This window comes from Sorangium sp. So ce124 (assembly GCF_051525235.1).
GTDB lineage: Bacteria > Myxococcota_A > Polyangia > Polyangiales > Polyangiaceae > Sorangium > Sorangium atrum.
This window is the reverse complement of record NZ_CP150312.1, coordinates 5,266,053-5,381,395: the sequence shown is the minus strand read 5'-3', so window position 1 is coordinate 5,381,395 and position 115,343 is coordinate 5,266,053. Positions and strand designations below refer to the sequence as shown.

Sequence of the window (115,343 nt, the reverse complement as noted above, 5' to 3'; positions counted from 1 at the left end):
GCGCGTTCCGGTGGAGGAACGACTCTGCCATGGAGACGGTGAGATAACCGATCACAACACCTGCCACGATCTGGAGAGCCCCTGTAGACATTGCCACGGGATTCATGGGTATGCTCCTTCGCGCAGACCTGCGGTCTGCAAGGGACGCTGGCGCGGCCGGCGAGCAGCGCGGCCGTGATGCCGTCGTCGATGCCGGTTCGTGCATGGCAACCGCGGTGCCAGCCGGCCGCGCCTCGACGCCGCCCGCCCGGAGCCGCTGTTCGGCGTCCGGAGCGCTCACACCGCGCCGCAGGGGCGTTCCTCCCATGGAGGCCGGGACCTCCAGCTGAAGGCTGGCCCCTTTACCGAGGGGGCCGCACGGGCCGCCGGCAGCGCCGTGCGTCGATCGATCGAGCACGCGGATGTCCGCGCCGATGGAGGCGTCGGCTCGCCGAAGGCCCGATGACGCGCGGCGCCCGCGCTGGAGCTCCGGGCGGCAGCGCCGTGAGGACCGAGGCCCGCCGGAGACTGGCATCCTTGCTGCAATGACGCCTTTCGCCGCCGCACCCACGCCGCCCCGTGCCGGGCGTGGACGGCTGTCGCTCGGCCCCGGCCCCTCGGCGAACACTCGAGGATCGGGAGCTCGAGCCGGACGGCGCGCCTCGCGGCGGAGAGAAAGAGGACCCATGATCGAGCAGAACGCCCTTCATCGCGCATCCTTGATGCAGCGTCCCGAGCCCCTGACCGCGCGGCGGGGCGAGCGCGCATCTCTCGTGCGCCTCGTGCGCGGCCACGTCGCCACCATCGCGGGCTTCGTCACGAGCAGCCTCACCCCGGAGCTCCCCTCCGCGGTCCCCTGGCGGTTCCGCGTCCCCGGCGGGCCGTACGGCGCGGCGACGCTGACCGGCCTGTACTTCCCTTCCCCTGGCAGCCGCGATCTGGTCGTCCTGCTGCACGGCATGGGCGGGGATGTGCGCTCGGCCTACCTGCGCCCGGCGACGGCCGCCCTGCGCGCGCAGGGGCTGGCGGTGCTCCGCCTCGGCCAGCGCGGCTCGTCGTGCGACCCGGAGGACCTCCACCACGCGGGGCTCTGGGAGGACCTCGCGGCCGTTCTGAGCGGCGACCCGATCGTCGCGCGCCACGACCGGATCTTCGTCGTCGGCTTCTCGATGGGCGGACACGTGGCGCTCCACCTCGCCGCGGCGGGGCACCCGCGGCTCGCGGCCGTGGCCTCGATCTGCTCGCCCCTCTACCTCGATCGCGCGGTGAGCCACATGGATCGCCCCGAGAGCGTCGTGTACCGGCGCCACGTCCTCGGGGGGCTGAAGCGGATGTACCGGGAGATCGCGCGGCGGCGGCAGATGCCCGTCCCGCCGTCGGCCGTGGATCGGGCGGCGACGCTGCGCGAGTGGGACCGCCTGACGGTGGTCCGCCGCTTCGGTTTCCGCGATCCCACGGCCTACTACGAGGCGCAGGGCGCCGGGAGGATCCTTGGCTCGCTGGTCACCCCGGCGCTGCTCCTGTACTCGCGCCAGGATCCGATGGTGCCCCCGGCGACCCTCGCCGGCCTCGGAGCGCACGGAGGGCTCTCGTCGCCCGCCCGCGTCGTCTGGATGGACGGCGGCGGCCATATCGCGCTTCCCCGCAGGCTCGATCTCGGCCTCGACCCGGCCGTGCCCCGGACCCCGTACGAGCAGATCGCCGCCTGGCTGAGGCGCCACCAGGCCCCCGGGGGCGCGTCATGAGCGCGCCAATCATCACCATGGCCATGACACGCCTCGCTTCGCTCGAGACGCAGAGGACGGAGATGACGGAGCTCACGATGAAGACCGATGATGCGTTTCCCCGCACCGCGCCCGCGGCGACCGACAAGGCCCCTGCCACCACCTCGCTCTCGGCCGAGGATGCCCGGCGGCTGATGGCGGGGATCAAGGCGATCCGCGCCGGCGCCTCGGCCCGGACGGGCGCGGTGGATCTCCGCCATATCAAGCGCCTGTCCCTGCTGGGCCGCGCCTTCTCCGCCCTCGGCTACGCGACGTCGGCGCTCGGGCCCAACCCGATCTCGATGATCCTCATCGCCCTTGGCCGGTTCGCCAGGTGGGTCGTTGTCGCGCATCCGGTCCTCCACAAGGCGTATGACGGCGTCGCCGGCGGCGACCCCGCCTGGAACAGCCGCACGTTCGCGCGGGGCCGGCGCAGCCTGTGGGACTGGTTCGACTGGCTGGACGCCGACGCGTGGCAGGCGCAGCACAACGTCTCTCACCACTGCTACACCGGCGACGAGCGGGACCCCGACCGCGTCGCCGTCAACATGGCGTGGCTGAAGAGCAAGCCGAAGGTCGTCCGCGCGCTCGCGCTGTTCTTGACCGCGTGCACGTGGAAGTGGCTCTACTATGGCCCTGCCACCCGGAGCGCCCTGCGCAAGCGACGCGAGCGCGCGGCCGAGGCCTCGACGGAGGGGCGTGATCGCGCGGCCTGGTCGCCCAGCGTGCTGCTCGACCGCGAGATGCTGCTCCGCTCGTACCTGCCGTATGCCCTCGTGCACTTCGTCCTCCTGCCGCTCGCGTTCCTGCCGCTCGGCCGCGGGGCAGCGCTCGGCGTGCTCGTCAACAGCGTGGCGGCGGAGCTCCTGTCGAACCTGCACAGCTTCGCGGTGATCGCGCCGACCCACACCGGCCTGGATATCCCCATCTTCGAGGGCGCCGCGCGCAGCCGCGAGGAGTACTACGTCCGGCAGATCGTCGGCTCGGTGAACTACGAGAGCCCCGGCAGCGCCGCTGACTTCCTGCACGGCTACATGGGGTATCAGATCGAGCATCACCTCTGGCCGGACCTGCCGCTCCGGCAATACCCCGAGGTCGCGAGGGAGGTCGAGGCGCTGTGCCGGGAGGTCGGGCTCCCGTACCGCAGGGACTCCGTCTGGAGGCGGATCACCGAGATGGTCCGCGCGGTGATCAGCGACGAGGAGGTGCAGGCCGCGCGCGTCGCGATCTCCGACGCCGGCGCGCGCCGCGCCGGGCGGAAGGACGGCGGTGGTCTTGAGCTCGCTGCCTTGCACGGATAGGCTCCGAGGCGCATCGATCGCGGGCTCGCGCGGACGTCACGGGCGTCACGGACGTCGGATTCAGGAACAGGGAGAGAGGGAGTCATGACGACGAATCAGGAACGACAGCTGGTGGTGACGTGGCAAGATCCTGCGCCGGCCGTGGAGAGGGTGAGATCGATGTCCGGCCTCGCCTACCTCACGGCCATGATGAACGGCGAGCTGCCGATGGCGCCCATCGCGAGCCTCCTCGGGCTGCGGGTCACGGCGGTGGAGGCCGGCCGGGTCGTCATCACCGGATCTCCCGGCGAGCAGCACCACAATCCTATCGCGATGGTCCACGGCGGCTATCTGAGCACGATGCTCGACTCCGCGATGGGCTGCGCCGTGCACGCGTCGCTGGAGGCGGGGGTCGGCTACACGACCGTCTCGCTCCAGGTCAGCTTCGTGAAGGCCCCGCGCGCCGGCGGGCCCGAGCTCATCGCCGAGGGCCGGGTCGTCCACCTCGGCAAGCGCCACGCGACCGCCGACGGGACGCTGCGCGACGCCGACGGCACCCTCTACGCCCACGCCACCACGACGTGCCTGATCCTGCGGTGAGCGCCGCCCGCGATGCCCGCAGGGCACGAAGGCGGGAGAGACGGAGAGATGGAGAGACAGAGAGACGGAGAGCGTGGTGGATCGCCGGGCCTGCCCCTGTCAGCGCTCCTCGTCTGCGACGTCTTCCCGGGACGCGGGACTCGGCACCTCGTCCCGCAAGAAGCGGAATCCTGGAGCGACAAACGGGTTGAAGTCTCACGCAAACAGCGAGAAGCCAAAACGCCAAAAGACGCCAAATTTTTATTGTTTTCTTGGCGTCTTTTGGCGTCTTGGCGGTTCATTCCTCTCGTTTCCAAGCTGATCGGTGTTCCAGGAGCACCGAGGAATCCCAGCCGATCGCAGAGAATCGCTGTGCGCTCCTTGCCCTCTGTGCTCACTGCACCTCCCTGGCCGGATGCCGGGCGCTCGATCGACGGGGGCGAAAGGCATGTCCCGGAGGAGGCCCGTGGCTTGCTCTCTCCAGCGCAGGTGCGGTCGATGGCACCGGGAGGGGCGCATGTGGACTTCGAAGACGGGGAGAACCAGCGGTAGGTCAACAAGGGGGAAAGGCGTCGTCCAAGGGCTCGCCGGGCTTCTCGGGATCGGCCTCTGTCTCGGCGTCTCCAGCGCTTCCGCCGCTGGCACGACCCAGGCCGTCTCGCCTCAGACCCCGGCGCAGGGTCGTGCCGCGCCGCCGCAGCGGGCCGCGACCGTCACGCAGCGCGCCCCGCAGCGGGCCACGACCGTCACGCAGCGCGCCCCGCAGCGGGCCGCGAGCGCCACCTACGTCGCGAACCCGCGGAGGGCGCGCTGGATCATCGCGGGCGCGTCGACCCTGGGCGGCTTCTGGGCCGCGTCGGCCGTCCGCGGCGCCGCCCTCTCCCTCGGACAGCCGGAGGTACGGATCCGGCTGGTGCCGCAGTGCTCCCAGGGCGCCTGCTTCCTCGTCCGGCGCCTCGAACGCACCTCGGCCAACCCCGCCTCGCTGCTGATCCCCCTCGCGGGTCCGTGGATCCACCTCGGCACGGGGCGGCCGACGGCGGCCAGCGCGGTCGGCCTCTCCCTCCTCGGCGCAGGGCAAGCCGTCGGCCTGGGGATGCTGCTCGGCGGCGTCGCCATGCCTCGGCAGCTGCGCGTGCCGCTGCAGCGCGGCCAGGTCCTCCAGGTGGGCGCTGCCCCGCTCGTCACCCCCGGCGGGCTCGGGCTCTCGATCAGCGGATCGATGTAGGGGCGGCCGTCATCGGGCGAGACCCAGGATCGCCCCCACGCGCAGCCGCTCCTCGGGCGTGAACGAGCGCTCGAGGAGCGCCTCCTCGGCGGAGCGCCGCGCGTCGGGATCGGCCACCGTCGCCTCGATGTCGGCGCGCGCGCCGGCGAAGGCGTCGAGGCGCTGCCGCCAGGCCGCCCGCTGCCGATCGAGCTCCGCGAGCCGGTCCGCGGCCTCGGGGCCCACCGTCGCGACCCGGTGCGCGTGCATCTCCTCGTCCGAGGCGCCCGCGTCCCGGAGCGCCTGCTCCTCGGCCTGCTGCGCGAGCGGGCGCGTCGCCGCCTCGCGCGCCTCGCGGACGGGCTCCGGGAGCGCCGCCTCGACGCCGGCGATCCGCGCGTCGCGCTCCTCCGGCGAGAGGGCCTCGTCCGCGAGGATGCGGGACTCCTCGATCGCCGCCTCGATCTCCCGCTCCTCGTCGCCGAACAGCCGCTCCGCGGCCTCCTCGCCGAACCATGCGCGCCGGATCTCGCGCAGCGCGGCGAGGCGCGCCGCCGGATCGGCCTCCTGCTCCACGCGCGCGCCGGCGGCCGCCTCGCGGTAGCCGAGGTACCGGTCGAGGAGCGCGATCGCCTGCTCCGCCGCGGGCCCCGCGGCCCGCTCCCGGATCGCCGCGACGATGCGGCCCCTGATCGCCTGCGCCGGCTCCTCGCCGGTGGCGCTGAGGAAGTAGTCGAACAGCCCGAGCAGCTCCGGGCCGACGACCAGATCGCCGCGCTCGTCGACGGTCACCGCGCCGTCGACGTCGGTGCCGCGGAGCGAGGGCGGCGCGGCGTTCGTCGGCGGGCGCGGCGCCGCGGGGGGCCGCGAGACCGACAGCGCCTGCCGGAGGCGCGTGGGAGACGGCGCCACCGAGAGCGCGGGCAGCGTCTCCTTCCGACCGACGCGCGCGGCCCCGTTCGACCGGCCGGAGGGCGCGGCCTGCCGGTGCCGCTCCCCCGAGACGAGGCGCCCCACGCCGATCGTCGCGACGAGCGCCATGGCCACGAGTAGAGCTGTCCTGCGACGACGCACCACGAAGGTCCCCCAGGAGGCTAGAGACCGATGCCCTTCAGCCGGCTCGCGTGCGACCGGAACACGGACTTCGGGTTCGGCCCAGACAGGTTGATAAACCCGAAGAGCTGATTGACCTCGTCGAGGTGGTTCATCCCATAGTCGTCCCGGAGCACCACCCCGAAATGGGAGCTGCACCTGCCCACCATCCCGTCGTTCGACTCCGAATACAGCTTGGAGATGAGCCCGAGCGTCAGGTCGGTCGGATCGATGAGGCTCGTGACGATCGATGTCCCCGACCACGAGAAGAAGCGCACGCCGCCCTCCTCGGCGGGGCCCTGCCCGCACCGGCCGTCGGGCAGCCCGGCCGGGTAACGCGCGTTGAACTCGCGCATCCCGGCGGCGGAGAGCGACCTGACGGCGGCGATCGAGTCCTGGGGCGCCGTGTGCCCGCTGAGCAGGCTGAGCACCGCGCCGAGGCTGTTGGCGAGGAACGAGAGCGCCCCCTCCGCGAACCCGCCCTCCCGCAGGTTCTCCTGGAGGAAACTGGCGAGCTCGGCCCCCTGATGCGGAGACCCGATGGTGGTCACCGAGGCAATGAGATCCGGCCGCACCGCGGCGACATACCGGGCGTCGAGCCCGCCATGGCTGTGCCCGACCAGGTTGACCTTCCCGCTCCCGGTGCGCGCGACGATATCCTCGACCTGCGCGAGCAGCGCCTCCCCCCGCGCCTCGGTGCTGTCGAACTGGGGCACCTCGGTGGCATACACCTCCGATCCGCCGGCGCGCAGCGCCGCCGCGATCCCACCGAAGTAGTCGATCACCCCGAACATCGCCTTGAAGCCGGCCATTCCGTGACAGAGCACGATCGGATACCGCGTCTGTGCATAGCTCTTCATCGCCAGCGCGCCCTCGCCGACCTCGGCGCGCTCGGCGTCCGCCGGCTCGTCCATCGACGCGACGCATCCTTGCGAGAGCAGCACCACGACGGCTCCCGCCGTGCACCGCAATGCGTCAATCCACATTCGGCGCCCGGCCCATCGTTTTCTCTCGACTCTCTCCTGATTTCGAGCGGGTGTGACGGCGGTGGGGAGTGCAGCGCGCGTGCTGGAGGAATGAGCTCGTCTGATCACCTGTCACCTCTGATAGAGTATTTTTTTAATTCGAATCAAGCAGAACTCACAGGCTCTCAGCGCAACAAGCACCTCGCGTATCCTGGACAATCGGCAGGCCGGTGTCCTCCCCTCCACGGGTCACGTCGGTCCAGGCGGCGCGACAGGGCATCAGCGCAGGGGCGCCCTACCCCCCATGTCGCGGCGAGGGCCGGGGAGACGCGGGCGGACGAGGCGGAGGGCGCGAGCCCTCGGGGCGGCTAGGTCGCCGTCGCGCCGAGCGCGCCGAGGACGATGCGCGCGTTCTCGGGCACCGCCGTCAGGAACCGCTCGCGCCGCCGCGGGTCCGCGATCCGCCGCGTCCGCGCGAGCAGGAGCTCCCTGGCCTCCGAGAGCACCGCGGACGCCTCGCCGTGGGCGCCGGACGCCGCGAGCGCCTCGGCGTAGGCGAGCCGCACGAGCGACTCCCCTTCTTCCAGGGATCCGAGCGCCGCGAGCTCGCCGAACGCCGCCCGCGCCGCGCCGAGCGCCGCCGCGACCTCGCCCGCGGCGAGCAGCGCCCGCGCGCGCACCGCCACGGCGGCCGCGCGCAGCCGGGGGGCCACGTGCAGCGCCGCCTCGGCCGCGCGCGCCTCCCGCTCGGCGGTCGCGGCGTCGCCGGAGAGGAGCGCTATCTTCGCGAGGTAGGTCCGCGCCACGCCCTCCATGCGGAGGTCGCCGCGCCGCTGGAACGCCTCCACCGCGCGCCGCTCGACGAGCAGCGCCTCGTCGAGCTTGCCGAGCAGCCCGAGCGCGTGGCCGAGGTTGTGCAGCGCCACCGTCTCGAGCTCGCGCAGCCCCATCCGGTCGGCGGCCTCCAGGGCGGCGCGCAGGACGGACTCGGCCGCCCCGAGCTCGCCGAGCTCGGCGTAGATGAAGCCGAGGTTCGCGCCGATCACGCACGCGCTGCGCCTGTCCCCGGCCTGCTCGAAGGCCGCGAGCGCCGCCTCCAGGCCCTCGAGGCACGCCTCGGGATCGCCGCCGGCCGAGGCGCGGATCGCCCGGAGCTGCTGCGCGATCGCGACGAGCTCGGCGTCCGGCGGCGGAGGCGCGCGGAGGTCCTCGTCGATGCGCGCGAGCAGCGCGTCGGCCTCGGCGTAACGGCCGCCGAAGACGAGCTGCGCGCCGCACTCGCAGAAGCACGCGATCCGGGCGCGGCGCAGCGCGGCCGCGCCGGAGGACAGCGCCCCGGACGCGGCGGACGGCGGCCCCGCGGGCGCGGCGGAGGTCGGCGCCGGCGGCGCGCAGGACGGCGGCGCCGCGGATGCGCGGGAGGGCGGCGCCGCGGACATCCCCTCGGCCACGGCGGCCCACCGCGCCACGCGGTCGACCGCGCCGAGCTTCCCGGCCGCGGCGGCGATCTGGGTGACCGCCCGGAACCACCCGGCGCAGCCGGCGGGGAGCAGCTCGGCCGCGGACGCGCCCAGCTCCTCGGCCGCCGCCAGGTCGCCCGTCCAGACGCTGGCCTCGGCCGCGACCAGCCGGAGCGCGCCGAGATCCTCGCCCTCGGCGCCGCACGCCTCGCCGCACGCAGCGCGCCCGATCGCGGCGCGCAGGTCGTTCGCCTCGAGCGACTGCTCGGCCGCGCGGCGGTACCAGCGCACCGCGCGGCCGGGCTCTCCGCCGCGGCGGAAGTGCTCCGCCACGCCCCCCGGATCGGCGGAGGCGCTCCGCTCGAGCCACGCGCCCGCGAGCCGGTGGCCGAGGGCGCGATCGCGCTCGGTCAGCATGGCGTACGCGGCCTCGCGGACGAGCGTGTGGCGGAAGACGTAGTCGACGGCGTCGGCGAGGCCCGCCGACGCCGAGGCCGGCGCGACGAGCTCGCGGTCGGCGAGCGCCGTCAGCCAGGCCTCCACGTCGGCGAGGCGCTCCTCGCCGCCGAGCAGCGCCGCGACGCCGCGCTTCGAGAAGCGATCGCCGAAGATGCTGGCCGCCCGGAGCACGCGCTTGCCCTCGTTGCCCTCGGCGTCGAGCCGCGCCTCCACCGTGCCGAGCACCGAGTCGGGCAGGAGCTCCTCCTTGCCGCTCGCGACCGCGCGGATGAGCTCTTCCAGGTAGAACGGGTTGCCGCCGGCGCGCTCGACGAGGTGCGCGACCACGCCCTCGGGCACGGGCTCGCCGAGCGCGGCGCGCACGAGCTCCGCGCTCGCGCGGCGCGGCAGCGGGCCGAGCTTGATCGTCTGCACCTCGCGCTCGGCCCACAGGCTCGGGAACTGCCGGTGGACGTCCGGGCGCGCGAGCGCGAGCAGCATGAGCGGGAGCTCGCGGAGGTTCCGCAGCGTCGCGTCGAGCAGGCGCACGGTGGCGGCGTCGCCCCAGTGCAGGTCCTCGAGCGCGAGGAGCACGGGGCGCGCGGCGCACTCGGCGGCGAGCCAGTCCTCCCAGGCGGCCCCCACGCCGTCGCTCATGCCGGTGGCGCTCTGGCGCGCCGCCCGCACCATGCGGGCGTGCTCCGGAGACGGCGCGCCGGTGATCTCGCCGAGGAACGCCGCCGCGCGATCGAGCGCCGGGCCGCCCAGGTGACGCCCGAGCCGCTGCTTCAGCTTGCGCTGCCGCGCCCACGCCGGGTCGCGCGCGCGGAGGCCGGCGGCCCGGCAGAGCACGTCCGCGATCATGCCGAACGGCGAGCCGGGAGAGCCCGAGTCGGCGCGGCCCCAGAGGATCTCGATCGGCTCGTCCCGCTGCCGCAGGGTGGCGAAGAGCTCCAGGCGGAGCCGGGACTTGCCGGCGCCGGGCGGCCCGAGGACGAGCACCGCGCTCGCGAGCGCCTCGGAGATGCAGCCGGCGAGCACGCCGTGGAGCATCGAGAGCTCGCGGGCGCGGCCGACGCACGGGGTGCGCTTCCCGAGCAAGGCGGGGGCGACCTCGTCCACGGCGCGCTCGCCGTGAAGGACGAGCGGCCCGCTCCGCGCCGCGGGTGCGGCGTGCGCGACGACGAAGCGCGGGCCGAGCATGTCGGCGGTCGCGCGGTCGATGCGCACCGCGCGCACCTCACGTTGATCGAGCGGCGCGCGGAGCTCGGCGAGGCCGCGGTCGATGACGTCGCCCTCGGCGAGGCCCGCGGAGATGACGCCCCGCCCCGTGATGACGCAGAGCGGTGCGCCCGGGAGCTCGGCGCGTAGGGCGAGCGCGCACTGGGCGGCGCGCTCGGCGCGATCCACGGCGCTGCCGTGGCCGGACATCATGACGAGCTCCACGCCCGGGACGAGCTGCGTGAGCCTTCCGCCGTGGAGCTCGACGAGCGAGCGGATCTCCGCGGCCCGCGCGCTCGTCGTGGGCGGCTGCGACCTGCTCGATCCGGGCGGCGGCTGCGACCTGCAAGAGGCGGGCGGCAGCTGCGACCTGCAAGAAGCGGGCGGCAGCTGCGACCTGCGCGAGCCGGGCGGCGGCTCGCCAGGGGCCTCCTGGGCCGGCTGCGGCGCCCGGGCTGCGCCGTGGCCGGGCTCGCCGAGGAAGACGAGGCTCACCACGCGCTGCTCGCCCAGGGTGAGGGCGGCTCGGTCGCGCGGGGCGAGGCCGTGGGCCGGCGCGTCCAGCGGCGCGCCGCCCGAGAGCGTCGGCGCGTCGGGCGGCGCGGTCCACCCGCCCCCCATCGCAGCGATCCGGTCGAGCTCGGCCGCGACCTCGGCGCCGTCGCGCGGGCGGTCGCCGGGCTGCCTGGAGAGCATGCGCGCGACGAGCTCGTCGAGCGGCGCAGGCGCGTCCGCGCGCACGTCGCGGAGGCGGGGCGGATCCATCAGCAGCACCCTGCTGAGCGCGGCCATCGGGCTCGCGCCCGCGAAGGCGGGGCGACCGGCGAGGCACTCGAAGAGGACGCACCCGAGGGAGAACACGTCGCCGCGCGGGTCGGGCGCGCTGTGCGCCTCGACCTGCTCCGGGGCCATGTACCCCGGCGTGCCGAGGACGCCGCCGGTGACGGTGACGCGCCCGGCGTCGCTGCTGGGCCGCGCGATGCCGAAATCGACGAGCTTGACCCGCCCGGCGTCCCCGCCCGGGAGGAAGAGGTTGCTCGGCTTGATGTCGCGGTGGACGATGCCGCGCGCGTGCGCGAACGCCAGGGCGTCGGCGGCCCGGCGCACGAGCAAGAGCCCCTCGCCCGCCGGCAGGACGCGGCGCGCGAGGCGCGCGGCGAGGTCCTCGCCGTCGAGCCACTCCATGGCGAGGTAGCGATCGCCTTCCGGGGTGCTGCCGTGCGCGACGTAGCGCACGATGCCCGGGTGGACGAGCGCGGCGAGGAGGGCGGCCTCCCGCTCGAACCGCTCGATCTGGATCTCGTTCCTCAGGCGGACGATCTTGAGGGCGACCGCCGCGCCGCCGAGGCGGTCGTATGCCTTGTAGACGGTGCCCATCCCTCCGGAGGCGGCCTCGCCCTCGACGGCGAAGCGCCCCGCGATGATCTCCGCGTGGCCCACGTCAGTCGTCCATGAGGAACACGGTGACGGAGCCGGGGTTCGGCGTTTTCTCGACGATGAGCTTGCCCGAGCTGCTGCGGATCTTGCCGCGGCAGTTCGGGAAGCTCCCGTCGCTGTTCGGCGCGTCGCACAGGCTGCCGCACGAGCCGGCGACATGGATCGCGCACGTCTCGGGCGACGGCCCGCAGGAGCGCACGAGCGACGAAGGCTCGGGGGGGAGGCACGCGTGGTAGCGGCGCTGCGGCGCGAAGATGTTGCCGTAGTAGGTGGCCTCGCGCCTCGGGTAGGCCGCGCGCTCGCCCTTGTCGGCCCGGAGCTCCTCGCGATCCCCGCGCACGGAGATGCTCACCCTGTGCCCGAGATAGTTGACGCGGGCGAGGACGCAGCCGCTGACCCAGGACCGGCAAGCTTCGTCGCAGGCGCCGCCCTCCTCGCCCCAGCTCGCCGCGAGCCCGAGCTCCCCCGGGAAGGAGAACTCGTCGTCGCCGACGGCGACGGTGAAGCCTTCGCCCGCGGGGAGCGCGCAGCCCGCGACGTACTTCAGCAGGGTGCGCGCGGCCGGGTCACGGAGCGCCTCGGCCGTGAGCGGGTGGCCGGAGAGCGCCTCGGCCGTGAGCGCGTTCGAGATCAGCGCCTTCGACGTCAGCGCGTTCGACGTCAACGCGTTCGACGTCAGCGCGTTCGACGTCAGCGCGTTCGCCGTCTGAGCGGCCTGGGACGCGGCGTCCCCGGCGCCCTCGGCCGGAGCGTCCGGATCGAGCGCCACCGCGCACGCGCTCGCGAAGAGCGCCGCGATGGCCAGGAGGAGTGCAGCCAGCTTCGGCGAATGCTCCATGGATAACGCCCCCCTGGGATGCCCATGCGCGCATGGCCCACGAGCTCCCGAAACGACCGGCGCCGAGGCGCGGGCCAAGGGGTGCGCGCGTCGAACGCCGGTGCGTGATCTTGTTCAGATGCACGAGCCGCGAAGAAGCCCACGAGTCGGAGCGGCCGATGGGGCCATCTCCGCTACAGCGACAAATGGAAAGATGTCACTGATACCCCGCCGGGCAAAGACCGACGCGCACGCAAGGGTCGCTTTTTTTGTGTCGAGGTGCGATCGCTCTGTTGGCGCTGTCGGCGCGAGACTCCCGCTCTGTCCAAGGCATCATGGACAGCGATGCTGGCACCGGGGACGGAGGAGCGATGGGGTGAGGTCGAAGTGCGATTTGTGGCGACATGATGGCCTGTCGCTGACAGCCAACCTTCCGGCCGGGAGGCGCCCCGAAGGCGCTCGGCGGGCTCGATCCATCCGAGCGGACGACGGCCTGGGCCTGCGCCTCCCGGGCCCCCGCGGTCGGCTTCCTGAGCTCCCTCGACGGACCTGCGGGCCGCCGGGGCGGCCGGCAGGAGGCGCCGAGGCCGGCCGAGCGCCGAGCCGACCGGTGCGTTGCGCCCCACGGCCGTCCGCAGCGGTCGCTCGACGGAGGGCGTGCGCGAGGCCCGGCGTGGGCGTGGATCGGCGTGGGCGTGGATCGGCATGAGACGTGGGACGTGTGAAAGGACGGCGGCTGAACGGGCTGCTCGGCGCGGTGCGTCGGCGCGCACTTGACGCCGCTGCGTGTCGAGCATTACATGCCCCGGACCATGAAGGGCCATGCGCGCAATCTGATGACCGAGCGCGTGATCGCTTTGGAGCACGGCACCCCGGTCCTCGACATGTTGCAGCTGTTCGCCAACCATCGCCTGAGCGGCGCGCCGGTCATCGACGAGGGGCACCGCATCATCGGGTTCGTCAGCGAGACGGATCTCCTGGGCGTGCTCCTGCGCAAGGAGTACGCAGGCATGACGGCTGCAGACGTGATGAGCACCCCGCCCATCTGCGTGGACGAGTTCATGCCCACGGACGAGGTGATGACCCTGCTGCGCGCGAACCGGATCCACCACCTGCCGGTGGTGCGCGAGGGGCGCCTCGTCGGGATCATCACCCCGCAGGACATCCTGCGCTATTTCGTGGAGTGCGTGATGCCGCTCCCGCCGACCACCGCCTGACGCCGCGCGCCCGCCGGCGCGAGGCGGCGCGAGGCGCGAGCGGAACCGAGGACACCTGCTTCCCCGCGCGGCGCCCGACGCTGACGCGGCGGTGGGTCAATGTAGACGAGAGGTCACGAACCACTCCGGGGAGATGTACCCGTCGGGGCTCGAGATGGGGATCGTGCAGGTCTCGTCGAGCGCGGTATAGGACTCGATCCGCGTCTCCGTGTCGAGGTATCCGACCGCCGATGCGGTGTTGCACGCATCGTACCCGGGCGGCGCGCCGCCCCCGTCGTCGAAGCGCGCGCACTCGGCGTGGGAGAGCACCGCGTAGTGCAGGTGCGAATTGCCCGGATCGCAGGGGAAGCTGTCCTCCGCCGGACACTCCGTCCACTTGGTGTCGCAATAGAGGTTGTGTTGCCTCGGGATGTCGTCCCAATAGGCGATCTTCCCGAGCGGCGTGTCGGTGCCGACGTCCTGTCCCACGAGGGCCATCGCCAGCTCATCCACGTCGAGGTGCCCGTAGAAGGAGCAGAACCGCTTCTCCTCGCCGTTCTCCTTGAAGCGGTGCTCGACGAGCGCGATGCCGAGGTACTGCGAGCAGTTGATGCCCGCCCGGAGGAGCTTGCCAGGGGCGATCGGGAAGACGTAGGTGCCCTCCGTCCGGCCGCTCGCCTTGCCGATGTCCTCGCCGAGGTGCCGGCCGTCATTCCAGTCCGGTTTGTGGCCTATGTTCTGGATCATCTTGTGGTCGGGAAAGGGGAACTGGAGGGTGCCTGTGGGCGCGATGCACGCGTCGTTCACCCTCTCGTTGATCATGCACCCCATGGGGCAGTAGGTCGCGTGATCGAAGCGGTAGACCCGCGTCCTCTCCCGCCCGTTCTGGCCGTCGCCTTCGCGCCCCTCGCACGGCACCCAGCGCGTCGCCGCGCCGTCCTCGCGCTCGCAATACGCCTTGCAGGTGTAGAGCATCCACGGGTCCCCCGCGGCATTCAGGCCGGGGTTGTGGCCGCAGTAGGCAGGGTCGTTCAGGAGGACGTCATCGCTGTTGTTGCACAGGATCGCCTCCGGGTCGGAGGTGATGTCGCTGCACGTGTTGCCGAAGAACTCCGCGATCGACCTGCAGAACGAGCTCTGGTTCCCGTACGGATCCGGGCCGCAGATCCCGCATGCCGTGCCGCACGAGATCCCCGTGGCGTGCCAGCCGTCGGGGCGGTAGAGCTGCCGATCGCGGCACTCGAACACCTGCCCGCCGCGGCCGCAGACGCTCGCGCCCCGCCGCCGCGACGTCACAGGGACCTCGTTCCCCTGGTAATCGACGATCGCGTCGCAGCGCGACGAGGGGCTCGGCTCGGGCGCCGGATCCGGGATCCCGAACGGCTCCTGAGGATCCACGGAGGAATCGCACACGTCGTGATGCCCCTTGGCGTCGCGCGGAAGGCACGCCTCAGAGCACTCCTGGTACGGTACGGGGCGGCCCACGACGGAGCTCGTGGACTGCGCGGGCGGCGGGCAGTACGTCCAGTCGTCGTAGGCGCACTGGTACAAGGTCCCGACGCGGCCGGTGACCCCGTGTTGCCCGCAGAACAGGTGGCGGCAGAAGCGGTTGCCTTCCGGCCCAACCCTCGTGTACGCCGCTTCGGCGACCGTGGGGCACGCCTCGTCGCAGCGGTCCCAGTCGCGGATCACCTTCGCGCCCTGCTCGGCCTGCGCGCCTTCGGCCTCGTGGAAGTGCATGCCCGGCAGCTCCCGCACGGGCTTGCACTCGCCGCTGCCGCCGAGCGCGGAGCAGTCGCGATAAGGCACAGGGCGGGCGCCCGGCCCGGGGCAGGCGAAGAGCTGCGTCGCCTTTCCCTTGATGCGGATCAAGGGCTCGCCAAAGCTCCGCGCCAGGTCGTTGTTCCAGGGGCTACGAAAGACCTGATCACCGCAGAAGGTCTGGCCTTGCTCGACCGACTTCCATTTCCCGTCCTTGTCCTGGAACTGCTCCGGGCAGCGGCCGAACTCCGCGCCCTCGTCCTCCGGCTTGCCTGGCTCGCAGGGGCGATTGAGGTCGAGCCACCCCGCTTCTCCGCAGATCCATTCGCTGCGGTTGCCGTGGCCGAGGCCGCAGATCGTCTCGCCACACGCGGTCGTGGTCACCTCGTTGTCGAAGCTGTCCTGCACCCCGCGGCAGGCGCTGCAGGTGCCTGCGCCCTGCGCGCACGAGAGCCCCAGGCTCTGCCACCCGTCCGCGGTGCACACCATCTTCACCCCCTCGCTGCCAGCGCCGGTCGGGAAACACACGCGTTGCCCGCACGTTCGCGGGATGTGCTCGCCGCCGGCCACGGGCGGGACCTCGCACGGGCACTCGCTGGTCGCGGCTTCGGTGCACGCCCCGCGCCGGCAGCCCCCCTCGCAGATCGTCCACTCGAGCGGGATCTGCCCCGCGCCCGCGCACTGGTACAGGGCCGCAGGCTCGCCGTTCACGACGTCCGCGCCGCAGAAGGTTCCTGCGCCAGGACAGGAGAGATCACCGCACCTGTTCCCCGGGAAGCTGCGCCAGTTGTCGTTCGCGCCGAGGTCGACGCAGTGATAGGCGATGAGGTCGCGCCCGCACACGAAGCTGTCACACCGGGTGTCCTCGATCGGGATCGCCTCGCCGTTGTAATAAAAGCCGCCGCTGCACGCGCACGCGTCGTCGTTCGCCTGCGCGCCCAGGGGCGGCGCCGCGACGGCGGGCGGGGGCGGCTCCCTGCCGCAGCCCATGCCGGCCACCACCCCGGCGGCGAGCAGCACGGCGAGCGTCCCGAGGAGGCGCACCGCCGGCACACGCCGGAGGTGGCTCGAGACAGGGCTTCGGTGCGACGGACTGCCCTCGACGCGATCGTGCATGCGCTGCATCTCCCGGCTGCTCTCCCAGCTCACTTCGCGATCTTGCGGACGTCCCCCGCCCGGGTCGCCCAGTAGACGAACGCCTCGTCGACGGCGATCGCGATCGCGTCGCGCTGGCCGACGGCGAGCGTCGTCACGGCGCCTCCGGCCTTCGGGACCTTGCGGATCGAGCCGACGCGGTTGGCCCAGTAGACAGCGCCGCCGTCGCCGGGGTCGACGGCGATCCCGGCGGGGTTCGGCTGGTCGTCGGCGAGCACAGTGAGGTCGGCGCCGTCCTTGGCGAGCCGGAACACGAACCCGTTCGGGCTGCTCCAGAAGAGGTGTCCGGCGTCGACGGCGAGGGTGTGAGGCGTGAGGTTCGTCGTGTCCACCACCTGTCCGGACGCGATCTGGCGCCGCTCGGTGCCGTCCTTGCGGAGCTTCACGACGGTGCCGTCGGTCCGGGACCAGTAGAGGTGCTCCGCGTCGCTCGCGAGCGCGCCCCCGGGCTCGGAGAACACGCCGGTGATCTCCTGCGCGCGCTGTCCGCTCGTGAGGGCGTCGACGCGGTAGATCCCGCCCTGGGAGAGCGATGTGAACCAGACCTCGCTGCCGTCGGCGACGACGGCCCAGGGGTCGGGGATCGCGGTGGTGAGGGGGATCGCCGCGCCGCCGGACAAGGGGTACCGGACCACGCCGGATGAGCCGGTGACGACGGCGTCGGCGCCGAGGAGCGCGATGCCCTCGAAGCGGTCGGCGCTGCAGCCCACGACCCCGGGAGGAGCGCCGTTGGCGAGGCACGTCGCGCCGCCGGAGACCTTGTCGACGCGGACGGCGATGCCGCCGGCGTGCTGGAAGCCGACCAGGTAAAGGGCGCTGTTGTCGAGGACGAGGGCCGAAGGCACCGCGAGGCCCGAGGCGAGCGAGGTGGCGCCCGGGGCGCACCCTCCTGCGCCGCAGAGGCCGCCCGCACAGTCGTTGCCGCACGCGCCGCAGTTGAACGGGTCCGAGGCGAGCGCGACCTCGCAGCCGTTCGCAGGCTCGCCGTCGCAATCGGCGTACCCGGCGTCGCACACGGCTTCGCAGGCGCCCGCGACGCAGGTCGCGGCGGCGTGGAGCGCGCTGCAGGTGTTGCCGCAGGCCCCGCAGTTGTTCGCGTCGCCTTCGACGTCTGCCTCGCAGCCGTTCGCAGGCTCGCCGTCGCAGTCGGCGTGGCCGAGGTCGCACGCGAGCGAGCACCTCCCGGCCGCGCACGAGGGCGTCGCGTGCTGGTCGCCGCAGACGTTGCCGCAGAACCCGCAGTTGTCCACGTCGCTCGACGTGTCCCCGCAGTCGTCGCCGCCGCCCCCCGCGCCGTCGCCGTCGAGGCAGAGGCCGAACGCGCGGATCGAGCCGGTGAACGCCGTGCAGCGGGCATGGACGCCGGACATCGCGGCCAGATCGCACTCGACCGCGAGATCAGGCTCGAGCGTCGCGCAGCACGTATCGAGCAGCGCCTCGCAGGGAGCCGCGCTGAACGGCTCGTCCGGGGCGAGCCTCGGACAGCGGCCCGCGTCCGCTGCGCCGCCGAGGTAGTCGAGGCACCGCGCCGCGTCGGACTCCCCCGCGAGGGCGGCGCAGCGCTCGCGCGCCCCCTCGGGGAGCGAGGGACAGCACCGCTCCGACAGATAACCGCAGCTCTCGGCCGCGGGGTCGACGTCGGCGCAAAAGCCGTTGTCCTTGGCGTCGCTCTCCAGGAACTGGTGACACAGCTGCTCGTTGCCCCGGAATCCGGTCGCGTGGCACGCTTCTCTGAGCTGCGCCGGCAGCGCCGCGCAGCACGCGTCGAGCAGGCCGGCGCAGCTCGGGCCATAAGGGACCACCGGCGCCCCGCCCTCACCGGGCCCTCCGGTGCAGAGGTCGACAGCGTTGGCGCTCGCGAGGAAATCGTCGCACGCGGCGTCGTTCTCCTGGCTCGCTGCGGCGTGGCAGCCCGCGACGAGCTCTTCGGGGAGCGCGGGGCAGCACGCTTCGTCGAGGTATTCGCACCCTCGTCGAGACCCGCTCGCCACGGGGGCACACGCGCCGAACGCGGTGCCATCCGCGTTGCACTGCTGCGCGCCGAGCGACCCGTCGGCGAGGAAACAGGCGGACAGGGCGCCTGGCGAACAGATGGCGTCGTCACCGCAATCGGCGCCGAACAAGGCGAGCGCGAGGAGGAGAGCGGGGCGGAGGCGTGAGTCATTGCGACGCATGAGGGTCGAGAATAACGCTAAAGTGCCCCGGAATGAGGTGTCAATTGGAGTTCCCAGCCGACGCACGCCTGAAACCGACGATCGGAACCGGGCATTGGCGCGGATCTCTCGGCCGATTCCCGGCCGGGCCGGCGACGCGCCGCGCTCACGACATCGGCTGAATCGGCGGGCGCCGGCTGAAGCATCCCCTCGAATTTCTCGTGAAGTTCACAGGGAGGTGCGGTGACGGGGAGTGAAATCCCACCCATCTCCCCGCTTCCCCGTCTCCCTGTTCAATTTGCGGCTCGGGCGCCCTCCGCCCCCTACCGCCGGTCGAACTGGTACCGCGCCCGCTCGGCGCCCTCGATCTCCACGACGATGCGCTTCGGGCCGAGCCGCACGACCGCGTGCGCCGCGGCGGGGCGGCCCGGCGCGTCGTCGTCGAGGTTCTCGATCAGGCTCTGGAGCGTCACGTACGGGATGCCGCGGATCACGTCGAGGTGGTTCCAGTGCAGATGACCGTTGAAGACGGCGAGCACGCCGTGCTCCTCGAAGATCTTCCGCATCGCGCGCCGCTCGCGCACGAGGCAGATGTGCGGGCTCCCCTCGAACCAGCGGTTGCCCCGGAGATCCTGATCGGCCGCGCTGTGGTGCATCAGCACGATCTTGGGCAGCGAGGACGCCGCGAGGTCCGCTCCGAGCCAGGCGAGCTGCTCTGGCCCGAGCGAGATGTCGTGATCCTTGCGCTCGCGCGTGTGGAGGACCGTGAAATGGAAGCCGCCGCGGTCGAAGGCGTAGTGGAGCCGCGTCGCCTCGGGTCTGCCCCAGGCCGACAGCAGCTCGGCCTCGCTGAGGTGGACCACGTCGTGGTTGCCGGCGACGTGGAAGAGCTCGGCCTTCAGGCCGCCGAGCGCGGCCATGCAGGCGCCGTAGCGCTCCCGATCGGCCTCGGGCCCCTCGTCCTCGATGTCGTCGCCCAGGTTCACGACGAGATCGGGCCGCGTGACCTCGTTCATCCGCCTCACGAAGGCGCGGGTCAGCGCGGGCGCCTCGCCCGTGAGCTTGCGCAGCTTGCCCCCGAACGATGCCTCCGGGCCGAAGTGCAGGTCCGAGACGAGCGCGACGACGAGCTCCATGCGCGCCTCGCCGCTCAGCCCGACTTGGCGCCGGGCTCCGGCGCCGCCTTGGAGCCGCCCAGGCACGCGGGAGAGCGGAAGTCCGCGCCCCCCTGCCGCTCCCACTCGTCCGGTGTCATCGCGCGGATCGTCAGGGCGTGCAGCCCGGCGCGGAACTCCTCGCGCACCACGTCGTTGACGCGGCGGTGGCGATCGAGCGGGCTCAGGCCCCGGAATGCCTCGCTCACCACGAGCACCTTGAAGTGGGTCTCCGAGCCCACCGGCACGCTGTGCATGCGGCTCTCGTTCTCCACCTCGATGTGCACGGGCTCGAGCGCGCGAACGAGCTTGCCGTGGATCGACTCCTGCTTCGTCCCTGTCGTCATGGCCGCGCGAAGCTTACCCTCCGCCGCGCCGCCGGTCACCCGTGCGACGTGGCCGCTCGCCGACAAAGGGATCGCCCGGCGCCCCGCCAACGGATGAGCCGCACGGCGCGCCCCGGCCGAGCGTCACTTCGCCTGGGGATCGGCGCGCGGCAGACCTCGCTCATCGAACAGGAGAGCGATGTCGACGTGGAACTGCGCCCTGCGAGAGGACGGCGGCGCCTGATGGGAGCTCGGCGGCGCTTGATGGGAGCTCGGCGGCGCGCGATGGGAGCTCGGCGGTGCGCGGTGGGAGCTCGGCGACCGCGCGGAGTGACCGCGGTGCGCCTCGCCGTCCTGCGAGCCCATCGCGAGCACCTCGCGCTGCGGGGATGCCGCGCCTGGCTGCGGGCCGATGTTCTCCTCCCACGGCTGCAGGTCGCGCTGCTCCCACGGCTGCAGGTCGCGCTGCTCCCACGGCTGCAGGTCGCGCTGCTCCCACGGCTGCAGGTCGCGCTGCGCGGCAGGCGACGGAGACACCTGCCGCGGGAGCCCATGCGCCGCCGGCGTATCCCGGCGTGGAGCCTCCCCGGCCTGCTGCCGCGAGCTCGGAACGGCCTGTTGCGACAGCGGCGCGGACGTCTCCCGCGGTGCAGACGTCGCGGCCGGCGCCTCCCGACGCGCGTACGCCCCGGCCTGCTGCGAGCCCACCACCGGTGTATCCCGCCGCGCGTATGCCTCGGCCGGATGCGAGCCTGCCAGCGGCGTATCCCGCCGCACGTAGGCTCCAGCCGCCGGCGATGCCTGCGGCGCATCCCTCCGCGCGTGGGTGCCCCCCCTCGCGGAGGGCGGCGCCGACGCGTCCCGGCGCGCAACCACCGGGCCGGCGGCCGGCGGCGGCGGGAGCGGCGTCGGAGCGGGCAGCTCACGGCGCGCGCGCGACGAGGGCGGCCCCACCATGACCCCCAGGCGCTCCGAGCGCGGCACGGGCGCCTCGCGGGCGCGGTACGCCGCCTCCCCCGGCGCCTCCGCGCGTGAGCGCTCCGGCCGCTGCGCAGCCACGGCAGCCGCCACGCGCTCGCGGTACGCGAGCTCCTGCGCGCCTGCGCTGCGCGGCTCCTGCGCGCCCGCGCTGCGCGGCCCGGAGCGCGGCAGCGGCGTCGCCTCGGGGTCGCGCCGCGACGACGGGGCCGCCTTCATCACCCCGATGGTCATGCGCTCCGAGCGCGGCACCGACGCGCCCTCGTCCGCAGGCATCATCGAGTAGCGACCGGGCGTCTGCTGCCGTGAGCGCTGCTTGCGGCTCTCGCGCGCCGCCGTGGCCAGCATCGCCCCGAGCTCGTCCTCCACCATCGCCTCGTCGACCCGCACGAGCGTGCTGACCACGTCGCGCGCGATCTCCTCGAACGCCTCGGGAGCGAGCGCGTAAGTCGACGACGTGACCACGATGACCACCGGACGACGCTCTTCCGCGAGCGCGGCGGCCATCGATACAGGGCACGCCTTGACGATGATCCCCACATCCATCGCCGCCGTCTGGCAGCGCTGGAGCAACGCCTGATCGCCGCCGATGAGGAGGGCCGTCGGGATCTGGGCGCGAAGCGTGGCGTCGGAGATTCGCGGCATCGGTCCAGGGATCCTAAACCCGCTGCTGCACGCAGAGGTCAGGAAAATCCTGTCATCGGACATTCCACGTCATGTCTGGACAACGAGCTCAGCCGATGTGGGGTATTGCGCGCCGCCGGATCACATCACGGATGCGTAGGTGCCGTGGGCAACTCGGTGAGATGGCACGCGGCCCAGTGCCCAGGGCGACGCTCCTCCAGCGGAGGGGCCTCGGCGCTGCACCGGTCCATCGTATAGGGACAGCGTGTGTGGAAATGGCACCCCGACGGCGGGTTCAGCGGACTCGGCACTTCGCCGACGAGGGGCAGCCGGCGGCGCGTGCGCTCCACGTCGGGATCCGGGATCGGGATCGCCGAAAGCAGGGCCTGCGTGTACGGATGTTGCGGTGAACGGAAGAGCTCGTCTGGACGAGCGCGCTCGACGATCCGGCCGAGGTACATCACCGCGATCTCGCTTGACAGGTGGCGGACCACGGCGAGGTCGTGCGCGACGAACACGTACGTGAGCGAGAGCTCGCGCTGGAGCGACGCGAGCAGGTTGACGATCTGGGCCTGGATGCTCACGTCGAGCGCGCTGACCGGCTCGTCCGCGATCACGAGCCTCGGCTTCAGGGCGAGCGCGCGGGCGATGCCGATCCTCTGCCGCTGGCCGCCGGAGAACTCGTGCGGATAACGCCGCATGTACGAGGGCGACAGCCCGACGAGCTCCATGAGGCGCGCCACCTCGCGGAGCGCCTCGTCGCGCGACGAGACGAGGCCGTGGGTGGAGAGCGGCTCGGCGATGAGGTCGTGGACCGTCATGCGCGGGTTCAGGCTCGCGTACGGGTCCTGGAAGATCATCTGCATCTCGCGGCGCGCCTTCCGCAGCGCGCGCGGATCGAGCGACAGGATCTCCCGGCCGTCGATCTTCACGCTCCCCGACGTGGGCGGGACGAGGCGGAGGATGCCCCGGCCCGTCGTCGACTTGCCGCAGCCGGACTCGCCGACGAGGCCGAGCGTCGCGCCGCGCTCGACGTCGAACGAGACGCCGTCGACCGCGCGCACCGTGCCGACCTGCCGCTGGAGCAGGCCGCGGCGCACCGGGAAGTGGACCTTGAGATCGCGCACCGAGAGCAGCGGCGGGGGTGTTGCGGCGGTGGTCATGGCGCTCGTCCTGCGACGTCCTCGACGTGGCACCGCACGACGTGCAGCGCCTTCCTGTTGCCCTCGCCCGAGACGACGCGCGGCGGCGGCGCCTCCTCCCGGCACGCCGCGATCGCGTGCGCGCAGCGCGGGTGGAACGGGCAGCCCGACGGCAGGCGCGCGAGCGAGGGCGGCATCCCGGGGATGGGCACCAGGTCCGCGCCGCGCGCGTCGTCGAGCCGCGGGATCGAGCGCGACAGGCCGATCGTGTACGGGTGCCGGGCCGCGTGGAAGATGGCGCCGACGGGGCCCTCCTCGACGATGCGCCCGGCGTACATGACCGCGACGCGATCGGCCATCTTCGCCACGACGCCGAGGTCGTGCGTGATGAGGAGGACGGCCGCGCCGAGCGCCTCCTTCCGCTCCCCGATCAGGTCGAGGATCTGCGCCTGGATCGTGACGTCGAGCGCCGTCGTCGGCTCGTCGGCGATCAGCAGATCCGGGTCGCACAGGAGCGCCATCGCGATCATCACGCGCTGCCGCATCCCGCCCGAGAGCTGGTGCGGGTAGTCGTCGATCCGCGACGCCGCCGCGGGGATCCCCACCGCCTGCAGCATCTCGACGCTGCGCCGGCGCGCCTCGGCGCGGCCCATGCCGCGGTGGAGCTCCAGCACCTCGATGAGCTGCTCGCTCACCCGGAGGTAGGGGTTCAGCGACGTCATCGGGTCCTGGAAGATCATCGCGATCCGGTCGCCGCGGACGCGCTCCATCCGCGCCTCGCTCGCCTCCACGAGGTCCTCGACGACGCCGCCCTCGGACTCGAGCAGGATCTGGCCGCCGACGATCCTGCCCGGCGGGTCGGGGATGAGCCGCAGGAGCGAGAGGCTCGTCACGCTCTTGCCCGAGCCGGACTCGCCGACGATGCCGAGGACCTCGCCGCGATCGAGGCTGAAGGAGATGCCGTCGACAGCGCGGACCACCCCCTCCTCGGTGAAGAAGTGGGTCTTCAGGTTCTTGACCTCGATCAGCATGGCAGCATGGTCCGTGCCGGCGCGCGTCCCGGGAGGGGCGCGCCGCCCTTCAGTCCTTTCGGATGCGAGGATCCAGGGCGTCGCGGAGCCCGTCACCGAGGAAGTTGAAGCAGATCAGCGTGAGCGCGAGCATCAGCGCCGGGAAGATGAGCTGCCAGGGGAAGAGGTCCATCGCGTCGGCGCCGGTGGACGCGAGCAGGCCCCAGCTCGACAGCGGCTCCTGCGTGCCGAGGCCGAGGAAGCTGAGGAACGCCTCGGTCATCATCACCTCGGGGATGGTGAGCGTCGTGTAGACGATGATCGGGCCGACCGCGTTCGGAACGAGGTGCCGGAAGATCAGCGCGGCGTGCCCGACGCCGATCGAGCGCGCCGACTCGATGAACGGCTGGCCGCGCAGCGAGATGACCTGGCCGCGGACGATGCGGGCCATCGTGAGCCAGGAGATGCCGCCGAGGGCCGCAAACACGACGACGATCTGGAAGACGGGGAAGTAGCTCGGGTCCGACGGCTCCTTGACGAAGAGGCCGAGCGCGACCTTCCAGGCGCGGTAGAGGACCGTCTGGTCGTTCGCGAAGAAGACCATGAGCAGGATGACGAGGATCAGGAACGGGAACGTGTAGAGCACGTCCACGATGCGCATCATGATCGCGTCGACCTTGCCGCCGAAGTAGCCGGCTACCCCGCCCCAGCTCACGCCGATGACGAAGCTCACGAGCGTCGCCACGATGCCGACCGCGAACGAGATGCGCCCGCCGAAGAAGACGCGGGCCATCAGGTCGCGGCCGAAGTAGTCGGTGCCCATCCAGTGGGCGAGCGACGGGGGCTGCGCGCCGAGCTTGAGATCCGCCTTGTCGTACCGGTAGCTCGACAGCTCGGGGACGAGGACGCAGGCGAGGATCATCGCGATGAGCACGACGCCGCAGGCGACCGCGGCGCGGTTCTTCCGGAGCCTCCGCCACGCGTCGCGACCGAGGCTCGAGCCCTGCTCCAGCGCGTCGAGCCGCAGCGGGCCGGCAGGGCTTGGCGCCGCGCCGCCCGCGCCGCCGGGGACAGCGGGCGGATCGCCGGGGGCGGCGGGCTGCGGGAGGGCGGCGTGGAGCATGGTCAGCGCAGCTCCACGCGCGGGTCGATGAAGGCGTACGCCACGTCGACGATCGCGTTGAAGAGCATGAGCAGGAAGCCGTAAACGAGCATGACCCCCATCACGAGGTTGTAGTCGCGGTTCGTGGCCGCCTCGACGAAATAGCGGCCCATGCCGGGGATGTTGAAGATCTTCTCCACGACGAGGGAGCCGACGAGCAGGCCGCTGAAGCCGGGGCCGAGGAAGCTCACGACCGGGAGCAGCCCTCCCCGGAGCGCGTGCTTCAGGACGACCTTGCGCTCGGAGAGCCCCTTGGCGCGGGCGGTGCGGATGAAATCCGAGCGGATCACCTCGAGCATCCCGCCGCGCGTCAGCCGGGCGATGTAGGCCGCGACCGGGAGCCCGGCGCAGATGACCGGCAGCACCATGTGCCGCCACGTCTCCCAGCGCGCCACAGGGAACCAGTAGAGCTTGAGCGAGAAGACGAGCATGAGCAGCGGGGCCAGCACGTACCGCGGCACGCTGAGGCCGACCATGGCGATCCCCATGGCGGCCGTGTCCTTCCAGGTGTTCTGGCGGATCGCGCCGACGATGCCGAGCGGGATGCCCATCGCGAGCGCGAAGAGCATCGCCCAGAAGCCGAGCTGCATCGACACGGGCAGGCTGAGGGCGATGATCTCGTTGACGGTGCGGTTCGGGTACTTGAACGTCGGGCCCAGATCGCCTCTGGTGACGAGCGCAAGCAGCCAGTCGCCATACTGCTTCAGCACCGGATCGTTCAGGTGGTACTTGGCGTCGAGCTGCCGCTGGACCTCGACGGGCACGGCCCGCTCCTGGTCGAACGGGCCGCCCGGAACGATGCGCACCAGGATGAACACGAGGGTGGCAACGAGGAAGAGCGTGGGAATGATGGAGAGCAGCCGCTTGATGGCGTAGGTGCTCACGGCGCGCCGCCTCCCGGCTGTCGAGCCGCGCCGTTCACCTCGTCATCCCGCCGCCTTCCGTGGATCCCGAGCGATGTCACGAGGTGCCTCCGTGCTGCCTTCCTTCAGCGCGGCGACCGCCGCGAGGGCGCGCCGCGCCTTCCCGCATATCATGGAACCGCCGGTCGACCGCGGCGTTTCGCGCGGCGCGACGTGAGGCGTGGAGCGCCGCGGCCGAGGCGGCCTGCGCGCTGTGCTCGGCGTTCACCCGCGCCTGATCAAGGCTACCCCTTGAGCTTGCCCTGGTCGCGGAGCTTCACGAGCTCCGCATAGCCGCCTTCGAGGACGCCGCCGACGAACACCATGGGGAACGTCGGAAAGCCGGCCCAGAGCTTGATGGCGAGCCGCTCCTTCCACCTGGAGAGGTAACTCCCGTACTCCAAATAGGTATATTTCACGCCCTCTCCGTCGAGCAGCTGGCGCGCCTTCTTCACGAAGGGATTCTGGGCCATCCCGACGACGACCACCCGGTCGCGGCTCACCGTCGCCGCGACCTCGTCGATGATGGACCGATGAAAGCCGGCGAGCTGCGATTTCACCGTATCCGAGACATTCTCGGGAGCAAGCGTGGGACGTTCGGCCATGGAATGAGCACCTCCGCGCCGGCAGCGTACCGGCCCGAAGACGATAAGGTCAACGGCCGGATCGCCCAGACACGGCTCGAGTACAGCGCACGTCTGCACGCCTGAGCGAGGACCCTGGAGACACGGAGCGCCCGCAGCGGGGCCGCACTCCGCAGCTCCTCCGTGCCTCGAATCGAACCTCCGCGCGACGGTTCCGTCCGCTACGGGATGAGCAGCACCTTCCCCGTCGTCGCCCGCCCGGCGAGCGCGCGGTGCGCCTCCGCCGCCTCGGCGAGGGGGTATGTGGCGCCGATCGAGATCGCGAGCTCGCCGCGCTCGATCGCGCCGAGCACGTCGGCGGAGCGCTCGAGCAGCTCCTCGCGCGTCGCGGTGTAGTGGACGAGGCTCGGCCGCGCGAGGTAGATCGACCCCTTCTGGCTCAGGATCTGCGGGTCGAACGGCGGCACCGGGCCGCTCGACTGGCCGAAGAGCACCATCATGCCGCGCAGGCGGAGCGCGCCCAGGCTTTTCGCGAACGTGTCGCTCCCGACGCCGTCGTACACGACGTGGACGCCGGCGCCGCCCGTGAGCCGGCGCGTCTCCGCCTCGAAATCGGCCTTCGTGTACAGGATCACCTCGTCGGCGCCCGCGTCTCGCGCGAGGCGCGCCTTCTCCTCGGTCGAGACGGTGCCGATCACGCGCGCGCCGAGCCGCTTCGCCATCTGGCACAGGAGGAGGCCGACCCCGCCCGCGGCCGCGTGGATGAGGCACGTGTGGCCGGGCCCGAGCGGGAACGTGGAGCGCACGAGGTACTGCGCCGTGATGCCCTGGAGCATCGCGGCCGCGGCGCGCTTCGCGCCGACGCCCGCGGGCACGGGGACGAGCTTCGCGGCCGGGATCCGGACGTGCGTCGCGTACGAGCCGGGGCCGCCGGTCCACGCGACCTCGTCCCCTTCCCTCACCTCGGTGACGGACGGCCCCACCGCCTCGACGCGCCCCGCGCCCTCGAGGCCGAGCGGGATGGGCGGCGCGAGTATGTACTGGCCGCTCCGCTGGTAGATGTCGATGAAGTTCACCCCTGCGGCCTCGACGCGGACCACGGCTTCCCCCGGGCCCGGCGTGGGCGTGGGGAGCTCCTCCAGCGTCATCACCTCGGGGCCGCCTGCGGCTTTCGGTTGGATCGCGAGCATGCTGCCCATGTTGTCGAGCCGCGCTGGGCCGTCAAGCGACCGGCGCGATCATCGACGCGCATCGAAGCCGACGCGCATCGAACCCATTGATGTCCCGCGCACGCCGTGGATGATGCCCCCATGGCCCTCCATCCTTCCGAGTCGCTCTCCGCGAGCAACGCCTCTCCCGCCTCGCCGTCCTCCGCGCCCCCGCCTGTGACCGCCGCCTCGGCTGGCCTAGGCCGAGCAGACGCGACAGCCGCGCCGTTTCCCGCGGACTTCCTGTGGGGCACGGCCACCGCGGCCTACCAGATCGAAGGCGCCGCGAGCGAGGACGGCCGGACGCCCTCCGTGTGGGACGTCTTCTCGAAGACCCCCGGGAAGGTCTTCGAAGGGCACACAGGAGACGTCGCGTGCGACCACTACCACCGCTACAAGGAGGATGTCGGGCTGCTCTCCGAGCTCGGCGTCAAGAGCTACCGCTTCAGCGTCTCGTGGACGCGGATCCTCCCGGACGGCACGGGCAAGGTCAACCCGAAGGGGCTCGACTTCTACGATCGCCTCGTCGACGAGCTCCTCCGCGCCGGCATCGTGCCCATGTGCACGCTGTTCCACTGGGACTTCCCCCAGGCGCTCCAGGATCGCGGCGGGTTCCTCCAGCGCGACGTCGCCGACTGGTTCGCGGACTACACGACCGTCGTCGCCCGGCGGCTCGGCGATCGCGTGCCCTGGTGGGTGACGCAGAACGAGCCGCAGGCGTTCATCGGCAACGCGCTCCTCAACGGCGTCTTCGCCCCCGGGCTCAAGCTCCCCTACCGGGAGTACCTGACCGCCGCCCACAACCAGATGCGGGCGCACGGCAAGCAGGTCGACGCCCTGCGCGCCGCGACCAAGGCCGCGAAGATCGGCTACGTGCTCGCCACCCAGGTGCAGCGCCCGGCGACCGAGGATCCGGGAGACATCGAGGCGGCGCGCGAGGCGATCTTCTCGGTCTACGACAGGAACCCGTGGAACAACGCCTGGTGGATCTGTCCGGTGCTCGAGGGGCGGTATCCGGAGAGCGGCCTCCGGCTCTTCGGCGACGACATGCCCGAGTTCCCCGCCAGCGACTTCGATCAGATCAAGCGGCCGATCGACTACCTCGGGCTCAACATGTACTCGGCGGGCACGTGGCGGCAGGGCAAGGACGGCAGGCCGGAGCGCGTCGTCTCCCCGCCGGGCTACCCGCGCGGGACGCTCGACTGGCTGCAGATCGTCCCCAGCACGCTCTACTGGGGATCGAGGTACTTCTGGGAGCGGTACAAGCTGCCCATCGGGATCACCGAGCACGGCCTGGCGACGCGGGACCAGGTCTTCCTCGACGGCAAGGTGCACGACCCGAAGCGCATCGACGTCATGCACCGGTACCTGCTCGGCCTGGCGCGGGCGGTCCAGGAGGGCGTTCCGGTCGTCGGGTACTGGGCCTGGTCGCTCCTCGACAACTTCGAGTGGGCCGAGGGCTATAAAGATCGCTTCGGTCTGGTCTACGTCGATTACGCGACGCAGCGGCGGATCCCGAAGGACTCGTTCTCCTGGTACCGAGAGGTCATCGCGAGCGGCGGACGCTCGCTCCTCGGGCCGACCGCCGTCGCGTGGGACAACGTGACCGGCTGATCCCGGCGGCCCGCGGCCCGGTTCCCTCCCGGGCCGCGCGGCCCGTCGCCGCGCTGCGCCGCGGCCCGTCGCGCCTGCGGTCCAAAGCGCGTCCCGAGGGCGCACCGGCGTCGATATCCGGCTTTCCCGGGGCGCACCATCCGAGCCCTCCTTGCACGATGATATCGTCGCGGCGAGGGAGGCAGGGATGAACAGAACCGCGTCTTATTTGAAGCATCTTTCGCTCGCGGCTGTGCTGGCCACACTCGGATGCAGCGTCAGGGTCAGCATCGACGATGGGGAAGAGACGTCTGGGAGCGGCCCGGAGACAGGAGAAGGCGGCGCCAGCAGCAGCATCAGCGCCAGCAGCAGCAGCACCAGCGCCAGCGTCGGCGTCGGCGGTAGCGCTCCCGTGTGCGAGGCGGGTTGCCTCGCGCTGGATTTCGCCCGCCAGTTCGACAACGTCGAGCCCTACGCTCTGGCCGTCGATGCTCAGGGCAACATCCTCGTGACGGGAGGCTTCGATGGCACCGTCGACTTCGGGGGCGGTCCTCTCGTGAGCACGGGCGACGTCGACGCGTTCGTCCTCAAGCTCGATCCGCTCGGCAACCACCTCTGGAGCCGGCGGTTCGGCGATCTGTCCGTGATCGAGACCCAGATCGGGTTGGCCATCGCGACCGACGCGTCAGGAAATATCGCTGTCGGGGGCCGGTTCGGTGGAACGACCGATCTCGGCGGCGGCCCCGTGCAGAATGGGTGGAACTCGAGCGGCTTCGTCGTCCTGCTCGACGCTTCGGGACAGCACGTCTGGAGCAAGCACTTCGGAGAGGAGTCCGTGGCGGTCCGCAGCGTCGGCTTCCATCCGGCGGGCGGCGTCGTCGTCGCCGGTGACTACGTGCGAACCATGGATCTCGGCGGCGGGCCCTTGCCCGACGTGACAACGCAAACCGCCTTCGTCGCCAGGTTCGATGCGTCGGGCGGCCACCTCTGGAGCAAGAGCTTCGGCGGGCCGGGAGGCGCGATCGCCGAGACCCTCGCCCTGGACGCGGCGGGGAATATCGCCGTCGGGGGGAGCTTCCATGACTCCATCGACTTCGGCGGCGGCCCGCTCCACGCCGCGGGGCTCCCGGAGAACGGGGCGTCCGACGTCTTCGTCGCCTCGCTCGATCCAGCCGGCGAGCACCGATGGAGCCATAGGCTCGGCGGCGTCGACGGTGACGATCACGTCGGCACGGTCCTGGATGGGGCAGGCGGCGTGGTCACGCTCAGCTCCTTCTTCGAGACGTTCTCGGTCGGTGATACCACGCTGACGGGCGACGGGAGCACCGTGTCCGTCGCCAGGCTCTCCGCCGGCGGCTCCGCGATGTTCGCCAGGAGCTCCGCGAGAGCGCAAGCGCTCGCCGCCGACGCCGCCGGCAACACCTGGCTCGCCGGCACCTTCCTCGAGGGAACGGACCTCGGTTGCGGTACGATGCCCACGAAATTCGTGAGCCTCTTCGTCGCCGGGCTCGACCCGCGCGGCGACGACTTCTGCAACGTCGCGTTCGAACCGTCCGAGTACGGAGGACTGTCCCAGATCGCCCTCGGCCCCGACGGAGCCCTTGTCGCCGTCGGGAAGTTCAAGGGCACGATCGATTTCGGCGCCGGACCGATCTCGAGCCCCGAAGCGTCTGAATCGATGATCGTCGTGAAGCTCACCCGGTGACCACGCCCGGCTCGGCGCCTGGGATGTGGTCCCTTCTCCATGGACAGCCGCGCGGCCCGTCGGGCGCCGCGTCGAGAAGGAACGCAGCGCGACCCGACAGGACGGGGCGCGCTGCATTCCATGGTCAGCCGGGTTTGCGGCCGATCGCGACGTTCGCCGTCACCGGGACACGCACGGCCCCGCCTGGCTCGGCGAAGGGCTCGATGACGGCGCGCAGCGGGCCGCGTAGCCGAGCGCGCCCATCGCCGTCCAGCGCGACGTAGAGGGGCATGAAGCGCAGGATCTCGTCGAGATCCGCCATGAGCTGGTCCACCGAAGCTCCGCCCCATGCGCCCTCGACCGCGTGCACGGCGACCTCGCCGCACCCGGCCCCGAGCATCTCGGCCTTCAGGCCCTCCGGCGAGCACAGCACCGTCATGCCCTGGGGCGGCGGGTGGATCGGCGCGTCCGGGAAGGTGCGGCGATAGGCCTGCAGGAAGAGCGGCGCCGGGCCTGCCCCCTCCGGGCTCGACCAGGTCGCCACGATGATCCGGCCCCCGGGCCGGGTCGCGCGGACGAGCTCGGCCATGCCGCGGCGCCAGTCGGGAAACATCATGACGCCGAAGACGGAGCAGCTCACGTCGAAGGTCCCGTCCTCGACCTCCAGCGCCTGCCCGTCCATCACCCGCGCCTCGCTCCCTGCGAAGGGCTGCAATCGCTCGCGCAGGCGCGCCGCCATGCCGCGCGAGATGTCTGTCGCGAGCACGCGCGCGCCCGCCTCGGCCGCGGCCAAGGTCAGGGCGCCCGTCCCTGCGGCGACGTCGAGCACGCGCACGCCGTGCCCGATCCCGCCCGCGAGCGACAGCGCCGCGCGCGCGAAGCCCGCCGTCAACGGCTCGGCCCAGCGCTCGTAGCTGGCCGCCAGGGCGGTCCAGCGCGCTTCATCGCTGAAGTTGAGTGGTTCAACGCGGTTGGTCATCGGCCAATCCTCTTGTCATCGATCATGGGAGAGGAGCCTGTCACCGCCCGAGGAGCGCGTCACTGGCGGCGCTTTCGGTGGCTCTGGCCTCCTTTTCGATCGCCGCACCTCCCCCGCGGCCAGGCCACGGCGAGGGCGGCGCGCTCCGCAGGATTGTCGCTGGCTCCCTTTCGTGCTCCCCTGGTGATCGCGGAGGAGCCCCGTGACATCGGTCGCTCCCTCGCCGGTGCGACGCGCAGCTCGGGGTCCTCCCCCACGCTCCGCCGACCGCCGGCCCGTCAACGCAGTCGTGTGGAGGCTCCCATGTCGATCGCTGGTCCCCTCTTAGGAATCGTGATCACCCTCGTCGTGCTGGGCGTCATGGCCGTGGTGTTCGTCACCGTCTTTCTGCCCATGATGAAGAACGCGAACAAGATGCTCGCGGGCGCGAACGAGATGATCCAGGCGCAGACGGCGGCGGCCAACCTCCGCATGACGGGCCTGCCCGCGCAGGCCCGCGTGCTCATCGTCCAGCCCACCGGCACGATGATCAACTACCAGCCGCAGTGCCGTGTCGACCTCGAGGTGTATCGCCCGAACGCGCCCCCGTACCGCGCGGCCATCCTCGCGGTCATCCATCAGATGGCGATCCCGCGCGTGCAGCCGGGCCTGGTCGTGCCGATCAAGATCGACGCCGCCAACCCCAACAACATCGCGCTCGACGTCTGAATCCGCGTGGCGGGGGAATCGGGCTCAGGCCTGCGGGAGGGCGCGGCGCGAGCCCGGATGCCTCACAGGGGGATGTCGACGGGCACGAAGCAGGAGATGTTGGTCTCGATGCGGAAGTTCGATCCGTCGGTGTGGCGCTCCGCGTGGAAGATGTCCATCGCGTAGCTGTTGCCCGGGAAGATGCCGAGATCCTGGGCCTGGGCATCGAAGTCGATGACGCTCTCCGCGGGCCCGTGCATGCTGCCGAGGTCGAGCGCGAGCTTGCCGTTGATGAAGATCCAGATGTCGTCGTCGCCCCGGAAGGTGAACTTCTGACCGGCGACGTATCCGAACATCAGGTGGATCTCGGTGGTGAAGAGGAAGTTCTGTCTCTTGCCGTTGTTGGGCGGGGTGATCCCGAACCCCTCCTCCGGCGCCAGCGGGAAGAAATCCGCGCTGTCGAACACGTACTGCCCCGATCCGGGCGGCGACTCCTGGAGCGCGAGCTCCTTGGGGAACGTCATGTTCACGCCCGGCATGTCCCGGTACCACTGGTTGAAGCTCTCCTCGCTCGTGATGGTCTTCTGGGTGCCGACCCCGTCCCTGCAGCCGAGCGGGGCCGGCAGCTGCGCGAAGCAGCCTACCGAGTCGAGGAACACCGGCTTCCGATCGCCGTCGAGCGTCGGCTCGATCAGCTGGCGACGGGGTTCGTCGCCCCTGAAGCTGGCCATCTCGAAGTCGGGGTGCGTCTCCTTGAAGTCGCGATAGGTGACGTCGAGGACGCTCTTGCAATCGCCGCCGCCGCCGCCGCCGGCGCCGGTGGTCACGTTGCCCCCCGTGATGGTCCCGAAGTCGTCGCCGGTCGAGCTGCTAACGCCGCTCGTCGGCGTCCCGCTGCTGCTCGCGGGCGTCCCGCTGCTGCCGCCGGATCCGGAGGTGGGGCCGCTGCTCTCGTCGGGCGCCGAAGAGCACGCCAGGGCCACGGCTGCGAACGTCAGAAGAAAGAAAGAACGAGGGTACATGGTGCACTCCTAGGGAGCAGTAGCACAACCATATTTCGCGGCTTTTGTCAACCACGTCTCATGGCGATCGCGTGGTGAAGCGTTGCGGCAAGCTCGGGGAACATGCCTTGTTCGATGGAACAGGCGGTGGCCATGGCTCTTCCCCGCACGTCCCGCACGTCCCGCGCTTTTCGTGCTTCCCGCGCCTCCCGCGCTTGCCTTCCCCGGTTTCGCACGTATCGAATCCGGCCGCCTCCCTGGGCGGGCGCAGGCTCAGACGAGGCGGTGTCCCCCGTCGACGCGCAGCACCTCGCCTGTGGTGAACCCGTTCCCCATGAGGAAGAGCGCGGCGTGGGCGATGTCCGCGGGCGCGCCGACACGGCCGACGGGGAGGCGGCGCGCGTGCTGCTCGAAGCGCTCCTGCTTGGCGCCGCCCGCGAGGGAGTCCCAGACCGGCGTGTCGACCCAGCCCGGCGACAGCGCGTTCACGCGCACCGGCGCGAGCTCCACGGCCAGGGCCCGCGCGAGCGCCATGAGCGCCCCGTTCACCGCGGCCACGACCGCCCCGCTGGGCCCCGGCCGCTCCGCCGCGATCCCCGCCGTGAACGTGAGCGAGCCGCCCGGCTCGATCCGCGCGTGCTTGGCGACGTGGAGCGCCGCGACGAGCTTCGAGTCGATCACGCGGCGCGCCGCGGCGATGTCCAGCGCGCGAATCGGCTGATAATGCCCCTCCACCGCCGTCACCATCACATGGCGCGCCGGCGGATGTTCGTCGAACAGACTCTGCATCTCGGCCTCCTGCGTCGCGTCGGCCGCGAAGGTGCGCACCCGGCGTGGCTCGCCGAGCTCGGCCGCGGCGCGCGCGAGGCGCTCGCGCGAGCGGCTCACGAGCGTCAGCGACGCGCCGCGATCGAGGCAGGCCCTGGCCACGCCGAGGCCGATGCCCGACGAGCCGCCGATGACGACCACATGCTGATCTTCAAGGTTCATGAGCGAGGGGTAGCGCGCGCGCCTCGGGCGAACCATGGGATGCTGTGGCATGCTCCATCCCATGAGCGGGATGATCTCCCTCGAGGACGTGCGGCTCTTCGCGGCCGTCGCTCACCACCTGAGCTTCGTGGAGGCCGCGCGGCGCACGGGGGTGCCCACGAGCACCGTGAGCCGCCGGGTGGCGCAGCTGGAGGAGGCGCTCGGGGTGCGGCTGCTCCAGCGCACCTCCCGCCGCGTCGGCCTCACCGGCGAGGGCGCGCGGCTGATCGAGCGCGCCGGGCCCCTGCTCGACGAGCTCGGCTCGGTGCTCGACAGGGCCGCGGATCGGGAGGACGAGCCCGCGGGCAGGCTCCGGGTGACGGCGCCCGTGATGACGGGCGCGCAGCGGATCGCGCCGGCGCTGTTCTCCTTCGCCGCCCGGCACCCGCGCCTCTCGCTGGAGCTCACGCTCACGAACGCGGTCGTCCCCCTTGTCGAGGAGGGCATCGACCTCGCCTTCCGCGCCGGGCCCGTTCAGGACGCCGACCTCGTGGCGCGGCGGATGTGGTCGCTCCCGTACGCGCTGGCCGCGTCGCCGCGCCTCGTGCAGGACGCGCTCGAGGGCCGTTCGCGGCTCGCGCGCGCGTCGCTCGGGTCCGTGCCCGCGGTCCTGAGCCACCCGGGCGCCGCATGGCGCCTTCGCCGGCGGGACGGCTCCATCGAGGAGGTCCGGCCGCGCGCGAAGCTCTGCGTGAACGACCCGCGAGTGGCGATCACGGCCGCGGCGCAGGGGCTCGGCGTGGTCTGCGCCTCCCGCGAGGTGATCGAGCAGCAGGGCAAGGCGCTCGTCGAGCTCACGGTCACGGGGCGCACGGTCGAGCCGCGCGAGCTCTTCGCTGTGTACCCGTCACGGCGGCTGCTCTCCACGCGGGTGCGGCTGGCGATCGACTGGGTGATGAAGCACCGCTGACCGCCCCGGCGCGCGGCGCTGCCGCGATCAGGAAAGCTGGAGCTCGATCCGCTGCCAGTCGGCCGCGACCTCGATCTCGACGCCCCCGTCGATCGCGCGGTGCGACCTGGCCCCGACCACGGAGCGCGGCGCCGGCACGCCGTGGACGCGGATCACCTCCACCTCGCGGGCCAGCGGCAGATCGCCCGTCGCGCTGCGCTCGAGCGCGAACGCGGCGCCGTCGAGGCCGCCCTCGATCCGCGTGACGCGCGACGCGCCGTGGCCGTCGCCCTCGTCCTCGACCAGGCGGCCGCTCACGCGCTCCGCCGCGTGGACGTGCCACGTGATCTCCTCCCAGCTGGCGCTCGTCGTGTGCATCCGGGGCGCTGTGAGCGCCACCGCGCCTCCGGCGCGCAGCCACACGGGGACCACGCCGAGCGGCGCATCGGCGATCACGTGGCGCCCGCCCCGATCCACGCTCCCCGCGCGCTCCAGGTTGGCGAAATCCATCCATGCGCCGGCGGGCAGGTACGCCAGCCGCTTCGACTGCCCTGGCCGCACCACGGGCGCCACGAGCAGATCGCCGCCGAACAGGAGCTGATCGAAGGCGTGGAGCGCCTCGGGGTCGTCCGGCGCCGCGAAGGACAGCGGCCGCAGGACCGGCATCCCCGTCTCCGCCGCCTCGTGCATGAGCGTGTACAGGGTCGGCAGGAGCCGGTAGCGCCGCTCGAGCGCCGCGCGCGCGAGGCCGAGGTACGGCTCGCCGAAGCGCCAGGGCTCCTGCGCCGGCCTGCCCCTCGCCGCGTGGTTGCGCATCAGCGGATAGAACAGCCCCGCCTGCATCCAGCGCACGAGCAGCTCGCCGTTCGCGCGCCCCGTGAAGCCCGGGATGTCCGCGCCCACGAACGGCACGCCCGAGAGGCCGAGGCCGATCAGCATCGGGATGGACGCCTCCAGGTGCGTGAAGTTGCTGGCGAAGTCGCCCGTCCACACAGCGGCGTAGCGCTGGATGCCGGCGAAGGCGGCGCGCGTCAGCACGAAGGGGCGCCGCCCCGGCGCGTGGCGCGCGAGGCCCTCGTGGGCGGCCCGCGACATGCCGAGCCCATAGACGTTGTGGACCTCGAGGTGGCGCCGGGCGCCGTGGCGCGCGTCGTCGGGGAGCGTGCTGCCCTCGATGGGGCCGAGGCCCGCGGTGCGCCCGCCGCTCGGCGCCGGCAGGCCCCTGTCGGGGCGGACGGAGAAGCACGCAGGCTCGTTCATGTCGTTCCAGATGCCGGCGATGCCCGCGTCGACGAAGGGCTTCTGCAGATCGCCCCACCAGCGCTGCACCTCCTCGCGCGTGAGATCCGGGAAGACCGCCGGGTCGGGCCAGACCTCTCCCACGAGGGGGCCGCCGCGAGGCAGCCGGACGAGGTAGTCTCGCGCTCTCGCCTCCTCGTAGACGGCATATCCCTCATCGGCCTTGATCCCCGGGTCGACGATCGTCACCAGCCTGACGCCCTCGGCCGCGAGCTCGCGCGCGAGCCGCGCCGGGTCGGGGAAGCGCGAGCGGTCCCAGGTCCAGACCCGATAAGCATCCATGTAATCGATATCGAGGTGGACCACGTCGAGCGGGAGGCCGCGCGATCGGTAGCCGCGGACGACGCCGCGCACGTCGTCCTCGGTCTCGTAGCCCCAGCGCGACTGGTGCGCCCCGAGGCTCCAGAGGGGCGGCATGGCCGGGCGCCCGGTGAGCTCGGCGTAGCGCCGCAGGACGTCGGCCGGGTGCGGGCCGGCCAGGAGGTAGACATCGAGCTCGGGGCCGCGCGACTCCCATTCGATGCGCGTGGGATCGTTGAGGGCGATATCGACCTCCGAGCGCCACGGCTCGTCGAGGAAGAGGCCCCAGGCCACCCCGCCGCGGAGGGCGATGAAGAAAGGAATCGAGGCGTAGAGCGGGTCGGACTCCACGTGCGGCGGGAAAGCGTCGGTGTTCCAGAAGGTGAATCGCAGGCCGCGCTTGTCGAGCGGGCCGACCTTCTCGCCGAACCCCAGGTAGGCCTCGCCCGGCGGCGCCGCGAGCGAGATCCGGGAGCGGATCTCGTCCACGGGGAACGCCGGCCGGACCTGCCCCGAGACGGCCTCGCTGCGCGCGAGGGCGCGCCCCTCTGCGTCGCGGAAGATCCATGTGCCCGAGGCGAGCGAGATCTCGAGAGAGGCGCCGTCCGCGCTCACGTGGACGGCGTCCCCCTCGCGGCGCGCCGAGAGCGGCAGCGCCCCCTCCGCCACCACGGCGAAGGAGCGTTTGGGGGGCAGCTCGGGGTGCGTGAAGCTCGTCACGGCGGACGAGGGGGCGTGGCGTACACGCAGGACGCCGGGGCCTGGACAGCGGATCTCGATCGCGGCGCGGGCGCCGGAGAGGAGCACGTGAGTCGCGCCGATCGAGGCGTCGGTGAGGTGCATGGCGCGAATCTACCCGGGCCTGGCCGTCCTCGCCACGATCGCCCGTGAACCGCCGAGATGCAATTGCTCCCATGAAAAGGGCTGCGAATGAGGTGATTCCGCAGGTGTACCCCTCCTCGCCCGTCTCGGTGGGGTCCTTCCCTTGTTGACCTGGCGCCCGCCGAAGCAGGCGAATAGGCCGGCGCCGCGAAGGGCGCCCCGGGTCTGGATCCTGTCATTTCGACCCGCGCCGCCCGCAGGCTACGCCGAGTTACGCGCGCTTCTGCTGTCGCGCGGCCTTGACGGCGCCCGCCCGCGCCGTACTCCTCGACGACATGAGCAAGCCGCCCGTCGTGCTGGTGCACGGCATCTGGGATTCGGCGGCGCGCATCGACTGCCTGCGCGCCGGGCTCGCGGCCCGCGGCGTCGACCGCGCCCGCGCCTTCGATCTGGTCCCCAACGACGGCCGTGCGTCCATCGAGCGCCTCGCCGCCCAGCTCGACGCCGCCGTGGAGTCCACGCTCGCCGGGGCACCCGGCGGCGCGGTGGACGTGGTCGGCTTCAGCATGGGCGCCCTGGTGAGCCGCTATTACATCCAGCGCGGCCGCGGCCGCGCGCGCGTCCGGCGTTTCGTCTCCATCTCGGGCCCGCACCGCGGCACGCTCAACGCCATGTGGCTGCCCCACGAGGGCGTGCAGCAGATGCGCCCGGGCAGCCCTCTCCTGCGCGACCTCGCCGCGGACCCGGATCCCTGGGGCCCGGTCGAGGTGCACGTGCTCTACACGCCTTTCGACGTGATGATCGTCCCCGCCCGCTCCAGCGAGCTCCCCGGCGCCCGCACCACGCGCGTCGTGCCGGTCGCGCTGCACCGCTGGATGCTCTCGGACCGGCGGGTGCTCGACTCGGTGGCGGAGCTGCTGGAGCGCTGAGCGCCCGGCCCGCCGCTACTTCGAGGGCGGCGCTGCGGGATCGCTCACTGCCCCCCTCCCAGCCGTCCCGGCGGCGGCAGTTCCAGCACCGGCGGCGGCTCTCCGGCCGGCCCCTTCTGCCAGTCCGGGTCGATCCAGAGCCATTTGATGAGCTGCGTGTTCCGCGCGTTGGGGATGTACCCCCTCACCCACGGCTTCACCAGGGTCGGCTTCTCCTCGAAGTAGAGCGGTATCCTGCACATCCCGTCGAGCGCCCGCCGCTCGGCCGCCCGGAAGCGCCGGATGCTCTCCCCGAGATCGGCCGTCGCGGCCGCCTCGGCGACCGCCTTGTCGAACTCCGCGTCCGCCCAGCCGCTCCGGTTCTGCGGGCTCTGCGACAGGAACGTCCCGAGCCACGTCTGCGGATGGTTGTAGTCGGCCAGCCAGCCCAGCCGGATCACCTGGAAGTTGCCGTCGCGGAGGTCCTTGAGCATCACCCGCCACTCCTCGCTCCGCAGCGCCGCGGAGACCCCGAGGTGGCGCTTCCACATGTCCTGGATGGCCACGGCGACCTGCGCGTGCCCCTCCCCCGTGTTGTAGAGGATCTCGAGCGGCGGAAACCCCTTCGCCCGCAGCTCGTCTCCCTCGCGGACGACCTCGTACCCCGCCTCGGCGAGCAGCGCGCGGGCGCGCGCCGGGTCGTGGCCTACCTCGGGGCTCGAGAACGGATCCGCGCCGCGCGCCCTGTCCTCCGCCGCCTGCTCGGCATAGCCGGATCCGGTGATGTCGGGCACGTAGTGGGTCGCCGGCTTCCCGAGCCGCGTGATCTTCTCGACGAGCTCCCGCTTGTCGATCGCGAGGTTCAGCGCCCACCGGACGCGCGGATCGTCGACCGGCGGCTTCCTCGTGTTGAGCTCGTAATACACCGTGGAGAGGAACTCGGTGCGCCGGAGATCCTTCTTCCCGGACAGCCAGCCGAGGTGGTCATAAGGGAGCTCGCAGTTGTCTCCCAGGTAGTCGATGTCCCCCGCCTTGTAGAGCTGCAGGGTGGCGTTGTACTGGGCGATCTCCATCCAGACGATCCGGTGGATCCGGAGCGCGTCATGGCCCCAGTACGCCGGGTTCCGGTCCATCGTGATCTCGTACCGGAACTTCCACTCGTCGAGCCGATAAGGCCCGTTGACCACGATGTTCTCGGGGCGAAACCAGAGCTCCGGCTCGCCGCGCGCCTCGAACGGCTCGACGACGTCGCGGCGCACCGGGAACAGGGTGACGAAGCTCGTGAGATCGGTGAAGTACGGGGTCGGCTTCTCGAGCTCGACGTCGAGGGTCAGGTCGTCGCGGGCCCGCACGCCCACGGCGGCGTCGTCCTCCACGAGCGACGACGAGGCGACGAAGCCGGTCGCCCCGCCGGAGCCGGAAGGAGGCGCGTCGTGCCGAGGCGCGGCGGGGTCGTACGTGGGGAGATCCGCGTGGGGCGCGACCAGCGCGTAGGCGGCGGCGTCCACGGGGGCGAGCAGGCAGCCCGGGAGGAAGCCGCGGCCCGCTGGCCCCTCGATCTCGAACCAGCGGTCGGCCGCGCCGTTGCAAGCGACCGGCGGACCGGCCGCGAGGAGGGCGACCTCGGCGCCCCGCCACCCGCCCCCAGGGGTGGCGTCGCGCGGCGCGGGCGGCGGGGCCGCGCCGGACGCGTCGAACGAGAGCCGCTCGACGCCGCCGCTCGCCTCGTCGGGCTCGGCGTATGTCACCGAGGTCACCCCGGGAGGCGGCGCCGCGAGGGGGGTCACCGCCGACGTCATCCGGGCGGGCGACTGGCCGAGCACGACGACGAACGCGCCCCGCGGCAACGACAGCGCGGGCGGCGCGTCGGGCCGAGGCGCGCGGCGCAGCGTTGCGTCCTCGCGCAGCGCCTTCAGCTTGCCCAGGTTGAACAGCTCGCCGTTCTTGAGGACGTGCAGGTTCGTCGCGGCGAGCGAGGCCGTCGACGGGCGCAGCACCCGCTTCCACGCGTACTCGAAGTCGTGCGCCGTCACCGGCTTGCCGTCGGACCAGCGCGCCTCCGGCCGCAGGTGGAACCGGAAGAACCGGTTGTCGTCGCTGCGCTCCCAGCGCGCCGCGACCCCCTGCGCCGCGTGGAGATCGCCGGGCGCGTAGCTGGTCAGCCCCTCGAACATCTGGTGGAGCAGCGTCATGCTCACCGTGTCGGCGGCCTTGCCGGGATCGAGGTACTCCGGCTCGTCGGCGTTGTTGACGTAGAAGGTCGTGACGTCCTTGCCGACGCGCGCCGTCGTCCCGACGTAGCCCTCGGCCTCGCCCGCGCAGGCCGCGAGCGGGCACGAGAGGGCCGCGAGCAGCAGCGCGCCGCAGCGGCGCGATGGCACGAGGGAGAGACCCGCGGCCCTAATCGGCGAACCCCTTCGGGTTCTGCTCCTGCCAGCGCCAGCTGTCGCGGCACATGGTCTCGAGATCCCGCTCCGCGCGCCAGCCGAGGAGCTCCACCGCGCGCGCCGGATCCGCGTACACCGAGGCGACGTCCCCGGGGCGGCGCGCCACGATCTCGTGGGCGACGCGCCTCCCGCTGACCTTCTCGAACGCGGCGACCATCTCCAGCACGGAGTGTCCCCGCCCGGTGCCGAGGTTGACGGTGAAGCTGTCGCCGACGGTGAAGATGCGGTTCAGCGCGGCGAGGTGCCCGAGCGCGAGGTCGACCACGTGGATGTAGTCGCGCACGCCGGTGCCGTCCGGCGTCGGCCAGTCGCCCCCGAACACCCGGAGCTTGTCGCGCCGCCCCACCAGGACCTGGGTGATGAACGGCGTCAGGTTGTTCGGGATCCCGTTCGGATCCTCCCCGATGAGCCCGCTCTCGTGGGCGCCCACGGGGTTGAAGTAGCGCAGCGATCCGAGCGACCAGCCCCCGGTGGCCGCCACGTCGCGCAGGATCTGCTCCACCATGAACTTGGACTGCCCGTAGGGGTTGGTCGGCCCGAGCCGGCTCCCCTCGTCGAGCGGCACGCGCTCGGGATCGCCGTACACGGTGGCGGACGAGCTGAACACGAGCTTCCGCGCGCCCCGCGCGTCGAGCGCCTTGAGCAGGCACACGGTCCCCGCGACGTTGTTCTCGTAGTACGAGAGCGGCTTCTCGACCGACTCGCCGACGGCCTTCAGCCCCGCGAAGTGGATCGTCGCGTCGATCGGGTGCTCGGCGAGCAGCCGATCCAGGAGCGCCGCGTCGCGGATGTCGCCCTGGATGAATGTCACCGGCTTCCCGGCGATCCGCTCCACCCGCTCCACCGCCGCCTTGCGGCTGTTGCAGAGGTTGTCGAGGATCACCACCCGGTAGCCCGCGTGGAGGAGCTCCACGCAGGTGTGCGAGCCGATGTAGCCCGCGCCTCCGGTGACCAGGATCGTCTTGCTCATGTCGTTCTCCCGAGAGGGTCTGTACCGCGCTCGCGTCGATGAGGCCACGGCACAGGCCGCCGCGTCAACGGGGACCTCGGGGCGCGGCCGGCCCGGCGCCGCAGTCACGTCAGGCCACGTCAGCAACGTCAGTCCACGTCAGGGCGCGCCGAGCCGCCCCGGCGTCGGGAACTCGAGCTCCGGAGACGCGGTCTCGTTCGACGGGTTGTCGCGCCAGCTCGGGTCGTTCCACAGCCACTTGACGAGCTGAAGGCCGCGCGAGTTGCCCTTGAACCCCTTGACCCACGGCTTCACCAGCGTCGACTTCGTGTAGAAGTAGAGCGGCAGCTTGGGCATGCCGTCGAGGGCCCGCTTCTCCGCCTTCCGGAACGCGCGGATGCTCTCCTTCGGATCGGCCGTCGCCGCGGCGGCGCGCATCAGATCGTCGAACTCCTGGTCGGCCCATCCGGTCCGGTTCTGCGGGCTGTACGAGAGCAGCGTGCCGAGCCACGTCGCCGGGTGGTTGTACTCGCCGATCCAGCCGAACCGCACGACCTGGTAGTGACCGTCGCGCACGTTCTTGAGCATCACCTTCCACTCCTCGTTCCGCAGCGTGACCGAGATGCCGAGGTGGCGCTTCCACATGTCCTGGACCGCGACAGCGATCTGCTTGTGGCCCTCGCTCGTGTTGTAGAGGAGCTCGAGCGCCGGGAAGTTCTTCGCCCGGTACCCGTCGCCCTCCCGGACGACCTCGTACCCCGCCTCGGCGAGCATCGCGCGGGCGCGCTCGGGGTTGAACGAGACGTCCGGCGACGAGAACGGATCGACCCCGAGCTTCCTGTCCTCGGCGACCGCCTCGTCATAGCCCGATCCTGTGTAGTCCGGGACGTAGTGCGTGGCCGGCGTCTGCCCCGCCCGCGTGACCTTCTCGACGATCTGCCGCTTGTCGACCGCGAGGTTGAGCGCCCAGCGGACGCGGGCGTCGTCGACCGGCGGCTTCTTCGTGTTGAACTCGAACCAGTAGATGGAGAGGTACGGGTACCGCTGGAAATCCCGCTTGGTCGACAGCCAGTCCATGTGCTCGGCGGGCAGCGAGGTGTTGTCGCCCAGGTAGTCGAGATCCCCCGCCTTGTAGATGTTCATCGTGGCGTTGTAGAGCTCGACCTCCAGCCACACGACGCGGTGGATCTTCAGCTTGTCGTGGTTCCAGTACATCGGATTCCGCTTCATCGTGATCTCGTAACGGAACTTCCACTCATCGAGCGTGTAAGGGCCGTTGACCACGATGTTCTCGGGGCGGAACCAGAGCTCGGGCTCGCCGCGCTTCTCGAACGCCTCGATCACGTCCTTCCGCACGGGGAAGAGCGTCACGTAGCTGGTGAGATCGGTGAAGTAGGGCGTGGGCTGTTCCAGCTGCACGTCGAGCGTCAGGTCGTCCGTTGCCCGGACGCCGACAGCGCCGTCGTCCTCCACGAGGAGCGCGTCGGGCACGAAGCCCACGGGGGGGTCGCCCTGCGCGGCGCTGCCGGAGGGCGGCGCCGCGGGTTCGTACGTGGGGAGGCTCGTGTGCGGCGTGACGACGGCGTACGCCTCCGACCGGGGCGCGCCGCCCGCGCTCTCCTTGCCCGGGCTGCCGTTGCCCGCGGGGGGGACGAGCGCGCAGCCCGGGAGGAAGCCGCGCGCGCCGCCCCGCTCGATCTCGAACCACCGGTCGGCGGCGCCGTTGCACTTGCACGGCGGGCCCACGCGGACGATGTTGACGACGGCGCCCTGCCAGCCGCCGCCGGGCGCCGAGCCGAGCGGCGCCGCGCCAGCGGCCGCGTCGCCTCCTGCTGCGCCGAACGAGAGCCGATCGCCTGCGCCGCCCTTCGCGTCGCCCTTCGCGAACGTCACGGCGGCGGAGCCCTCCGGCAGCGCCGCGAGGGGCGCGATCGCGGTGTCCACCTGGATCGGCGAGCGCGCCAGCACCACGACGAACGCCCCCTTCGGCAGATCGACCGCGGACGGCGCGTCCGGCCGGGGGGCCGCGCGGAGCGGCGCGGCCTCCTTCAGCGCCTTGAGCTTGCCGAGGCTGAACAGCTCGCCGTTCTTCAGGACGTAGAGGTTCGTCGCGGCGAGCGAGGCCGTGGAGGGGCGCAGCACGCGCTTCCACGCGTACTCGAAGTCGTGCGCCGTCACCGGCTTGCCGTCGGACCAGCGCGCCTCCGGCCGCAGGTGGAACCGGAAGAGCCGGTTGTCATCGCTCTGCTCCCAGTGGGTCGCGACCCCCTGCACCGGGCGGAGGTCGCCGGCGCCGTAGGTCGTCAGCCCCTCGAACATCTGCTGCACGAGCGTGGAGCTCGCCGAGTCGTTGGATTTTCCTGGATCCAGGTACTCGGGCTCGCTGCCGTTGTTGATGTAGAGCGTCTCTGTGTCCTTGCCGACGCGCGCGGTCGTCCCGGCATACCCGCCTTCGCCCTCGCTGCACGCCGAGAGCGCGAGGATCGCGAGCCCGATCGCCGCGGAGGCGCCGCGCGCCCCGCAACCGGCGCTCCCGCCGCCCCCCGCGCCGCCGGCACCTCGTCGCTCCGGAGCCCGTCGCATATCGCCCGCGTAGCACGGCGCTCCGGGGGCAGGAAGACAGGGGTTACCCGGACCGGGCGCCGTACAGGAGATGAGGCTCCGCGGCACCTGTCCCTGACGGCACGAGCGATCGACGACAGCAAGGAAAGTCGACGACCGGTGTGCGATCACCGGCGCCAGAGCGCCTGCAAATCGAACGAGAGCTGGCGATGGTGCTTGATGGCCAGCAGATGGATCCGCTCACCGCTGAGCGCGTAGAGCAACAGGTACTCACCAGCGATGTACTCCCGCAGCGACGAGTCGGAGCCGAGGCGGCGCTTCAGCGCCAGGATCCGCGCCTCGCTCCGCGGACTGTGGCGCACGCGCAAGGAAGTCGAATCCGAGCAGGGGCGAGACTTCCAGGCTCGGGATCACGTCCTCGAAGACGAGATCCAGAAGATCGCCGAAAGCGGAAGAGAGCCCCGCCTCCTCCAGAAACCGCCGGATCTCGTCCAGGTTCCGCTCGAAGTTCTCGGTGACCCGAACGGCGGCGCGGCGGCTCATCGGCCGTACTTGGCGCGGAGCTCCTCCACACTCAGCGTGCGCCCGGCCTCGATATCGTCGACGCCCCGATCCACCTCCTCCAGGAGTGTGAGGTGAATGTGCTCGCGTTCGAGGCGGTGATAGTGGTCCAGCCTGCGTGCATCGACGAGGGCGATGTAACCCTCCCCGTTCCGCGTGAGGATCTTCTCGTGACCCGCGCGAACCTCGTCTGCGAGCTCCGTGAGCCGGGCCTCCGCCTGGCTCAACGGAACGATGTCCTCGGGAGAAATCGCCATGCGGTGCCTCCGTCGCGTCGAGGTGCAACGATCTGGTAACGGATCCTTGGGGACATCGCAACCTGGCGGGGTGCAGCGGCCGACCTCCTCCGCCCGCGAGACGATCGCGGCCATTCCGAGGTCTTCGTGTAAGGTCGCGCGCGCGCCATGTTGCACGATCGCGTGTCCTCCTCGCCGCGCGCTCTCCCGCTCTGCTCCGCGGTGCTCCTCGCGCTGCTCGCCGCCGGCTGCGGCGGCGCGGCCTCCCCGGCCGCCACGCCGCCGCAGGCCGCCCAGTGCGATCCTGCGCACCTCGACGCGTGCGAGCGCGCCCTCGCCGCGGCCCTCGCAGAGGGCCGGCCCCCGCGCGAGCTCGCCCTCGGCTACATCGCGGCCCGCGCCTCCCGCGACGCCGACGACCCGTGGGCGCTCTTGCTCCGCGACCTCGACCGGCGCGGCGGGACCGGCCCCCGCGCCGCGGTCATCGTCGAGGCGGGCGCGGAGCCCTCCGCCACGGCGCGAGCGCCCGCGGCCGCGGCGGCGGCGAAATGGCTCCGTTCCGCGCCCCTGCCGCCCCCCGGAGCCCTCGGCGCCGACGCGCTGCTCCTCGCGATCGGCGAGGCCCTCGGGTACGAGCACCTCGTCCACGCGCGCGCCCGCCACGGCGCGGTCCAGCTCTTTCCGGCCGATCCGCTCGCGCCGTTCATGGCCGGCCTCGCGCCGATCGCGCGCGGCGACGCGTCGCTCTCGCGGGTCGCGGACGACATCGCGCTCGCCGCGCTCGTCCGCCGCGCCTTCGGCGCCGCCGCCCGCTTCCGCTACGTCGAGGCCGCGGCCGCGGCCGACGCCCTCGCGGCCTCGGTGAAGGGGCGCGACCCGAACGACGAGCCGGTCCTGCGCGGCCGCTACGCGCTGCAGCTGCTCGCGACCGCCGGGGTCGCGCTCGAAGAGGCCGAGGACGACGCTCCCTTCGCGCCCCCGGCCCCCCGGCTGGACCCCCCGCCCGCGCCGGGCGACGCGCCTTACGGCGACCTCCTCCGCGTGCGCACGGCCCGCGACGGCCGCGCGGCGTGGCGCGCCCGCGGCGCGGCCGTGCTGCGGGCCGTCCCCGCGGACCGGCGCGACGCGCTCGACGACCTGCTCGGCAAGGCGCCCGGCTGCGGCCGGGACCTCGCGCCCCCCATGGAAGGCCCGCGCGACCTCGTGTTCGCCGCGGCGCTCGCCGGCGCCCTCGCCCCGGGCGACCCTGCCGCCGCGCCCGCCGCGCCCGGGAGCTCTGCTGCCCCCGCGAGCACCGCGGCGGCGCCTGGACGACGGCTCCCGCTCGACATGTGGCTGCCGCGCTACGAGGCGCTCGTCCGCGCCGTCGACCAGACGAGCACCACGTGGGCCCTCGCGCCCAGCCTGCTCCACGAGCGCGGCCCCGCGCCCGCTGCAGGCCAGGCGGGCAGCGCCGTCCACCGCCGCGCCACCGAGCTGGGGCTCGCGCACCTCGCGGCGCTGCGCGCCCTCGCGGAGGCCGCGCCGCGCCGCTACCGTGCGCTCGCGCTGATCCCCCTCGCCTACAGCCCCGGGGTGCTCGCCGACGAGCCCCTCCGCGACGCCATCGTCGATCTCACGCAGGTCGCCGTGCAGCGCCGCATGGCCGAGGCGCACGACCCGGAGGCCGTCCTCGGCGCGGCGCTCGCCGGCGTCTTCGCGGGCATGGCGTACCCGCCCGAGGTGCAGCCCCCGCACTTCCTCGCCCTGCAGGGCGCGCTCACCGCCAAGCTCCGCGGCGAGCTCACCGAGCAGGCCGGCTGGGGCGTCGCCGGCCTCTACGCCGCCGACGCGCTGTACCGGCTCGCCTCCGGTCAGGCGCCGGATCTCGCGTTCTCGTCTACGCAGATCGAGCGCGCGCTCGCGCCCGCCCCGGCGCTGCCCTACCCGGGCGTCGCGGCGCTCGCCGCGAGCCTCTCCCGCTACGCCGCGCTCGGGGCCGCCGGCGGGTTGGATCCGCAGGCGACCGACGCAGCCAGGCTCCCCCCGGAGCGCCGGCAGGCGCGCGACGCGCTCCGGCGCGCCGTCGCGGGGCTCGCGGCGCGCGATGCCGCCGCCGGCGCCGGCGCGGCCGACGCCGCGGAGGCGCCGCCGCCCGAGCTCGTCGAGGACGTCACCGCGCTGGCCGACGGCGTCCTCGCCGTGCTCCTCACCGAGCGCTCGCGCAAGCCGCCGCCGGCCGGGGCCGCCTGCGCCGCCGGGCGCGGGCCGAGCCCCGAGGCCCGCCGCGCCCTCGCGCGGCTCGGCGACGTCCGCCGGCGGATCCTGCTCGCGCCGCGGTACAGGCAGGGCGACGGCCCGTGGGCGCGCCGGGCGCGGCTCCTCGTGACGCTCCTCTCCGACGCGATCGATCTGCTCTCGGCGCCCGCACGCGCGCCGCGCGCCGCCGGCGCGGCCGAGCGCGTCGCTCCGCCGCGCTTCACCCTCCCGACCGCGGACGCCGAGGCCGCCGTCGCCGCGGGCCTCTCCGGCTGGGTCGACCGCGATCTCGCGGACGCGCTCACCGGCGGCTACGCGCTCGCCCGCGCGCTCCTCGAGTCGCCCACCGCGGAGCGCTTCGCCGAGCGGAGCGGCGCCCCGCTCGGACGGGTGCTCCGCGGGCTCTCCGCGGCGTTCCGCGACGATCCGGCCCGGCGCGGCGGCGTCGGACGAGGCCCCGCCGGCGGCGCGCTGCTCGACGCGCTCGCGTCGCTCCCCGCCGCGCGCGACGGCGGCGACCTCAGGGGCCTGTTCGTCGGCTACGCCCGCGCGTTCTCGGCCCTCGGGCTGCGCGACCAGTCCGACCTCGCGCTGCTCGCCTCGCTCCTCGGCGCCGCCGTGCTGGGCGGGCCGCCGTCGCCGGACGCCATCGCGCTCGCGAACGACAGCGGCAGCCGGGTCGCCTGGGCGCTCTCGTACCTCGGCGAGATCGCGAAGGCCCGCGCCGGCATTGCCCCGGATCCGTCAACCTATGCAAGCGCCATGAGCAAGGCGTCGGACGACGCCTGCCAGGCGGCCGACACGGGCGACGTGCTCGCCCTCGTCGGCGCCGTGCGCGACTTCGCCGGCGGCCGGCGCGCCGAGGCGCGCGACGCCCTCGACAGCGTCCTCGCCGCCGCCGACGCCCGCGGCCTGCGCGTGCCGCGCATGTCCTACCGCTACGAGGAGAAGACCGCGACCCGCGTCTTCTCGCTCAGCTTCGACGTCTCGTACGGCGCCGGGCTCCTCGAAGGGGCGAACAGCTTCCAGCTCGGCCTCGGCCTCCGCACCCGCGGCGAGCCCGAGGGCTCCCTCACCGCGGCGCTCGCGCCCGAGGGCTCGCCCCGGAGCGACGAGGACGCGGCGCGCGCCTACGTCAGCGCCGCCGCGCTCGCGGCCGCCTACCACTTCCTCGAGGGCGACGCCGAGCGCGGCACCGCCGCGGCGCGCCGGGCGATCGCCGCGCTCTCGTTCGGCCTCCGGTTCGGGCGGCGGGGGCTGCGCCCGGACCAGCCGCTCGCCTGGGGCCGGGACGCCCGCGCGCTGCTCGCGATCGACGCCCAGCTCGCGGCCGAGGCCGGTCACCCCTTCCTCGCGGGCGATCTCTGGACGCTCGTCCGCGGCCTCCTGCCGCCGGACGCGGACGACGCCGCGGTCGCGGCGCTCCTCGCTCCGCTCCCGACCGGCCTCGCCGCGGTCCCTGGGCTCGACCCGCTCGTCGCGAGGACCGCGCGCTCGCTCGCCGCGGTCGCCAGACCGCTCGCGTGCACCGAGGCCAGGGTCGAGCTCGGCGGCTACGAGGAGCCCGCCTGCGACGCCTACCCGCTCGCGCTCTCGCTGCGCATCGCCGACGTCCTCGGCAAGCTGCCGCACCTCCGACGCTCGGGCAGCGCGGCCGCGTGCCCTGCCCTGCGCAGCCTCGACGGCTTCCTCACGGCGGCGGAGCGGGGGACGTACGACCCCGACGCGTTCACGGCGGCCGTGGAGGCGCTGCGGCAGAGCGGCCGGCTCTACGACGCCGGCGTCATGCTGGCGCGGCAGCGCCGCGAGGGGCACTGCGGCCCCGTCGTGCTCGCCGCAGCGCGCGCGCTCGGCCGCGCTCCCTCGCTCGGCCCCGCGCTGCGCGCGGATCTGCTCAGCGTCGCGGTGCGCTGCGCGGCCGCGGCGCTCGACGCGAGCGTCGTCGACGACCTGATGGCGCTCGACGGCGAGACGCGCGCCCTCCCCGACCTCGGCCGCAACCTGAAGGTCGTGCTCTTCGCGACGGAGCTCGCCGTGCGCGAGCAGCGCTGGGACGTCCTCTCGCGGCTCTCGAAGCAGCCCGACTTCGTCGGCCGCTTCCGGGGTGAGAGCGAGAGCGCCGCGACGACGGCGCGCCTCATCGAGGCCGCCGCGGCCGTGCTCTCTGGCGAGCCTGCGCCGCGCGACGCCCCCGGAGACGGCGCGCGCGACGCGCCGTGCGGCGAGCCTCTCGCCGGCGATCTCGCCGCGCTGTGCGCCGAGATCCAGCGCCTGCGCCCGGGCGCGCTGCCCGAGCCGCAGCGCCGGCAGGCCGCGCTGGAGGCGCTTACCAACCTGCTCGCCGCCGCGCGCGGACAGGCTCGCTAACCTGCCCGCTGCCCGGCGCCGGGGTCATTCCGGCGGAGGTGGGGTCTCTTGAACCGCCAAGACGCCACAAGACGCCATGATTCTTGTGTTTTTCTTGGCGTCTGATGGCGCCTTGGCGGTTCCATCATGGCGGCAGGGCCGGGAGCTCCTTCACCCCCGGCGCCGCGCGCCTACTTCACGCTGGCGGGCTTCGTCTCGGCCGGCTTCGTGTCCGCAGGCTTCGCAGCGGCCGGCTTCGTGTCCCCGGGCTTCGCAGCGGCGGGCGCGGCGGCGGCAGGCGCGGCGGCGGCGGGCGCCGGTGCGGCAGGCGCAGCGGCGGGCTTCGCCTCCGCCGGCTTGGCGGCGGCCTTCGGGTCCACCGGCTTCGCGTCGGAGGCCTTCGCGGCGCCCTTGGGCGCGGTCGCGGGCACGCCGGCCGGCTTGAGGCCCTTGGTGGCGGCCGCGGCGCAGGCGAGCTCGACGCCGGTGTCCTTGCCGTCGAGCCGCATGATCTTGATCTCGACGCGGCGATTCTTCTCCTTCGCCTCCTCGGTCTCGCCCGGATCGGTCGCGCAGTGCGCCCCGTAGCCGGCGGCCCGCACGCGGTTCTTCTCGACCCCGAGCGCGGTGAGCGCCTTCACCACCGCCTCGGCGCGCTTCTTCGTGAGCGTCACGGTGGCGGCGTCGTTGCCGACCTTCTCGGAGTAGGCCGCGACCTCGACGAACTGGATCTGCGGATGGTCCTTGAGGACCTGCGCGATGTTCGCGAGGAGTCCCTGCGAGGCGGGCTCGATATCGGGCTTGCCGGCGACGAAGGCGATCTTCTCGTTGAGCTTCACCTCGTTGCCGAGCACGGCGACAGGCGGGACGTCAGGACAACCGTCGTCGTCCTTGTAGCCGTTCTTGACCTCGGCCTCGGTCGGGCACTTGTCGGCGTCGGCAACGAAGCCGTCTCCGTCCGGGTCGGTCGACTTGCAGCCGTCCTTGGCGTCGGGCGGCAGGCCGTCTTCCTTCTCGGCGACGCACTTGTCGGTGCCATCGTCGAGCACCCCATCCGCGTCCGCGTCAGGGGGCGGCGCAGGCGGCGCAGGCGGCGGCGGCGCGGGCGGCGGTGCCGGCGCCTTCGCGGTCTGCTGCTGGGGCTCGACCGCGCAGCCGGCGTTCGCCGCGAGCAGCGACACTGCGAATGCCATTCCAAGCCATCTCGTCGTTCGCATCTCCTGGGCTCCTCTCCTTGGCGTCGTTGATGGCGCCGAGCGCCAGCGTGTTTAGACGACTACGCCGGAAACTGCGAGATGGATTCGTACGGCGGCGCGCGCCGCTCCCCCTCGAGAGCGCGTCGGCCCCCCGCTCCGGAGGCGACGGCGCGCCGTCGCGATCGGCGCGATCTCGGCGCGTCGTTTGCCCCTCGGCGCGAGCGGCTAGAGCTTCCCCGACGGGAAATCCATCCCGTCGAGCCCGCCGCCCGCCTTCGATTTCGGCGCTGCTTTCCTCGACTTGAGCATCTGTTCCTTGAGCATCTGCTCCGCGGGCACCGACGAGGTGGGCTTCTGTGCGGGCGGCGGCGCCACCTTCGGGCGCGGCTTCGGCGCAGGGCGCGAGTTGCTCTCGTCCTTCTTGTCGAGCTTCTCGGTGACGGGCCCCGGCGCCGGGGCCTTCTCCGTCGGCGCGCGGAGCGCCTCGAGCGCGCGCTCGCGCGCCGCGGCGATCTCCGGCGCGTCGCGGCCCGCCGGGTCGAGCCGATCCGCCTCGTCGAGCTGGTCCAGGCACCGGCGGAAGGCCGCCTCGTCGCACGCGCGCAGCGCCTCGGCCCGGAGCGACCTCGCGCGCTCCAGCGCGTCGAGCGGCGAAGGCGGCGCGATCGGCGCCGGAGGCCCGTCGGGCGGCGCGCTCGGCTGCGGCTCGGGCAGCGGCGCGATCATCGGCGCTTCGCTCGTCGACCGGAGGAGCCGGGCGATGAGGATCGCGAGGATGGCCAGCGCCGCGACCGCGGCGAGCTCGGCCATCCAGCGCTCCCGCATCCATCGACGCATCCGCGACACGCGCTGCCGCACCCGGGCGGCGGGCACCTGCTCCTCGGCGGCGATGCTCTCGAGCTTCTCGCCTTCGCCTTCGCGGGCCATCCACGACAGCGTCTGCCGGGCGTCGCGGCTCGCGGAGGCCTGCTCTTCCGCCCAGCGCGCCAGCTCCCGCGCCTCGATGGGCGGCGGGCTGACCGGCAGATCGGGCAGCTCCGTCGCTGCCTCGCGCGCCGAGCGCCTGTGATGGTCGGCCACCTTGTGGCGCGCGATCCCGAGCAGCCAGCGCCGGAGCTCCGTCGGGTCGACCGGGCGCCCCGGCGAAGCGAGCGCGTCGCAGAGGACGGTCTGCACCACGTCGTCGACCTCGCCGCTCGGGACCCGCCGCCGCACGAAATCCTCGAGGGCTCGGCGGAGCCCCGGCTCTGCCAGGGGGTTCGTCGCGGGGGTGCGGTCCTCGGTGGTCATCGGCGTGCTCATCGACCCTGCATCGCGCCGCGGCCGCGGAGTGTGACGCGCCCGATCGAGAATACTGCAGGCCCCGGCCGGGCGTCACACTCTCCGGCGCGGCGCCGACGGTCGGGCATGCTCCTCAGGCCCCCTCTCGTCCTCGCCGCGGCGTTGCTCGCCGCTTCCCTCACCCACACGGTCCCCTCCCTGACCGCCGGCTCGGGCGGTGCCCCTCGTGCGGCGCCGTCCCAGCGAACGCCGCCCGCCACGGCCGCGCGGCGCGCTCCGAGGGCCGCTGCCTCGCCGCCGGTCACCGAGATCCGGATCGACAAGAGCGAGCACACGCTCGATCTCGTCGCGGGCGGCAAGATCGTCCGGTCCTACCGGGTCGCCCTCGGGCCTGGCGGGCCGGGGCCGAAGCGCTACGAGGGCGACAAGCGCACCCCCGTCGGCACGTACCGCGTCGCGGGCCGCATCGACGGCCTGTTCCATCGGTTCCTGATCGTCAGCTACCCGAACGAGGAAGACCGCGCGCGCTTCGCCGAGCTCAAGCGGCGCGGCGAGGTCCCGCCGGGCCGCGGCGTCGGGCACAGCATCGGCATCCATGGCGTCGGCAGCGCGCAGCTCGCGGGCGTGCACAAGGAGAGCGACTGGACGCTCGGCTGCATCGCCCTCGACGACGACGAGATTGACGAGATCGCGCGACGAACGCCGGACGGCGCCAAGATCGTGATCACCGACTGAACGGGCGGTGCTAGGGTAGCCGGTCAAATCGACGGGCTGTCCGTCGAGGATGAGAGCGCGACGGCCAGGCCGGCGCCGCCCTCGCGCCTGCCCTGGAGATCGTGCATGTCTCGCCGTTACTGGCTGATGAAGAGCGAGCCTCAGAAATATTCATTCGCGCAGCTCGTGCGCGACGGCCAGACGATCTGGGACGGCGTCCGGAACTTCGAGGCCCGCAACAACATGCGGGGCATGAAGCAGGGGGATCTCGTGCTCTTCTATCACTCGAGCGAGGGCAAGGCGGTCGCGGGCGTGGCGCGCGTCAAGCGCGAAGCGTACCCGGATCCGACGGCCGACGCCGACGAGGACTGGAGCGTGGTGGACATCGAGCCGGTCGCGCCGCTCAAGGTGCAGGTCAGCCTCGACACGATCCGCGGCGACGAGTCGCTGGCCGAGATCTCGCTCTTGAAGCGGTCGCGGCTCAGCGTGGTGCCCGTCTCGAAGGAGCACTTCGATCGGGTGCTGAAGCTGGGCAAGACCAAGATCGCTTGACGCGCGGACCCGGGGAAACGAGTAATCCCGGCGTGAACCTCCGCCCCGGAGCCCGACCCCTCGCCGTCTTCTTCCTCGGCAGCATCCTCGCCAGCGCCGCGTGCGGCGGCCCGCCCACGCCGTCCCCGATCGAGGGCGAGCCGATCTGCCCCGATTTCGAGGTCGGCGCCTCGCGCGCCCACATGCGCGGGAGCCTTCGCTTCCCGGTCACGCTGACGGTGCGCGAGGGCAAGGAGCCGATCACCCGGACGACGCTCACCGGGCGCCGTTCCAAGGACGATCCGCCGAGCCGCATCCTCCTCTCCGACCAGGACGCCGAGTACGAGATCGAGTGGGCCCAGTGCGAGAACGAGCGCGCGCCTCGGACGCACGTGGTGGGGCGCGAGGCGAAGCACGCCGCGGAGTACGCGTGCGGCCACGCGACCGTGTACAAGACCGACAAGCTCGTCACCCGGAAGGGCGACGCCGCGTCGCGCACGGTCCACTTCGCGGCGCCCCCGAAGGTGGAGTGCTGGGAGAGCGAGCTCCCCCCGACGCCCCCTCCGCCCGCGCCCCCGGCGGTGCCCGAGCAGACGCCGCCGGACGCGGGCACCGACACCGACGCGGGCGCCGCGCCGGTGGACGCCGGCGCCACGCCGGCCGACGCGGGCATCAAGGCGACGGACGCCGGCGCGCCCCGCGACGGGGGCGCAGGCGGCGTCGCGAAGCCTCGCCGCGCGGGGGCCGCGGATGCCGGCACGACCCCGCCCGGCCCCTAGGGGCTCATCGCGCTCCCGAGGCGAAACAAGCCTCGATCCATCGCTGGCCGGGTTGCGCACGTAGCGGCATTCCGATGTCCGCCGAGAGCAGGTGAGAGCATCCCCGCATAGGCGTTGACCAAGCGCGTTCGATCACGCTCAGGGCACGAAGCCCGGCCCCCCTTCACCCCATCATCGGTCACCAACGTAGACGTTTACGTAGTCGTAGTCGTGGTCGTGGTCGTGGTCGTGGTCGTGGTCGTGGTCGTCGACGGTAGGCCGTGAACGACCACGACCACGACCACGTAAACGACCACGACCACGACCACGAAAACGATCGCGTAAACGTTCGGATGTAGGAGAACGCGGCGCGAAGCTTGGTGAACGCCTATGGGAGCATCCCCGAGGGGCGCGCCTATGAGCACGTAGGACCTGCCCAGCTCGGCCGCCCGGAGGTTCGGCCACGAGCTCCCGGTAGTGCCGCTTTTTCGCGCCCGAAATGCGGGCGATCTCGGCCGCCGGCACCTCGGGACCCATCAGGCAGCGCACGAGATCGTCGTTGCGCATCCCGAACACCGCATCATGGTCAGCGTGGTCGTCGGAGCCCCCCGCGGCCCCGCGCGCCTCGCGCCAGGCGATGAAAAGGAGCTCGCTGGAGTCGACCAGCTCCCCGTCCAGATCCCAGAGAACGGCCTTCGGATGCGATGGTGACATGATCGAGCGCAGGCAACCGTCGGTCGCGCCGCCCCCCGTTTCTTGCTATCGCTGCCCCGCGCGCCTCCGCCGCCGACTGGACCTCGGCCGCGCGCCGTCGCTGCGCCGCACGCGACCGCTGTCCTCCGGGGATCCCGTTCCCTAAGAACGTGGTCCACCGGCGTTTCCAACGCCCCTTCCAACCTCCCTTTCCGCCCCGGATTCACACACCGTCTCATGTCCGCTCCGCACATGCCACCGCCTCCGGCGCCCCGCCCGTCTCCTTCACCTGAGAGCTCCCGTGAAGCTTCCGGCGAGAGCTCTCCCGGCCTCCCGCCGCCCTCGTCGCGCGGAGGCGGGCTCGCGTCGCGCCTCGCCGAGCTCCAGGTGAAGCGGCCGGCGCTGCCGCTGCTCGTGACCGGGATCGTCACCGTCATCGCCCTCTTCCTGGCGACGCGGCTCCATGTGCTGACGGGGTTCGAGTCGCTGCTGCCGGCGTCGCGGCCCAGCGTGCAGGAGCTCGACCGGGTCGCGGCGAAGACGGCCGGCGTGTCCACGCTCTTCGTCGTGCTCCAGGGCGGCGAGGGCACCCCAACGGCCGCGCTCCAGCGGGCCGCGGACGCGCTCGTCCCGGAGATCGAGAAGATCGGCCCCCCGTGGGTCGGCAGCGTCGAGGACGGGGTGCACGAGGCCTACCGCTTCCTCTCGCCGCGCGCCGGGCTCTACGTCGAGCGCGACAGGCTCACCAAGCTCCGGGACGACATCGAGGCGCGCTACACCTACGAGGTCAGCAAGGCGACGGGCGCGCTGCTCGACGACGAGCCGCCCCCCGAGATCAACGCCAGCTCGATCGAGCAGAGCCTCGGCCTCCAGGGGGTCGACACGGGGCGCTACCCCGACGGCTACTACCAGTCGAAGGACGGCAAGACCGTCGTCGTCGCCATCCGCTCGAAGGTGATGGCCAGCGATTTCGCCGCCGGCTCCGAGGCGATCCGGCGCGTGAGCGAGGTCGTCGAGCGCGTGCGCCCCGCCTCGTTCGACGCGGGGATCACCCACGGCCTCGCCGGCGATCTGCAGACCGGGATCGCCGAGTACGCGGCGATCAACGAGGACCTGACCGACGTCGGCGTCTCGGGCGCGGTCCTCATCGCCGCCGTCGTGTTCCTCTACTACCTGCGCCTGCGCACGCTCGTCGCCATGCTGATCACGATCGGCATCGGCGTCGCCTGGACGTTCGGCGCCACCCAGCTCGCGCTCGGCCACCTCAACATGGCGACCGGGTTCCTCTTCTCGATCGTCGCCGGCAACGGCATCAACTTCGGGATCATCTACATGGCGCGCTACCTCGAGGCGCGCCGCGGCGGCGCGAGCCTGCTCGAGGGCGTGCGCGTCGCCCACCGCGAGACCTGGCTGCCCACGCTCACGGCCGGCTGCGCGGCCGCGGCCGCCTACGGCTCGCTGCTCGTCACCGAGTTCCGCGGGTTCCACGACTTCGGCCTCATCGGCAGCGCCGGCATGGTGCTCTGCTGGATCGCCACGTTCGTCGCGCTGCCGAGCATCCTCGCGGTGATGGACCGGATCGTCCCCCTCGAGCAGGAGTCGCCGGGCCTCCTCGGCAGGCTGCGGCGGCGCGCCCAGGGCGGCATCGCCTTCGGCGCGCCGTTCGCGCGGCTCGCGTCGCGGAGCCCGGTCACGCTCACGCTCGCGGGCCTCGCGCTCGCCGCGGCCGGCCTCGTCGCCACGGTGAGCTACGTGCGCGCCGATCCGATGGAGTACAACCTCCAGAACCTCCGCAACGACGAGGGGGCCCGCGCGGCGCAGATCCGCCTGAGCTCGCTCGCGGAGGAGATCACCGGCTACGTCGGCACCGACGGCATGGCGATCCTCGTGGAGCGGCCCGAGCAGGTCGAGCCGCTCCGCGCCGCGCTCTACGCGAGGCGCGACGCGGCGCCCGAGGGCGCGAAGCCGTTCAAGGAGATCTACGCGCTCCAGGATCTGGTCCCGCGGGATCAGGAGGCGAAGATCCCGCTGCTCCAGGAGATCAAGGATCGCGTCCTCAGGGCGCGGAAGCGCGGCCTCGTGGGCGACGAGGACTGGCGCCGCATCCAGGCGGTCATCCCGCCGGACGACCTCGCGCCGTTCGGGATCGGCGATCTGCCGGCGGGCGTTGCGCGCGCCTTCACCGAGACCGACGGGACGCGCGGGCGCATCGTGTACATCAGCCCGATCACGCCCGAGAGCGTGCACGACGCGCACTACCTCTTCCGGTGGGCGGACGCGTACCGCGAGACGCGGCTCCCCGACGGCAGCGTCGTGCGCGGCTCGGGGCGCGCGGTCATCTACGCGGACATGTGGGCGGCGGTCATCGACGACGTGCCGCCGGCGGTGCTGTTCTCGCTGGCCGCGACGGTCCTCGTCGTGCTCGTCGCCTTCCGCGGCGGCCGCCCGGCGTTCGCGGTGCTGGGCGCGCTGCTCGTCGGCGCCTCGTGGATGGCGGGGTTGCTCGTGCTGATGAACGTGAAGCTCAACTTCTTGAACTTCATCGCGTTGCCGCTGACGTTCGGCATCGGCGTCGACTACGCCGTGAACATCGTGCAGCGGTACGCGCGGGAGGGCGCCGGCGGCGCGCTGACCGCGGTGCGCGAGACGGGCGGCGCGGTGATCCTCTGCAGCCTCACGACGACGCTGGGCTACCTCGCCCTGGTCCGCTCGCAGAACTACGCGGTGAGGAGCCTGGGCATCTCCGCGGTCATCGGCGAGCTCGCGTGCCTCTTCGCGGCCGTGCTGGTCTTGCCCGCGGCGCTCGTCTGGCGCGACCGGCGGCGCCCGAAGGGCGAGGAGGCCTTCCTCGCGGTCGGCCGCCCCACGACCTGAACGCTGTCGCGGCCGGTTGGACGGACCCGCGCGGCGTCACGCCGAGCGGCGGCGCTTCGCGGAGGGCTCCTCGATGGTGACCCGTCATCCGTCGTCCAGCAGCAGGTGCGGCGAGGCGCTCACCGAGAGCGAGGGGCGCAGCAGGTAGCCGTCGTCGCGCGTCAGCAGCATGCCCTTGAGACCCATGCCGCGGAGCACGGCCACCGCGTTCCGGAGCCGGTTGAGCGCGGCGTCCGGCAACATGCGCTCGCCCGGCCAGGCGGCTTCGACGAGGACCATCGGCGGGGCCGGCTTGTCGGGCGCGTCGCGGTGCGCTTCGAGCAGCCGCGCGAGCAGCCTGCGCAGGGGACGACGCCGCTGGAGCTTGACCGGGGCGGATGGATGCACGCGAAACCACGTCGCGTCGGGCCCGACCTCCAGATCCGCGGGTGGCGTCGGCTCGGGCGGGGGCTCCGATGCAGCATGGCCGTGATCCTCGACGCCGCCCGGCAGCAGGGCCAGCACCCGCTCCCCCAGGGGCTCGATAAGGCTCGCGCCGATGCGCGTCGCGGGGTTCTTCCTGGCGTCTTCCAGCCGCTGGAGATACGCGCACACGGTCTGGCTCGCCGGCTGACCGGCATGTCGAGCGCGGGCGATCGCGAGGAGGTCCGCGCAGAGATCCACGAACGCATGGGCGCCCGGCTGCGCCGTGGCGACCACGCGCCGGGCCAGGCGCACGCACGCCTCGGCCTGCGCGAACAGCCCGAGCATGGCGTGGAGCACGCCGCGTTGCCCCAGACCACAAGCGCGTCCCCACCCCTCCTCGCCTAGCTCGGCGAGGATCGGAAGGCCTTCGTCGAGGAGCGCGCGAGCCTCGTCGAAGCGCCCCATCGCGCTCTCGACGCCGCCCAGCAGCACGAGCGCGTCGGCGAGCTGGTGGCGCGAGCCTGTTTCGCGGTGCGACTGCACGGCGAGCGCCAGATGCTCGCTCGCAGCCTCGAATCGGCCGAGCGAGAGCTCCAGCCCCCCGATCGAGCCCAGCACCACGTGCTCGAACAAGCGGTCTCCGATGCGCCGCGCGAGCTCGAGGGCCCGCCAGGAGAAGCGGAGCCCGGCTTCGACGTCACCCAGCAAGAAGATGTGCTGGCCGCAGAGATGGAGCAGCGTCTGCGCCCGGATGCGCAGGTTTCGGATCCCGAGCGCCGCCGTCTCCGGGTCCTCGGGATCCGTCCGGGCGATCCCCACCGGGCTGCAAATGGCGATCCTCCGCGCCTCGTCGTCCCCCGCGCGCAGGGCGAGGTCGTAGAGCTCTTCGTACCTCTCCTTGATGAGGTCGAAGCGCGACAGGTCGTAGTCGAGGAGCGCCATGGTGACGAGCGCTCTGCGCTCGAGCGCGCCGCAGCCCGCGGCCCGCGCCGCGGCGATGGCCCGATCGAGGTCGATCCGCGCGTCCGCGAGGTGACCGCGCTGCCGGTGCGCGTCGCCCTGCGCGCGCAGATGGCGAACGGTGCGCTCGGCGTCGCCGTCCTCTTCCACCGCCGGAGCCACGGCGCGCAGCAAGGAAAGCCGCGTCAGCGACGGGCCGCGCACCTCGAACAGCGCGTCGAGCGCGAGGGCGGCACGTACGCGCAGCGATGGCTCGACCTCGTTCCGGTGGACGACGGCGAGCAGGTTCTCGGTCTCGCGCGCGAGCCATTCGAGCGCGTCATTCCCCCCGTCGAGGTCGACGCGCGCAGCCTGGCGCTCGGCCTCGAGGACGTGGTGGCGCGCGTGCGACGCCGCGGCCCGGGCGAAGGCCGCGGCCGAGAGCTTGCGGGACGCGTACGCGCGGATGATCTCGTAGAGCCCGAGGCGCGAGGTCCGCGAGGAGGGATCGACGTAGCTGACGAGGAGCGATTTCTCGCGCAAGGCCTGGATGATGTCGAGGTGGGGCGGCGCGTCCGGCGCGCCCGAGAGGTCGATGACGGCCTCCGCGGCGTCCACGGTGAAGCCGCCGCGGAACACCGCGCACTGCGCGAGCGCCGAGCGCTCGGCCGCGGTCAACGCGTTCCAGGACCAGTCGATGGCGCTCTCCAGCGTGGAGTGGCGCGCCGGAGCGCCGCGGCGTGTGGACCGCAGCAGCGCGAAGCGGTCCTGGATGCGCGCCAGCATATCGGCGACCGACAGGATGCCCGCGCGCCCCGCCGAGAGCTCCACGGCCAGCGGGATACAGTCCAGCTGGCCGACGAGCTGCGCGACCAGATCGCGCTCGGTCTCCGCCACGCGAGGCGCTGCGCGGCGGGCTCGATCGAGGAACAGCTCCACGGCTTCCTCGGGCGCGAGCGGAGGCAGCTCCAGCAGCACCTCCTCCTCCAGACCGAGCACCTCCCGTGAGGTCGTGAGGAATGTGGTCTGCGGCGCGGCCCGGAGCCACGTCGACAGGGGCGCGTGCGCGTGCGCGACGACCTGCTCCAGGTTGTCGAGCAGGAGGAACGAGCGACTCCGCGCGGCGATCGCGCGGCCCAGCTGCGCCGTTGCGTCCTCGGCGGTGGCGCCGTCCGTGAGCGGCACGTCGAGGGCGCGCGCCACGTCGACGAAGATGTCGTCGAGGCTGGTCACGGCGGTGAGGTCGCAGAACGTCACCGCCTCGCCCGCCTGCTGCTTCAAGGCCCCGAAGTGGCGCATGAGCCGCGTCTTTCCGAGGCCCGGTCCGCCGAGGATGGTGACGAGCCTGGCCCCGTCGTCGAGGTAGCCCTGGAGCTCCTCCAGCGCCTGCGCGCGGCCGAAGAAACGCGACGCATCGACGAGCGGCGCGGGGGGCGCCGGCGCGCGCCGCAGCACGCGCGAGGACTCGGGCGATGGCACCTGGGCGAGATCGCGGTCCCCGCTGCCCGCGCCGCTCGCTCGGGGCCTACGCGAGTCCGTGCCGACCATTCGACGTCATCCCTTGCCACAGCCACGACAGCCGCGTCGATCGGCGCGGCGACCACGGATGGGCGTGCATCACCGTGCAGGTTACCACGCGCCATCCCAGGGGCAGGCCCCATCCGGCACGGCCGCCGTCAGTGACGAGACGTCACGGTGCAATGGTGTGAGAGCGGACCAGGTTCGAGGCGCCGAGGGCGGGCGGGGGCGGAACATTAAACGGGGTTTAATTGACCTTTAACGGGGGCGCACGTTCGCGGGCGCTAGGGTCCCGGGGCTCCCCGGCTGGCGATGGACCGGGGCCGGAAAGGTACGCGATCATGAGACGTTTCCCGTCGAGCGCATGGAGCCGTGCGGTGCTCGTGGCAGCCGTGGTGCCGCTGCCTGCCTGTGGGCAGGCCGAGACGACAGAGGCGAACGAGAACGTCGCCGAGGCGGACGCGCCGCTCGTCACCGCCTCCAGCGCGACGCCTCGCACGCCGGACACGCTCTTCTTCAGCGGCAACGACGTTCTCGGCAACCTCAATGGCACCTTCAACTTCTGGGGGATGACCGTCGCCCACCAGGGCGAGAATCCGGGGAGCGCGGTCACCGGGTACTTCACGCAGGGCTCGGGCCTGGGGGCCGCGTACCAAGTTCCCGTCGAAGGCGGCCTTCGGCCTCGATTGGGAGACCTACGGCGAGTTCGACACGCAGATCCCGCTCGCCGGTGGAGCGACATCGGCCGCGCTCCGGGAGACCCGCCAGCGCCTCGCCGACGCGCACGTCGCGCCGTCCGTCTTCATCCAGGGCTCCGGGTACTGGGCCAAGCCGAACATGTGTCACCCGAACGCCTGGACCAAGTTCTTCGGCGGCATCTGGACGCACCCGTCGACGGAGTCGCTCGTGCTCCGGGAGGGCACCTCGTACTCGGACTGGGAGCAGGAGCTACAGGATAGCTACCGCATCGCTCCCGGTATCGGGATGCGCCACCACGGGGCGGCGCAGCTGGCCATGATGTACCTGAACGGTGAATTCGACGCCAATACCTGCTCGTCGGAATTCATGCAGAACCTGAACGGTGACATCGACGTCAATGCCTGTCCGCCGGACGTGACATGGTCCCCCTCGCCATGCCAGAACCCTGTGATCGACGGGAGACCGCTCTCGAGATACAAGGGTTACGAGTGGGTCCTCAAGACGCTCGGCATGGACCCGTTCTTGCGCTTCCCGGAGCGCGCGGGACATAGCGTATTCGCGTTCATGCGGATGGCGCCCACGGACGCCGTGGTCGGCGCCATCATCCCGTTCGATCAGCTCAACGCGACCGCCATGACGAAATTCGTGCAGACGGCGCACCAGGTGCCCGGGTCGTCGAACGGGCACCTGGGCTACGGCAATTTCCGCGCGATCAAGGAAGACGAGATGTTCATCGGCGTGCACACGCGGATGCTGCCGAGCGGCTACGTTCCGACGAACCGTGCGTCCTATCAAAATGCTGCAGATCACGACAAAGAGGACAAGTCCATCACCCAGTGCGGGGCCGGCAGCCCCCCCAACGCTCCGATCGACCGCTACCTTCCGGACGGCTCGTTCCGCCTCATTTACGATTACTACCGGAAGAACATCGACGACAGCGTCATCCTCGGCCGCAACGACTGGTTCAGCACCGCGACGGATCTCCAGAATGGTCCGGGCTCCGTGGAGACGCTCAGCACGACGGCAGGACCGCTGCTGAGCTACTGGCCTTTCAAGTTCGGGCTGGATCAGATGCTCACCCACGTGACCTCCGGCTACTTCCACCCGAAGCTGGAGCAGGCGGGCGTCAAGTCGCCCTCGGTACGCGACAGCTCGCCGGATTGCGCCAACCTGGTCTGCCCCGGGGAGAAAGACGCGAATGGCACCCTGCTACCGGTGGACGGCAAGTGGTGCTCGGCGGACAGCCATGGGGTCCTCCAGCCCATGGAGGGAAACGAGGTGCCCTCGCGCTTCGATCAGTGCTGCCGCATCGGCGATGGAGAGGTCTCCTCCTTCGTCCGCGAGGCGCAGCTCCACGCCTTCATGCCCGGCGCCGTCGGCTCGCTCGGCTTCTGGCACCTCGGCTCCGGGGCGGACATCGTCACGTGGGCGTACCAGCTCCGCATGCGGCTGCAGCAGTACGCCTACGATCAGGCCGTCCGGACCTTCGATGATGGTCAGCCTCACCTGATGCGCCCCTTGTGGCTGGACGACGCATCCGACACGGCGCACACGATCTACGCAGCGCCGTCTGCCGCAAGCACGTCAGACCCCATCGACGAGTTCTTCTTCGGCAATGCCCTGCTTGTGCGCCCGCTGCTGCGGGCGACGGACACCCTCGCCCAGCAGCAGGCCGGGCTGTCCATGAACGTGTACTTCCCGCCTGGTCGCTACATGGAGTTCATCAGCGGGCATGCGTCGACCGTGTACAACGCGGGCATACGGGCCTTCGCCCTGTCCACCACCCAGCGGGTGGATTACCCTGTCTTCCTCAAGTTCGGCGAGATCCTCGTCATCGGGAACGCGATGGATCCGAGCGGGCGGGAGGCGCGCGACGCGTTCAACCCCAACAGCTTGAACGTGGTGGTGGCCCTCGACGCGACGACGCCCAGCTCCACGGCCTATACCCTGCACGTGCGCAAGGCGAACGCGGCGGCCTGCAACGCCAACCCCGGCTGCTTCGACCCGCACGGGAGCAACTCGGCGGCCCTCACGGACGGCCTGGTATTGCAGGCCTTCTACGGCAGCGGCAGTCCGTACGTACAGGCCACCCTGAACGGGAGCACCATGACGAAGCCGCTGGCGCAGAACTCCAAGGGCCTGTGGACGGTCCCGGTGGATGAGATCCTGGCCCAGTTCGGCCAGGAATACAGCGCCGCGGCGCCGTCGAGGTTCGGCAGCCGCCTGATGGCCAGCGGGCCGCGTCTGCCGTGGATCGCCGGCAACTTCACGACGCCGTCGGGGCATTTCAGCCAGTGGTGGGCCGGGGCGTGCGCGCAGGGCGCGTGTGACCTCACCCCGGGAACGAGCAACACGGTTTACGACCCGGCGAAGGGCGCCCTCCGCACCGTCCGCCAGCCCAATGGCGGCCCGAACCAGGTGGTGAACGTGGACACCTCCGCGTCGACGTCGGTCGACCCTGGCAACTACGTGGCGCGCTTCTACTTCAAGTACCGCGACGGCGTGCTGATGCCGAACGACCGCCACATCCTCGGGTGGGTCGACGTGTTCGACACGACGACGAACAAGGTGCTGGCGCGCCGCCGCTTCGCGCCGTCACAGTTCACCGAGGTCAACTCCAACGGCGGGTGGCAGAAGTTCGAGCTCGGCTTCACGGCGCCCCCCGGCAGCGTGATCCAGACACGGGTCTATAGCTGGATACCGGCCCTGGAGTACCCGCTCGACCACCAGGTCACCGAGGTGAGCCGGGTCCTGTCGCCGTAGCGGGTGGCCCCGCCTGATGCCTCCCGGCATCGCTCCCCTGTGCTCGATGCCACGCCGCGCCTGGCCGCATGCCGTGCGGCCCCGGCGTCGCTCGAATCCTTGACGTGAAGGACCAAGGAGAAGAGGCCCTCCGCAACGACGAGCGGGCGCGCGCCGCGCAGGTCCGGCTGAGCGCGCTCGCGGAGTAGATCACCGGGTACATCGGCACAGACGGCATGGCGATCCTCGTGGATCGGCCCGAGCAGATCGAGCCGCTCCGCGCGGCGCTCTGCGCGCGGCGCGACGCCTCCCGGCGTTCGCGGTGCTCGGCGCGCTGCTCGTCGGCGTCTTCTGGATGGCGGGGCTGCTGGCGCGACCGGCGCCGCCCGACGGGCGCGGAGGCCTTCCTCGTGGTCGGCCGCCCACCACCTGAACGCGCAGCGCGGCGGCCGGATCAGGCGGCGCGGCGGCGCTTCGCGAAGTGCGCCTTGATCGCCGCGACCTCCTTCGCGGTGAGCGCGGCGATGGCCGGGACGACCTGCGCGGGGTCGTGACCTGCCGCGACCCCGAACTCCCGTGGAAACTCGAGGAAGGTCTTGCCCGGCTCGGTCGTGACGCGCCGGAGCCGGTAGGTCCCGGTGTAACGTTCGATGCCGAAGATCTGCCCGTGGATCCGGTAGGTGACGGCGTGCTCGGTCTCGGAGCGCGCGACCACCTCCTCCAGCGCGCTCTCCCCCGAGACGAGCGTGAACGCGAACCGCGACGGCACCTTCTCCGCGGAGCCGCCCTCCACGTAGCTGTACTCCTTGACGTTGTCCCCGAAGACGACAGGGATGAGCTTCGTGATGTCGCGGACCTCTTGCCAGACCTCCTCGATGGGGGCGTCCAGCACCGCCGAGTCATAGACGTGATAAAGCGCGTCGATCATGGCTCCCTCCTCCCGATGCCGCGGGCGCGACACCGCCATGCGCGGCGGAGCGATGCTATCAGGGGATGTCGCGGCCTCTCGAGCGCGCCCTCGTCACGGCGGCGTGCGCTCGGGAAGTGCGAATCGCGCCGACGTGGACGGACGGCCCGGTGATCGCGCGGCAGCAGACCCGAGTCCTGGCCGCCCCAAGCGGAATCGATCCGTCGCGGACCTGTCGCTCGCGCCCGCTCCAGCGCACGCGATCCGTTGCAGCCCCCGGGCGCGGGCCCCTCGTGCTCACTCGATCCGTCGAAGACCCCCGGTGGCAGGCCCTTCGCGCTCACTCGATCCGTCGAAGACCCCCGGTGGCAGGCCCTTCGCGCTCACTCGATCCGTCGAAGACCCCCGGTGGCAGGCCCTTCGCGCTCACTCGATCCGTCGAAGACCCCCGGCGGCAGGCCCTTCGCGCTCACTCGATCCGTCGAAGACCCCCGGCGGCAGGCCCTTCGCGCTCACTCGATCCGTCGAAGACCCCCGGCGGCAGGCCCCTCCCAACGGTTGCGATCCGTTGAAGACCCCCGGCGCCGGCTCCTCCTGACGGTTGCGATCCGTCATGACCCGCCGGCACCGGCCCCTCCAGCGGTTGCGATCCGTCATGACCCGCCGGCACCGGCCCCTCCAGCGGTTGCCATCGGACTCAGGCCCCCCGCTGCCATCCCATGCGGAGCCGCGGGTGCTCCACCTCGGCCCCGTCCGCTCGGCCGAGGCCTCTGTGCATCACACGGAGCGGCGGCGCTTCGCGAAGTGCTCCTTGATGGCGACGACCTCGTTCGCGGTCAGGGCCGCGACCGACGGGACGACCTTCTCAGGCTCCTGGCCCGGCGCGACGCCGAACTCCCGGGGCCACTCGAGGAACGTCTTGCCCGGCTCGGTCGTGATCCGGCGAAGCCGGTACGTGGCGATGTACCCCTCGATGCCCAGGACCTGTCCGAGCAGCCGGTACGTGACGGAGTGCTCGGTCTCGGAGCGCGCGACCACCTCCTCCACGGCCTTGTCTCCCGACGGGTGGAGCGTGAACTCGAAGCGCGACGGGATCTTCTCCGCCGAGCCGCCGTCCACGTAACGGTAGTCCTTGACGCCGTCACCGAAGACGATCGGCAGGAGCGCGACGATATCGCGGAGCTCTCTCCATGCCTCCTCGATAGGCACGTCGAGCACCGCTGAATCGTAGACGTGATATCGGGCTGCAAGCATCGACGGTCCTCCCCGCGGTGTCGCACGAGCGCGACGTCCTTCCGCGCAGCGGCCGATGCTACCAGATCGTCCCGCGCCGCCGCGGCCGCGCGCCCGCCGCGGCGGCGCGCGGTCGGACGGAGCCCTGCGGGAACGTGCGCTCCCCCTGGCCAAAGCCCTCCCGTGCGCCATGTCGAGAAACGCCGGGTTTCCTGGCCGTTCGACGAGATCGAAAAGACCGCCGAGGGCGATCGCTCGAGCTTGCACGCATGCTGCTGCGTCGTTTAGAGGATGGAATCGATGGAAGCGCACGACGCCCCCGCCGCTCGTCCGATCACGCTCTACGGCTTCGGCAAGGTGCCCAGCGTGGTGATCGGCCTCACGCGAGACCTCCGCATCCTCTGGGCCCTCGAGGAGCTCGGCCTTTCGTACGAGGTGCACGGCCTCGATCAGCCGAAGGGCGAGCTGAACGAGGGGCATTTCGCGCAGATCAGCCCGTTCAACCAGGTGCCGGTGATCGAGGACAACGGCCTCGTGATCGCGGAGAGCGGCGCGATCCTCCTCTACCTTGCGGAGCGCGCGGGTGAGCTGTCCGACCTCCGGAAGCGCGCGGAGGTCACGCGCTGGACGTTCGCGGCCCTCACCACGGTCGAGCCGCCGATCGCGCAGATCGTACTGCTCGATCTGAAGGCCAAGTTCGGAAAGACGGCCGGCGCCGACCTCCGACCGGAGCTCTGCGCGTGGGCGCAGCGCTGCCTCGGTGCCCTCGACCGCTGGCTCGACGGCAAGCAATTTGTCACCGGCGACGACTTCACCGTTGCCGACATCGCGATGACGACTGTCCTCCGCCAGGCCTGGCGCGCGGATCTCCTCGGCGACCATCCGCACGTCCGGCGCTACCGCGAGCTCTGCGAAGCGCGTCCGGCCTGGGCCCGCGCGCTCGCCAGCTACGAGCAGCGCCTCGGCGTGGCCGCGGGCGCCGCCAGGACGATGTCGGCTTGACGGACGTGCGCCGATTTTGCCCGGCGGCGCGCCCTCACAACGGCGCGCGGAGATCCGCGCAGCAGCGGACGCCGGTCGAGTAGTCGAAATAGGTGAAGTCGTGCGACGCGACGCGCGCCATGCACCCCTCCCGGGTCGCGCGCGCATAGAACCCGCCGACGAACGTCCCCTCCGGATCGTCGATCCACTCGTCGAGGTTGCCGACCATGTCGGCGACCGCGTCGTCCTCCCACGCGCTCGCGCACGTCGCGGTCTCGCCCGTCCGCCGCAGGAGCGGCGCCCCGGCGACGCGCACCAGGTTGAGCCGCGGGTCGCTGTGCCCGAGCGTCACGTCGCGGTGGAGCACGCCGGCCGGGTGAGCCTCGCGGAACACGTTGCACCGCCCGTCCGCGTAGGTCGGTCCGTACGGGAACTGCTCGTCCCGCTCGCCGCGGCACGCCGTCCGCCACTCCTCGAGCGAGCAGAGCCGCTTGCCCGCGTTCCGGCACGCGAGCTCCGCCTGCGCGCCGGTCGTGTAGCCCTGCGGGAGCACGCCCCTGCGCGACACCGCGCGCGGCTCGAACTCGCGCTGCTTCTGCCAGCCGGGCAGGAGCGGCAGATCCATGCGGCGCGCCTCGTCGTCCCCGAGCTGCAGCCGCATCTTCGACCACACGCGCTCGACGGACGCGGCCGCCTGGCGCGACGGAGGATAGAACGCGGAGATCTCGAGCCCCGTCTCCTTGTCGAGCAGCACCGCCTCGTAGCGATCGACGCAGAACCGGCGCGCGACCCGCACCATCTCCGGCGGACAGCGCGGCTCCGCCGGCGGCGCGAGCGCCCTCGGCCCCGGAGGCGCCCCGGCCCCGGCGTCCGCCGCGCTGGTTCCCGTGTCCGCCGCGCTGGTTCCCGTGTCCGCCGCGCTCGGCCCCGCGTCCGCCGCGCCGCGCTCTGGCTCCGAGCGACAGCCCGCGAGCCCCGTCCACGCGAGCGCCGCGGCGCTGACGTAGGCGAGCGCCGCTGCCGCGAGGTGGCGGCCGCCGCGGGGCCGCGCGGGGCGCTCGGCGGGTCGCGCCGGCATCGGGTCAGCGGATCGCGCCGGCATCGGGTCAGCGGATCGCGCCGGCATCGGGTCAGCGGATCGCGCCGGCATCGGGTCAGCGGATCGCGCCGGCATACGGGTCGATGGACGCGGGCTCGCGGCAGAAGAAGCGGCGGAGCACGAGGTAGTGATGGATCGGCAGCAGCCGCGTCTCCTCCTTCATCGACAGCCCCATCCGGCTGATCTCGGCGCCCGGGAACGGCGTCTTCGGATAGCAGCGGACGATCCCGGAGAGCGCCTCGTACTCGTCGAGCAGCCCGAGCACGTGCCCCACCTCGTGGGCGAGCACGGGCAGCGACCAGCCGGCCCGCATCGCGCTGAAGTACGGCGTCCTGCCGCACGTCGGCGAGAGCGGCACCGCGAGATCGACCCGGAGCCCCCGCGCGCGCGCCTCGTCCGCGAGCACGAAGTCGAAGTCGTAGCGCACCGGCAGCCCGAAGGCGCGCGCGTCGCGGTTCCAGTACCCCTCGGCCTCGTCCGACCAGCGCTCGAGCAGCGCGCGGATCGCGGCGGGCGTCGCCCTCGCCGTGAACACGCCGGACCCCGGGCAGGCGTCCGTCGATCCCGAGCGCGCATACGGCGTCCCGCGGCACGCGATCGCGCCCCCGAGCCGGGCGGCCAGCCCGCAGTCGGGCAGCTCGAGCCAGCCCGCGCTCTCCGGCGGATCGACCGCGATGCGCACGTCGACCTCCCAGGCACCGCCGCGCCGCCGCACGAGGTAGCTCATCGGACCGAAGAAGAGACCGTAGTGCGGCATCACCCCGGCGATCCGGCGCTCCCCCTCCGGCACGTCGCCGCGCGCTCCGGAAAAGACGCGGCGTGGCGCCGGCTGGCACAGGTACGCGTCCTTCGCGATCGCGTCGGCCAGGATGTCCCGGAACGTCGCTTCCCGCCCTTCGAGGATCGCGCCGCTCAGCGCCTCGAGCTCGGCGGCGATCGCCTCGACAGGGAGCTCGCGCCCGGAGGCCGCATCACCCGCCGCGCTGCCCGGCGTGCCGGCCCCCCCACGCGGAGCGCCTCCACTCGGGGCCCCCCCGCAGCCGGCCGCCCCCAGCGAGAGCGCCGCGAGCACCGGGAGCGCCCCGCGACGCGGGTGGACGAGGACCCGCCACGGCGCCGGCGCGCCGCGCTGGACGCTTTGTCTTGCGCCTGCCGTCCGAAGCGAGTTACGTCGTGCATGGAACGCTGCACGCTGGCCGCGCGCCCCAGCCACCGAGGCTACGCCGCCGGACGCCGTGCACGCAGGGGGGGCTCGCGTGGGCGTGGAGGTCAACCCCGCTCACTTACGGGGAGTTGAATGAAGAATCAACGCGTCCGGAGTGAAACCGTGGAACCGGTCGGGCGTAGTGACGCGTAGCCGATGGGCTCAGCGCGGTCGAGAGGCCGGCGAGACCCGACGGGCTCCAGCGTGCGGGCGCGCCATTCTGGCGAGGCGCGCGGTGGGCTCGGTGATCGCGACGTAGACGAGCGTGGAGGATCAGATGACGATCGATATGGGCAAGACGTTGGCGTTGACGGCGGTGTCGGGCATGGTGGCGGGCCTCGCGGGCTGCGCCTCGTCGCCTCCGCCGGCGCCTGAGACGAGCGGCGCCGCCCCCGCGGCCGAGCCGGCGGCGACCGAAGCGCCTGCGGCCGCCGCCAAGGAGTGCTGTGCCGGCAAGAACGAGTGCAAGGGCAAGGGCGGCTGCAAGGGCGCCGGCCACGAGTGCTCGGGCAAGAACGAGTGCAAGGGCAAGGGCGGCTGCAAGCCGGCCGACTGCTCGTCGTAAGTTCGGCGCGCCCGGCCCGGCCCGGCGGAGTCCGGCGGATCCACGAGGATCCGCCGGACCCGCTGGGGCCGTCGGGCCGATCTGCGCGGATCCGCCAGGGCCGTCGCGCCGATCCACGCGGATCCGCTGGGCCGTGAGGCGCCGCGGCGCATCCCTCCACCCCTGAGCAAGGCTCGCGGTGAACCATGGTGAACCTCGAACGGATGCGGCTGGGACTCCCCGACCTCGGCGTCGGCGTCGGGCTGCGCATCCCGCACTACCGCCACATCTTCGAGCACCAGCCCCGGGTCGACTGGTTCGAGATCATCAGCGAGAACTTCATGGTGGACGGCGGCATGCCGGTCGCCAACCTCGAGCGCTTCCTCTCGAGCTACCGCCTCGTCCAGCACGGCGTCTCGCTGTCGATCGGCAGCACGGATCCGCTCGATTTCGACTACCTGCGCCGGCTGAAGGCGCTGCTGGCCAGGGTGGGCTCGCCCTGGGTGAGCGATCACCTGTGCTGGACGGGCGCGCACGGGATCAACCTGCACGATCTGCTCCCGTTGCCGTACACCGACGAGGCCGTGCGGCACGTCGCGGCGCGGGCGCGGGTGGTGCAAGACTTCCTCGAGGTCCGGCTCGCGCTCGAGAACGTGTCGAGCTACCTGACCTTCACGGCGAGCCGGATGAGCGAGTGGGAGTTCCTCTCGGCGATCGCGGAGGAGGCCGACTGCGGCATCCTGCTCGACGTCAACAACGTCTACGTCTCCTCGTACAACCACGGCTTCGATCCGGAGGCCTACATCGACGGCGTGCCGCACCACCGGATCGTGCAGTTCCACCTCGCCGGCCACGCGCACCAGGGCGCGTACATCCTCGACACCCACAGCGATCACGTGGTCGACGCCGTGTGGGCGCTCTACCGGCGCGCGGTCGCCCGCACTGGCGACGTCTCGACGCTGATCGAGTGGGACGACGACATCCCCTCGTTCGAGGTCCTCGCCGCCGAGGCCGAGAAGGCGCGGGCGATCCGGGAGGAGGTGGCGCGTGCGCGCGCCGCCTGACCCCGCGCCCCCGGCCGGCCTCGCCGCCCTGACGCGGCAGCTCACCCGCATGTTCACGGCCGGCGCGCCGCTCGCGGACGACGCCGAGCTCGCCGGCCTGTGCCGCGAGCACGTCGCCGGGAGCGAGCGGCTCACGCCCGCCGAGCAGGCCGACATCTACCGGCGGCAGTTCTGGCTGCGGCACAGGGACGCGCTCCGCGAGGACTACCCCGCGCTGGCGCACGTCCTCGGCGACGAAGGCTTCGACGCATTCGCGAGGGCCTACCTCGCGGCGCACCCGCCCGCGAGCTTCACGCTGCGCGACCTCGGGCGAGACGTCGCCGACTTCGCGGGCGCCCACGAGGGGTTCCCCCCTGCCCTGCGGGATCTCGCGCGCGACGTGGCGCGGTACGAGCACGCCCTCGTCGATCTGTTCGACGGCGCCTCGCCCCCTCCGCTCGATCCGGCGAAGGTGACGAACATGCCGGCGGACGGCTGGTCCACCGCGAGGATCGTCCTGCACCCGCTGCTCGCGCTGGTGCGGCTCGGCCATCCGGCGCACGTCCTCAGGAGCGAGCTCAAGCAGGGCCTGTCGCCCGCGCTGCCCGCGCCCCGCCCCGTCCGCCTCGCCGTGTTCCGCGGCGCCGACCTCACGATCCGCTTCGAGGAGCTCGATCCTCAGGCGTTCGCGCTCCTCGAGGCGCTCGGGCGGGGCGTGCCGCTCGTCCCGGCGTGTGAGGAGGTGGCGAGCAGAGCTCGGGAGCCGGCCGGCACCGAGGAGGAGGGCGCCGGAGAGGGGGCGGGCGCGGCGCTGGGCGAGCGCGTCGGCGGGTGGTTCCAGCGATGGACGAGCTGGGGGCTCATCGTCGACGTCGTGCCGGGCGCGCGCGCTGAAGGCGGCTAAGATGGCGCGGTGACCACCATCGTCCAGCGCACGCTCGAGATCCGCACGAACGGCCGGGGTTTCGTCGATATCACGCGCGAGGTCGCGCGCGTCGTCGCCGGCGCGGGCGTCGACGTCGGGCTCTGCGCCGTGTTCCTGCAGCACACGTCGGCGAGCCTCATCATCCAGGAAAACGCTGATCCGGCCGTCCTCCGCGACCTGGAGCGCTGGATGTCGCGCCTGGCCCCTGAGGGCCGCGACTACGAGCACGACGACGAGGGCCCCGACGACATGCCGGGCCACCTGAGGAGCGCCATCACCCGCTCCAGCGAGGTGATCCCGATCTCCGGCGGCCGCCTCGCCCTCGGGACCTGGCAAGCGCTGTATGTCTGGGAGCACCGTAGTTCTCCCCACGGGCGCCGCGTGGTAGTGACCGTGACCGGCACCACAGCCGGGGGTTGAGTGGTATACTTTGCGGCGTTCGCGTACGGACGAGCCGTGGACGAGTGCTGGATGAGCGCTGGATGAGCTCGGCGCCCCTCGGGGGTTGCTTGCCCGCCGCGTAAGGCAGGGCCTGCTCGGTCGCCGGCGCGCCACGCGATCCCCTCACCTTTCAGCGGAATCAGCGGGAAGAGAGCGATGAGCCTTCAGACGACGTTCATGGGAATCTTCGACACTGCCCGGATCTGCTTTCCGACCGTAGTGGACGCGATGATCGGGCGTGTGACCCTCGAGCGCTGCGATGAGCGGCTGGACTGGTGGGCGCGCAAGGTGCTCGAGGACGCGGACGTGGATCTGGTGGTGCGCGGGCGCGAGAACGCCTCGGGCGCGCGGCCGTTCGTTGTGATGTCGAACCACCAGAGCCTCTTCGACATCCCGGTGGTGTTCCGGGCGATCCCCGGGCGGCTCCGGATGATCGCCAAGAAGGAGCTGTTCAACGTGCCGATCTTCGGCCAGGCGATGAAGGCGGCCGGGTTCATCCGGATCAACCGGGGCGATCACGTGCAGGCCAGCGCGAGCCTGCAGGTCGGCGCGTCCATGCTGCAGGACGGGACCCGGGTCTGGATCGCGCCCGAGGGGACGCGGAGCAAGACCGGCGCGCTCCTCCCGTTCAAGAGCGGCGGCTTCCGGATGGCGATCGAGACCAACACGCCCATCCTCCCGGTGGCGATCGACGGCACGCGGCACGTGCTCCGGGCGAAGGATTTCGTGGTCCAGGAGCACCACCGGGTGGTTGTCACGATCATGCCGCCGATCGATCCGGCGCCCTACGGCGCCGGGGGCCGCAACCGGTTGATGCGGGACGTGAGGGCGGCGATCGCAGGGGCGCTCGGCCACGATCCGGGGCTTGTCCACCGCGGCGCGGGCGTCGCGACGTCGCCGGCGTAGGGCGCCGGCCGGTCAGCTCGGAGTCACTCCGCCCGCCGCTCCGACACCTGCTCGCCCCGATGGGCCGCGCTCTCCGGGGCGTCCGCGCGGGAGCGGTGCTCCTCCGGCGGAGACGGCCGGAGCGCCCAGGGGCTGCGCTGCGGCGCCGCTGCGCCTTCTTCCCCGCTGGCCGGAAGGTGCTCCGCCGTGAGCCAGCTCCAGAAGGCCTCGGCCCAGCGCGCGCCGCCCACCTCGTTCGGGTGGATCTTGTCCTTCTGGCGCGGGAGGGGGCCCGGCACGAGCGCGTCGGAGTCGAAGAAGCGGCACGGGGCCGAGTTCGTCCGGATCACGTCGATGATGCCGGTGTCCTTGCGCCAGAGCGGCGGCGAGACCCACACGCACGGGCGGCCGCCGATCGCCTTGACGATGCGGCGGATCGCGCCGGCGTGGGCCGGCGGGTTGACGTTCTCCACCTCGTTGGCGCCGAGGCTGATGATCACGAGGTCCGGCTGGTAGTTCGCGACCAGGAGCTCCATCCTGGAGGCCCACGTCACCGTGTACGAGCTCGTCTCCGCCTTCACCGCGTAGCGCACGCGGTGCTCCTGCATCCGCGGGCGGAGCGCCTGCGCGAAGCCCGCCACCGCGAACGAGTCGCCGACGTGGAGGACCGCCGTGTTGGGCGGGACCTCGAACGCGGGCGGCGCTGCGGCCGGCGGCGCGGAAGCGGCCTCGACCGGCGCGGAGGCCGCGGGCGGGCGGGCGGCGGCCGGCGCGGAGGCCTCGGACGGCGGTGCGGGCGCCGCCGCAGCCCCGGGGGACGGCGCGGGCGCCGGTGCGGCCCCGCACGCGATGCCCGCCGCGGCAACCCCGGCGAGCGCCCATCTACTGACCCGGATCTCCCTGCCCATGCTCGCTCCCGACGCCGCTTCCGCGCGGCCAGGAAGGGGCACGGCGCGCCCCGATGGGCACGCGCGCGCGGCTGCGCGGAAGATCGCGGCGCACTCTACGGCCGGCCGCGTCCGCACGGCAATCATTGAGCGAACGGCCCGCACGGCTTATTACATGCGCATGAGCTTCCGTCTGTTTGGAGTCTCGGTCGACGTCCAGCTCGGGTTCTGGCTCTCCGCCGCCCTGCTCGGGTACGGAATCCTGGCCAGGCAGCAGTACCAGACGTTCCTCGTCTGGATCCTGGTCGTCTTCCTGTCGGTCCTGATGCACGAGTTCGGGCACGCGCTCGCCATCAAGCGGCACCGGATCGAGCCGGAGATCACGCTGCATTTCATGGGCGGGACCACGACATGGCGCTCGCTCCTGCCCGTCGGGCGGCTCCAGCACGTGCTGATCAGCCTGGCAGGCCCCTTCGCCGGCTTCCTCGTCGCCGGGCTCCTGCACCTCGTGCTCAGCTACACCCCGGCGCTCTACGCCCTCCCGGCCATGCTGCTGAGCGGGATGGAAATGCTCATCACGGTCAACGTGTGGTGGGGCCTCCTCAACCTGATCCCCGTGCTCCCGTTCGACGGCGGCCACGTCCTCGAGCACGCGCTCGGCCCGAAGCGGGCCCGGCTGACGGCGGCCATCTCGGGCGTCGCCGCCGTGGTCCTCGCCATCCTCTTCCTGAGGGCGGGGTTCTTCTTCTTCTCCTTCATCCTCGTCATGTCCGCGTTCCAGAGCCTTCAGCGGTTCCGCGCCGAGCCGGCGGCGCCGTCGCCCTCCATGAACCGCCGGCGCGCGGAGCTCCAGGAGGAGCCGATGCCGCCCGAGACGGCCGTGCTGCTCCAGCGGGCGCGCCGGGCCTTGGAGGACGAGCGGACGGGCGAGGCGATGGCGCTCGCCGCCGAGGTGCTCGCGCAGTCGCCGGCGCCGCCGAAGCGCGCGCTCCGGGAGGCGCACGAGCTCGTCGGCTGGTCGCACCTGCTCCTCGGCGACGCGAAGCGCGCGGGGGAAGCGGTCGCGCAGGCGCGCAAGCACGGCGAGCCGGACCCGGCGCTTGTCGGCGCGGTGCACCTCGCGCTCGGGGACCTGAAGCAGGCGCGGAAGGCGCTCGAGGCGGCCCGGGAGGCCGGCGACGACCGGAAGGAGGTCGCGGGCCCGCTGATCCGGGTGCTCGTGGAGCAGGGCGAGGTGGCGCGGGCCGCGGCCGTGGCGCTGGACATCGTGGAGCAGCTCTCGGAGGACGACGCGCGGCGGATGGCGGAGATCGCGTTCGAGCGCGGCGCGTTCGACTGGTCGGCGCGGCTCTATGAGGCGATCTTCCGCCGCGTGGGCCTCGGCGAGGACGCGTACGGCGCGGCGCGCGCGAGCGCCAAGGACGGGAACCTCGAGGGGGCGATCGAGCTGCTCCGGCGCGCGGTGGAGGCCGGGTTCTCGGATCGGGCGCGGGCGTGGTCGGACTCGGCGCTCGAGGCGCTCCGGGGCTCGGCGCTCGAGGCGGTGCTGCCGCGCCCGTGACCGGCTAGGCTCCGCCGCGTGCGCATCCAGGTGCCTTTCCTTCGCGTGGGGCCGATCGAGGTCCCTCCCCCCGCCTACCAGTCCGAGGGAGCCGTCGGGCTCGATCTCTGCGCGGCCATCGAGGCGCCGGTGACGCTCGCGCCCGGGGAGCGGAAGCTCGTGCCCACGGGCTACGCGGTCGCCCTCCCCGACGGCCACGAGGGGCAGGTGCGGCCGCGCTCGGGGCTCGCGCTGCACCACGGCGTCACCGTGCTGAACAGCCCCGGGACGATCGATCCGGACTACCGCGGGGAGATCAAGGTCGTCCTGATCAACCTGGGCGCGGCGCCGTTCACGGTGCACCGCGGCGATCGGATCGCCCAGCTCGTGATCTGCCCGGTCGCCCTCGCCGACGTGGTCCTGGTCCCCGCGCTCGCGCCGACGGCGCGCGGCGCGGGCGGCTACGGTTCGACGGGCGTGCGGCGTGAGGAGCCCTAGCTCCGCCGCTCGCTCACGACGAGGTCGGCGCCCTCCGGCCGGATCGAGCGGAGGGCGAGGTCCGCCTCGTGCCGGGTGAGATCGAGCACCCGGACGGACGCGTCGAGCTCGATGCGGATCCTGGGGTGGCGGGCGCGGAGGCGCGGGAGCCTCCGGGTCACGAACGAGTCGGCGAAGCCCGGCGCGACGCTGAGGCGGACGACGCCCTCGGCGTCGGCCTCGGCGCCCGAGGCGTCGCGCGCGAGGCGCCGGTGCGCGGCCTCCATCGCCTCGGCGGCGGGCAGGACGAGCTCGGCGACGCGCGTGGGGACGAGGCCGTCGCGGGTGCGGTCGAAGAGGCGCGCGCCGAGCGACGCCTCGAGCGCCGTCAAGCGGCGGCTGACGGTGGACGTGTCGAGGCCGAGGCGCGCGCCCGCCTGGCCCAGGCTCCCGTGCCGGTGGACGGCGAGGAAGACGCGGACATCGTCCCACCGCGTGTCGCCCAGGTCCTGCGGCTTCGCGGGCATGGGCTGCGCTAGCGGTCCGACGAGAACAGCCGGAACACCGCGATCCCGATGCCCAGGACCACGAGGCCCACAGCGACGTGGAAGAGCCCGATCGGGCCCACGCCGATGCGCTGGCCGTCGAAGAGCAGCGACGCGGCCGCGAGGTCGAGGAGGGTGATGACGACGCCCGCGCCGGCGAGCCGCACAGGCAACGCGAACATCGCCATGAGCTCCGCGGTGCTCGGGCTGGGCCGGGCCGGCGCGCGCTCCATCATCGGGGGCGGCATCCTCGACGGCGAATAGGAAGGCCTCGCGAAGGGCGAGGGCGCGGGCGGAGACCAGTCGAGCGCGAGCGGCACCACCGGCTCGGTGGGGAGGCTGTGCGGCGGCAAGCGGCTGCCGCCGCGCTCCGGCAGGTGGAGCTCCCGGGCCGCCTCCGTGAACGCCGCCGGCGCCGCGAGGCCGGTGCTCTGGAGGAGATCCTGCGACCGCGTCGACCCAGGCGACGAGGGCGACGCGGGCAGCACCGAGGAGCGGGCGCGCGCGGCGGGCGGCGCGTGGCTCCGGCTGGGCACCGCGATCGGCGGAGCGCTCCGCGGCAGCCCGAGCGCCTGCTCGACGTCGTCCCAGAACGCCCCGATGTCCCGGAAGCGCTCGCGCGGGTCCACCGCCAGCGCCCGCCGGAAGGCGGCCTCCAGCGCGTCGGGCACGAAGATGCCCTCGCTCCTCGGCGTGGGGCGGCGCTTCTCGTCGAGCACCGTGCCCATCATCGCCACGTGATCCCCGCCGATGATCTCGCGGCCGGCGAGCGCCTCGACGACCGTCACGGCGAGCCCCCAGACGTCGGTCCAGGGGCCCGTCTTGCCGAAGCGCTTCGGCGCCCACTGCTCGGGCGCCCCGTAGGCCGGCGTGAACGCCGTCGAGAGGCCGCCCGACGTGGTGGCGGTCTGGCCGGCCATGACCGTCGCGGCGTCGCGGGCGCGGGCGATCCCGAAGTCGAGGATCTTGACGACCTCCGCGCCGTGGATCTGGGCGAGGAAGATGTTCGCCGGCTTGAGATCGCGGTGCACGACGCACGTGGGGCCGCTCGGCCCGGGGAAGTGGTGCGCCGCCTCGAGCGCGCGCGCGACGGGCGCGAGCAGCCGGATCACCTCCGCCGGCGAGAGCTGCGGCGCTCCGATCGCCGCGCGGGAGGCGATGTGGCTCGCGAGCGTGCGGCCCTCGAGCCACTCCAGCGCGATGAACGGCACGAAGGCGCCGGTCGCGGCCGAGATCACGTCGTGGTGCAGCGGCCTGACGACGGCAGGGATCGCGGCCGACAGGCGGAACAGCAGTTCCGCTTCCTCACGAAATTTTTCAAGAAACTGCACGCGCAGCTGCTCGGGCAGCGTCGCCGGGACCTTGAGGCACTTCAGCGCGACCGGCGCTCGAAAAGCCTCGTGGTACGCCCGATAGACGACGCCGAACCCACCTTCGGCGACGACCCGCTCTACCTTGAACGCCCCCTGGGTCGTGCCGACGATCCCGAACACATCATCGGCCATCCGCCGAGGGTACACGAGCTCGACGAGGCTTCGAAAGGGCGCGGATGAACGGATGATGCACGGACCGTGCTCGCACCCCAGCCCACCCGGCGGGTCCCGAGGAGCGCCCCCCGCCCCGGGGGCCCGCCCCCCTCGAGGCCACGGACCATCCGCCCAGACCACACTCGGTGGTCCGTTTTACGCCGCATCGCGCTAGGCTGGCCGCCATGCCGCCCCGCCGTCGTGAGGTCGATCGACCTCTTCGCAAAGAAGTTCGCCTGCTTGGACGCCTGCTCGGGGAAGTGTTGATCGAGCAGGAGGGAGAAGAGCTCTTCGCCATCGAAGAGCGCATTCGCACGCTGGCCATCCGTCGGCGCCGCGGCCCCAGCGACGGCCGCGCGCACGCGGCCGCGGAGCTCAGCAAGCTGCTCGCAGAGCTGCCCCACGATCGCCTCGAGCCCGTCATCCGCGCGTTCACCGTCTACTTCCGGCTCGTGAACCTCGCGGAGCAGCACCACCGCATCCGCCGCGCGCGCGCGTACGCGACGGATCCCGGCGCGCGGCCGCAGCGCGGCTCGATCGAGGCCGCGATGCACACGCTCAAGAAGGCCGGCGTGCCCGCGGAGCGCGTTCGCGCCGCGCTCAGGACGCTCGACGTGACGCTCACCCTCACCGCGCACCCGACCGAGGCCGCGCGGCGCACGGTGCTCGAGAAGCTCTACCGCATCGCGAAGAACCTCGAGGAGCGCGACCGCTGCCAGCTGACGCCCGACGAGTCGGCGCGCAAGCTCGCCGAGATCCGCGAGGAGATCACCGCGCTCTGGCAGACCGACGAGGTGCGCCGCGATCGCCCCACCGTCGGCGACGAGGTGAAGAACGTCGCCTGGTACATCGAGGAGATCCTCTGGGATCTGATCCCCGATCTGCCCACCGTGATCGGGCGCGCGTTCGAGGCCGCCTACGGCGAGCCGCTCGACGCGGAGATCGCGCCGCTCCGGATCCACTCGTGGGTCGGCGCCGACATGGACGGCAACCCGCTCGTCGTGCCCGCCGTGCTCGAGGACGCGCTGTTCGCCTACCGCATCCGCGGGCTGCGCCGGCTCATCCGGGCGGTGCGCGACCTCGGCGGCGCGCTGTCGCAGTCGGTCCGGCACGTGACGCCGCCGCCCTGGCTGCTCGCCTCGATCGAGGAGGACGCCGCCGCGATGCCCGAGGTGGCCGCGCACTTCGGCCCGCGCACCGAGGGCGAGCCGTGGCGCCGCAAGCTGCACTTCATCGAGGCGCGCCTCACCGCCACGCTCGAGCACGCGGAGCACGGCCGCGCCGAGGCGCGCGCGCGCTCCGGGCAGGGCCCCGCGCGCGAGGGGCGCGCGTTCGTGCGGCCCGAGGAGCCGGCGGTCGGGGCCCCGTACCGCGAGCCCGCGGAGCTCGAGCGCGACCTGACGGTCGTCGCCGACAGCCTGCGCGCCGCGCGCTGCGCGAGCTCGGGCGAGCGGCGCGCGCGGGCGCTGCTCACGCAGGTGCACGCGCTCGGGTTCGCGCTCGCGGAGCTCGAGATGCGCGCGCCGGCCGAGGACGCGCGCGCCGCGGCGGCCAGCGTCGCGGAGGGCCGCGTCGAGCCGGCGCAGATGACGCCCGAGGCGCGCCGCGTGTTCGAGGCGCTGCAGCGCATCGCCGCGGCGCAGCGCGACGGCGGCGAGTCGTCCTGCCGCACGCTCGTGCTGTCGATGACCCACAGCGAGGACGACGTCCTCGCCGCGCTCGCGTGCGCGAAGGCCGCCGGGCTGTGGGACGAGGCGCGCTCGTGCGCGCGGATCGACGTCGTCCCGCTGTTCGAGTCGCTCGCCGCGCTGAACGACAGCGCGAGGATCCTGCGGGCGCTGCTCGCGCACCCCGAGTACCGGCCGCACGTCCTCGCGCGCGGCGTGCAGGAGGTGATGATCGGCTACAGCGACTCGGGCAAGGAGGTCGGCCTGCTCGCGGCGAGCGCGGCGCTCCGGCGCGTGCAGGAGACGCTGCCGAAGATCGCCGCGGAGGCGGAGCTGCCGCTCCGCGTCTTCCACGGCCGCGGCGAGTCGGTGGCGCGCGGCGGCGGACCGGCGCACCAGGCGCTGCTCGCCCTGCCGGCCGGCAGCGTCGGCGGCCGCTACAAGGCGACCGAGCAGGGAGAGGCGCTCGACCACAAGTACGCCCGCCCCGAGCTCGCGATGCGCACGCTGGAGATCATGCTGAGCGGCGTCCTCCTGCACACGCTGGGCGCGCAGCCGCGGCCGCCCACGGCGTCCGAGCTGCGCTACGCCGCGGCGTTCGACGAGCTCGCCGAGACGGGCCGGCGCGCCTACCGCGGGCTCGTCTGGGAGGAGCCCAAGTTCGTGGAGTTCTTCACGGCCGTGACCCCGATCGACGAGATCGCGCGCCTGCCGCTCGGCTCGCGCCCGAGCAAGCGGCGCGCGGGCGGCCTGGAGTCGCTGCGCGCGATCCCGTGGGTCTTCGCGTGGACGCAGAACCGGGCCATCCTCCCCGGGTGGTACGGCGTCGGCAGCGGCCTGGAGGCGATGGGGCAGCGCCCCGAGGGCGCGGAGCTGCTGAAGGAGATGATGGCGTCGTGGCCGTTCTTCCGGGCGGTCATCGACAACGTCGAGATGGTGCTCGCGAAGGCCGACATGACGATCTTCGCGGGCTACGCGGAGCTCGCGCCGGCCGCCGCGCGCAAGGCGGTCGCGCCGCGGATCATCGCGGAGTACAAGCGGACGCGGTCGTGGCTCAAGCGGCTCACGGGCAACCGGCGGCTGCTCGAGGGCAACCCGACGCTCCAGCGCTCCATCTCGCTGCGCAATCCTTACGTCGACCCCCTTTCATTCCTGCAAGTCGAGCTCCTGCGGGCGAGCCGCGGCGGGGACTCGGGGCGCGATCGCTCGCTCCTGCTCACGCTGAACGGCATCGCCGCCGGCATGCGCAACACGGGGTGAACGGCGCGCGCGCGGAGCGCCACGCGGCGCGGCGCGCTCGCTCGACGCCGCGCGGCGCCGTCGTCCAACGCCGGGCGTCGTCAAACAACGCGCTCGAACGTGTGACAATCGCTCAGCCAACCTCGTCGTCGCGTGGTAGAAGGCCGGCGCCATGACCAGCATCGTCGAGTTCGGACGTCCCGACACCCTCCCGGCATCGGACAAGCGCCTGCTGCTCGTCTTCGACGGCGGCAACGCCCCTGGCTACTCCTCGGTCGCCGTCGCGCTGACGGAAGAGGCGGCGCGGCGAGGCTACGAGGTGTGGGCCGCGACCGAGGGCTTCCGCTCCCTGACCGCGGACGCGCGCGCCCAGCCCCAGTTCGAGCGCCTCATCATGAGCCGCCGCCAGCGCTACGACCTGCTCGCGCAGGGCATCCCCGCGCGCTCGATGGGGCGGCGCGTGCTCGACGCGGGCAGCGATTTCCGCAGCGAGCGCTACTCCGGCTTCCTCGATCGCGAGAAGCGCAAGCAGGCCGCCGCGACCTTCAAGGCGCAGGGGTTCACGCACCTCATCTGCGTCGGCGGCAACGGTACGTTCGAGGGCATCAAGGCGTGGCTCGACGAGTTCGAGGTGCGCCCGCAGGCCGGCTTCGTGAACGTCTCCATCGACAACGATCTGGAGGGCGATCGCGCGATCGGCTTCCTGTCCGGCGTGGAGACGGGCGCGACCATCGCGCGCGGGCTCTACGAGGACGCCTACACGCACAAGCGCATCTACATCCTCGAGATGATGGGCAACCGCAGCGGGCGGCACGCGCTGCACTGCGCGGTGGCTGCCCGGGCGCACCTCATCGTGCTCCCCTTCTTCCGCTTCCCCCAGGACGTGCTGAGCGAGCTCGCCGACGGCCTCAAGCGCGCCGACTACGCGCTCGTGATCGTCGCCGAGGGCTACGAGGCCGAGCGCCGCCGCAAGGAGCACCCCGGCGTGTCGGCGAGCGACTACCTGAAGATGCAGCTCGAGGGCGCGGGCCTCCGCGACTCGCCGGACAAGCGCGTGATCGCGGAGCCTTTCAGCCGGTACATCCGCGGCATCCGCCCCGCCTTCCTCGACGTCTCGGCCGCCTTCCTCAAGGGGTCGCTGCTGCTCGCGGCCTTCGACGAGGGGCGCACCGAGGTGATGCCGTACGTGCTCGCCGCGAACGACGTCGGCGTGCTCGACTTCGCCTCCATACGTCGCGAGGACGGCGTGGAGCGGGCGTTCCTGCCGCTGCTCGACCGGCTCGACCTGAACCGCTTCAAGACCTGGATCCTCGACCACTTCATCAGCCTCGGGGCGGCCCGACCGAGCCGCGCTCCGTCGCACGTCGGATGAGCTCCGCCCCCGCGCGGGCCGGGTGAGCCCGGCGCGGGCCGGGTGGACCACGCGCCGGACCGACGCGACGCCCTCGCAGCTTCACGCGACCGCTCGGGTCAGCGCGCCCGCGAGGTGCTCGCGCGCCCAGTCCTCGAACCGCCGCCACCCGACCTCCGGGTAGGCGGCGTGGAGCGCCCCGAGGTCCACGCCGTGGCCGACGCGCGTGAGCCAGCGGAGCATGGCCGTGAGGTCCTCGCTGCGCGCGCGCACCTCGGCGAGCGGCACCTCGGCGTAGCGGATCTCGCGGCCGGCCACGCGGGACAGCGCCGAGACGGCCTCGGCGCCGGTGAGCTCGTCGGACGCGAGCTCGATCCGGCGCCCGAGGAAATCGCCCCGGCGCTCGAGCACGAGCGCCGCGAACCGCCCCACATCGTCCGCCGCGATCTGCTGCAGCGGGCAGCCCGCCGGGAGCGGGGCCGCGTACACGCCGCGCCGGAGGCCGAGGAGCGCCGCGGGCGCGAGCAGACTCTCCATCAGGCAGACCGGGGCGAGGATCGTGCAGGGCACGCCGATCGCGGTGATGTACCGCTCGACGGCCGCCTTGCTCTCGAAGTGGGGGACGCCCGTGCCCCGGTCGGCGCTCGCGACCGACGTGTAGACGAGGTGCGCGCCGCCCGCCGCCCTCGCGGCCTCGGCGGCGGCGAGGCCGAGCCGCAGCTCCGCCTCGGCGGCCGCGAGCCCGCCCTCGAGCGGCGAGCCCATGGCGAAGACCGCGTCGACGCCGGCCGCCGCGCGCGCGATCGAGCGGGGCTCGTCTGCGCTGCCCTGAACGATCTCGACGCCGAGCTCGATGAGCCGCGCCGCGGTCGGATCGCCAGGCCTGGCGGAGAACGCGCGCACGCGGTGCCCGCGGGCGAGCAGCGCCCGCGCGACCGCCCCTCCCGGCGCCCCCGTCGCCCCCATCACGAGCGCCCGCATGGTCGCGCTATGGAGATCCGCGGCGCGCTTCGGAAGTCCCAGGGCGCGCCGCGAGCGCCGCCGCCTGGCGCGCGAGCGAGGCGCCGGCTCGCCTGCGTGGCGCCACGCCGCGCGGCGCCGCGCTCGCCTGCATGGTCAGGGCTGGCCGCTGATGACGTTCGCGATGGTGTAGGCGACCGCGGCGAGGGCGGCCGAGGCGGGGATCGTGAAGATCCAGGCCCAGACGATGCGCCCGGCGACGCCCCAGCGGACCGCGGAGATGCGCCCGCTCGTGGCGCCGACCCCGACGATCGCGCCCGTGATCGTGTGGGTCGTGCTCACGGGGATGCCGAGCGCGGTGGCGCTGAACAGCGTCGCCGCGCCGGCCGTCTCGGCCGCGAAGCCGCCCACCGGCTTCAGCTTCGTGATCTTCATCCCCATGGTCTTCACGATGCGCCAGCCGCCGGAGAGCGTGCCGAGGCCCATGGCCGCGTGGCAGACGAGCACGACCCAGAGCATCGGCTTCGGGTCCTTGCCGCCCTCCTGGAGGCCCGCGGAGATGAGGAGCGCCGTGATGATGCCCATCGTCTTCTGGGCGTCGTTGCCGCCGTGCCCGAGCGAGTAGGCGGCGGCGGAGAGCAGCTGTAGCCGCCGGAACCGGGAGCTCACCTTCCCGGTCGTCCAGCCCCGCGCGAGCCGCCGGATGGCGTGCATGAGCGAGAACCCGATGACAGCGCCCAGCAAGGGCGACACCAGGATGAACGCCGCGGTCTTGCCGAAGACCGTCGCGTCGAGCACCGACAGCCGCCCCGCGCTCTTCACCGCCGCCCCGGCGAACGCGCCCATGAGCGCGTGCGACGACGACGACGGCAGCCCCCACCACCACGTGAGCAGGTTCCAGATGATCGCGCCGAGCAGGCCGCCGAGGATGACGTTCGGCGTGATGAACCCCGGCTCGACGCCCTTCGCGATGTTCCGCGCGACCGTGGGCTCGAACAGCGCGAACGCGATGAAGTTGAAGGCGGCTGCCCAGAGCACCGCGGTGCGCGGCGACAGGACGCGCGTCGAGACGACCGTGGCGATCGAGTTCGCGGCGTCGTGAAAGCCGTTGATGTAATCAAACACCAGCGCGATGATGAGGATGGCGAGGATGTAGGTCGTCATGCGTGCTCGAGCACGATGCCCTCGATGATGTTCGCGACGTCCTCGCAGCGGTCGGTCGCGTGCTCCAAGAGGTCATAGATGTCGCGCCACTTCATCACGAGGAGCGGGTCGTTCCCCTTCTTGAAGAGCGCCGCCAACCCGTTGCGGTAGTGCCTATCCGCCGCGTTCTCGATCTTGTTGATCTCGACGCAGAGCTCGAGGAGGTTCGGCTGTTTCTTCAGATCCCTGAGGGACTGGATGGCGGAGCTCATGACGGTGCACGCGTCGACGACATCCTGCGCGAGCAGCCGCGCGTCCGGCAGGGCGCTGGTGATCTCGAAGAGCACGAGCCTCACGCTCGCCGCCTCGATGCAGTCGAGCACGTCGTCGAGGCGGGTGATGAGCGCGTGGATCTCCTCGCGATCGAGCGGCGTGATCCACGTCTGGTGGAGAGCGGCCAAACACTCGTGGGTGATCTTGTCGGCCTCGTCCTCGAGGTCGGAGATCCGCTGCACCAGGGCCGGGGCTTCGTCGAGCCTGTCGAGCATCTCCAGGAGGAGCTCGCTCGCTGCGACGCTCTGCCGCGCGTGGTTGGCCAGCGCGTCAAAGAAGACTGCGTCACGGGTCAATCCCATGGGGCCGGGCGTTTACCCCGTTTCCCCGCATCACGTCAACGAGTCGTCATGGGACGGACAAAACCAGGTAACCTAAGGATCTTCGCCCACGTCGCGCGCGGCGTGGGTCCGGCACGCGGGTGACATGGGTATAAGAAGCAAGCTCATCGCGTTCGCGGTGGGGATCGCGATCCTCGCGGCGTTGGTGTTCGACGGCTATGTCCTGAAGACGCTCGGAGCAGAGCTCTCGGCGCAGACGGAGGCCAACCTGGCGACGCGGACGGCGCTCGTCACCGAGGTCGCCGCGAGATCCGTCGACCTCGCGGCCGAGGCGCCCGCCCTCGCGGCGGCGCTGTCGAAGGTCACCGGGGCGCGCGTCACGTTCATCGATCCGCAGGGCACGGTGCGGGGCGACTCGTCGGTCGCGCCGGAGGGGCTCGGCCAGCTCGATACGCACGCGACGCGCGACGAGGTCGCCGAGGCGCGGCACGTGGGCACGGGGCACAGCGAGCGCGTGAGCAAGACGACGCGGATGCGGATGCTCTACGCCGCGCAGCGGCTCGATCGCCCGGACGGGCCGTGGGTGGTGCGGGTCGCGTTCGAGCCGGTCGCGATCGATCGCAGCCTGTCCGCCGCCAGCACGCGCGTCGTGGAGGGCACGATCCTGGCCCTCGCGCTCGCCGTCGGCGCGGCGCTCGCCGGGGCGCGCGCCCTCTCCGGGCGGCTCGTCTACCTGACGGGCGTCGCGCGGGAGATGCGGGCCGACCTGGGCCGGCGCGCGCGCATGCAGGGGCGCGACGAGATCGCCACGCTCGGCGGCGCGCTCGACGACCTCGCCGAGAGCCTGGAGCTGTCGCGGCGCGAGCTCGGGGGCGAGGGCGAGCGCTTCGGCGCGGTGCTCGAGTCGATGCGCGAGGGCGTGCTCGTCACGGACGAGAAGGGGGACATCACGCTGGTCAACCCGGCGCTCTCGCAGCTGCTCGGCATCCGCAGGGACCCTGTCGGTCGCCCGCCGCTCGAGGTGCTGCGCTCGTCGAGCCTGCACGAGCTGCTCGAGGAGGTCGCGCTCGCGCGCGCGGCGGCGACGCGCGAGATCGAGATCGCGCCCGCGGCGCCGGGCGCGGCCGGGCCTCCTGGGCGCAGGATCCTGCTCGTGAACGCCGCGCCGCTCGCGCTGCCGGCGCAGAGCCGCGGGGCGGCGGGGGTCGTCGCCGTCTTCTTCGACGTGACGGAGCTGCGGCGCATCGAGGGCCTGCAGCGCAACTTCATCGCCAACGCGTCGCACGAGCTTCGCACGCCGGTCGCGTCGATCCGCGCGAGCAGCGAGACGCTGCTCGGCGGCGCGCTCGACGACCCGGAGGCCGCGCGCGATTTCGTCGAGGTGATCGAGCGGAACGCGACCCGGCTGCACCGGCTGGTGGACGATCTGCTCGACCTGTCGCGCATCGAGGGCGGCGAGCGGCCGCTCTCGCCGGGCACGCTCGACCTCTCGGTGCAGGCGGAGGCCGCGGTGGCGCTCCTGCGCGGGCGCGCCATGGAGAGGGACACCGACGTGAAGATCGACGTGGCGCAGGGCACGCTGGTCGCGGCGGATCCGCGCGCGCTCGACCAGATCTTGACCAACCTCGTCGACAACGCGATCCACCACACGCCGAACGGCTCGCACGTGGTGGTGCGCGCGCGGGCCGCGAACGGGCGCGTCGTCCTGGAGGTCGAGGACGACGGTCCGGGCATCCCCCCGGTGCACCAGGCCCGCGTCTTCGATCGGTTCTACCGGGTGGATCCGGGCCGCTCTCGCGCGTCGGGCGGCACCGGGCTCGGCCTGTCCATCGCGAAGCACCTCGTCGAGGCGATGAGCGGCGACATCACGGTGACCACCGGCGCGGCCGGCGGGGCGCTCTTCCGGATCACGCTGCCGGGCGCGTCAGCTGGCGCCGCCCAGAAGAAGTAGGCCGGCGGCGGCGCTGGAGCCGGCCTCGCCGAGGCGGGGCGGGAGCTACGGCGCGCAGGCGGTGCGGCAGGAGTCGAACGAGCTCTGGCACGCCGCCGGATCGGCGAGCGCGGGCAGGCCGCCGTCCGCGGGGAACTTCGGCGTGAGGCAGGTCTGGAGGATCGACTGGCACTTCGCGGCGCACGCCGCGAGCTTGGCCGAGAGCGCCCCCGCGTCGGCCGTGGTGGCGGTGCCGCCGTCCGTCGGCGCGCCCGCGTCCTTCGGCGCGCCCGCGTCAGGCTTCGGGGCCGCCGGGGCGGCAGGGGTCGGGGCGGCCGTCGTTGTCGCTGGAGGCGCGGCCGGGGTCGGCGTCGCGGCCGGCGCGGTCCCGGTCGCTGCGGGCGGCGGCGCCGTCGCGGTCGGCGCCGTGACGGCGCCTGGCGCCGGGGTGACCTCCTCCGGCTCGTCGCTGGATTTGCACGCCGCGATCAGCAGCGCTGGCGAGGCGATCATCACGGCGAAGGCGGCGAGGAGCTTGTGAGCGCGCATGGGAGCTTCATGCTGCGCCTCCGCCGGGAACGCAACCCTTGCGCGCTCGGCCCGCGAGGCGCCGCAGCGAGGCGTGGCTCGCCGCGGCGCCGGCCCGCGAGGCGCCGCAGCGAGGCGTGGCTCGCCGCGGCGGCGTGACGAGGCGTGGCCCGCGAGGCGAGGCCTCGCGCGGGCAGGCAGCGAGGTCTCCGGCGGGAAGCTCGCTCTCGGCAGGAGGGCTATTCCGTCCGGAAGATCACGTGGAAGCCATAGCGGGTCTCCACGACGTCGCTGAGCTGCTGGATGTCGAGCTCGAACGCCGCGTCGGCGAAGGGCGGCAGGACGTCGGCGCGCTCCACGGTGCCGAGCGAGCCGCCGCGCGACGCTGCGCCGGCCTCGTCGCTGTACTGCGCCACCACCTCGCCGAAGTCGGCGCCCCCACGGATCTTGTCGCGCGCCTCCATCGCGCGCAGGCACGCCTCCTCGCGTGTGCGCGTCGTGCCCTCGGCGCGATCGGCGCCGGCATAGCGGACGAGGATGTGCTTCACGCCGATCCGCGGCGGCTCGCCGGGGCGGGCCTGCCGCGGCGCGCTGGCGGCTGCGAGGCACGCTGCGGCGCTCGAGGCGCTCTCCTCGGCACGGGCGGCGCTGTCCGGAGCGACGTGCGGCGCCGCCTGAGGGGCGCTGCACGCGGCGGCGAGCGCCGCGCCGAGGAAGGTGAGGAAGGCGAGGAAGGCTAGAGGAGCGGATCGCTCGAGCTGGCGGATCGCGCCGCGAAGCATAGCCAGGCGTTCACGAGATCGGAACATTGGATGGGGCGATCGCGGCGGTGGCGACGGGGCGTGGCGGCCCGGTGACGCGCACGGCGTCAGGCGCGGATCCCCCCCGAGCAACCTGCGAAAGGCGGCGTGCCGCCGGGTCGGCCGGCGTCCCCGGTGCACGTCGGCTGCGTCCATGATGCACGGGGTTTGCATCGCGCGTCGCATCGCTGGTAAGAAGGCAGCATGCAGCGCCTCCTCCTCTCGGCGGCCCTGGGTGCCGCGCTCATCGCCGGTTGCAGCACCGCTTTCCGAGACAAACGCACGCCTTCCGGCGAGTTCTGCAGCGACATGCACGTCGTGCCGGCGGGCCAGCTGCCCGATCGCGAATACCATCGCCTTCAGCCGATCGCGAGCGATCCGACGGCCCGCACGGAGGCGGAGCGCCTCGAGTCGCTCCGCAAGGCCGCGTGCGGCGTCGGCGGCGACGCGGTCATCGAGGCGGTCAACGAGGAGATCCGCACCGAGGACGGCCGCTATGCCAGCGTCGCGAGCGGGACGGCGGTGATCTGGGTCCGCCGCACCGAGGGAGAGGCGAAGCCGTTGACGTTGCATCCGGCGACGCCGCCCGCCGACTCGGCCGCGCCTGCCGAGCCGGAGGCGCCGCCGGCAGAGCAGCCTGCTGCTCCTCCTGCTGCATCCGACGAGCCGTACGATGACTCGCCCGCGCCTGCGACCTCGGCCAAGCCGGGCAAGCCGGGGGCGAAGCCCCTGTCGTCCACCCCGCCGTCGTCGGCCAAGCCGGCCTCCTCTGCCGCGCTGCCGACGCCCGCCCCGTCGTCGTCGGCCAAGCCCGCCACGTCATCGGCGCCCGTGAAGCCCGCGCCGAAGAAGTAAGCGCACCAGACGACGTCAGCGCCGCGCGCGGCCTCCTACCTGACGTCCAGCTCCCCTCTCCTCCCCGAGGCGCTCGCGATCGAGCGACGCCTGCTCTTCTCGCATGCGCGCTCGACCACCATCGAGCCCCCTTCCATCAATCTCCGTAGGCCCGAGGAGGGAGCGGCCTTCGCGCAGCGCGCGCAGGGCCGATGTCTGAGCCCAAATGACAACGCTCCTCCGGCGTAGCCGGAGGAGCGTTGTCCCAGGCGAGTTCGGCCCTGCGTGCGCTGCGCGAAGGCCGCTCCCTCCTCGGGCCGGGCCCCGGATCGACGCCCTCCTAGCGACTCCCCCCGCCTCCAGGAGCAGGCGGCTGGGTCGACGAGGACGGCGCGGGCGCCGGCGCAGGGGTACCGGATCGCGGCAGCACGCCCGTATTGCTCGGAAGACCGCCCGCGTTGCCGCGGTTCGGCAGCGGCGCCGCACCGCCGGGCGCCCCGCCTGAAGGCGGAAGAGCGGATCCGCCGCTCGGCAGCACGTTCGACTTGAGGACCCCCTGCCCCGGCAGCGTGCCCTGATTCGGCAGCGTGCCCTGGGTCTTCTGCGGCAGCACCCCGCCGGACGGCAGGAGCTGCTCGCCCCCCTCGGGCGCTCCGGTGAGCGGCTTCGCCCCCGCGGCGCCGTAGCGCAGGATGCGGAAGACGACGCGCCGGTTCTTCGACGTCATGAACTGGCAATCGGGCGACAGCTGATCGTCGTGCCCCTGGCAGCCGGTGTCGTCGTAGATCGGCTGCGTGTGCCCGTAGCCGACCGCCTGGAGCCGCGAGGGATCGACGCCCTTCGCGATCAGGTACGCCATGACGCTCGCCACGCGGCGCTGGGACAGGGCCATGTTGTACAGGTCGGTCGCGCGCACGTCGGTGTGGCCCTCGATCCGCACCTCGCGGATGTCGGGGTTGTCGATCAGCACCTGCGCGACCGCTTCGAGGGTCGAGTTCGAGTCCTCGAGGATGATGTCCTTGTCGGTCGCGAAGTGGACCTGCTCGGTGATCACGATCTCGTCGCCCCGGATGAAGGCGAGCGGACAGCCGTCCTTCCCGTGCGGACCGGCGGGCTTGTCGGGGCACTTGTCGTCGCGATCGAAGATGCCGTCGCCGTCGGTGTCCAGGTCCGGACAGCCGAAGTTCTCGGGGCTCCCGGGCACGTCGGGGCAGCGGTCCGCGGCGCCGATGAGGCCGTCGCGATCCGGATCGTCGTTGTCGCGCTGCTGCAGGCGGTTGATCTCCTCCTGCTCCTGGGACGTCTTCGGCTGCCACGTGATGACGTTGAAGAAGCGGATGGAGGGCGCGCCGAAGCCGCACGCCGCGCCGAAGCTCCCGCCGAAGGTGATCGTGATGCCGTGCTTGGTCTGCCAGCGCAGCCCGAGGAGCGCCTCCGCGGGGATCTGCCCCGGGTCGTCGGGGTAGCTCGTGAGCGAGGGGTAGCCGTACACCTCGCCGATGACCGACAGGCCCCAGCTCTGAACGACGTACTGCTCGGCCGCCACGCCGAACTGCGCCATGTCGCCGACGCGCACGCCCGCGAACTGGTTGTCGGGCCGCAGCCAGATGCCAGCGTTCGCGGCGAGGAGCAGCCCGAAGTTGAACCGGTAGTCGCCGATGAGCGTCGCGCCGCCGCTCAGCGCGCCGTCGCTGGTGAACGCGTTCTGGTCGCCCGTGGGGAAGTTGAGGTTGCCCGCGATGGCCATCCCGAACCCCTCCTTGACCTGCTCCTTCCGGTTCAGGTACGGGAGCGAGATCTTCGTGGACAGGCGGAGATCGCCGACCGAGGAGCTCTTGACCGACCCCTCGGTGCCGAAGCGGCGGAGGTTGCCGCCCTCCTGGAAGAGGACGAGCGGCATGGTCATCGTGACGTCGAACACGTCGAAGAAGCCGATGCCCGCGAGCAAGGCGAGCTCGAGCCGCCCGGAGATGGCGTCGACGGCCTGCCTCGTGTCGTCGCCCGCGACGAGCAGCACGAGCGGGTCGGCCGCGATGTCGCTGTAGAGGCCGACGGTCGGCGAGAGGTTCCCGATGACCTCCGACTTCTGGACCATCACGAGATCGCGCGGGGCCGCAGCCGGGCGGAAGACCTGGGCATCGAAGCGCCCCTCTTCGGCGAGCGCGGGGCCCCCGGCGAGGAGCGCCGACAGCGCGAGGAGCGGGGCGAGGAGCGGACGCGTTCTCACGAGGCACCTCCGCTGCGCCGGCGGCGCTTTCGCTCGAGCAGCGCCAGCGCCGCGAGGGCGACGAGCCCGGCGGCCCTCGGGTCGGCGCCCTTCTGGCCGACGACCGAGACGCTGCAGATCTCGGCGAGGGTGCCGCCGCACGCGACGTTGTCGGGCATCGGGCCGAGCGCGCACTCCTTGGCGTCCGCCTCGTCGGTCCAGCGGCAGTGCTCGTTGCCGAGGCAGTCCAGGTTCGACTTGCAGGAGACGTCGCAGGTGTTCGTCGCGAGGTCGCAGGTGTTGCCGCACGGACACTGCGTGTCGGCGTAGCACTCGACGCACTTCTCGCCGTCGCAGTGCGGCGTGTCCTCGGCGCAGGTCGCCATGCACCCCGGGTCGCACTCGTGGGTCTCGCGGTTGCAGGTCGTGCCGGCGCACTGCTCGTCCGACGTGCAGCGCACACAGACCGCGACCTCGGAGAACTGTCCGAAGCAGAACGGCGTGTCGCCGCCGCAGCTCTCGCAGCGCGGCCCGCAGCGCCGATCCTTGACGCACTCCTTGCACTCGCCGCTCAGGCAGTACTGCCCGTCGGCGCAATCCATGTCGTTGCGGCACGCGGCGCACGCCGTCCCGACGGGCCCGGGGAGGCAGAACGGCACCGGGGGCGACTGCGGGTCGTTCGGGTCCTCCGGGTGCATGCAGTCGACGCAGCCCTCGCCGCAGCAGTTCGGCTGCGCGTTGCTCGGGATCTCGTCGACGCAGTGGCCCGTCGGAGTGTGGCACTTCTTGCCGTCGGGGCACTCGTCGTCGACGAGGCACTCGACGCACATCGCGACGCCGCCCGGCTCGACCGCGGCGCAGTTCATCTGGGCGCCGCTGATGCCGTTCGGACAGCAGTTGCAGGAGTTGCCGGCGCACCGATCCGCCGTGTCGCACGGGACGCAGGAGTGCTCGACGCAGATCTCGCCCCGCGGGCAGTCCGGGTCGATGTTGCACTCGTACTCCTCCTTGCACTCGTGCGACTCGGGGTCGCAGACGAAGCCGTCGCGGCAGTCCTCGCTGGTGCGGCACTCGGCGCACGCGCGGCTGCCGTTGAGATCGATGCAGAACGGCGTGTCGTTCAGGCAGCGCGAGCACGACTCGCCGCAGTGGAGCGCCGTGTCGCACGGGGCGCAGAGGGCGGCCTCGTTGCAGTAGTAGCTCCCAGGACAGCCGTTGTTGTTGGGCAGGCCGACGAACCTGCGCTCGCACTGCTGGCACTGGTCCAGATCCGGGAACGACGGCGAGCCGGCCAGCGTCTGGAAGAACTGCGCCGGCCGGAAGACAGTGAAGCCGTTCTCGTTCAGCTTCACGGGATCCACTTCCGCAGCGCGGTGGAAGTCATCGAACTCCCCGACGAAATAGGACATCTCGAGCGCCGCGTGCTCGGCGATCTCCGCGTAGTTGATCTCGAGCGGGTACAGACCTGGCTTGTCGAAGGTGACGGTGTTCGTGAGGCGCCAGACCGGCAGGCCGAGCTCCGCCGGCTGGAGAAGGACCACCTTCTCGCTCGTGACGGCATCGTAAAACGCGAGGCTCACGGCATCGTCGGCGTACAGGCCGAAATGGACCGGCTTGCGGACGAGCTCCTCCGTGACGGCCAGGAACCCGCGAATACGGGAGCCATAGACGATTTTCGTACGGTCAGGGCGATCGTCCCACGGGAAGCTGCAGCCGCCGATCCCGCAATCCGGAGACATCGGCCTGAAGTCGCCGAAACTCCGCGGGGCGTCCTCGTCGCCGGGGTCCTCGTCGGCGGCGTTGTTGTTGCTCAGATCAAGGAGCGTTCGAATGGTGTACTCGAGGCGATCTTCCTTGTGATCGTCGATGAGTTTATTGGTTCCTCCTATGAAGTCGTTCATAAAGAGGTTTGCCGGCGTCTCTTGCGGCCCGCTCGGGATGACCGACGCGGCGCAGAGCCCGGTGCCCTCGACCTCCGGCAGCTCCTCAAGAGCGGGCGCCGAAACGACGACCGGCTGCGGCGTCGGCTTCTCCACCTGCGCATGCACGGGCAACGGCAACAGCGCACACAGGGCGGCCGTGGCCAGCTCGACGCATCGAATGCGCATGACTCGCTCGCGGGTCCGCTGCGCTGCCCGCGGGTCCTCAGCACCCGAAGTCGAAAGCACGCTTCACAGGCTAGCCGCTGCGCGCAGCGTTCTGCAAGAAGAAGGCGGCAAAACGCCCGCTCCTGATGTAGGGGACGGTCCTCTACCACCCGATGCTCCGACGTCCCCTGCGTGTGGGACGGCCGGCGAACCGCGCGGGCGATCGATCGCGCCGCGGTGGGCGGCATGAGCCACTGTGACAAGAACGCCACGAAATCGACCTCTCGCGCGGCGTCGGGGGCCGCCCGTGCTGGATGACGCACCCATGGCGTTCTGATCGTCGTGGCGCGGTGCGGCGAGCAGTCCGGCGGTAACGGCCGTGGCGCGCCCGTACGCCAGGACCAACAGCCCGCTCGCGATCAAGGGCGGCGCGGCGTAAAGGATAGCGTCCATGATCATGACCTCGGGCCTCGCCATCGTCACAGGCGCCTCGTCCGGCATCGGCGCGGAGATCGCACGGCAGCTCTCGGCGCGCGGGCAGCCGGTGCTCGCCATCGGCCGGCGGGCGCACCGGCTGGAGGAGCTCTCCGCGCAGGCGGGCGCCGCCGGGCACGCGCCCATTCACCCGCTCGAGCTCGACGTCACCACCGAGGGCGCAGCCCTCCGCGTGCGGGATCGGGCGCGCGAGCTGGGCGGCGCGGCCTGGCTGGTCAACAACGCGGGAACGACGCGGCTCGGGCCCTTTCTGGAGGGCGACCCGGCGGCGCTGGCGATGCTGGTGCGACTCAACTGCGAGAGCGTCGTCGCGCTCTGCGCGGCGATCGTCCCCGACCTGGTCGCCCGCGGCGGAGGGCGCGTGCTCAACGTCGCGTCGCTCGCCGCGTTCCAACCGACCCCGGGACATGCGGTGTATGGAGCGACCAAGGCGTTCGTGCTTTCGCTCTCGGAGAGCCTGGCCGTGGAGCTCGAGGGGACCGGCGTCACGGTGACAGCGCTGTGTCCGGGGCCGGTGACCACCGAGATCTTCGACGCAGGTGCGCCCGGCGTGCCGCGCAAGAAGATGCCGTTCGAGCTGACCGCCGAGCACTGCGCGACCTACGGCATCGCGGCGGCGGATCGTGGCGATGTGGTCGCCGTCCCGACCGCGTTGAGCAAGGCAACGGCCCAGCTCTCCCGCGTCCTCCCTCGCGCGGCGCTACGCCGGCTCTCGGCACGAATAGGGCTCTCGGTCCTCGGCTATGGCGCTCGGGCGCGAGGCTAGGACGAGAGCCCGGCTCTTCCGGCGAGGCATCCAGACCAGGCGCCGGCGCGCCTCGTCGGCGTGATAGACTCCGCGCTAGCGTCGGAGACCTTGCCATGCGGCTTCCGGGCGCGCACGAGCCCATGCAACGACAAGCACAACCTTACAGACTCGCTTCCCTCCTCGGCCTGGCACTGTGCGCCAGCGGATGCGCGCTGCTGCTCGGCCTCGATGGGTTCTCCGATCAGGCGCCGGGCGGCACCGGCGCCGGCGGTCTGGGGGGTTCTGCCCCCACGGGTGCTGGCGGCGCGGGAGGCTCCGGGGGTGAGGCGCCCCCATGCACTCCGGACGCTTCGGAGGCGTGCTACGCCGGTCCGCCGGTCACCAGGAACGAAGGCGTGTGCCGGGAAGGAACGCGCACCTGCGGCGCCGACGGGACCTGGGGCGCTTGCGAGGGCGAAGTCCTGCCCGCGGTGGAGCGCTGCGATGCCGCGGACGATGAGAACTGCGATGGGCTGGAGTGCATCGTGTGGGCGGCCGCGTATGGGCAGACCGGAGACGTCCACCCCATGGGCATCGCGAGCGATGCCGAGGGGAACGTGTTCGTCAGTGCCGCCTTCTTCGGTACCATTACGATTGGCGATGAAACATTCGCGTCTGCCGACACAACAGACGTGCTGCTCATGAAGCTGAGCCCGGCCGGAGATGTCCTGTGGGCCAGGCAGTTTGGGGACCGCTCTGCGGACAATCCATGGGGGCTGGCCGTCGACTCTAAGGGCAACCCGGTCGTGGCCGGCCAAACCACCAGCGGGGCGATCGATTTCGGCGGCGGACCGCTCCCGAGGGGCGCGTTCATCGTGCGACTCGATTCATCGGGCGAGCACATCTGGAGCAAGGGGCTGGGGGGCGGCTACGATGCCTCGATCCATGCCGTTGCAATCGACGCCCGTGACAATGTCATCGTTGCAGGATCGTTCGCTCAACCGATCGACCTCGGCGGCGGGCCGATCCAGCCCGACGAGGGCGAGGACATCATCGTGGCGAAGCTCGATGGTGCCACGGGCCTCGTGACCGCACCTGGCTGCTGGGCGAAGAAGTTCGGCGGCACAGGGGCGCAGGGCCCCAACGCCGTCGCTGTGGACCGATCAAGAAACATCTTCGTCGCCGGCTGGACCAGCGGAGCTATCGACCTCGGAGGGGTGTTCGACGTCGAAAACAACAGCTTCGTCGTGAAGCTGACGCCATCCGGGGCTCCGGCATGGGTCAGGAGGCTCGGCGAGCCCTTGTCCGTGCAGACGGCAGGTATCGCCGTGGACGCGTCGGGGCGACCTGTCGTGGCTGGCCATTACTCGCGAGAGCTGCGGATAGAGCCATATACTCTGACGGCTTCCGACGGGCTCGATACCTTCGTTGTGCAACTCGAGGCTGATGGCGACGTTGGATGGGTGAGTGCGTTCCGCGGCGACGGCAGTCAGTCGGTGAGCGGAGTTGCTCTCGACCCCGATGACAACATCGTCGTTGCTGGACAAGCCGAGAATCAGATTGACTTCGGCGACGGCCCGCTAATGGTGAACGATACCCCGGGCTTGGTCGCCAAGCTCACGCCCGACGCAAAGCTCGCATGGCATCGCCTCCTGGGTAGTCGTGTCGCCCTGGACGCCGTCGCGACGTCCCCGGACGGAGCGACGCTTGTTGCGGGCTGGACCAAAGCGGTGGACGCCGACTTCGGTACAGGCCCCCTCCCCGGGACGGGCGACGGGATCCTGCAGCGCCTCGTCATCGCCAAGCTGGGCCGGTAACAAGAAACCGCCCGGTGGGCGGGTCTCCGCATGGCCCGAGGCCTTCGCGTGGCGAAACGCCACGGTGTGGCGCGCGCGCCGGAATGCTACGGCCCGATCGAGTGGGACCATCGGTTCCCCGCGCGCAGGTCTCGCCTTCCCTTGGCCGTCCGAGATGGCACCCACGTTGCTTCGCTCGTCGAACACCCCGACACGGGGCCGGAGGTCATTCGATGAGCAAGATTCTGCGTGGGATTGCGGCAGGCTACGGCGCGAAGAAGCTCGGCGGCGGGTGCTTCAGCACCATCCTCATCTTCGTCCTGCTCTGGTGGGTGCTCGGCCACTTCGGCATCTTCCGCTGAGCGCCGCCCGCGCGCCGCTCAGCGCGCCCGCCCCTTCTTCCGCTGCGCCTTGCGGGCGAAGAACGCCTTCCGCGCGTCCGAGGACTTCGCGCTCTGCCGCTTCTTCACCTTCGGCGGGAGCTTCGCGAGCGGGACGTCGCCCACGACGTCGCTCGCGCCGCGCTGCCCGCCGAGGAGGCCCCGCGGCGTGAGCGACGCGCGCTGGTACGTGATGAGCTCGCCCGCCTTCTCGAACGAGTCCTCGCGCACGCAGACAAGGCCCGCCCGCACGAGCCCGCCGAGGAGGTGCTCGAAGTCGCGCCGCTCGAGCGAGCCGTCAGCGAACGCCTCGCGGTAGAGCCGGCCTGTCGGCTGCTCGCTCTCGCGAAGCGCCGCCATGATCTTCGCGATCGCCTGCGCCTCGTCGCGGCTCGGCGCCCGGAACTCCCGCGCGGCGCACGCGGCCGGCGCGCAGACGTCGCACAGGCCGCAGGGCTCGCCCGTGTCCTCCTGGTCACCGAAATGGCGGACCAGGTGGAGCATGCGGCAGCCGTGGCCCTCGGTGAACCGCGCCATCTGCACGAGCTCGGCGAGCTTGTGGCGCCGCTGCGCCTCGTAAGGCCCGCGCCAACCCGGCTCGCCCAGGGCGACGCCCCCGTCCGGATCCACGCGCGCGCCGCCGTGGATCCAGAGCTTCTCGAGGGCCTTGTCCGCCACGTCGGGATCCACTCCGAGATCACCCAGGATCGCCTCCTTCGGGCGGGGCTCGTCCGACAGGACCTCTTCGATCCGCTGGAGCATCGCCGGATCAGGGTAGTCGCGCTCGTGGAAGAACTCGTGCATTCGCCGGTCGACATACGAGTGCATCAGCACGGCCCGCGAGGGGAGCCCGTCGCGGCCGGCGCGGCCGATCTCCTGGTAATAGCCCTCGACGCTTCCGGGCAACCCGGCGTGGACGACCGTGCGGACATCGGGCTTGTCGATGCCCATGCCGAAGGCGATCGTGGCGACGATGATCTCGGTGCTGCCGTCCAGAAAGGCCGCCTGGATCCGGTCGCGCACCGGGGCGGCGAGACCCGCGTGGTACGCTTCGGCCGGGAGATCCTCCGAGAGGCCGGCGGCGAGCGCCTCGGCCTCCTTCCGCGTCGGCGCATAGACGATGGCCGGCGTCCGGCCCTCCTGGCCGAGCAGCGCGCGCACCCGGTTCAGGCGCTCTCCCGGGCTGACCTCGAGGATCTCGATACCCAGGTTGCTCCGCCTGAAGCCGTGGATGAACCGCGCCGCGGACGTGAGGCCGAGCTGCTCGACGATGTCGTCCTGCACGACCGGCGTGGCGGTGGCGGTCAGCGCGATGACAGGCGCCGGACGGAGCGCCGGGAGCCGCTGACCCAGCATCCGGTAATCAGGGCGGAAGTCGTGGCCCCATTTCGAGATGCAATGGGCCTCGTCGACGGCGACCAGCACGGGCTTCCGGCGGGCGAGCATCTCGGGGAACCCGGGCACGCGGAGCCGCTCGGGGGCGATGAAGAGGAAATCGAGCGCGCCTTCGAGGTAATCGATGCAGGCCTGCCGCGACTCGGCCCGGCTCCGGCCGGAGTGGATCCGCTCGGCGGCGAAGCCGCACGCGCGGAGCTTCGAGGCCTGATCCTCCATGAGCGCGATGAGCGGGCTCACGACGAGCGTCGTGCCGCCTCGGGCGATGCCGGGGAGCTGGTAACAGAGCGATTTGCCGGCGCCCGTGGGCATGACGAGCAGCACGTCGCTCCCCGCGGCCGCCGTCCGGCAGACCGCCTCCTGGTAGGGGCGGAAGGCGCTGAAGCCGAAGCATTGGTGGAGCAGCTCGACGAGATCCTCCGGCCGGCGCGCTGGCGACGAGGCGACCGCCGGCGAGGACGCGGCGCCCACCCCACGCGCCGGGGAGGACCCGACGGCCGCCGCGCGCGCGGGCGACGGCGCTACCGCGGCGGGGCGCGCCGGCGGCGACGTCGCTGTCGCAGGTCGCGCGGGTGACGGCGCTACTGCCGCGGGTCGCGCCGGCGGCGACGTCGCTGCCGCAGGTCGCGCGGGCGACGGCGCTACCGCCACACGGCGCGCCGTCGCCCCGGCCGCCGCAGGTCGCGCTGGCGACGGCGCCGCCGCCGCACGCGACCGCGCCTGCGCCCGAGCCGGCGCCGATGCTGCAGCCGCCGCGACCGCCTGCAGCGTGCCAGGCGATGCATCGCCCGGCCCGACCCCTGCGCTGCCGCCCGGAGCACGGCGAGGCGTCGCCTCGCGGCCTCGGCCGGTCCCCGGCGCAGCGGCCGCGGCGACGCCCCTCTTCTCGCGCGACCGCGCCTCGCCGCGCTCCTGGAACGGCGACGCCCCGACCTCCGGGGAGAGCGCGCCGTCCCCTGCTGCGCGCCGCCCCCCGCTCACCTCCGCGACCACGTGGCGCACGTACGACTCGATGTCCGCCATGAACGACGGCAGATCGCCCTTGCCCCGCGCCATGCGGGCGAGCTTCGCCTCCCAGGCGCCCGTCATCGCGGGGCTCTTCACGTCCGCGTGGACGACCTCGATCAGCCCGACGCCCTTGTCGGTCGCGTGCAGCAGCTTGCCCTTGCGCACGATGTACTCGCGCCGGAGGAGCGTCTCGATGATCGCGGCCCGCGTGGCCGGCGTGCCGAGGCCCGAGTCCTTCATCGCCTCGGAGAGCTCCTTCTCTTCGAGGCTGCTGCCCGCGGTCTCCATGGCGGTGAGCAGCGTGGCCTCGGTGAAGCGCGGCGGCGGGCGCGTCTTCTTGGCCTGCGCCTCCGCGTCCAGCACGAGCTGCACCTGCCCTTTCGCGAGCCCAGGCGGGAGCCGCTGATCCGCGGTCTCGCGCTCGCCCTCGCCCGCTCCCCCGTCGCGCGCGTCGGGCCCATCACCGTCCGATTCCGCCTTCTTGCTGGGCCTCGCAGGCGGCTTGCCGAAGCCGATGTCGAGCACCTTCCACCCGACCTTCTCCACGACGCTGCCCGCGCTGTGGTAGCGGTCCACGATCGGCTCGCCGCCGCGCGCACCCGCGCCGCCGCGCGTGGTGATCGCCGTGATGACCGTGGTGATCGAGGTGACGTGATCCTCGTGCCACGCCGAGAGGAGGCGCCGGCAGATGAGATCGAAGATCTTCTGCTCGTCGGTCGAGAGCTCCGCGCGCGAGGAGCGAGCCCCCGTGGGGATGATGGCGTGGTGATCCCCGACCTTGCCGTCGTCGACGAAGCGCTTGCCGAGCGGCCGAGCCCCCGTCCCCGGGGCGAGCATCCCCCGATACGAGCCCTCGATCGCCTGCACCACCGCGCCGAGCGTGGCCGCGACATCCGTCGAGAGGTGCCGGCTGTCGGTGCGCGGGTAGCTGATGAGCTTCCTGCGCTCGTACAGCGCCTGGGCCACCTCCAGCGTCTTCTGCGCAGAGAAGCCGTAAAGACGGTTGGCGTGCCGCTGGAGCTCGGTCAGGTCGTAGAGCAGCGGCGGCGGGAGGCGGCGAGACTCCGATCGGACCGCCTCGATGCGCGCCTCGCCGCGCCGGGCACGCTCGATGATGCGCCGCGCCTCCTCGCCGTCCGGCGGCAGGCGCCTCCGCGACGGCGCGGTCTCGGGCCGCTCGCCGGCGCTCGGCGGCCCGCCGGCGGCCGGCGGCTCGCCGGGGAGCGGTTTGTCGTTGAAATACGTGCCCTTGTAGGACTCGTCGGCCGCGCCCGATCCGTCCTCCCGGAGCGGGCAGAAGGTCGCGACGACCTCGAGGTACGGCTCGGGGACGAACCGCCGGATCGCGAGCTCGCGCTCGACGACCATGGACAGCGTCGGCGTCTGCACGCGGCCGACCGAGAGATCCTGGTCGAAGACCAGGCTGTAGGCGCGCGAGAGGTTCATGCCGACGAGCCAGTCGGCCCGGCTACGCCCGCGCGCCGCGTCGGCGAGGCCGTCGTAGCCGCGCGCATCCCGCAGCCGCCGGAGCCCGTCGCGGATGGCGTCGGGCGTGAGGGACGAGATCCAGAGCCGCTCGACCGGCTTCTTGCACCCGGCCGCCTCGTAGAGGTACCGGAAGATGAGCTCGCCCTCGCGGCCGGCGTCCGTGGCGCAGACGACGCGGTCGACGTCGCGCCGGCCCAGGACCTTCCGGACGATCTCGAACTGGGCCCGCGTCCCGGGGAGGACGACGAGCGGGAACTGGCCGGGAAGCATCGGGAGGAGGTCGAGGCGCCAGCGCTTCCAGGCGGGGTCGATCTGGTGCGGCTCGGCGATGGCGACGAGGTGCCCGATCGCCCACGTGACGACGTAGCCGCCGCCCTCGAGGAAGCCCTCGGCGCGCTTCGAGGCCCCGAGCACCGCGGCGATGTCGCGGGCGACGGCGGGCTTCTCTGCGACCACGGCGATCATGCGGCGACCATGCGAGACATGCGAGGACTGCGAGCGGCGGGCGTCGCCCGCGCCTCGCGCAGGTGCGTTGATAGCGCGAGCCGCGGGCGGGCGGTATGGGGAAGCGAGCGGGCAGCGAAGCCCGCGCCCGCCCGGCGCCTTGACACGCTGGCGCCGAGCGGGTTCACGTAGTGTCTGGACGCTTGCCGCCGCGCGAGGGCGCGCGGCGGCTCAGGGAGAGGGGCATCGAGATGCGAGACCTGAAGGGGATCGTCGAGGTGGAGCTGCTCGTCGAGGAGGGCGGCGGGCTCACGCCGACGCGAGAGTATGTCCATCGAGACACGACCTATGTCGAGGGGCGGTCGGGCCAGCGCTATGCGCTGCGCGTGCGGAACCTGACCGGCGCGCGCGTCGAGGTGGTGCCCACGGTCGACGGCCTCGACGTGCAGAGCGGCAAGGACGCATCGTTCGACGCCCGCGGCCTGGTGATCAGGGCGCACGAGTCGTTCGATTTCACCGGGTTCCGCATCAGCCACACCGAGGTCGCGACGTTCCGGTTCGGGAGCATCGAGCAGTCGTACGCCGCGCAGATCGGCAAGCCCCGCAACGTGGGTGTCATCGGCCTGGCGGTGTTCGAGGAATTCGCGCCCCCGCCGCCGCCACCCCCGCCGCCCTTCGCGCCACCCCCGCCGGCGTTCGGCGGGCTGCAGGGCGGCGGACTGCCGCCGCCGGCTCCGGGGTTTGGACCGCCCGCGCCCGCGCCTGCTGCTCCGCCGCCAGCCCCCGCACCCGGCGCCGCGCCGGCCCCCGCGGCGCCGAAGGGGCTCGGCACGACGTTCGGCGAGCGGCGCGAGTCGCGCATCACGTCGACGCAGTTCACCCGGGCGACACCCAAGCCCGCCGCCGTGCTGGTGATCCGCTACGAGCAACGCGACGGGCTGAGGGCGCTCGGCATCGACGTGGACGGGCTGCACCAGCGCGAGACCGCCAGCCCCTTCCCCGCCGAGACCGGCTTCGCCAAGCCGCCGCCCGGCTGGAAGGGCTGAGCGCCGGCGGAGCTCGCGGCAGACGGCTGCCGGTCAACGCGCGGTTGACACGGGAGCCACCCTTGCTGTCAAGCACGTCAACCCGTGGTTGACGTCGCGGCGCCACGACGCGCCGCGATGAGGACGTCCACGTCACGAGCGCTGCGCAGCCCCCAGCCACAGGCGTGAGCCGTCGGCAGGCGGGTCCGGGCAAATGGCATTGTCGTTGCTGGTCTCGCGGCGCGCGGAGGAGGCGCGGCGCCGGCCTGGTTCGGCGGCCGCCACCTCACGCGCGACCCGGACTGCGCGACGGGCTGGGCTCGAGTCGCCTCGTGCGTGCATCCAGCGCAACGACGGTGAGCCGCGCCATGCGCCGTTGTCGCCCGCGGGAGCGCGGCGCCTTCAGCGCCCACGCGAGTTCTCTCGATTCGAAAGGAATCATCTCATGAAGGCCGCCGTCCTCTCGTTCGTCCTCCTCGGTTGCACGGGTTGCACGTTCCTGGCCGGTTGCTCCCGCGCAGCGAGCTCGCCTGGCCCAGGCGATGAAGCGGCCGGACAGGGCGGCGCCGGAGGTAACACTCCGGGCGCGGGCGGCCACGGCGGCGCGACTGCAGGCGCCCAGACCGGAGCCGGCGGCGCGCCGGGAGGCGGCGCGGAGGCCGGCGGCTCCGCCACCACCGGCTCGGCGGGCGGCGCCGGCGGCTTCATCGCCACCACCGGCTCGGCGGGCGGCGCCGGCGGCTCGGGGCCCGTCGATGGCGTGGGTACGATCCTCAAGGTGACGAACCTCGACGCCGACGGCCCGGGATCGTTGCGCGAGGCGATCGAGACGCGGGGGCCGCGCACGATCGTGTTCGAGGTCGGCGGGATCATCGACCTCGACAAGACGCGCCTCGACATCACCGAGCCGTTCGTCACGATCGCCGGCCAGACAGCGCCCTCGCCGGGCATCACGCTGATCCGCGGCGGGATGAAGATCCGCACGCACGACGTGCGAATCCAGCACCTCCGCTTCCGGATGGGCGACGCCGGGGCTGCGCCGGCGTCGGGGTTCGAGCCCGACGTCACGACGGACGGCGCCTCGGCGTACAACATCGTGATCGACCATTGCTCCGTGGCGTGGGGCGTCGACGAGAACCTGTCCGTCTCGGGCCCCCGCTTCGACGGTCCCGACGGCACCTCGCGCCGCGTCACCCTCAGCAACAACATCATCGCCGAAGGGCTCCTCGAATCCATCCACGAGAAGGGCTCTCATTCCATGGGCACCCTCGTGCACGACCACTGCACCGACGTCACCGTCGTCGGCAACCTCTACGCCAACAACAACGAACGAAACCCCTGGTACAAGGGGTTCGCGACCGGGGCGATCGTGAACAACGTCGTCTACAACCCCGGCAAATGGGCGATGCGCCTCGGCCCCGTCCTCAAGGAGTGGGAGAGCTCGGGCGTCACGCCGGAGCCGCCAAGGGTCAGCATCGTCGGCAACTACATGCGGCACGGCGCCAACACCTTGCCGGGCCTCCCCATGATCGGCACCAACTCGCTGGGATCCGCCTACCTCGAGGACAACATCGCCGTGGACGCCCTCGGCAGAGCGGCGCCCATCGCCTCCCCGGACATCATCGTCCTCGCCGAGAAGCCCGCGTGGCCCGACGGCCTCGTGGCGCTCCCCGCAGCCTCGGTCCTCGACGCGGTGCTCGCTCACGCGGGCGCGAGGCCCAGAGACCGCGACGAGGTCGATCTGCGCATCGTCGAAGACGTCCTGTCCGGCGACGGAATGTTCGTGAACAGCCAAGACGAGGTAGGGGGCTACCCGACGGCAGCGCCGACTTCGCGACCGCTCGACGCGCCGACCGAGGACATCGAGGGCTGGCTCGATCGCCTCGCCAACGAGCTCGAATAACAACCGTCGCCCGCGCCGTCGCCGAGCCCCGCAGCTCGTGGCCGCCGTTCGTGGCCGCCGTTCGTGGACGGAGCGCAGGCCCTGGCGCGGTGCTCGCGATGACGTCGCAAGGATTCTGCTTACAGGAGGCATCATGTTGAGAGCATCATCGATCTGTTCCGTCGTCGTGCTGGCGGCGCTATCGGGCTGTACGTCGAGCGACGAAGCCGGCAGCGGCAGCGGAGCGCCGGGCGCCGGCGATACCCCCGGGTACGGCGACGTCGGCGGTGGGGCCGGAGAGCCGGGCAGCGTGCCCGGAGACCTCGGCGCCGACGGCAGCGCCAGCAGCGCCGGCGGCGGCGTGGACTGCGGGCGGCAGAACTTCGACGTCGAGCGCAAGCCGGCCAGCATCCTGCTGGTCCTCGATCGCTCGGCGTCGATGCAGGACGATCCGAACGGAGACGAGGGCACGCCGTCGAAATGGGACATCGTCGTGCCCGCCTTGCAGGAGGTGATCGCGGCGACGAACGAGGCCGCCTCCTGGGGCCTGAAGGTGTTCCCGCAGGGCGACAGGACGGGTAGCTGCACCGAGGAGAGCTTCCCGCGCGACATCCTGATCCCGATCGCGGCAAGCAACGCCCCCACGGTGAGCCAGGCGATCTCGAGCACGACCCCCGAGGGCGACGGCACGCCGACCGGCGACGCCATCAACAAGGCGGTCGAGTACCTGCAAACGATCCAGAACGACGATCCGAAGTACATCCTGCTCGCGACCGACGGAGATCCGTCGTGCCCCAAGAGCGACTCGGACGAGCTCGCCGTGCAGGCAGTGACGGACGCGGCCGCCGCCGGCTTCCACACGTTCGTGGTCGGGATCGCGGCGCAGGCGAGCAAGATCAAGGCGCTCAACGGCCTCGCGGTCGCAGGGCTCGAGCCGCGCCAGGACGCGGATCCGGACGCGCCCAGGTTCTACCTGGCGGCGACGCAGGACCAGCTCGTGACATCGCTGCTGGCGATCACGGGAGAGGTCTCGACGTGCCTGTTCCCGCTCGGCGAGCCGCCGCCGAACCCGGACCACGTCGGGGTGTTCGTCGGGGAACAATCGATCATGCAAGACACAACAGGCACGGATGGATGGAATTACACTGGGCCAGACATGATGACGATCAAGCTGTACGGCGCTGCGTGTGAGCAGGTGGCGAGCAGCGGCGCCGGCTCGGTCAAGGTCATCTTCGGCTGCAAGGATGACCCGATCTTCTGAGCTGGAGGGCGCAGCCTGCCGGGCGCCGCGCTCGGCAGGCTCGCGACTCCGATCGCCGGGTCGCCCCCGCCCGATGCGCGCCCTCCCCCGGAGCTGCGCGGCGCGGAGCACCCGCGCGTCAACCCGATCGTCAACCGGTGTCGACCGCCTGTTGACACGCCCACCCCAGCGCGCCTCCGCGCGATGCTCGATGTCCAGCCGCGCCCCCTGGATCGCCGCTTGCATTCACCTCGACGAGCTCGACGCAGAAGCCAGCTGAGCGGCGCGAAGCGCGAGTTCCTGGTTGCCACCTCGACGGGTTGCGTCGAGGAGTCGACAGCGCCGTACAAGCGCTTCCGGGCCGCGGGTCGCCCATCATGATGCCGGAACGAGAGGTAACGAGATGAGATCTGGAATGAAGTCAGCTTTCACTTTGCTGTTCGTGCTCGGCGCCTTAGGAGCCATGCAGCTCGGCTGTTCAGACGACGCCGCGACGCCGGACGACGGCCAGGGAGGCAGCAGCTCGAGCAGCAGCGCCGCCGCGACCGGCGGGAGCACCAGCAGCACGGGCGTCGGCGGCGGCAGCAGCACCGCCGCGACCACGAGCAGCTCCAGCACAACGAGCGGCGCGACCACGAGCAGCTCCAGCACGACGAGCAGCTCCAGCACGACGAGCGGCGCGACCACGAGCAGCTCCAGCACCACGGCCGCGAGCACCACGAGCAGCGGCGCGGGTGGAGAGGAGCCGCTCGGCGACGAGCTCCCGATGGAGATCCCGACGCCCACGAACGGCAACGGCGAGATCAGGACCCAGACGACGGTGCTCAAGAACGCCGCCCACGGCGGGCAGGACGTCTACGACTTCAACAACCAGAAGATCGGCGTGAACAACACGGAGGACTGCGACGACGGCGAGGGCCAGAAGACCGTGTTCGAGGTCGAGGACGGCGTCACCGTGAAGAACCTCATCATCGCCGGCGGCCTCCCCGGCGGCAACGGCATTGTCTGCAAGGGCGACTGCACGCTCGATCACGTCTACTGGGAAGACGTCTGCGAGGACGCCGCGACCAACAGCGCCGACGGGGCGACGATGCGCATCAACAGCTCCATCGCGCTGCACTCGGCCGACAAGATCTTCCAGCACAACGCCAAGGGCGGCTCCACGACCATCGTCACGAACTCGTACATCGCCGACTTCGGGAAGCTCTGGCGCTCGTGCGGCGACTGCACCGCGAACGGCGGCCCGCGGCACCTGATCATCGACAACGTCAGGGTGGACCGCGTGAAGACGACGGTCGCGGGCGCGAACCAGAACTACGGCGACACGGTCACGATCACGAACCTGTACGTCAAGGGGGGCTACGACGCGGGCGACGACAAGCCGAAGATCTGCCAGGAGTACAAGGCCGTCACCGATCACATGGGCGAGTCCGAGAAGCTCCACGGCGGCGCGAGCCAGTGGGGCACCGCCACGTGCCGCGTGAGCAAGAGCGACGTGAAGAGCTGGTGATCGCGCGAGGGGCAGCGCGCGCCGGCGTCGCTGTCCCTCGTTGCGACGCCTCCGGCGCCGACTGCCACGCTCCCTCCGGCGCGGACCGCCGCGCCAGCGACGACCGCGCCGTCCACCGACGACCGCACCGTCCACCGACGATCCCCGCCCCTGACGACCCCTCGCGCAGCGCCGCTACGCGCCCGTGTCGAGCTTCCGGCGCAGGTTGTCGCGCGCGCTCGCCTCGAGGCGGGCGTGGAAGTACGGCGAGAGGAAGATCCGCTCCGCCGCGAGCAGCTTCTCGAAGAAGCGCCGCCGGCCTGCGGCGTAGAGCTCGGGCGGCACGGCGCTGTACTCCGCGGCGATCGCCCGGTCGTACGCGTCGAACACCGCCGCGTCGCTGCCCAGGATGGCCATGTCGCAATCGAGGAAGAGGGCCTCCTCGTCGCCGACGTCCGCCGGCCCGAGGGCTCCGTGGCGCGCCGTGAGCAGGATGAGCCGCTCGATGAAGCCCTCGTCGAGCCCCTCGCCGGGCAGCCAGCGCGCCACCGCCTCGCGCGCGAGCTCCGCGCTGCGCGCCTCGTTGTCGTGGCGGCCAGGCACGTACACGGCGTCGTGGAAGAGCGCGGCCAGGAACACCTCCCGCGGCCTCCGCCAGCCCACGTCGCGGGCGACCTCGCCCGCCCGGCGAAGCACCTCGCTCACGTGCGCGAGGTCGTGGTACGCGCGCCCAGGCTCGCCGTAGGCCGCGCGCACCGCGCCCCACAGCGGCTCGGGCAAAACCAGGCCGTCCGGGGCCTCCGGCGGCGCGTCGCCGTCGGCGCGCGCGTCGCCCGCCGCGATCCCACCGTCCGGCCTCACGCGAGCACCAGATCCTCGGGGCGGAACAGCTCCCCGTCGTACGTGGCGACGCGGCCCTTCTCCGTGGCCTTCGCGTGGTTCTTCGCGAGGTTGGCGCGCCCCTGGATCTCGCGATCGGTCAGGAAGCAGTCGACGTCGGCGACGCACAGCCCGGCCGAGATCGTCGGCGACCGCTCGACGCGGCGGTAGCGGCGGCGGGCGAGGCGCTCCTGGAGCGCGCGCAGGAAGTCCACCGCCCACGCGCGCGTCGCGTTGGGCAGCGTGATCATGTACTCGTCGCCTCCGAACCGGTACGCGTGCCCGTGCGCGAAGACGTGCGCCTCGATGCTCTCCATGAACGGCGGGAGCACGTGGAGATCGACAGCGGTCTCGGTGTGCTGGACGTTGAACGCCTTGAAGTCGTCGATGTCGATGAACGCCACGGCGATCGAGGCGCCGCGCAGCGCGCAGCGCGCCCGGTAGTGCGCCAGATCGGGGAGGAAGAGCCCGGGCGCCTCGAGGATGTGGAACTTCTCGTCGTACTCGCGCGGCCGGAGCGGCGGCGCCTCCGGCGTCACGGCCTCGGCGTGCCGGATCGACATGTAGTCGGTGAGCTGCGGCACCTTGAGCGCGCGCGTGGCCGCGAACCAGGGCGCGGCCATCAGCTGCTCCAGCCCGTGGACCTCGCGCCGGAGGTGCCGGATCGTCTCGGCGTTCACGGCCTTCTGCAGCGGCTCCTCGATCGCCGTGGCGCTGTCGCGCCGGAGGTCGATCAAGATGCGCTTGAGCAGCGGGCCCTGCGTGTCGTGGATCTGCGCGTGCGGCGGCCGCAGCTCGAGCTGCCGCCCGAGGAGGCTCAGCTGTCCGATCAGCTCCGTCACCTCCGGCGGCTCGTAGCCGCGGAACTCCTGCCGGATCACGTCCGCCACGTCGCGGCGGAACGCGTCCGTGAAGCGGGTGACGCACTGGAACAGGACCTTGGCCTCGGACTGCGTGAACTCGAGCACCTCACGAGGATAACCCGGCGGTATGCGTCCAGCGCCCCGGGCGCACCGCGCGCTGGAAATCCGCCGGAAATTCGGAGATGCTGCCCCGTCCCCCTCCCGCGCGATCAATGCACGACCCCACCCGGACGATCACGACCCTCCGAAGCGACGCGGTCGAGCTCCCGGACCTGCGCATCCTCGTCACCCCGCAGAAGAGCCCACCGATCGAGGCCACCCTCGGCGTCGCGCCGCTCGTGCTCGGCACGAGCGGCGAGTGCGACGTCATCATCCCCGACTCGCGCGTCTCGCGCCGCCACTGCCAGCTCCGGTTCTCGCCGCGCGGGGTCGTCCTCACCGACCTCGGCAGCAAGAACGGCACGTTCATCAACGACGTCCTGATCGTCGAGGGCTTCCTCACCCCGAGCGCCGTGGCCTCCCTGGGCGGCGTGCCCCTCACCGTGCGCGTCGGCGGCGCCCCGGTCGTCGTCCCGCTCTCCACGTCGGCCAGCTTCGGCGAGGCCCTCGGCAGCAGCGTCCCCATGCGCGCGCTCTTCGCCCGCCTCGAGCGCGCCGCGGCCACCTCGGAGACGATCCTGCTGCTCGGCGAGTCCGGCACCGGCAAGGAGGTCCTCGCCCGCGCCATCCACGAGGCGAGCCCGCGCAGCGGCGGCCCCTTCGTCGTGTTCGACTGCAGCGCCGTCGCCCCGAACCTCATCGAGGCCGAGCTCTTCGGCTACACGAAGGGCGCGTTCACGGGCGCCCAGAGCGCGCGCGCCGGCCTGCTCGAGGAGGCGAGCGGCGGCACGCTCTTCCTCGACGAGATCGGCGAGCTCCCGCTCGATCTCCAGCCGAAGCTCCTGCGCGCGCTCGAGGCCCGCCAGGTGCGCCGCATCGGCGCCGCCGCGTACACGTCCTTCGACGCCCGCGTCATCGCCGCCACGCACCGCGATCTCCAGGGCCGCGTCGCGTCGGGCTCGTTCCGCGAGGATCTCTACTACCGGCTCGCCGTCGTCGAGACCGTCGTGCCGCCGCTGCGCGAGCGCAAGGAGGACATCCCGCTGCTCGTCGAGCGCTTCCTCGCGGCGCAGGTGCCGCCGCGCTCGCTCGCCGACCTGCCGCCGAACGCGCTGGAGCTGCTCCGCGGGCACCACTGGCCGGGCAACGTACGCGAGCTCCGCAACACCGTCGCGCGGCTCATGCTGTTCCCGCACCTCGCCGAGGAGGCGATCGTCAAGGTGGCGCCGCGGCCCGCCGACATGAGCGTCGGCCAGTTCGCGGCGCTGCCGCTCCGCGAGGCGCGCGACATGGTCGTCGAGCAGTTCGAGCGCACGTACATCGCGATGAAGCTCCGGGAGAGCGGCGGCAACGTGGCGCGGGCCGCCGCGTCGATGGGCGTGTCCCGGCAGCTCGTCCACCGGCTGATGGAGCGCTACGGGATCCGCAGCAAGGGCTGACGGGGCCGCGCGGCGCTGCGCGGTGCTCGGGACGCGGAGCGCGGCGCTCAGAACGCGCCGCGGAGCGAGAGCCCGGGGCCGCCCGGCGCGAAGGAGAAGCCCGCGACCGGCGCGGCGGGCGCGACGGGATCGAGCTGGAAGTAGAGCACCGCGCCCAGGCCGGCCGCGAGGAACCCCACGCCCGCGGAGATGGCGCCGGCCTTCCACGTGAGATCGATCGCCTCGACGTCCTCCGCCGGGCATCCGGGCGCGCACCGCGTGCGGAGCTCGCTCCGGTCGAGGTGCCCCTTGACGCCGAGGACCGCGCCCACGCCGAGCCCCGCCGCGCCCACGCCGACGAGCACGAGCGGCCAGCGCTGCCGCACCGGCGGCGCGTCGGCGCCGGCCGCGGGGCGCGACGGCGCCGGCGCAGGGAAGCGCACCGCGATCGGCAGCGCCTTGTCGCCCGGCGGCACCGTGACCACGGTGACGACCCGCGTCCCCGCCGCGTCCTCGAAGGTCAGCGTATGGCGCCCGGGATCGAGCTCGACCGGGTCCTTCGGGAGCGCGTCGACGAGCGGCGCGCCGTCGAGGAGCACCCGGACCCGGCCCGGAGCGTGGCCGTCCGCGGACGTGGCCGACAGCGCGACGCTGGGCATGTCGCGCTCGACCTGCTCGCTCCAGCTCTGGCAGTCGCGGGCGAGCGTCGCCGGGCACGAGCTCACGCAGACGCGGAGCTCGGCGCGGGCGCGCAGCAGCGCCCTGTCGCGGAGGAGCTGCTGCGCTTGCTCGTACGAGGCCGCGCACGTCTCTCCCACGCCCTGAGCGCGGGCGCGTGAGCCCGCGAGGAGCGTGACGGCCGCGGCGAAGGCGGCGAGGAGGCGCCCTTTCATCGCGGCGCAGGCTACACGCATCCGTCGTTCACAGGCACTCTCGCTTGATCCGCCGGATGCCGTTGGCGTCCAGATAGTAGGGCGGCACGCAGCGCGACCGCGGCCGCGCGCTGCGCGCGGGGGACGCGGCGCGCACGCCCGCGGCGCGATCCGGCGCGGCGGCGCGCGCGGAGGCCCCCGGCGCGGTCGCGTCCGGCGCCGGCGCTGGCGAGGCCGCCGATGCCTCGGGCGCCGCCGACAACGCCGCTGGCGCCTCCGCAAGGACCTCCGGCGCCCCGACGCTCGCGGCGGGCGCCGCCACCGCCGGCGGCGAGGCGGCGGGCCGCGAGGACTCGCCGGCGCCGGCGCGCTCGTCCTGCGGCGCATCGGTCCCTGGACGCACGCTACAGCTCCTGCCGAGGGCCACCGCGAGCACCAGCGCGCTGGCCCCGAGCGCGAGCGTAGAGGCGCGGACGAGCTGCGCGCTCGCCAGCCGCGGCGGCGCCGCAGCGGCGACCGGCGTCGCGAGCGCCGACGCCGCGGGGCGCGCCATGTCCTCGACCGTCCTCGTCATGGTCGGAACCGTCACCGAGGTCCGCAGCGCGCGCCCGCGGCCGCCGGACGGCTGCGCGAGGCGCGCCTCGACGTCCCGCGGCGGCGCGTCGTCCACGGCGGCGGGTCTCGGCGCCGGCGGCGTCGGGACCGCGCTCCGTTGCGACGTCTCGATCGCGGCGAGGCTCTTCGCCCGCGCCTCGAGGAGCGTCCCCGCCGTCGCCTCGACCCACGCCCCGACAGCGCGCGGGCTCGCCGGCGGCAGCGCCTCCTCCAGCGCAGCGGCCATCTCCAGCGCGGTCGCGTAGCGCCGGGAGGGATCCCTGTCGAGGCCGCGGAGCACCACCTCGTCGAGCGCCTTCGGCACGTCGCCGTACGCGCTCGGCGGCTGGACGACGCCCTCGAGGATCCGCCCGAAGATCTCCGCGTCGCACTCCCCCGTGAACAGCCGCCGTCCGGTGAGCACCTCCCAGAGGACCACGGAAGCGGCGTAGATGTCGGCGCGGCGGGTCAGGGGGGCTCCGCGCAGCTGCTCCGGCGCCATGTAGCTGAGCTTGCCCTTGAGCTGCCCGACGCGGCTCACCTGGCTCCGCACCGCCGCCCGCGCGATGCCGAAATCGAGCACGCGCGCGATGCCGTCCTCGCCGACGAGGATGTTCTGCGGCGACACGTCGCGGTGGACGATTTGGAGCGCGGCGCCCTCCTCGTCGGTCGCCTCGTGCGCCGCGTGCAGGCCCGCGAGGGCGCCGGCGATGATGGCCGAGCCGATCGGCTGCGGCACCTGGGCCCCTCGCCGGCCGGCCTCGCGCAGCAGGCTCGAGAGCGATTCACCCGCGATGTACTCCATGACCACGAAGAGCTCGTCGTCGGCCTGCACGCTGTCGAGCGTGGTGACGACGTTCGGGTGGCGGATGCGCACGGCGAGCCGCGCCTCGTCGAGGAGCATCGACGAGAACTCGGGATCCCTGGCGAACTGCGGGTGCAGGCGCTTGATCGCGACGGTGCGGGCAAAGCCATGCGCGCCCACGAGCCGCCCGAAATGGACGGAGGCCATCCCCCCGGAGGCGATCACGCCATGGAGCGTGTACCGATCGAGGGTCCGCCGCTCGCGCTCCTGAGCAGGTGCCATGGTGGCTCTGTTCTACAACATCTCGGCAGCGTTGCTGGACGGTAACCTGCGCGCCGCGCCGGCGTCAGGCGGCCAATGACGCCGGGCAGCGGAGAGCGCTCGACGCGGCAGATGGGTGTCTGACCGCCCCTGCCGAGGTGGGACCGATGGAGATGCAACTGCGTGTGTCCACAGTGTCAACTCACGGTTGACATGGGGACGCCGCCGCCGTCTGGGTGGCGCACGCTCCGCCTCCGCCCGTGGGGCTGGCGCCTCCCACGCCGCTCGCTCCGGACTCGATCCCGCCTCCGATGTCCAGCGAGCTCCCCTCGCCGGAGCCGGAGCCGACGCTTCCGCCGGAGCTCGCCCCCTCACCTTCTCCCACGTCGCTCGGGCTGCTGCCGCACCCGAGCCCGACCGCAGCCACGGTCAGCACCACCATGGCAACTCCAAGCAATCTCATGCATCGACTCTTTGGACCGCCGCGCGCCGGCACCGCGCCGCCGGCATCAAGCCACCTGGATTGCGCGTGGTCCCATGCCTCGGCTCTGCAAAGCACACGGGGTGCCAGGGCGACGGGGCTCGGGGGCGCTCACTGCACGGGCGCAACGTAGGAGATCAGCACGCCCATGTTCTTGATGAACGACTCCACGGAGATGCCCGTCGGCGACTCCTCGGCCGGGTACGTCGCCGGCGCCTTGGCCGGGTCGTAGGGCGAGGTATCGTTGCGATCGCCCACGTGCGTGGTGGCGTAGGTGTCCTCCACGAACGGCTCGGCGTCGCCAGGACCTTTGTAAGGGTTCGTGATCATCGTGATCTTGGTCGGCCAGTATCCCTCCGCGTTGAGCTCTCCGACGAGCCTCTGCGCGTCCTCCGCCGTCACCGGCGCGGTCGTCATCGCGGCGCCGGCGTACAGGTCCTCGAGCTTCACCTCGCGCAGCGAGAAGTACCGCGGCAGCGCCGCCGGCCCCGTGATCTTGAGGGGCGAGCCCGCCGTCAGCGCCTCGGGCGACATCGCCGCGAGCTCCTCGTAGCGGGCGCGCATGGCGTCCACGTCGAGCTTGCGGGCCTGCCCGTAGTGGCCGATGGGCTTGGCAGGGTCCTTGTCGAAGTAATACTCGCCGTTGACGACGTTCGAGCCGCGCCGGTGGACGTAGAGCGGAATGTCGGTCCCGATCTCGATGTACGTGGGATGCGTCCGGTCGGGGAAGATCTCCAGCAGCTCCGAGGGCAGCTTGACCTTGTCCAGCCAGTCCAGCGCCTCGGGCACGCGGGCGATATACTTCTCGTCCCCGGTCATGTTGTAGAAATTGAGGAGCTGCTGGATGTTGTTGGCCGTCGTGTGTGTGGTCAGCGCCTCCGGCTCGTAGGTGCGCGCCCCGGCCGGCTTGCCGTCCTGCGTGAATTGAAGGCCCCACGCGGGCTGCGGCGCGGGCTGCTGCAACGCGACGAAGTTGTCCATGGCGCGCTCGATGTTCCCGAGCAGCTGCGACTCGCCCAGCGCGAGGTGGCACATGATCAGGAACTTGATGTTCTCTCCGGCCACGTCGTCGTTGAAGGTGATGTGGCTCGTGTAGTCGGGCTCGCCGCCCTTGCCCATCAGCGGGAAGCGCTGCGGCCAGCCGCCCCCCTCGTACTGGCTCTCGGTGACGAAGCGGATCGCCTTGTCGAGGGGCCCGCGGAACCGCTCGTCCTTCTTCTCGAGGTACATGCGCAGGAGGAGCTGCGAGGCCACGGCGGTGCCCGCGTCGTCGAACGTCGCGTTGCCGTAGTAATGCTGGAACTCCTCGAGGCGCCAGCCGTTCTTGCCGATGGTGTCGTACCAGTCCTTGAGCGACTCCTCGCCCGCGAAGTCATAGATGTAGTTCCAGCCGCCGGCCTCGTGCTGGGCCTCGATCAGGGCGAGCGCGACCTGCTCGGCGGCCTTGTAGTAGAGCTCGTCGCCGGTGGCGTGGTAGGCGTCCAGGTAGAGGTGCCCCATCGACGGCGTGCCGGGCGGCTGCACCCACAGCATGGTGCGCTTCGCCTCCATCTCGCCCCAGCTCCTCGAGAGATCCGGGAGGTAGCTCCACACGTAACCGCCGTTGTACGCGACCTCCTCGCTCATGAAGGTG

86 protein-coding genes and 1 pseudogene (2 of these 87 cut by a window edge) are annotated in these 115,343 nt (G+C 72.4%); 37 read left to right on the top strand and 50 right to left on the bottom strand.

Going from position 1 to position 115,343, the window contains the following annotated elements; translation table 11 throughout:
• A protein-coding gene (locus tag WMF19_RS20100; RefSeq protein WP_437900574.1) for a hypothetical protein crosses the window boundary here: on the bottom strand, nt 1–106 show its 5' portion. Its footprint begins 596 nt before the window's first position; the window shows 106 of its 702 coding nt (coding positions 1–106); its start codon is at nt 104–106; its stop codon lies off the left edge, out of view.
• Between the two features lie 559 nt (nt 107–665).
• On the opposite strand from WMF19_RS20100, the gene WMF19_RS20095 reads away from it, so the two are divergent.
• The 4 genes from WMF19_RS20095 (at nt 666) to WMF19_RS20080 (ending at nt 4,829) form a co-directional block, all read left to right on the top strand.
• Nucleotides 666–1,724: an alpha/beta fold hydrolase gene (locus WMF19_RS20095; RefSeq protein ID WP_437900573.1), complete on the top strand. Its 1,059-nt coding sequence runs from the start codon at nt 666–668 to the stop codon at nt 1,722–1,724.
• Nucleotides 1,725–1,747: 23 nt separating this feature from the next.
• Complete coding sequence (locus WMF19_RS20090; protein WP_437900572.1) at nt 1,748–3,043, top strand: fatty acid desaturase family protein; 1,296 nt, start codon at nt 1,748–1,750, stop codon at nt 3,041–3,043.
• Nucleotides 3,044–3,127: 84 nt separating this feature from the next.
• Nucleotides 3,128–3,622, top strand: a complete 495-nt coding sequence (locus tag WMF19_RS20085) for a PaaI family thioesterase (protein WP_437900571.1) — start codon at nt 3,128–3,130, stop codon at nt 3,620–3,622.
• Nucleotides 3,623–4,118: 496 nt separating this feature from the next.
• The gene (locus tag WMF19_RS20080) at nt 4,119–4,829 is read left to right on the top strand and encodes a hypothetical protein (RefSeq protein ID WP_437900570.1); all 711 of its coding nucleotides are present in this window, start codon (nt 4,119–4,121) and stop codon (nt 4,827–4,829) included.
• 9 nt (nt 4,830–4,838) lie between these two features.
• Here the strand turns inward: WMF19_RS20080 and WMF19_RS20075 are convergent, their stop codons facing one another.
• From WMF19_RS20075 to WMF19_RS20060, 4 genes are all read right to left on the bottom strand, one after another.
• Nucleotides 4,839–5,849, bottom strand: coding sequence for a lipase secretion chaperone (locus WMF19_RS20075; RefSeq protein WP_437901652.1), 1,011 nt, complete (start codon nt 5,847–5,849; stop codon nt 4,839–4,841).
• Between the two features lie 53 nt (nt 5,850–5,902).
• Nucleotides 5,903–6,814 carry an esterase/lipase family protein gene (locus tag WMF19_RS20070; protein ID WP_437900569.1) on the bottom strand — a complete coding sequence of 304 codons (912 nt, stop codon included), beginning with the start codon at nt 6,812–6,814 and terminating at the stop codon, nt 5,903–5,905.
• A gap of 419 nt (nt 6,815–7,233) precedes the next feature.
• Nucleotides 7,234–11,424 carry a serine/threonine-protein kinase gene (locus tag WMF19_RS20065; protein WP_437900568.1) on the bottom strand — a complete coding sequence of 1,397 codons (4,191 nt, stop codon included), beginning with the start codon at nt 11,422–11,424 and terminating at the stop codon, nt 7,234–7,236.
• A 1-nt stretch (nt 11,425) separates the two neighbouring features.
• A complete protein-coding gene (locus WMF19_RS20060) occupies nt 11,426–12,259 on the bottom strand; it encodes a hypothetical protein (protein ID WP_437900567.1) in 834 nt (277 codons plus the stop codon).
• A gap of 779 nt (nt 12,260–13,038) precedes the next feature.
• Here WMF19_RS20060 and WMF19_RS20055 point away from each other — a divergent pair.
• On the top strand, nt 13,039–13,455 hold the full coding sequence (locus WMF19_RS20055; protein ID WP_272098979.1) for a CBS domain-containing protein: 417 nt from the start codon (nt 13,039–13,041) through the stop codon (nt 13,453–13,455).
• 96 nt (nt 13,456–13,551) lie between these two features.
• On the opposite strand, the gene WMF19_RS20050 is transcribed toward WMF19_RS20055, so the two are convergent.
• The 11 genes from WMF19_RS20050 to WMF19_RS20000 all read right to left on the bottom strand — a co-directional run bounded on the left by WMF19_RS20050 (nt 13,552) and on the right by WMF19_RS20000 (nt 27,575).
• A complete protein-coding gene (locus tag WMF19_RS20050; RefSeq protein ID WP_437900566.1) occupies nt 13,552–16,344 on the bottom strand; it encodes a hypothetical protein in 2,793 nt (930 codons plus the stop codon).
• Nucleotides 16,341–18,524, bottom strand: coding sequence for a hypothetical protein (locus WMF19_RS20045; protein ID WP_437900565.1), 2,184 nt, complete (start codon nt 18,522–18,524; stop codon nt 16,341–16,343). Before WMF19_RS20045 ends, WMF19_RS20050 begins: the two co-directional genes overlap by 4 nt.
• Before the next feature lie 302 nt (nt 18,525–18,826).
• Entirely contained in the window at nt 18,827–19,639 is an 813-nt protein-coding gene (locus WMF19_RS20040; protein ID WP_437900564.1) for a metallophosphoesterase family protein, read from the bottom strand.
• Nucleotides 19,640–19,653: 14 nt separating this feature from the next.
• Nucleotides 19,654–20,004, bottom strand: coding sequence for a BolA family protein (locus WMF19_RS20035; protein WP_437330182.1), 351 nt, complete (start codon nt 20,002–20,004; stop codon nt 19,654–19,656).
• Between the two features lie 123 nt (nt 20,005–20,127).
• A complete protein-coding gene (locus tag WMF19_RS20030) occupies nt 20,128–21,606 on the bottom strand; it encodes a hypothetical protein (protein ID WP_437900563.1) in 1,479 nt (492 codons plus the stop codon).
• 125 nt (nt 21,607–21,731) lie between these two features.
• Nucleotides 21,732–22,748 carry an ABC transporter ATP-binding protein gene (locus WMF19_RS20025; protein ID WP_437900562.1) on the bottom strand — a complete coding sequence of 339 codons (1,017 nt, stop codon included), beginning with the start codon at nt 22,746–22,748 and terminating at the stop codon, nt 21,732–21,734.
• Complete coding sequence (locus tag WMF19_RS20020) at nt 22,745–23,758, bottom strand: ABC transporter ATP-binding protein (protein ID WP_437900561.1); 1,014 nt, start codon at nt 23,756–23,758, stop codon at nt 22,745–22,747. Before WMF19_RS20020 ends, WMF19_RS20025 begins: the two co-directional genes overlap by 4 nt.
• A gap of 49 nt (nt 23,759–23,807) precedes the next feature.
• Nucleotides 23,808–24,860: an ABC transporter permease gene (locus tag WMF19_RS20015; protein ID WP_437900560.1), complete on the bottom strand. Its 1,053-nt coding sequence runs from the start codon at nt 24,858–24,860 to the stop codon at nt 23,808–23,810.
• 2 nt (nt 24,861–24,862) lie between these two features.
• Nucleotides 24,863–25,783, bottom strand: a complete 921-nt coding sequence (locus WMF19_RS20010) for an ABC transporter permease (RefSeq protein ID WP_437900559.1) — start codon at nt 25,781–25,783, stop codon at nt 24,863–24,865.
• Nucleotides 25,784–26,046: 263 nt separating this feature from the next.
• The gene (locus WMF19_RS20005; protein WP_437900558.1) at nt 26,047–26,406 is read right to left on the bottom strand and encodes a glutaredoxin; all 360 of its coding nucleotides are present in this window, start codon (nt 26,404–26,406) and stop codon (nt 26,047–26,049) included.
• 200 nt (nt 26,407–26,606) lie between these two features.
• The gene (locus tag WMF19_RS20000) at nt 26,607–27,575 is read right to left on the bottom strand and encodes a quinone oxidoreductase family protein (protein ID WP_437900557.1); all 969 of its coding nucleotides are present in this window, start codon (nt 27,573–27,575) and stop codon (nt 26,607–26,609) included.
• A gap of 120 nt (nt 27,576–27,695) precedes the next feature.
• Between WMF19_RS20000 and WMF19_RS19995 the strand changes: the two genes are divergently transcribed.
• Entirely contained in the window at nt 27,696–29,207 is a 1,512-nt protein-coding gene (locus WMF19_RS19995; RefSeq protein WP_272098956.1) for a GH1 family beta-glucosidase, read from the top strand.
• A 187-nt stretch (nt 29,208–29,394) separates the two neighbouring features.
• Nucleotides 29,395–30,891, top strand: a complete 1,497-nt coding sequence (locus tag WMF19_RS19990; RefSeq protein ID WP_437900556.1) for a hypothetical protein — start codon at nt 29,395–29,397, stop codon at nt 30,889–30,891.
• A gap of 124 nt (nt 30,892–31,015) precedes the next feature.
• On the opposite strand, the gene WMF19_RS19985 is transcribed toward WMF19_RS19990, so the two are convergent.
• Entirely contained in the window at nt 31,016–31,849 is an 834-nt protein-coding gene (locus WMF19_RS19985) for a class I SAM-dependent methyltransferase (protein ID WP_437900555.1), read from the bottom strand.
• 333 nt (nt 31,850–32,182) lie between these two features.
• Between WMF19_RS19985 and WMF19_RS19980 the strand changes: the two genes are divergently transcribed.
• A complete protein-coding gene (locus WMF19_RS19980) occupies nt 32,183–32,557 on the top strand; it encodes a hypothetical protein (protein ID WP_437900554.1) in 375 nt (124 codons plus the stop codon).
• A gap of 62 nt (nt 32,558–32,619) precedes the next feature.
• Here the strand turns inward: WMF19_RS19980 and WMF19_RS19975 are convergent, their stop codons facing one another.
• Nucleotides 32,620–33,363 (bottom strand): fibro-slime domain-containing protein, encoded by a 744-nt coding sequence (locus WMF19_RS19975; RefSeq protein WP_437900553.1) that lies wholly within the window; start codon nt 33,361–33,363, stop codon nt 32,620–32,622.
• 10 nt (nt 33,364–33,373) lie between these two features.
• Here WMF19_RS19975 and WMF19_RS19970 point away from each other — a divergent pair, with 10 nt between their 5' ends.
• On the top strand, nt 33,374–33,571 hold the full coding sequence (locus WMF19_RS19970; protein WP_437900552.1) for a hypothetical protein: 198 nt from the start codon (nt 33,374–33,376) through the stop codon (nt 33,569–33,571).
• 239 nt (nt 33,572–33,810) lie between these two features.
• Here the strand turns inward: WMF19_RS19970 and WMF19_RS19965 are convergent, their stop codons facing one another.
• Entirely contained in the window at nt 33,811–34,527 is a 717-nt protein-coding gene (locus tag WMF19_RS19965; protein WP_437900551.1) for an SDR family oxidoreductase, read from the bottom strand.
• A 49-nt stretch (nt 34,528–34,576) separates the two neighbouring features.
• Between WMF19_RS19965 and WMF19_RS19960 the strand changes: the two genes are divergently transcribed.
• Nucleotides 34,577–35,476 (top strand): LysR family transcriptional regulator, encoded by a 900-nt coding sequence (locus tag WMF19_RS19960; protein ID WP_437900550.1) that lies wholly within the window; start codon nt 34,577–34,579, stop codon nt 35,474–35,476.
• Between the two features lie 27 nt (nt 35,477–35,503).
• Here WMF19_RS19960 and WMF19_RS19955 read toward each other — a convergent pair whose 3' ends face one another.
• Nucleotides 35,504–37,897, bottom strand: coding sequence for a glycoside hydrolase family 31 protein (locus WMF19_RS19955; RefSeq protein WP_437900549.1), 2,394 nt, complete (start codon nt 37,895–37,897; stop codon nt 35,504–35,506).
• A gap of 314 nt (nt 37,898–38,211) precedes the next feature.
• Here WMF19_RS19955 and WMF19_RS19950 point away from each other — a divergent pair, with 314 nt between their 5' ends.
• On the top strand, nt 38,212–38,805 hold the full coding sequence (locus tag WMF19_RS19950) for an esterase/lipase family protein (RefSeq protein ID WP_437900548.1): 594 nt from the start codon (nt 38,212–38,214) through the stop codon (nt 38,803–38,805).
• 44 nt (nt 38,806–38,849) lie between these two features.
• Here the strand turns inward: WMF19_RS19950 and WMF19_RS19945 are convergent, their stop codons facing one another.
• From WMF19_RS19945 to WMF19_RS19925, 5 genes are all read right to left on the bottom strand, one after another.
• Complete coding sequence (locus tag WMF19_RS19945; protein ID WP_437900547.1) at nt 38,850–41,165, bottom strand: peptide ABC transporter substrate-binding protein; 2,316 nt, start codon at nt 41,163–41,165, stop codon at nt 38,850–38,852.
• A gap of 19 nt (nt 41,166–41,184) precedes the next feature.
• On the bottom strand, nt 41,185–42,201 hold the full coding sequence (gene galE, locus WMF19_RS19940; protein ID WP_437330167.1) for a UDP-glucose 4-epimerase GalE: 1,017 nt from the start codon (nt 42,199–42,201) through the stop codon (nt 41,185–41,187).
• Nucleotides 42,202–42,339: 138 nt separating this feature from the next.
• Entirely contained in the window at nt 42,340–44,763 is a 2,424-nt protein-coding gene (locus WMF19_RS19935) for a peptide ABC transporter substrate-binding protein (protein ID WP_437900546.1), read from the bottom strand.
• 146 nt (nt 44,764–44,909) lie between these two features.
• Complete coding sequence (locus WMF19_RS19930; protein WP_437900545.1) at nt 44,910–45,104, bottom strand: hypothetical protein; 195 nt, start codon at nt 45,102–45,104, stop codon at nt 44,910–44,912.
• A gap of 177 nt (nt 45,105–45,281) precedes the next feature.
• Nucleotides 45,282–45,560, bottom strand: coding sequence for a type II toxin-antitoxin system prevent-host-death family antitoxin (locus WMF19_RS19925; protein ID WP_437900544.1), 279 nt, complete (start codon nt 45,558–45,560; stop codon nt 45,282–45,284).
• Nucleotides 45,561–45,707: 147 nt separating this feature from the next.
• On the opposite strand from WMF19_RS19925, the gene WMF19_RS19920 reads away from it, so the two are divergent.
• Nucleotides 45,708–50,144 carry a hypothetical protein gene (locus tag WMF19_RS19920; RefSeq protein WP_437900543.1) on the top strand — a complete coding sequence of 1,479 codons (4,437 nt, stop codon included), beginning with the start codon at nt 45,708–45,710 and terminating at the stop codon, nt 50,142–50,144.
• A 170-nt stretch (nt 50,145–50,314) separates the two neighbouring features.
• On the opposite strand, the gene WMF19_RS19915 is transcribed toward WMF19_RS19920, so the two are convergent.
• Together WMF19_RS19915 and WMF19_RS19910 are read right to left on the bottom strand one after the other, a co-directional pair.
• Nucleotides 50,315–51,316 carry an OmpA family protein gene (locus WMF19_RS19915; RefSeq protein WP_437900542.1) on the bottom strand — a complete coding sequence of 334 codons (1,002 nt, stop codon included), beginning with the start codon at nt 51,314–51,316 and terminating at the stop codon, nt 50,315–50,317.
• A 228-nt stretch (nt 51,317–51,544) separates the two neighbouring features.
• On the bottom strand, nt 51,545–52,609 hold the full coding sequence (locus tag WMF19_RS19910; protein WP_437900541.1) for an RNA polymerase sigma factor: 1,065 nt from the start codon (nt 52,607–52,609) through the stop codon (nt 51,545–51,547).
• Between the two features lie 117 nt (nt 52,610–52,726).
• Here WMF19_RS19910 and WMF19_RS19905 point away from each other — a divergent pair, with 117 nt between their 5' ends.
• The 4 genes from WMF19_RS19905 to WMF19_RS19890 all read left to right on the top strand — a co-directional run bounded on the left by WMF19_RS19905 (nt 52,727) and on the right by WMF19_RS19890 (nt 58,170).
• Nucleotides 52,727–53,335 (top strand): L,D-transpeptidase family protein, encoded by a 609-nt coding sequence (locus WMF19_RS19905; RefSeq protein WP_437900540.1) that lies wholly within the window; start codon nt 52,727–52,729, stop codon nt 53,333–53,335.
• Between the two features lie 105 nt (nt 53,336–53,440).
• On the top strand, nt 53,441–53,866 hold the full coding sequence (locus WMF19_RS19900) for an EVE domain-containing protein (protein WP_272098926.1): 426 nt from the start codon (nt 53,441–53,443) through the stop codon (nt 53,864–53,866).
• A gap of 32 nt (nt 53,867–53,898) precedes the next feature.
• Entirely contained in the window at nt 53,899–54,624 is a 726-nt protein-coding gene (locus WMF19_RS19895; protein ID WP_437900539.1) for a hypothetical protein, read from the top strand.
• A 1,059-nt stretch (nt 54,625–55,683) separates the two neighbouring features.
• Complete coding sequence (locus WMF19_RS19890) at nt 55,684–58,170, top strand: efflux RND transporter permease subunit (protein WP_437900538.1); 2,487 nt, start codon at nt 55,684–55,686, stop codon at nt 58,168–58,170.
• An 84-nt stretch (nt 58,171–58,254) separates the two neighbouring features.
• Here the strand turns inward: WMF19_RS19890 and WMF19_RS19885 are convergent, their stop codons facing one another.
• Nucleotides 58,255–61,062, bottom strand: coding sequence for an ATP-binding protein (locus WMF19_RS19885; RefSeq protein ID WP_437900537.1), 2,808 nt, complete (start codon nt 61,060–61,062; stop codon nt 58,255–58,257).
• A gap of 807 nt (nt 61,063–61,869) precedes the next feature.
• Between WMF19_RS19885 and WMF19_RS19880 the strand changes: the two genes are divergently transcribed.
• Nucleotides 61,870–64,494: a hypothetical protein gene (locus tag WMF19_RS19880; RefSeq protein WP_437900536.1), complete on the top strand. Its 2,625-nt coding sequence runs from the start codon at nt 61,870–61,872 to the stop codon at nt 64,492–64,494.
• Between the two features lie 433 nt (nt 64,495–64,927).
• Here WMF19_RS19880 and WMF19_RS19875 read toward each other — a convergent pair whose 3' ends face one another.
• Nucleotides 64,928–65,401 (bottom strand): SRPBCC family protein, encoded by a 474-nt coding sequence (locus tag WMF19_RS19875; protein WP_437900535.1) that lies wholly within the window; start codon nt 65,399–65,401, stop codon nt 64,928–64,930.
• Nucleotides 65,402–66,157: 756 nt separating this feature from the next.
• On the bottom strand, nt 66,158–66,634 hold the full coding sequence (locus WMF19_RS19870) for an SRPBCC family protein (RefSeq protein WP_437900534.1): 477 nt from the start codon (nt 66,632–66,634) through the stop codon (nt 66,158–66,160).
• Between the two features lie 279 nt (nt 66,635–66,913).
• On the opposite strand from WMF19_RS19870, the gene WMF19_RS19865 reads away from it, so the two are divergent.
• Nucleotides 66,914–67,615 (top strand): glutathione S-transferase family protein, encoded by a 702-nt coding sequence (locus WMF19_RS19865; protein ID WP_437900533.1) that lies wholly within the window; start codon nt 66,914–66,916, stop codon nt 67,613–67,615.
• 34 nt (nt 67,616–67,649) lie between these two features.
• On the opposite strand, the gene WMF19_RS19860 is transcribed toward WMF19_RS19865, so the two are convergent.
• Nucleotides 67,650–68,672, bottom strand: a complete 1,023-nt coding sequence (locus WMF19_RS19860; RefSeq protein ID WP_437900532.1) for a hypothetical protein — start codon at nt 68,670–68,672, stop codon at nt 67,650–67,652.
• Between the two features lie 76 nt (nt 68,673–68,748).
• On the bottom strand, nt 68,749–69,765 hold the full coding sequence (locus WMF19_RS19855) for a hypothetical protein (RefSeq protein ID WP_437900531.1): 1,017 nt from the start codon (nt 69,763–69,765) through the stop codon (nt 68,749–68,751).
• 409 nt (nt 69,766–70,174) lie between these two features.
• On the opposite strand from WMF19_RS19855, the gene WMF19_RS19850 reads away from it, so the two are divergent.
• The 5 genes from WMF19_RS19850 (at nt 70,175) to WMF19_RS19830 (ending at nt 73,756) form a co-directional block, all read left to right on the top strand.
• Entirely contained in the window at nt 70,175–70,462 is a 288-nt protein-coding gene (locus tag WMF19_RS19850) for a hypothetical protein (protein WP_437900530.1), read from the top strand.
• 185 nt (nt 70,463–70,647) lie between these two features.
• On the top strand, nt 70,648–71,505 hold the full coding sequence (gene bufB, locus WMF19_RS19845) for an MNIO family bufferin maturase (protein ID WP_437900529.1): 858 nt from the start codon (nt 70,648–70,650) through the stop codon (nt 71,503–71,505).
• Nucleotides 71,489–72,388, top strand: coding sequence for an HvfC/BufC family peptide modification chaperone (locus WMF19_RS19840; protein WP_437900528.1), 900 nt, complete (start codon nt 71,489–71,491; stop codon nt 72,386–72,388). Before bufB ends, WMF19_RS19840 begins: the two co-directional genes overlap by 17 nt.
• Before the next feature lie 9 nt (nt 72,389–72,397).
• Nucleotides 72,398–72,829 (top strand): secondary thiamine-phosphate synthase enzyme YjbQ, encoded by a 432-nt coding sequence (locus WMF19_RS19835; RefSeq protein WP_437330149.1) that lies wholly within the window; start codon nt 72,398–72,400, stop codon nt 72,827–72,829.
• Nucleotides 72,830–73,006: 177 nt separating this feature from the next.
• Nucleotides 73,007–73,756: a lysophospholipid acyltransferase family protein gene (locus WMF19_RS19830; protein WP_437900527.1), complete on the top strand. Its 750-nt coding sequence runs from the start codon at nt 73,007–73,009 to the stop codon at nt 73,754–73,756.
• A 23-nt stretch (nt 73,757–73,779) separates the two neighbouring features.
• Here WMF19_RS19830 and WMF19_RS19825 read toward each other — a convergent pair whose 3' ends face one another.
• A complete protein-coding gene (locus tag WMF19_RS19825) occupies nt 73,780–74,643 on the bottom strand; it encodes an SGNH/GDSL hydrolase family protein (protein WP_437900526.1) in 864 nt (287 codons plus the stop codon).
• A gap of 160 nt (nt 74,644–74,803) precedes the next feature.
• Between WMF19_RS19825 and WMF19_RS19820 the strand changes: the two genes are divergently transcribed.
• A complete protein-coding gene (locus WMF19_RS19820) occupies nt 74,804–76,183 on the top strand; it encodes a M50 family metallopeptidase (RefSeq protein ID WP_437900525.1) in 1,380 nt (459 codons plus the stop codon).
• Nucleotides 76,184–76,201: 18 nt separating this feature from the next.
• Nucleotides 76,202–76,660 (top strand): dUTP diphosphatase, encoded by a 459-nt coding sequence (dut, locus tag WMF19_RS19815; protein ID WP_437767805.1) that lies wholly within the window; start codon nt 76,202–76,204, stop codon nt 76,658–76,660.
• Here the strand turns inward: dut and WMF19_RS19810 are convergent.
• Nucleotides 76,657–77,166, bottom strand: a complete 510-nt coding sequence (locus WMF19_RS19810; RefSeq protein ID WP_437900524.1) for a LysR family transcriptional regulator — start codon at nt 77,164–77,166, stop codon at nt 76,657–76,659. The genes dut and WMF19_RS19810 overlap by 4 nt on opposite strands.
• A gap of 641 nt (nt 77,167–77,807) precedes the next feature.
• A pseudogene (locus WMF19_RS19805) lies at nt 77,808–78,689 on the bottom strand (serine/threonine-protein kinase); the annotation flags it as partial.
• A 206-nt stretch (nt 78,690–78,895) separates the two neighbouring features.
• On the opposite strand from WMF19_RS19805, the gene WMF19_RS19800 reads away from it, so the two are divergent.
• Both WMF19_RS19800 and WMF19_RS19795 read left to right on the top strand, forming a co-directional pair.
• Nucleotides 78,896–81,637 carry a phosphoenolpyruvate carboxylase gene (locus WMF19_RS19800; RefSeq protein ID WP_437900523.1) on the top strand — a complete coding sequence of 914 codons (2,742 nt, stop codon included), beginning with the start codon at nt 78,896–78,898 and terminating at the stop codon, nt 81,635–81,637.
• Between the two features lie 151 nt (nt 81,638–81,788).
• Nucleotides 81,789–82,988, top strand: coding sequence for a 6-phosphofructokinase (locus WMF19_RS19795; RefSeq protein ID WP_272098891.1), 1,200 nt, complete (start codon nt 81,789–81,791; stop codon nt 82,986–82,988).
• Between the two features lie 81 nt (nt 82,989–83,069).
• On the opposite strand, the gene WMF19_RS19790 is transcribed toward WMF19_RS19795, so the two are convergent.
• From WMF19_RS19790 to WMF19_RS19780, 3 genes are all read right to left on the bottom strand, one after another.
• On the bottom strand, nt 83,070–83,948 hold the full coding sequence (locus WMF19_RS19790) for an NmrA family NAD(P)-binding protein (RefSeq protein ID WP_437900522.1): 879 nt from the start codon (nt 83,946–83,948) through the stop codon (nt 83,070–83,072).
• A gap of 135 nt (nt 83,949–84,083) precedes the next feature.
• Nucleotides 84,084–85,091, bottom strand: coding sequence for an anion permease (locus WMF19_RS19785; RefSeq protein WP_437900521.1), 1,008 nt, complete (start codon nt 85,089–85,091; stop codon nt 84,084–84,086).
• Entirely contained in the window at nt 85,088–85,705 is a 618-nt protein-coding gene (locus WMF19_RS19780; RefSeq protein WP_437900520.1) for a DUF47 domain-containing protein, read from the bottom strand. Before WMF19_RS19780 ends, WMF19_RS19785 begins: the two co-directional genes overlap by 4 nt.
• Before the next feature lie 124 nt (nt 85,706–85,829).
• On the opposite strand from WMF19_RS19780, the gene WMF19_RS19775 reads away from it, so the two are divergent.
• A complete protein-coding gene (locus WMF19_RS19775) occupies nt 85,830–87,635 on the top strand; it encodes an ATP-binding protein (protein WP_437900519.1) in 1,806 nt (601 codons plus the stop codon).
• Nucleotides 87,636–87,680: 45 nt separating this feature from the next.
• On the opposite strand, the gene WMF19_RS19770 is transcribed toward WMF19_RS19775, so the two are convergent.
• Both WMF19_RS19770 and WMF19_RS19765 read right to left on the bottom strand, forming a co-directional pair.
• Nucleotides 87,681–88,163 (bottom strand): hypothetical protein, encoded by a 483-nt coding sequence (locus tag WMF19_RS19770; RefSeq protein ID WP_272098882.1) that lies wholly within the window; start codon nt 88,161–88,163, stop codon nt 87,681–87,683.
• A gap of 218 nt (nt 88,164–88,381) precedes the next feature.
• On the bottom strand, nt 88,382–88,924 hold the full coding sequence (locus WMF19_RS19765; RefSeq protein WP_437900518.1) for a peptidylprolyl isomerase: 543 nt from the start codon (nt 88,922–88,924) through the stop codon (nt 88,382–88,384).
• 222 nt (nt 88,925–89,146) lie between these two features.
• Here WMF19_RS19765 and WMF19_RS19760 point away from each other — a divergent pair, with 222 nt between their 5' ends.
• Nucleotides 89,147–89,797: a hypothetical protein gene (locus WMF19_RS19760; protein ID WP_437900517.1), complete on the top strand. Its 651-nt coding sequence runs from the start codon at nt 89,147–89,149 to the stop codon at nt 89,795–89,797.
• A 319-nt stretch (nt 89,798–90,116) separates the two neighbouring features.
• Here the strand turns inward: WMF19_RS19760 and WMF19_RS19755 are convergent, their stop codons facing one another.
• Together WMF19_RS19755 and traA are read right to left on the bottom strand one after the other, a co-directional pair.
• Entirely contained in the window at nt 90,117–92,003 is a 1,887-nt protein-coding gene (locus tag WMF19_RS19755) for an OmpA family protein (RefSeq protein ID WP_437900516.1), read from the bottom strand.
• Nucleotides 92,000–94,090, bottom strand: coding sequence for an outer membrane exchange protein TraA family protein (gene traA / locus WMF19_RS19750; protein ID WP_437900515.1), 2,091 nt, complete (start codon nt 94,088–94,090; stop codon nt 92,000–92,002). The genes WMF19_RS19755 and traA overlap by 4 nt, the downstream gene beginning before the upstream one ends.
• A gap of 430 nt (nt 94,091–94,520) precedes the next feature.
• Between traA and WMF19_RS19745 the strand changes: the two genes are divergently transcribed.
• From WMF19_RS19745 to WMF19_RS19735, 3 genes are all read left to right on the top strand, one after another.
• Nucleotides 94,521–95,330, top strand: coding sequence for an SDR family NAD(P)-dependent oxidoreductase (locus tag WMF19_RS19745; protein ID WP_437900514.1), 810 nt, complete (start codon nt 94,521–94,523; stop codon nt 95,328–95,330).
• A 377-nt stretch (nt 95,331–95,707) separates the two neighbouring features.
• The gene (locus tag WMF19_RS19740) at nt 95,708–97,108 is read left to right on the top strand and encodes an SBBP repeat-containing protein (RefSeq protein WP_437900513.1); all 1,401 of its coding nucleotides are present in this window, start codon (nt 95,708–95,710) and stop codon (nt 97,106–97,108) included.
• Nucleotides 97,109–97,320: 212 nt separating this feature from the next.
• Entirely contained in the window at nt 97,321–97,449 is a 129-nt protein-coding gene (locus WMF19_RS19735) for a hypothetical protein (protein WP_020736078.1), read from the top strand.
• A gap of 18 nt (nt 97,450–97,467) precedes the next feature.
• Here WMF19_RS19735 and WMF19_RS19730 read toward each other — a convergent pair whose 3' ends face one another.
• Entirely contained in the window at nt 97,468–101,823 is a 4,356-nt protein-coding gene (locus tag WMF19_RS19730; protein WP_437900512.1) for a DNA topoisomerase 3, read from the bottom strand.
• A 230-nt stretch (nt 101,824–102,053) separates the two neighbouring features.
• On the opposite strand from WMF19_RS19730, the gene WMF19_RS19725 reads away from it, so the two are divergent.
• The 3 genes from WMF19_RS19725 to WMF19_RS19715 all read left to right on the top strand — a co-directional run bounded on the left by WMF19_RS19725 (nt 102,054) and on the right by WMF19_RS19715 (nt 105,970).
• Nucleotides 102,054–102,848: a hypothetical protein gene (locus tag WMF19_RS19725; protein ID WP_437900511.1), complete on the top strand. Its 795-nt coding sequence runs from the start codon at nt 102,054–102,056 to the stop codon at nt 102,846–102,848.
• Nucleotides 102,849–103,272: 424 nt separating this feature from the next.
• Entirely contained in the window at nt 103,273–104,730 is a 1,458-nt protein-coding gene (locus tag WMF19_RS19720) for a pectate lyase family protein (protein WP_437900510.1), read from the top strand.
• Between the two features lie 133 nt (nt 104,731–104,863).
• Nucleotides 104,864–105,970 (top strand): vWA domain-containing protein, encoded by a 1,107-nt coding sequence (locus tag WMF19_RS19715; RefSeq protein WP_437900509.1) that lies wholly within the window; start codon nt 104,864–104,866, stop codon nt 105,968–105,970.
• A 354-nt stretch (nt 105,971–106,324) separates the two neighbouring features.
• On the opposite strand, the gene WMF19_RS19710 is transcribed toward WMF19_RS19715, so the two are convergent.
• Nucleotides 106,325–106,735, bottom strand: a complete 411-nt coding sequence (locus tag WMF19_RS19710; RefSeq protein ID WP_437900508.1) for a hypothetical protein — start codon at nt 106,733–106,735, stop codon at nt 106,325–106,327.
• Here WMF19_RS19710 and WMF19_RS19705 point away from each other — a divergent pair.
• Entirely contained in the window at nt 106,716–107,459 is a 744-nt protein-coding gene (locus WMF19_RS19705; RefSeq protein ID WP_437330126.1) for a pectate lyase, read from the top strand. The genes WMF19_RS19710 and WMF19_RS19705 overlap by 20 nt on opposite strands.
• A 174-nt stretch (nt 107,460–107,633) precedes the next feature.
• Here the strand turns inward: WMF19_RS19705 and WMF19_RS19700 are convergent, their stop codons facing one another.
• Nucleotides 107,634–108,281: an HD domain-containing protein gene (locus tag WMF19_RS19700; protein ID WP_437901651.1), complete on the bottom strand. Its 648-nt coding sequence runs from the start codon at nt 108,279–108,281 to the stop codon at nt 107,634–107,636.
• Nucleotides 108,282–108,295: 14 nt separating this feature from the next.
• Nucleotides 108,296–109,285, bottom strand: a complete 990-nt coding sequence (locus WMF19_RS19695; protein WP_437900507.1) for a diguanylate cyclase — start codon at nt 109,283–109,285, stop codon at nt 108,296–108,298.
• A 107-nt stretch (nt 109,286–109,392) separates the two neighbouring features.
• Here WMF19_RS19695 and WMF19_RS19690 point away from each other — a divergent pair, with 107 nt between their 5' ends.
• Nucleotides 109,393–110,718 carry a sigma 54-interacting transcriptional regulator gene (locus WMF19_RS19690; protein ID WP_437330123.1) on the top strand — a complete coding sequence of 442 codons (1,326 nt, stop codon included), beginning with the start codon at nt 109,393–109,395 and terminating at the stop codon, nt 110,716–110,718.
• A gap of 47 nt (nt 110,719–110,765) precedes the next feature.
• Here the strand turns inward: WMF19_RS19690 and WMF19_RS19685 are convergent, their stop codons facing one another.
• The 4 genes from WMF19_RS19685 to WMF19_RS19670 all read right to left on the bottom strand — a co-directional run.
• Nucleotides 110,766–111,590, bottom strand: a complete 825-nt coding sequence (locus WMF19_RS19685) for a hypothetical protein (RefSeq protein WP_437900506.1) — start codon at nt 111,588–111,590, stop codon at nt 110,766–110,768.
• A 28-nt stretch (nt 111,591–111,618) separates the two neighbouring features.
• A complete protein-coding gene (locus tag WMF19_RS19680) occupies nt 111,619–113,250 on the bottom strand; it encodes a serine/threonine-protein kinase (protein WP_437900505.1) in 1,632 nt (543 codons plus the stop codon).
• A gap of 181 nt (nt 113,251–113,431) precedes the next feature.
• On the bottom strand, nt 113,432–113,692 hold the full coding sequence (locus tag WMF19_RS19675; protein WP_437900504.1) for a hypothetical protein: 261 nt from the start codon (nt 113,690–113,692) through the stop codon (nt 113,432–113,434).
• Nucleotides 113,693–113,821: 129 nt separating this feature from the next.
• Nucleotides 113,822–115,343 carry the 3' portion of a pectate lyase gene (locus WMF19_RS19670; RefSeq protein ID WP_437900503.1) on the bottom strand. Its footprint extends 143 nt past the window's final position, so only the last 1,522 of its 1,665 coding nucleotides appear in the window; its start codon lies beyond the right edge, outside the window; it ends in the stop codon at nt 113,822–113,824.

Bases quoted from the DNA above. Each gene is read 5' to 3' on its own strand.
- WMF19_RS20095 (WP_437900573.1), top strand. From the start codon at position 666: ATGATCGAGCAGAACGCCCTTCATCGCGCATCCTTGATGCAGCGTCCC.
- WMF19_RS20090 (WP_437900572.1), top strand. From the start codon at position 1,748: ATGACACGCCTCGCTTCGCTCGAGACGCAGAGGACGGAGATGACGGAG.
- WMF19_RS20085 (WP_437900571.1), top strand. From the start codon at position 3,128: ATGACGACGAATCAGGAACGACAGCTGGTGGTGACGTGGCAAGATCCT.
- WMF19_RS20080 (WP_437900570.1), top strand. From the start codon at position 4,119: ATGTGGACTTCGAAGACGGGGAGAACCAGCGGTAGGTCAACAAGGGGG.
- WMF19_RS20075 (WP_437901652.1), bottom strand. From the start codon at position 5,849: ATGGCGCTCGTCGCGACGATCGGCGTGGGGCGCCTCGTCTCGGGGGAG.
- WMF19_RS20070 (WP_437900569.1), bottom strand. From the start codon at position 6,814: ATGGACGAGCCGGCGGACGCCGAGCGCGCCGAGGTCGGCGAGGGCGCG.
- WMF19_RS20060 (WP_437900567.1), bottom strand. From the start codon at position 12,259: ATGGAGCATTCGCCGAAGCTGGCTGCACTCCTCCTGGCCATCGCGGCG.
- WMF19_RS20055 (WP_272098979.1), top strand. From the start codon at position 13,039: ATGCCCCGGACCATGAAGGGCCATGCGCGCAATCTGATGACCGAGCGC.
- WMF19_RS20045 (WP_437900565.1), bottom strand. From the start codon at position 18,524: ATGCGTCGCAATGACTCACGCCTCCGCCCCGCTCTCCTCCTCGCGCTC.
- WMF19_RS20040 (WP_437900564.1), bottom strand. From the start codon at position 19,639: ATGGAGCTCGTCGTCGCGCTCGTCTCGGACCTGCACTTCGGCCCGGAG.
- WMF19_RS20035 (WP_437330182.1), bottom strand. From the start codon at position 20,004: ATGACGACAGGGACGAAGCAGGAGTCGATCCACGGCAAGCTCGTTCGC.
- WMF19_RS20030 (WP_437900563.1), bottom strand. From the start codon at position 21,606: ATGCCGCGAATCTCCGACGCCACGCTTCGCGCCCAGATCCCGACGGCC.
- WMF19_RS20025 (WP_437900562.1), bottom strand. From the start codon at position 22,748: ATGACCACCGCCGCAACACCCCCGCCGCTGCTCTCGGTGCGCGATCTC.
- WMF19_RS20020 (WP_437900561.1), bottom strand. From the start codon at position 23,758: ATGCTGATCGAGGTCAAGAACCTGAAGACCCACTTCTTCACCGAGGAG.
- WMF19_RS20015 (WP_437900560.1), bottom strand. From the start codon at position 24,860: ATGCTCCACGCCGCCCTCCCGCAGCCCGCCGCCCCCGGCGATCCGCCC.
- WMF19_RS20005 (WP_437900558.1), bottom strand. From the start codon at position 26,406: ATGGCCGAACGTCCCACGCTTGCTCCCGAGAATGTCTCGGATACGGTG.
- WMF19_RS20000 (WP_437900557.1), bottom strand. From the start codon at position 27,575: ATGCTCGCGATCCAACCGAAAGCCGCAGGCGGCCCCGAGGTGATGACG.
- WMF19_RS19995 (WP_272098956.1), top strand. From the start codon at position 27,696: ATGGCCCTCCATCCTTCCGAGTCGCTCTCCGCGAGCAACGCCTCTCCC.
- WMF19_RS19990 (WP_437900556.1), top strand. From the start codon at position 29,395: ATGAACAGAACCGCGTCTTATTTGAAGCATCTTTCGCTCGCGGCTGTG.
- WMF19_RS19985 (WP_437900555.1), bottom strand. From the start codon at position 31,849: ATGACCAACCGCGTTGAACCACTCAACTTCAGCGATGAAGCGCGCTGG.
- WMF19_RS19965 (WP_437900551.1), bottom strand. From the start codon at position 34,527: ATGAACCTTGAAGATCAGCATGTGGTCGTCATCGGCGGCTCGTCGGGC.
- WMF19_RS19960 (WP_437900550.1), top strand. From the start codon at position 34,577: ATGCTCCATCCCATGAGCGGGATGATCTCCCTCGAGGACGTGCGGCTC.
- WMF19_RS19955 (WP_437900549.1), bottom strand. From the start codon at position 37,897: ATGCACCTCACCGACGCCTCGATCGGCGCGACTCACGTGCTCCTCTCC.
- WMF19_RS19950 (WP_437900548.1), top strand. From the start codon at position 38,212: ATGAGCAAGCCGCCCGTCGTGCTGGTGCACGGCATCTGGGATTCGGCG.
- galE (WP_437330167.1), bottom strand. From the start codon at position 42,201: ATGAGCAAGACGATCCTGGTCACCGGAGGCGCGGGCTACATCGGCTCG.
- WMF19_RS19935 (WP_437900546.1), bottom strand. From the start codon at position 44,763: ATGCGACGGGCTCCGGAGCGACGAGGTGCCGGCGGCGCGGGGGGCGGC.
- WMF19_RS19925 (WP_437900544.1), bottom strand. From the start codon at position 45,560: ATGGCGATTTCTCCCGAGGACATCGTTCCGTTGAGCCAGGCGGAGGCC.
- WMF19_RS19920 (WP_437900543.1), top strand. From the start codon at position 45,708: ATGTTGCACGATCGCGTGTCCTCCTCGCCGCGCGCTCTCCCGCTCTGC.
- WMF19_RS19915 (WP_437900542.1), bottom strand. From the start codon at position 51,316: ATGGCATTCGCAGTGTCGCTGCTCGCGGCGAACGCCGGCTGCGCGGTC.
- WMF19_RS19910 (WP_437900541.1), bottom strand. From the start codon at position 52,609: ATGACCACCGAGGACCGCACCCCCGCGACGAACCCCCTGGCAGAGCCG.
- WMF19_RS19905 (WP_437900540.1), top strand. From the start codon at position 52,727: ATGCTCCTCAGGCCCCCTCTCGTCCTCGCCGCGGCGTTGCTCGCCGCT.
- WMF19_RS19900 (WP_272098926.1), top strand. From the start codon at position 53,441: ATGTCTCGCCGTTACTGGCTGATGAAGAGCGAGCCTCAGAAATATTCA.
- WMF19_RS19885 (WP_437900537.1), bottom strand. From the start codon at position 61,062: ATGGTCGGCACGGACTCGCGTAGGCCCCGAGCGAGCGGCGCGGGCAGC.
- WMF19_RS19880 (WP_437900536.1), top strand. From the start codon at position 61,870: ATGTGTCACCCGAACGCCTGGACCAAGTTCTTCGGCGGCATCTGGACG.
- WMF19_RS19875 (WP_437900535.1), bottom strand. From the start codon at position 65,401: ATGATCGACGCGCTTTATCACGTCTATGACTCGGCGGTGCTGGACGCC.
- WMF19_RS19870 (WP_437900534.1), bottom strand. From the start codon at position 66,634: ATGCTTGCAGCCCGATATCACGTCTACGATTCAGCGGTGCTCGACGTG.
- WMF19_RS19865 (WP_437900533.1), top strand. From the start codon at position 66,914: ATGGAAGCGCACGACGCCCCCGCCGCTCGTCCGATCACGCTCTACGGC.
- WMF19_RS19860 (WP_437900532.1), bottom strand. From the start codon at position 68,672: ATGCCGGCGCGACCCGCCGAGCGCCCCGCGCGGCCCCGCGGCGGCCGC.
- WMF19_RS19850 (WP_437900530.1), top strand. From the start codon at position 70,175: ATGACGATCGATATGGGCAAGACGTTGGCGTTGACGGCGGTGTCGGGC.
- bufB (WP_437900529.1), top strand. From the start codon at position 70,648: ATGGTGAACCTCGAACGGATGCGGCTGGGACTCCCCGACCTCGGCGTC.
- WMF19_RS19830 (WP_437900527.1), top strand. From the start codon at position 73,007: ATGAGCCTTCAGACGACGTTCATGGGAATCTTCGACACTGCCCGGATC.
- WMF19_RS19825 (WP_437900526.1), bottom strand. From the start codon at position 74,643: ATGGGCAGGGAGATCCGGGTCAGTAGATGGGCGCTCGCCGGGGTTGCC.
- WMF19_RS19820 (WP_437900525.1), top strand. From the start codon at position 74,804: ATGAGCTTCCGTCTGTTTGGAGTCTCGGTCGACGTCCAGCTCGGGTTC.
- WMF19_RS19810 (WP_437900524.1), bottom strand. From the start codon at position 77,166: ATGCCCGCGAAGCCGCAGGACCTGGGCGACACGCGGTGGGACGATGTC.
- WMF19_RS19800 (WP_437900523.1), top strand. From the start codon at position 78,896: ATGCCGCCCCGCCGTCGTGAGGTCGATCGACCTCTTCGCAAAGAAGTT.
- WMF19_RS19795 (WP_272098891.1), top strand. From the start codon at position 81,789: ATGACCAGCATCGTCGAGTTCGGACGTCCCGACACCCTCCCGGCATCG.
- WMF19_RS19790 (WP_437900522.1), bottom strand. From the start codon at position 83,948: ATGCGGGCGCTCGTGATGGGGGCGACGGGGGCGCCGGGAGGGGCGGTC.
- WMF19_RS19785 (WP_437900521.1), bottom strand. From the start codon at position 85,091: ATGACGACCTACATCCTCGCCATCCTCATCATCGCGCTGGTGTTTGAT.
- WMF19_RS19780 (WP_437900520.1), bottom strand. From the start codon at position 85,705: ATGGGATTGACCCGTGACGCAGTCTTCTTTGACGCGCTGGCCAACCAC.
- WMF19_RS19775 (WP_437900519.1), top strand. From the start codon at position 85,830: ATGGGTATAAGAAGCAAGCTCATCGCGTTCGCGGTGGGGATCGCGATC.
- WMF19_RS19770 (WP_272098882.1), bottom strand. From the start codon at position 88,163: ATGCGCGCTCACAAGCTCCTCGCCGCCTTCGCCGTGATGATCGCCTCG.
- WMF19_RS19765 (WP_437900518.1), bottom strand. From the start codon at position 88,924: ATGCTTCGCGGCGCGATCCGCCAGCTCGAGCGATCCGCTCCTCTAGCC.
- WMF19_RS19760 (WP_437900517.1), top strand. From the start codon at position 89,147: ATGCAGCGCCTCCTCCTCTCGGCGGCCCTGGGTGCCGCGCTCATCGCC.
- traA (WP_437900515.1), bottom strand. From the start codon at position 94,090: ATGCGCATTCGATGCGTCGAGCTGGCCACGGCCGCCCTGTGTGCGCTG.
- WMF19_RS19745 (WP_437900514.1), top strand. From the start codon at position 94,521: ATGATCATGACCTCGGGCCTCGCCATCGTCACAGGCGCCTCGTCCGGC.
- WMF19_RS19735 (WP_020736078.1), top strand. From the start codon at position 97,321: ATGAGCAAGATTCTGCGTGGGATTGCGGCAGGCTACGGCGCGAAGAAG.
- WMF19_RS19730 (WP_437900512.1), bottom strand. From the start codon at position 101,823: ATGATCGCCGTGGTCGCAGAGAAGCCCGCCGTCGCCCGCGACATCGCC.
- WMF19_RS19725 (WP_437900511.1), top strand. From the start codon at position 102,054: ATGCGAGACCTGAAGGGGATCGTCGAGGTGGAGCTGCTCGTCGAGGAG.
- WMF19_RS19720 (WP_437900510.1), top strand. From the start codon at position 103,273: ATGAAGGCCGCCGTCCTCTCGTTCGTCCTCCTCGGTTGCACGGGTTGC.
- WMF19_RS19715 (WP_437900509.1), top strand. From the start codon at position 104,864: ATGTTGAGAGCATCATCGATCTGTTCCGTCGTCGTGCTGGCGGCGCTA.
- WMF19_RS19705 (WP_437330126.1), top strand. From the start codon at position 106,716: ATGGAGATCCCGACGCCCACGAACGGCAACGGCGAGATCAGGACCCAG.
- WMF19_RS19690 (WP_437330123.1), top strand. From the start codon at position 109,393: ATGCACGACCCCACCCGGACGATCACGACCCTCCGAAGCGACGCGGTC.
- WMF19_RS19685 (WP_437900506.1), bottom strand. From the start codon at position 111,590: ATGAAAGGGCGCCTCCTCGCCGCCTTCGCCGCGGCCGTCACGCTCCTC.
- WMF19_RS19680 (WP_437900505.1), bottom strand. From the start codon at position 113,250: ATGGCACCTGCTCAGGAGCGCGAGCGGCGGACCCTCGATCGGTACACG.
- WMF19_RS19675 (WP_437900504.1), bottom strand. From the start codon at position 113,692: ATGAGATTGCTTGGAGTTGCCATGGTGGTGCTGACCGTGGCTGCGGTC.